Below are 112658 nucleotides of genomic sequence, written 5' to 3'. Positions count from 1 at the left end.
CCGGGGTGCTGATGAGGAGCTCACCGGTCACGGTGAGGATCAGCGCCACGGTCGCGGCCAGGCGGAATCCGGTGACCACGTAGGGAAGGGCGGTGGGCCAGATGACGGTCCGCGCCTGGGTCCAGGTCGAGAACCGGTAGGTCCGCGCGGTGTCCCGCGCCACCGGGTCGACGTCCTGCACGCCGTAGAGGACCTGGATGAGCACCTGCCAGAAGGAGGCGTACACGACGAGCAGGAGCGTGCCCTCCCGGTCGGTGCCGAACAGGAGCACGGCGACCGGGATGAGCGCCACCGACGGGATCGGACGGAGGAACTCGATGGTCGACGCCGTCGCCTCGCGCAGCAGCGTGATCGAGCCGATGAGGATGCCCAGGACGATCCCGGCGACCATCGCGATGGTCAGCCCGATCGCCCACGTGGTGATCGTGTCCCACAGCGCGAGCCAGAACTCGGACGTGCCGAGGCGCTCCACGAGCGCGACGCAGATCTCGCTGAACGGCGGCATGAACCGTGGGTCCACGACTTCCGCCCGCGGGAGGATCTCGATGGCCAGGACCAGGCAGACGACTCCGGCGAGCCCGAGCACGGCGCGCTGGGTGCCGCCCGAGCCGCTGCGACGACTGCGCCGGACTGAGGTCGGGGCTGCGACGGCGGCACTCACGGCAGCAACGCCTCCACGTCGACCTCCTGCTCGACGAGCCCGTACTCGATGGCGAGGTCCGCCATCTGCTGCACGGAGTCGGCGTTGATCTCGGCCGGGAACTGCGGCATGGTCATCGTCTCCGTGACCGCCGGGTCGATCTCGGTGTAGCTGGACAGGATGGCTCGGGCCTCCTCCGGGTTGTCCTGCGCGTAGGCGAGGGATTCCTCCATCGCGGCCGTGAACTGCTCCACGACCTCGGGGTTCTCTTCGGCGTACTGGCCGGTGGTGAAGTAGGCGGCGACCATCATGTCGGGGTCGACCTCGGCGAAGTTGTGCATCACCACCTGGGCGCCGTCTCCCTTGGCGATGCTGAAGAACGGCTCCAGGACCCAGATGGCGTCCACCTGGCCGGAGGACAGCGCGGCCGGCATGTCCGGGAAGGCCATCTCGACGAACTCCACGGCGTCCGGGTCCCCGCCGTCCTGCGCGACGACCTCGCTGATCGTCACGTCGCCGATGTTGTTCAGCGTGTTCACGGCGACCGTGCGGCCCTCGAGGTCGGCCGGGGCGGAGATGCCGGAGTCCGGGGAGGTCAGGACGCCGCCGATGTCCGCGTCCGGGTCGCCGCTGGTCGAGTTCCCCGACGCCACGATCTGCAGCGGCAGACCCTGCGAGGAGGCGACGAGGAGCGATGGCACGTTGGAGAAGCCGAACTGGTAGTCGCCGCTGACGACCGCCGGGACGACGGCGGCACCGCCCTGGGCGAGCTGGAGGTCGACCTCCAGCCCGTGGTCGGCGAAGATGCCCTGATCCACGCCGAGGTGGATCGCCGCGGTGTCGACGATGGGCAGCGAACCGACCCGCACCGGGGTGAGCTCACCGCCGCCGTCGGGACTCTCGCCGCCCTCGGATCCGCCCGAGGTCTCACCGCCGGAGCACGCGGCGACCAGAGCCAGCGAGGTGAGTGACGCGAGGATCATTCGTCGTCGCATCAGGAACTCCTTCGTTCGTGTCCCGGAGGGTGGGACGTGGTGCCGTCCCGGACGGCGGGACGCGCTGCGTGGTACGTGACTCGTTCGCGAGGGACGGACCCGGCTTTCGGTCGGGTGACAACTGCGTGCACCGTTCTGAACGGTCGTTCGCATCGAGAACATAGGCGAGCGCATGAGTGACGTCAAGCACACGCCACACCGGCGTGGGAGTGGCTTGACGCACGGGTACGCGCGGGCCATTCTCGGTCGGGAACGAGTGTGCCCATTGCGAACTGGCGGGCCTCCGCTCACCGGTGAGCCGGCAGGCGGTCGGGCATGGGTGGCACGAGGACGTGACGGAGGAACGAGAAGTCATGAACCCGCTGGACGACCTCTACCTGCCCGGGGCGATCACCCGCGGCGGCGTGGCGCTGCCGCACTACCCCGTGCCGGAGGGCGTCCACCCTCCGCTGGACAGCCCCGGCTACAAGTCGACCGCGCTGCGCCACCCCGACGAGGCGCTCGTCGCCATGCCGCAGCGGCTCACCGAGCTCACCGGCCCGGCACTCGGCGAGGACCGCGTCCGGGACGGGGACAACGACCTCACCACGAACCACGGCGGCTCCGGCGAGCCCGTCGGCCAGCGGATCATCGTCTACGGCCGTGTCCTGGAGGAGGACGGACGGCCGGTGCCGAACACGCTCGTCGAGGTGTGGCAGGCCAACGCGGCCGGTCGTTACGCCCACCAGTGGGACAACTGGCCGGCCCCGCTGGACCCGAACTTCACCGGCGTCGGGCGGATGATGACCGACGCCGAGGGCCGCTACCGGTTCACCACCATCAAGCCGGGTGCCTACCCGTGGCGGAACCACCCCAATGCCTGGCGGCCCGCCCACATCCACTTCTCGCTCTTCGGCCGGGCGTTCACCCAGCGGCTCGTCACCCAGATGTACTTCCCGGACGACCCGCTGTTCTTCCAGGACCCGATCTACAACTCCGTCCGGGACGAGAAGGCCCGGGAGCGGATGGTCTCGCGGTTCGACTACGACCAGACGCAGGACCACTGGGCGCTGGCCTTCGAGTTCGACATCGTGCTGCGCGGCCCCCAGGCGAGCGTGTTCGAGGAGCACGAGAACGGAGTGGACGAGGACGATGAGTGAGCAGCTGGCCGCAAACGGACGCCTCGGCCTGACCCCGTCCCAGACCGTCGGACCCTTCCTGGCCATCGGCCTCGAATGGGGGGATTCCGGCCGGCTCGCGGTGCCCGAGGGCACGCCCGGCGCGTTCTGGATCCGGGGGCAGGTGCTCGACGGCGAGGGGGAGCCGCTGCCGGACGCGCTCGTGGAGATCTGGCAGGCGGACCCCGAGGGGCGTTTCGACCACCCGGACGACCCGCGCGGAGCACGGCCCGCCGCCGTACCGGGCTTCACCGGCTTCGCGCGTTCGAGCACCTGGAACGACACGAGCACCTGGAGCGTGCACACCCTGCGGCCGGGACCGCTGCCGGCTCGTGACGTCGAGGACCCGGACGGGCCGCTCGAGGCCCCGCACATCGACGTCAGCGTGCTGGCCCGAGGCATGCTGGACCGTGTGGTCACCCGCATCTACTTCCCGGACGAGCCGCTCAACGACACCGACCCGGTGCTCTCCTCGGTGCCGGAGGAGCGCCGGCACACCCTGCTCGCACAGAAGGACGCGGCCGGCGGCTCTGAAGCCTGGAGATTCGACATCACCCTCCAGGGGGCGGGGGAGACCGTCTTCTTCGAGGTCTGAGCCGTGACCCTGCTGCGCGCCGTCTCCGGTGTCTCCGCGATCGACGAGCTGCTCTCCGACGAGGCGCTGGTCGCGTCCATGGTGACCGTGGAGACCGCCCTGGTCCACGCTGCGGAGCGGGCCGGCGTTGTGCCCGCGGGCGTTGCGGACCAGGTGGACCGCGCCGTCGCGGGTCACGACGTGGACCCCGAGGCGCTGGCCGGCGCCTCGCTCTCGGCGGGCAACCCCGTCGTGCCGCTCGTGAAGGAGCTGCTGGGTCTCGTGCCGGCCGAGGCCCGCCCCTGGGTGCACCACGGCGCCACCAGCCAGGACGTCCTGGACACCGCGCTCATGCTGCGGGCGGCGGAGGTCAGCGACCTCGCCGCCGACCGGCTGGGCGTGGCGCGGGACGCCGCGGCGGCCCTCGCCCGACGGCACCGGGCCGACCCGCAGATCGGGCGCACCCTTGGCCAGCACGCCGTGCCGACCACGTTCGGCGTCGTGGCCGCCGGCTGGGCCGTCGGTCTCGACGCCGCGCGGCGGGAGCTGCGGCGTGCCCGGGCCGCCCTGGCCGTCCAGCTCGGCGGGGCGGCCGGGACGCTCGGGGTGTACGGCGGCGCCGGACCCGACGTCGTGACGGCCCTCGCCGACGAGCTCGGGCTCGTCGTGCCCGCCGTCCCGTGGCACACCGACCGCACCCGCGTCCGGTGCCTCGCCGCTGCGCTCGGGAGCGTCACCGTCGCCGCGGGGAAGGTCGCCACGGACGTGGTCGGGCTCTCCGCGAGCGAGGTCGGCGAGGTGGCCGAGGGCGGCGGCGCGGGCCACGGCGGCTCCTCGGCCATGCCGCACAAGCGCAACCCCGTGAGGTCGGTGCTGGTCCGCGGCGCCGCGATCCGGGCGCCGGGGCTCGCCGCCACGGTGCTGGCCGCCGGCCTCCAGGAGCACCAGCGCGCGGTCGGGGCGTGGCACGCGGAGTGGGAGCCGCTCCTCGAGCTGCTCTCCCTCGCCGGAGGCGCGGCCGACCGGATCGCCGACGTCCTCGCCGGGCTGTCGGTCGACACCGCCCGCATGGCGGCGACCCTCGAGGCGGCCCGGCCCGCGGTCATGGCCGAGCAGCTGACCACCGTCCTCAAGCCGCAGCTCGGCCGGGCGGAGGCGCAGCGGCTCGTCGGGGACGCGGTGACCGCCGGAGACGACGACGCGGTCGTGGCGCGGGTGCTGCGCGGCACGGGCGGCACGGGCGGCACGGGCGGGGAGGACGAGCTGCGCGCGGCGCTCGACCCACGTTCCAGCCTCGAGGCGTGCGGCGCGATCGTCGACGCCGCGCTGGCGGAGATCGCCCGCCCGGACACCGAGGCGTGAGACGTCCCGCACACCGGTCCGCCCGGTGACGCGTGGACGGCTATCATCGGCCGTGCAAAGCCAAGCACGTGCTCCGGGGTCGGTGAGAGTCCGAACCGGCGGTGACAGTCCGCGAGCCTGATCCTTTGAGGTGACGGTTGACCTGGTGGAACTCCAGGACCGACGGTGAAAGTCCGGATGGGAGGAAGCACGAGGCGCGTCCGCGCGCCGCTGCGGGCGCCGCGCACACGCGGCGGCTCCGTCCGACCCCGGTCCACGACCGGGAGGACAGGACGTTGAGCACCACGACCACCGCACGCAGCCGGGCGGTCCCGCCGCTGCTGCTCGGCCTCGTCGTGCTCGCGTGCTGGGAGGCCGCCTGCCGGTCCGGCCTGGTGGACCCGTTCTTCCTGCCGGCACCCTCCGCCGTCGCGGTCCGGTTCGTCGAGGACCTCGGCGCCGGCCTCGTCGGCTACACGGTGCCCACCCTCGTGGAGGCCGTCCTCGGCTGCCTGGCCGGTGCTGCGGTCGCTCTGCCGCTGGGGTACCTCATCGTCCGCAGCCCACGGTCCGCGGCCGCGGTGGAGCCGTACCTCGCCGCGTCCCAGTCCGTGCCGGCCGTGGCGGTCGCGCCGCTGCTGATGCTCTGGCTCGGCTACGGCCTGGCCCCGATCGTCGTGCTGTGCGCCCTCCTGGTGTTCTTCCCGATCGTGCTGACCACCGTGCTGGGACTGCGGTCCCTCGACCAGGACGTGCGGGACGCGGCCCGGTTGGACGGCGCGGGCGCGTGGCAGCTGCTCCGGCACGTCGAGGCGCCGCTGGCCCTGCCGGCCATCCTCACCGGCGTCCGCAACGGCTTCACGCTGTCCGTCACCGGCGCCGTCGTGGGGGAGTTCGTCATGGGCGGCCGCGGGCTCGGGGTGCTCGTCGCCTCTCGCGCCGACGCCGCCGACACCCCCGGCCTGTTCGTCGCACTCGCCGTGCTCGCCGGCCTCGCCATGTCCGTCTACGGCCTGCTCGGCGCCCTCGAGCAGCGCCTGCGTCCCTGAGGAGGCACCATGACCCGTACCCGTGCCGGCGTCCTCGCCGCGACCGCCGCCCTCACCCTCGCCGCCTGCTCCGCACCCGCGGGCGGGCCGGGGGAGACCGGGCGGGAGGAGGGGCCGGGCGGCACCGCCGCCCCGGCCGGACCCGACGGCGGCCCGGGCCTGACGATCGGGCTGACCTACACCCCGGACATCCAGTTCGCGCCGTTCTACGTCGCCGCCGAGCAGGGCTACTACGAGGAGGCCGGGGTCGACGTCACCCTCCGGCACCACGGCAGCAACGAGGGCCTGTTCACCGCCGTCGAGTCGGGGCGTGAGGACGTCGTCGTCGCCGGTGGGGACGAGATGCTGCAGGCCCGTAGCGAGGGGGTGCCGCTGCTCGACGTCGCCACGCTCTACCAGGAGTACCCGGTCGTCGGGATCGTCCCCGCGGACAGCGACATCAGGACCGCCGAGGACCTGCGCGGTCGCTCGGTCGGCATCCCCGGGCCGTTCGGCGAGACCTACTTCGGCCTGCTCGCGATGCTGGAGGAGGCCGGCCTCACCGAGGACGACGTGCAGGTCCAGCACATCGGCTTCACCCAGCAGGCCGCCCTCACCGCCGGGCACGTCGACGCCGTCATGGGGTACGTCAACAACGACGCCGTCCGGTTCGAGACCGCCGGCACGCCGGTGCGGACCATCCCGGTCGCCGAGGAGGACGTGCCGCTCGTCGGGATCGGCCTCGGGGTCCTGGACGACCTGGCCGAGGAGGACCCCGCCGCGGTCGCCGCCGTCGTGGAGGCGACCCTGCGGGGCGTCGAGGACGTCGCAGCCGACCCGGAGCGCGCGATCGAGCTCAGCACGCCCTACGTGCCCGACCTCGCACGCGAGGATGCCCGGGCGGCCGCCCGAGCCACCCTGGAGGCGACCGTCCCGCTCTACGGGGACACCGACGCGCTCGGTACCCAGGACGCCGAGACGTGGCAGGCGATGGCCGACCTCATGGCGGCCCGCGACCTCCTCGCCCGGCCGGTGCCCGCCGAGGAGGCGTGGACGGATCAGTACCTGCCCGGCGCCAGCAACTAGGCTGGCGGACGTGAAGTCGTTCGAGGAGCTCTTCACCGAGCTCCAGCACAAGGCCGCCACCCGGCCCGAGGGGTCCGGCACCGTCGCAGAGCTCGACGCCGGGATCCACGCCATCGGCAAGAAGGTGGTCGAGGAGGCCGCCGAGGTGTGGATGGCCGCCGAGCACCAGTCCGACGAGGCCGCCGCGGAGGAGATCTCCCAGCTGCTGTACCACGTGCAGGTCATGATGATCGCCCGCGGCCTCAGCCTCCAGGACGTCTACCGTCACCTCTGAGAAACCCCGGATCGCAGGAGCCGACCGTGCTGCGTATCGCCGTGCCCAACAAGGGCTCGCTGTCCGACCCCGCCGCCGACATGCTCGGCGAGGCGGGCTACCGCCGACGCCGCGGACGGGAGCTCGTGCTCGCCGACCCGGACAACGACGTCGAGTTCTTCTTCCTGCGTCCCCGGGACATCGCCGTGTACGTCGGGTCCGGCACCGTCGACGTCGGCATCACCGGCCGCGACCTGCTGCTGGACTCCGGGGTCGAGGCGATCGAGCACCGGGCACTGGGGTTCGCCCGCTCGACCTTCCGGTTCGCCGCACCCGCCGGTGAGATCACCCGGGTGGAGCAGATCGCCGGCAAGCGCGTCGCGACCAGCTACGACGTCCTCGTCGACGCCTTCCTGCGCCGGCGGGGCATCGAGGCCGAGGTGGTCCACCTCGACGGCGCCGTCGAGTCGGCCGTCCGGCTGGGCATCGCCGACGTCGTCGCCGACGTGGTCGAGACCGGCGGGACCCTGCGGGCCGCCGGGCTGGAGACCTTCGGGGACCCCCTCCTGGAGTCCGAGGCGGTCCTCATCCGCTCGAGAGACGCCGCCACCAACAACGGCCTGGCGGTCCTGGACCGGCGGCTGCAGGGCGTGCTCGTGGCACGCGAGTACGTCCTCGTGGACTACGACGTGCCGGCCGACAAGCTCGAGGCCGCCGTCCGGGTCACCCCGGGCTTCGAGTCCCCGACCGTCTCACCGCTGCACAACGGCGAGTCGTTCGCGGTGCGCTCGATGGTGCGCCGGTCCGTGACGAACCAGGTCATGGACGAGCTGTACGAGGTGGGGGCGCGGGCCATCCTGGTGACCTCCATCCACGCGTGCCGGATCTGACGTGGCGGCAGAAGGTGACCTCGACGGGGACTTCCGGCCCAGGGCGGCGCGGGTCGTCGCGCTGGTCCTCGCCGTCCTGACGGTCGCCGGCACGCTGACGATCGTCATCGGCATGCCCCGCATGGTCGGTGACGACTTCGGACCCGCGGACCAGATCGGCACCCTGCTGCTCGCCGGCGGCATCTGCTGGTTCCTCTACCGGCAGGCCGCGGTGCGGGCCCGTCCGAGTGAGGGCGGGTTGCGCGTCCGGAACCTCATCCGCACGCGCGACGTCGAGTGGGCCGAGATCGTCTCCGTGAACTTCGGCGCCGGAGATCCGTGGGTGTACCTGGACCTGTCCGACGGCGAGACGCTCGCCGTCATGGCCGTGCAGAGCGCCGACGGCGAACGCGGCCGGGCGGAGGCCCGGCGGCTGGCGACGCTGGTCGCCCTGCACGAGCCGCGCGAGTAGGGCCGTTCCTCAGCCGGCGAGCCGGGCGGCGTGCCGCCCGGCGGCGGCCACCGCGAGGAACGCCGCCGGGTCCTCCTCCAGCGGCCGCCCCATGGTCGACAGGGGCACCGGGCTCGTACGTAGCGCCTCGGTCAGGCCGGCCGTCGAGAGGTGCACCAGCCGGTGCAGGCCCGCCGGCGCGCCCAGCGGCTCGGCCTCGTCGTGGACCCGGGCGCCCAGCCCGGGTGGGACGGCGGCCTCGAGGTCCGTCCCGCCGTCGAACCGCGGGACGACCACGTCGGCCGCGGCGAGCGCGACCCGCCCGTACGCGGTCAGCGAGTGGTGGCTGACCCCGCGATGCCGCTCCCGGGGGTCGACGCCGGAGACGCGCAACGACGCCACGGGCCGGCCGTCGAGGGCGGCGGCCGCGTTGACCGCCTCACCGCAGCTCGTCCCCGAGAACCCCCAGCGGGTGCCCGTGCCGAGGTTGCCCGGGCCCTGCGCGACGACGGTCACGTCCGCACCGAGCACGAGGCGTGATGCCAGCAGGCCGGTGTGGACGTTGACCGCCTCCAGGTCCCCTCCGAACGCCTGCCCCACCGTGACCGACCCGGCCAGCCAGCCGGCGTCCCGAAGACCGGCCAGGGTGCGGGAGAACCACGCGGGCAGCGCGCCGCCGTCGGTCATGACGTACACGACCCGCAGGTCCGGGTCCTCCGCCCGCACCCCGGCGAGCACCGCGGGCAGGGCGGAGTGCAGGTCGGCCACGACCACCGGCATGCCGTCCACGCTGTCCGCCTCGCGGAGCTGCTCGTGATGGTCGGAGGACTGCTCGTCCACACCGCGCACCATCGTCTGCAGCGGCGTGTAGCGGGCCTTGACCAGGTGCCCGGGCCCTGGGGTCGGGTCCGCGGGCAGGCGGTCCGGCAGCGCCACGACCATCGCGTAGCCGCCGGTGCCCAGTCCGCGGGCGAGCGGCGCCGCCGAGAGCAGCACCCGGTCCCCGACCCGGGGCTCGCCCACGAGCGGCGCGTACGCCAGCGCCTTCACGGTGGACCCGGCCGGGAGAGGTCCGTCCGGCCCGCCGGTGTCCGGGTCGGTGCCGGGGGCCGCGGTGATCTCCACGTCGAGGGGGAAGGAGGCTCCCCAGGGCGCTCCGAGCGCCACCACCACACCGTCACGCCACATCATCACGCCCGTCACCGTACCGGCGGGTGGACCCCGGGCCGCCCCGCGCCCCGGACGGCCCCGCGGGTGTGGCATCATCGCGGCAGAGCAAGCACGTGCTCCGGGGTCGGTGAAATTCCGAGCCGGCGGTGACAGTCCGCGACCCGGACGCCCGAGAGGGCGGACGGTGGACCTGGTGGAACTCCAGGACCGACGGTGAAAGTCCGGATGGGAGGAAGCACGTGGCCCGGGCGTACTTGCGCCCGGGCCGCCCGCGTCGTCGTGCGCACCTCCCACCCGGCCGCCGTGCCGAGAGGCAGGAGGACCGCGGTGACGACCACCGGCACCCACAGCCGGACGGATCTCGAGACGTGGGCGCTCGAGCGCGCCGTCGAGCTGGGCGCGTACGGCCCCGTCGCGGGCGGCAACCCGCGGGTCGGGTGCGTCCTTCTCGGGCCGCGCGGCGAGCTGCTCGGCGAGGGGTACCACCGCGGGGCCGGCACCCCGCACGCCGAGGTCGCCGCGCTGGCCGCGGTGCCGGCGTCCCGTCGCCACCTGCTGGCCGGCGGCACCGCCGTCGTCACGCTCGAGCCGTGCCACCACCACGGCCGCACGCCGCCGTGCTCCCGGGCACTGCACGAGGCGGGGGTCCGGCGCGTCGTGCACGCCGTCGCCGACCCGGACCCGGCGGCCGCAGGCGGGGCACGGTGGCTGCGGTCGGTGGGTGTCGAGGTCAGCACCGCCGCCGAGGCCGGCCTGGCGCCGGAGACCCGATCCCGGGCCGCGGACCTCTCCCGCACCTGGTGCACCGCGGTCCGGCGCGGACGGCCGTGGCTCGTCGCGAAGACCGCCACCACGCTCGACGGACGGGTTGCGGCCGTGGACGGCACCAGTCGCTGGATCACCGGTCCTGAAGCACGGTCCCACGCGCACCGGTTCCGCGCGGCGGTCGACGCGATCGTCGTCGGGACCGGCACCGCCCTGGCCGACGACCCCGCCCTGACGGCGCGCGGCCCGGCGGGCCCGCTGCCGCACCAGCCGCGTCGCGTCGTCGTCGGCGAGCGTGACGTCCCCGCCTCGGCCCGGGTCCGCCAGGGCCCGGGGGAGTGGTGCCACCTGCGGACGCGGGACCTCGGCGGCGCCGTCACCGAGCTGTACCGGCTGGGCGCCCGCCACGTCCTGCTCGAGGGCGGGCCGACGGTCCTGGCCGCCGCGCTCCGGGCCGGCCTGGTCGACGAGCTGCACGCATACGTCGCGCCCGTGGTGCTCGGCGCCGGAGCGGGCGCGGTCGCCGACCTCGGCGTGCGCACGCTCGAGGACGCCGCGCGCTGGCGGACCGTCGACGTCCGCCGGCTCGGCGACGACATGTTCCTCGCCGCCGAGATGCGGCGTCCCGTCACGGAAGGAGAGGCCTAGATGTTCACCGGCCTTGTGGAGGAGGTGGGCACCGTCATCCGGCGGGTGCCCGAGTCGGACGTGACGCGTCTGCGGGTCGCCGCGACCAGGGTGACGGCGGACCTGCGGGTCGGCGACTCCGTGGCGGTCGCCGGGGTGTGCCTCACCGTCACCGACCACGATCGCGACGGCTTCGCCGCGGACGTGGTGCCCGAGACGCTGGAGCGGACCACCCTCGGCCGCCTGGCCGCCGGGGACCGGGTGAACCTCGAGCGCGCCGTGCGGGCCGATGGACGGCTCGGGGGCCATGTCGTCACCGGCCACGTCGACGGCGTCGGAACCCTCGTCGCCCGGACGCCCGGGCGCCGCTGGGACGACGTCGCCCTCGAGGTGCCCGACCGGCTCTCCCGGTACGTGGCCGAGAAGGGCTCGATCGCCGTCGAGGGTGTCTCGCTCACGGTGGCCGGCGTCGCGGGGAACCGGGTCGAGGTCGCCCTCGTCCCGACCACTCTCGCCGCCACCACCCTCGGCGACCTGCCCCCGGGGGCCGCGGTGAACGTCGAGGTGGACGTGCTCGCGAAGTACGTCGAGCGGCTGGTGCACGCATGAGGCCCGCGCACGCCGAGGTCGCCACCGGGACGGTCGAGGACGCCCTCGTCGCGTTGCGGACGGGGCGGCCCGTTCTCGTCGCGGACGACCGGAGCCGGGAGGACGAGGTCGACGTGGTCCTGGCGGGGGCGTCGGCCACCGCGGCGTGGATGGCCTGGACCGTGCGCCACACCTCCGGCTACGTCTGCGCACCCATGCCGGCCGCACGTGCCGAGCTCCTAGACCTTCCCCTCATGGTCCCCGGTGGCGAGGACCCCTACGGGACGGCGTACACCGTCACGGTGGACGCCGCGGAAGGCCTGACCACCGGCATCTCGGCGGCCGACCGGGCCCGCACCCTGCGGGTCCTCGCCGGTGCCGCCGCGGCTCCGGGCGACCTGCGCCGGCCGGGGCATGTCGTCCCGCTGCGCGCCGTCCCCGGCGGCGTGCTGGAACGACCGGGACACACCGAGGCCGCCGTCGACCTGTGCCGGCTCGCCGGGGTGGGCGAGGTCGCCGGGATCGCGGAGCTCGTCGAGGACGACGGAGAGATGCTCCGTCTGCCCGGCGCCGCGCGGCTCGCCGCCCGGGCCGGCCTCGTGCTCATCACCATCAGCGACCTCGCAGCCACGCTGCGGGACAGGGAGGAGAACTCATGAGTGGATCCGGAGCGCCTCGCACCGAGGTCGACGGGCACGGTCTGCGGGTGGTCGTGGTGGCCGCCCGGTGGCACGACACCGTCATGGACGGCCTGCTTGCCGGTGCCGAGCGTGCGCTGGCCGGGGCGGGCGCACGGACGCAGGTGGTTCGGGTGCCCGGGTCGTTCGAGCTGCCCGTCGCCGCGGCCGCGGCGGCTCGCGCGGGTGCGGACGCGGTCGTCGCGCTGGGCGTCGTCGTGCGGGGGGAGACGCCGCACTTCGACTACGTGTGCCAGGCCGCCACCTCGGGCCTCACCGACGTGGCCGTCTCCACCGGTGTCCCGGTCGGGTTCGGCGTGCTGACCGTCGATGACGAGGCCCAGGCCGTGGCCCGTGCCGGCCTGCGGGGATCCAGGGAGGACAAGGGTGCGGAGGCGGCCGAGGCGGCGATCGCGACCGCGGTGGCGATCCGCGCGCTCTGATCCGGGCACTGTGCGCTGTGATCGCTGCACTGTGATCCCTGGCCGCGCCGCCGCGCCTGGCCACGCGGGCGCCCGCGGGCCGCTAGCGTGGTGGGGTGGCTCAGCGTGTGGAGGCGGCGGAACGTCTGCTCGACCTCGTCATCGCGTTGACGCACACCCGCCGGTGGATGACCAAGCAGGAGATCCGCACCCGGGTCCACGGCTACGCCGACGCCGTGTCCGACACGTCCTTCGAGCGGATGTTCGAGCGGGACAAGGACCTGCTGCGCGAGATGGGCGTGCCCCTCGTCGTCGAGCACGACCCCGTGCACGAGGACGACGTCGGCTACCGGGTCGACACCTCCGGCTACACCCTGCCGCCGGTCTCCTTCACCCCGGCCGAGGTCGGTGTCCTGTCGCTGGCCGCCGAGCTGTGGCAGGACGCCACGCTGCGGTCCTCGGCACGCCGTGGCGTGACGAAGCTGCGCGCCGTCGGCCCCGCACCGGAACCCGGCGCGCACGCCGGTCTCGCGCTGCGGGTGCGCGGGCCCGAGGCGGCGTTCGCGCCCATCCTCGAGGCCATCGACGAGCGCCGTGCCGTCGCGTTCACGTACCGGGCCGCGAGCACCGGACGGGTCACCCGCCGCACCGTGCACCCGTGGCGGCTGCTCAACGCCGGACGTGGGTGGTACCTGGTGGGTCACGACGTGGACCGGGACGCGCCGCGCGCCTTCAGGCTCTCCCGCATCCAGGGCCGGGTCCGGGCGACCGGCCGGGCGGCGGCCTTCGAGGTGCCCGACGACATCGACGTCACCGGCCTGGTGGCGACGGCGCGTCCCGAACCCGGCACCGCGCGCCTCGCCGTGCTCCCCGGTCGTGCCGCGGCGGTGCGCAGCCGCGGCACCGTGGTGGCGCCCGCGGCGGCGACCGAGGGGCCGCTGGCGGACCGCGAGGTGCTCGAGGTGCCGTACGCCGACGTGGACGCGTTCGCCGAGGAGGTCGCGGCCTACGCCGCCTCCGTCCTCGTGCTCGACCCGCCGGACCTGCGGGACGCGGTGCTGCGGCGGCTGCGTGCCGTCGCCGCGCTCGACGCCGGGCAGCCCGCTGACGGCGCAGGGCCGGGGGGCGGGCATGGCTGAACCGATCGCGGAGCGGCTGACGCGCCTGCTCGCGCTCGTCGCGTACCTCAGCGAGCACCCGGGCGTCCCGGTGTCTCAGGTGGCCGAGCACTTCGGCACGAGCGAGGCGCAGGTGGTGGCCGACGTCAACCTGCTCTGGGTGACGGGCACGCCCGGCTACCTCCACGACGACCTCATCGACTTCTCGGCTGACGCCCTGGATCACGGCGTCCTCACGCTCACCGAGGCTCGCGGGATGGACCGGCCGCTGCGCCTGTCGAGCTCGGAGGCCCTCGCGCTGCTGCTCGCGCTGCGCTCGGTGCGGGAGCTGCTCACCGACCGCCCGGCTGTGGAGTCGGCCGCGCTGGAGTCGGCGGTCGAGAAGCTCAGCCGTGCGACCGGACGGGCGGCCGAGCAGGCCGCCTCGGTGCAGGTGCACGTGCGCCCCGACGTGCCGGGGGCCGCGGTGGCGGACCGCCTGGAGGCGGTGCGCGGCGCGGTCGCGCGCGGCCGGCGGCTGCACCTGCGTTACGTCTCGGCGGCCGACGTCGTCTCCGAGCGGGACGTGGACCCGGTCGAGGTGCACTCCGACGGGGTCACGTGGTCCCTGCGGGCGTGGTGCCACCGTGCCCGCGGGGCCCGCACGTTCCGCCTGGACCGGATCCTCGACCTGACCGAGCTCGACGAGGCCGCGGAGCACCACCCGGACCTGGCCTGGGACAGCCCGGGCTTCGGGGTGGACGGCCGACTGGTGACCCTGGAGCTGGAGTCCGGGGCCCGGTGGGTGAGCGAGAACGTCCCGGTCGAGTCGGTGGAGGACCTGCCGGACGGGACCCACCGCGTGGTGCTGCGCGTCTGGGACCAGGCGTGGGTGACCAACCTGCTGCTGTCCGCGGGCGACTCGGTGCGCGCCGTCGACCCGCCCGAGCTGGCGACCGAGGTCGCCGGCCGGGCACGCCGGGCGCTCGAGGAGTACGCGCACCTCGACGGGTGAGCGAACCGTCGCTGTCTAGTCTGGTCTCCGTGTGGTGGATCGTGTGGCTGGTGCTTGTGGTGGCCGGTGCCGGGCTGCTGGCGCTGCTCGGGTACGGGCTGTGGCGGCGGGTCAAGGCGCTCGGGCGTGAGCTGCGTGACCTGTCGGGCGCCGTCGAGCGGCTGGAGTCCGCCTCCGCCGTCGTGCCGGAGCCGGGGACGAGGCACCGTCCGGGGCCGCTGCGGGACCCCGCGACCCTGGCGTCCGCACGCGCCACGCGCGAGCGGGTGGCGCAGGAGCGGGACGAGGCGCGGACGGTCCGGCTGGCCCGCGCCGTGGCGCGCTGGCGCGCCCTCAAGCTACTCGAGTGAGGTGCCGAACCGGCTGTCGGTCCGCCGTCCGGCCCCGGTGGCGGTATCGTGGTCGTCACGACGTCCCACGACCGAAGGTGCATCGTATGCGCGGCATGTTTCAGCCCTCGCACATCATCATCCTGGTGCTGGTGATCGTGCTGATCTTCGGCGCCACGAAGCTCCCCGACATCGCGCGGAGCGTCGGCCAGTCGCTCAAGGTCTTCAAGAAGGAGGTCAAGGAGCTCCGGGACGACGACTCCGGCGACTCCGAGGCCACCGGTGGCGCGACCAGCTCCTACACCGCGACGGGCGGTCAGTCCCCGCAGGCCAACCCGCCGTACCCGAGCCAGCAGCCCCCGCCCGGCGGGCAGCAAGGTACCCCCGGAGCGGCCGAGCAGCCCTCGGCCGGCACGCCACCGAAGTCCTGACGGGTGGGCGCCGAGCGCCCGTCACGGAAGCAGAACCCCGAGGGGCGGATGCCTCTCGGGGACCATCTCCGTGAGTTGCGCAAGCGAATCATGCTCGCGGCGGCGGGCATCGTGGCCGCCGCCGTCGGTGGCTGGTTCCTGTACACGCCGCTCGTGCGCGAGCTGCAGGCACCGCTCGAGGACGTCGGTGTCCTGAACTTCACCACGGTCGGCCAGGCCTTCGACCTGCGCATCCAGGTGGCCCTCTTCCTCGGGCTGTTCCTCGCCAGCCCGTGGTGGATCGGCCAGGTCTGGATGTTCGTCGCGCCCGGCCTGACCCGGATGGAGAAGGTCTACTCCCTCGCGTTCATGTTCGCGGGTGCCGCCCTGTTCGTCGGCGGCGGTGCGCTGGCCTGGTGGGTGCTGCCGCACGCGATCGAGATGCTCACCTCGCTGACGCCCGAGAACGCGCAGAACTTCCTCGAGGCGCGGATGTACTTCTCCTTCTACATGAAGGTCACCGTGGTGTTCGGCATCGCCTTCCTGCTGCCCGAGCTGATGGTGGGGCTGAACTTCCTGGGTGTGGTCCGCGGGCGGGTCTTCCTCAAGGCATGGCGGTGGGCCGTCATCGCCGCGTTCGCCTTCACCGCCATCGCGAACCCGCTGCCGGACGTGTGGTCGATGATCATCATGGGCGGCGCGATCTCGGCGCTGTACTTCCTCGCTGTGGGAGTCTGCTTCCTGCGCGACCGGTACACGGACCGTCGGAAGGCGCGCGTCGAGGCCGCGGCCGCGGCCGCTGGTGACTGAGCGAGCAGGGGGAGACGTGGACGCACGGCCCGACGGCGCGGGCACCGCCGGCGGCCCCGTCGGGTCGGGTACCGCCGGCCGGGTGGGCGTCGTGCTCAACCCCACCTCCGGGAAGGGCCGCGGGCGCAGCATCCGGGACCAGGTCTTCGACGGTCTCGCCGCCGACGGTTTCCAGGTGTACGACCTCTCCGGGCCCGATCTTCCCGCCGCGACGGCACGGGCACGTACCGGGCTGACCCTCGGCCTCGACGCGCTGGTCGCGGTCGGCGGTGACGGCATGGTCCACGCCGGCGTCAACGTGGTCGCGGGCACCGGGGTCCCGCTGGGCGTGGTGGCGGCGGGCACCGGGAACGACATCGCGCGGGCGCTGCACCTGCCCGTGCACGACGTCACGGCCTCGCTCGGCACGATCCGGGAGGCGCTGGCCGCGCGGCGGGACGGGCACCGCGGTCCCGACGGCGAGGGCGTGCGCATGCTCGACGCCGTCGGGGTCTCCCGGCCGGGCGGCGTCGTGGAGCACTGGTACCTCGCGGTGCTGTCCTGCGGCATCGACGCCGCCGTCAACGCCCGCGCCAACGCGATGACGTGGCCGCGTGGCAGCGCGCGGTACGTGCGGGCCCTGATGAACGAGCTGCGCACGTTCGAGCCGTTCGGGTACCGCGTGACGATGGACGGCGAGGTGTGGGAGTCCGCCGGAACCCTGGTGGCGGTGGCGAACACCCGGCTGTTCGGCGGCGGCCTGAAGATCGCGCCGGACGCCACCCCGGACGACGGGCTCCTCGACGTCGTGTACGCCGACGGGCTCACCCGCGCCCAGGTCCTCGCCGTCTTCCCTCGGCTGTACACCGGCGCGCACGTGGACCATCCGGCGATGCATGTGCGCCGCGCGCGCTCGGTGCTCATCGAGCCTGTGCCATCCCTGGGGGCCGTGCCGCCGCAGGCATTCGCCGACGGCGAGCCGCTGTTCTCCCTACCGGTGCAGTGCGACCTGCACCCGCGTGCGGTCGGGGTGCTGGCACGTACGCTCGACCGGTGAGTTCGAGGAGTTCGAGAAACGCGAGGAGCCGATGAGCTCGCCGGCCGAGCGGTACGCGGCGTTCCGTCAGCGGCAGCGGGCGGAGGCGACCGAGCTCGCCGGCTTCCGCGGCCGGCTCGGCTTCGGCCTCGACGACTTCCAGGTGCGCGCGTGCGAGGCGGTGGAGGCCGGCCACGGAGTCCTCGTCGCGGCGCCGACCGGGGCCGGGAAGACGGTGGTGGGGGAGTTCGCCGTCCACCTGGGTCTGGCGCAGGGCCGCAAGGCCTTCTACACCACGCCGATCAAGGCGCTGAGCAACCAGAAGTACCTCGATCTCGTCGCCGTCCACGGCCGCGACCACGTGGGCCTGCTCACCGGCGACACGTCGATCAACGGCAACGCGCCCGTGGTGGTGATGACCACCGAGGTGCTCCGGAACATGCTCTACGCCGGCTCGGACACGCTCGACGGGCTGGGCTTCGTGGTGATGGACGAGGTGCACTACCTCGCCGACCGGTTCCGCGGGCCGGTGTGGGAGGAGGTCATCATCCACCTCGACCCCGGAGTGCAGGTCGTCTCCCTCTCGGCCACCGTGTCCAACGCCGAGGAGTTCGGCGAGTGGCTGACGCTGGTGCGGGGCAACACCGAGGTCGTGGTCACCGAGACCCGTCCGGTGCCGCTGTGGCAGCACATGATGGTCGGCAAGGCGCTGCACCCGCTGTACAGCGCCCACGTCGACCCGACTGCGGTCGGCGCCGATCCTCCGCTGAACCCCGACCTGCTCGAGGCGATCCGGGGTGCCCAGCGGACCGGCTCGGCCAAGGACGTCCCGCGTCGCGGTCGCGGGCACGGCGGCACAGGTCGCGGCTCGGGGCGCCGGGGCGGCGGCCGCTCCGGGCACGGAGGTCGGCATCGGCACCAGGCGGGGCGGGGTGGTCGCGGCGGCAGCCCGCGCTTCGCGTCCCGGGTCCGGCCGGCGCCCCGGCCCCTCGTCGTCGAACGGCTGGACCGTGACGGTCTGCTGCCGGCCATCGTGTTCGTGTTCTCCCGGGCCGGCTGCGAGGCCGCGGTGCAGCAGGTGGTCCGCGCCGGGATCCGGCTGACGACGGCACAGGAGCAGCGCCGGATCCGCGAGATCGTCGAGCGTGCGGTGGCCGGCGTGCCGCCCGAGGACCTCGCCGTGCTCGGGTACGACACCTGGTCGCTGGCGCTCGAGCGAGGCGTGGCGGCACATCACGCCGGGCTGCTGCCGGTCTTCAAGGAGACCGTCGAGGAGCTCTTCACCGCCGGGCTGGTCAAGGTCGTCTACGCCACCGAGACGCTCGCCCTCGGCATCAACATGCCGGCGCGGTCCGTGGTCCTCGAGCAGCTCGTGAAGTGGGACGGCAGCGCGCACGCGCAGCTCACGCCCGGCGAGTACACCCAGCTCACCGGGCGCGCCGGCCGGCGCGGGATCGACGTCGAGGGCCACGCCGTCGTGCTCTACAGCGACGAGATCGACCCGGTGGCGGTCGCGGGCCTCGCCTCCCGCCGGACCTACCCGCTGCGTTCGGCCTTCCACCCCACGTACAACATGGCCGTCAACCTGCTCGGCACCATGTCTCGGGCCCAGGCCCGGGAGATCCTGGAGTCCTCCTTCGCCCAGTTCCAGGCGGACCGCGGCGTGGTCGGGCTCGCGCGCCAGGCCCGCCGCCATGCGGAGGCCATGGAGGGGTACGCGGAGGCCATGCGATGCCATCTGGGCGACTTCACCGAGTATGCCGAGCTGCGGCGTCGTCTCAAGCAGAAGGAGGCGGACGTCTCTCGGGAGCGGGCCGCGGACCGGAGGATGGCCGTCCGGCGGTCGCTGTCCGGGCTGCGCCGGGGCGACGTCGTGGCGTACCGGCGTGGACGGCGCACCGCGCACGCCGTGGTGCTCAACGCCACGGACTCGCTCGACGGGCCGACGCTGCAGGTGCTCACGGACGAGCGGCAGCTGCGGACTCTCACCGCCGCCGACCTGCCCCACGGCGTGACCAACGTGGGCACCGTCCGCGTGCCGAAGAACCTCAACCCCCGCAACCCCGCGCAGCGCCGTGATCTGGCCTCCACGTTGCGCAACGCGCTGGCGGAGGGGCGCCTCGCCGCCTCGGACCCCCCGCGACGGCGCAGCGGCGGACCGGCGGAGCCGGACGCGGACGTCGCCGAGCTGCGGCGGCAGATCCGGGCCCACCCCTGTCACGGGTGCGCCGAGCGGGAGGACCACGCGCGCTGGGCCAACCGGTGGGAACGGGCGGCCGGCGAGCACGAGGAGCTGGTGGCGCGGATCGAGCGACGCACCGGCACGATCGCCCAGGACTTCGACCGCGTCTGCGGGGTGCTCACCCGGCTCGGCTACCTCGAGGAGGGCGACGGCGACGGCCTGGCGGTCACCGAGTCCGGGACCTGGCTCGGCCGGCTGTACGCCGAGAAGGACCTGCTGCTGGCCGAGTGCCTGCGGTCGGGCGTGTGGGACCAGCTCTCGGCCGCGGAGCTCGCGGCCATCGTCTCCACGGTGGTGTACGAGGCCCGCACGCCGGAGAGCGGAGGCGTCGGCGCGTTGCCGGGTGGTCGGCACGGCATGGTCGGGCAGGCACTGAGCGCGACGATCGGGATCTCGCGGGAGCTGGCCGACCTCGAGCGGGAGCACGGGGTACGCGTGACGGCGCCGGTCGACCCGGGTCTGGTCAGCGCGGTGCACGCGTGGGCCGCCGGCGCGCCGCTGGGTGACGCGCTGGACGAGGCGGAGCTCGGCGCCGGGGACTTCGTCCGGTGGTGCAAGCAGATCCTGGACGTGCTCGACCAGGTCTCGGTCGCGGCGCCGGACGCGGCCCTGGCGGTCCGTGCGCACGAGGCGATGGGGCTGGTCCGGCGGGGCGTCGTCGCGTGGTCGAGTGTCTGATGCCTCATGACCCGACGACACGCGGGACGACACGCCGGGAGATCCGAGGTCAAGCAGTTTTCGTCGCAGCGCTCTGACCTGCATGTTCGCCGATGACCTGCGCGGTCGGAGGGTTGTCGAGTCGCCCGGAGCGGCGATACGTTCGTTCCCTGTTCGCCCGCAGGCCGCGCCACGCGAGACGACGTGCGGTGCTGGTAGCGGGGCACAACAGTGACCAGGCCCGCGTGCCCGTTAGATAACGGCTGGCTCGCCCCCAGGGGAGCCAGCCGGACCGAGGGGCACGCGGGCCTGTCGTCTTTCCGGCGGATAAACTCGCGTGGTGCCACCCGTCCGCCCGCCGCGTTCCTGGACGCTGCTCCTGGCCGCCCTCGGCGGGCTCGCGACGGACACGGCCTTTCCGGCCCGGTCCTGGTGGCCGATGGCCTACCTGGGTATCGCGCTGCTGGTCCTGGCGCTGCGTCGTGACTCCGTGCTGTGGGGCTGGCTCGTCGGCTTCGTCTGGGGTCTCGGGTTCTTCCTGCCGCACCTGTGGTGGGCGAACCACGCCGTCGGTGAACCCATCGGCTGGCTGGCGCTCTCGACGGCCGAGGCGGCGCTGGTGGGCGTGTTCGGCGCCGGGGCGGTCCTCGTGCGGCGTGCACCCGGTCTCCGTGACCGGGTGTGGGCGCAGATCCTCGCCGTCGCCGTGCTGTGGGTGAGCATCGAGCAGTTCCGGGCACGGTGGCCGTTCGAGGGGTTCCCGTGGGGATTCCTGGCGTTCTCCCAGACGGACGCGCCGCTGCTGCCGCTGGCGTCGATCGGCTCGACCGTGCTGGTGAGCGGCGTCGTCGTGGTGATCGGCGCCGCGCTCGCGCACGCCGCGGTCCGGCTCCGGGAGCTCCGGGTGGGAGCGGCGAGCGCGCTGGTGGTGGTCGCCGCGGCGTGCGCCTTCGCACCGTTGCTCGTGCCGCTCGGCACCCAGCCGGAGAGCGGCAGCCTCCGGGTGGGGGCCGTGCAGGGGAGCGTCCCCGAGGCCGGTGCGGACGCGTCGTCGCAGGCGGCGGCCGTGACCGAGAACCACGCGGCCGGCACCGAGGCCCTGCTGGACCGCGTCGCACCCGGTGAGCTGGACCTGGTGATCTGGCCCGAGAGCTCCGCCGACATCGACCCGCGCACCGACCAGCTGACGGCGGACGTCATCGACGGGGCGGCACGCGCGGTCGACGCGCCGATCCTGCTCGGCACCCAGCGCTACCTCGCCGACCCGCAGGAGCCGGAGGCGCGTGCGCGGTTCAACGAGCTGGTGCTCTGGGAAGCCGGGACCGGAGCCGTTCCCGAGCTCGTCTACGCGAAGCAGCACCCGGTCCCGTTCGGCGAGTACATGCCGTACCGCGAGTTCTTCCGCATGTTCACCGAGGCCGTGGACCTGGTGAGCATCGACATGCTCCCCGGCACCGAGATGGGCCTGATGTCCCTGCCGCTGGAGCGCCTGGGCCGGGACGTGCCGGTGTCGGTCGGCATCTGCTTCGAGGTGGCGTACGACGAGCTCATCCGGGAGTCCGTGGTCGCGGGCGGCGAGCTGATCGTGATCCCCACCAACAACGCCTCCTTCGGGCTCACGCAGGAGTCCAGCCAGCAGCTGGCGATGTCCCGCTTCCGGGCCGTGGAGCACGGCCGCGCCGTCGTGCAGATCTCGACGGTCGGGGTCAGCGGCATCGTCACACCGAACGGGGTCTTCCAGGACCGCACCGGTCTGTGGACCGCGGAGGAGATGGTCGACACCGTGCCGTTGCGCACCACTCTCACCGTCGCGGACCGCCTCGGCCAGTGGCCCGCGCTCGTCGCGGGCGCGCTGGCCGGCGTGGGGCTGCTCGGCGGGCTCGTGGGCACCGTGGAGCGAGCCGTGACCCGGAGTAGCGGGAGCCGGCGCACGGGGGGCCGTCGGTCCGGGACCGGGCGCCGAGGGAGCGGGCGCCGAGGGACCGGGCGCCGAGGGACCGGGCGCCGATGAGCGAGGGGGAGCCGCGGCGCGTACTCGTCATCATCCCGACCTACGACGAGCGGGACACGTTGCCGGAGGCGCTGCGCCGGCTCCGCGCCGCCGTGCCGGAGGCCGACGTGCTCGTCGTCGACGACGCCAGCCCGGACGGCACCGGGGAGGTCGCGGACGCGGCGGCAGCCGACGACGCCGCCATCCACGTGCTGCACCGGCCTGGGAAGGACGGGCTCGGTCGGGCCTACGTGGAGGGCTTCGGCTGGGCGCTCTCGCGCGGCTACGCAACGGTCGTGGAGATGGACGCGGACGGCTCGCACCGTCCGGAGGACCTTCCGCGGCTGCTGGCTCGCGCGTCGCGCTCGGACCGGCCCGACCTCGTCCTCGGGTCCCGCTGGGTACCGGGCGGACGGGTGGTCAACTGGCCGTCACACCGGCAGCTGCTCTCCCGCGGCGGCAACGCCTGGGTGCGCCTCGCCCTGGGTGTGACGGTGCATGACGCGACCGGTGGGTACCGGGTGTTCCGGGCCGAGACGTTGCGCGGGCTGCCGTTGGCGGAGATCGAGTCCCAGGGCTACTGCTTCCAGGTGGACATGGTGTGGCGGGTGGAGCGTGCCGGCGGCCGCGTCGTCGAGGTGCCGATCACGTTCGTGGAGCGGGCCGAGGGACGCTCGAAGATGAGCCGAGCGATCGTCGCCGAGGCACTCTGGCGGACCACGGCCTGGGGCGTGGCGCGCCGCGCCGGCCAGCTCGGCGCACTCGCCCGGCGGCTGGCACGACGGCGACGGCCGGCCGGGGGCCGCCGGTGAGCCGGCATGACGAAGGCCCGGACACACGGTCCGGGCCTTCGTGGGGCGTGACGCCTCAGGCGCTCCGACGGCGCAGCTCGCCGCTGCGGAGCAGCTCCAACCGCTCCTCGAGCAGCGCCTCCAGCTCCGGGATGCTGCGGCGCTCGAGCAGCATGTCCCAGTGCGTGCGCGGCGGCTTGACCGGCTTCTTGGGCTCGGGCTTGGTGGCGTCGCGCAGCAGCGCCTCCTTGCCGCACACCTTGCACTCCCAGACCGGGGGCAGCTCGGCGTCGACCGAGAACGGGAGGCTGAACGAGTGCCCGTCGGGGCAGGTGAAGTCGGCCTTCAGCCGCGGGGCGAGGTCGACGTTCTCCTCGGACTCGAGGCTGTTGGCGCCGATCTTCATGCCACGTAGTGAACGTTCTGCCATGAGCATCCCCTTCGCTCGTTGGTCCGTCGGCGCGTGCCGGCCGGAGACGTGGCGGCCTCGTGGGCCCACCACCCGCTGTGTTTCCTCCTAGTCGAACGACCGGGACTTGGCGGGTGTTCCAACGTTCCGGATCAAAGATTGTGACGTGTGTCTAACAACCACGCCACCGGAATGTGGGGTACGGGCGGCGCGATCCGACGCCGCATCGGGCATGCTGATCTGGTAGCCGTGAGAGAGGAGCGCCCGTGACCGTCACCGCCGTGCCGTCCCCCCGTCGTGTGCTCGCAGACGCCGTGCCCGGCGCGCGCGTGCGCGACGTCCTGCTCGTCGTGGCCGGTGCCGGCCTGGTCGCGGGGATCGGCCAGCTCGCGATCCCGCTGCCGTTCACGCCTGTACCGCTCACGCTGGGGACGTTCGCCGTGCTCTTCGTCGGTGCAGCGCTCGGACCGGCGCGCGCGGCCGCCGCCATGGTGCTGTTCCTCCTCGCCGGCGTGCTCGGCGCGCCCGTCTTCGCCGACGGCGAGAGCGGCTGGGCGCTGGCGTCGTTCGGCTACGCGGTCGGCTACCTGCCGGCCGCCGTGCTGCTCGGGTACCTGGCACGCCGCGGCGCGGATCGTTCGGTCTTCCGTACGGCACTGGCAGCCGTCGCTGCTACCGCGGTGATCTACGTGCCGGGTGTGCTGTGGCTGATGGGCTACACGGGTGCCTGGTTCGGTGAGGCGCTCGCCCTCGGCGTCGTGCCGTTCCTGATCGGTGACGCGGTCAAGGCGGTCGCGGCCGCCCTGCTGCTGCCCGGGGCGTGGCGGCTGCTGGGCGAGCGCCGCTGATGGCGCTGCTGCGCTGCGACTTCTTCTCCGACGTGCTCGGCACGGGCACGTCGATGTCCGTGATCCTGCCTCAGCCGGCCCGCGCGGCGCAGATCGGCATGGCGTCCGCCGCCGAGACCGAGGAGCCGCCGCCCGTGCTGTACCTGCTGCACGGGCTCAGCGACGACGCGACGACGTGGACCCGGCGCACCTCGATCGAGCGGTACGCCACCGAACGCGGTCTCGCCGTCGTCATGCCGCAGGTGGGCCGCAGCTTCTACGTCGACACGGTCGGTGGGGAGCGGTACGGAACGTTCCTGACCGAGGAGCTGCCCGCCGTCGTCCAACGGTTCTTCCGGGTGTCCGACGCTCGGGAGGACACGTTCGTCACCGGCCTGTCGATGGGCGGGTACGGAGCCATGCGGTGGGCCCTGACGCATCCGCACCGGTTCGCCGCCGCGGCCAGCCTCTCCGGTGCCCTCGACGTGGCGACCCTCCAGCCGCACCGCGCGGACCTCTTCCCGCGGATCTTCGGCGAGGCGGACATACGCGGCACCGAGCACGACCTGCTCGCCCTGCTGGAACGGGCTGACATCGCCGCCCTGCCACCGCTGTACGCGGTGTGCGGCACCGAGGACGAGCTGCTGCCCACCCAGGAGGCGTTCGCGTCCGCGGCCGAGCGGGCCGGGGCGGACCTGACGGCCGTCACCCGCCCCGGGCGGCACGAGTGGGGGTTCTGGGACGCCACCATCCAGGACGTGCTCGCGTGGCTGCCGGTGCGCACCGGCGAGCCGTCGCCGGCGTGAGACGTGGAGGTCGTGCCGGCCGGTGGCGGTCTCGCGTCTCGCCGTGCCGGTGTCGGTGGCCGGTGCCACGATGTCCGGCATGGAGATCACGCAGCAGATTGTCGTGCTCGACGCCGCTGACCTGGACGCGGTGTCGCGATTCTGGGCAGATGTGCTGGGCGGCACCGTGGAGGCCGACGACGACTGGCACACCGTGCGCGTCGACGGCGAGGCCAGGCTCGCGGTGCAGCTGGCACCGGACCACGTCCGGCCGGAGTGGCCCGACGGCACGCCGCAACAGATCCACCTCGACCTGTTCGTGAAGGACGTGCGCGCCGCGCACGACGAGGTGATGGGGCTCGGTGCGTCGTTCCTGCAGGCGGCGGAGGACCTGGACGCACCGTCCGGGTTCCAGGTCTACGCAGACCCGGCCGGCCATCCGTTCTGCCTGTGCTGGGGCTCGGGCTGAGGTCGACTCAGGAAAGGCGCAGCCGGGCCCGGTCATCGCAGCTCGAGCGTCATGAACACGCTGTTCGGGTCCGCGGTGTAGTCACCGAACGGCGGGCACTCGACGAACCCGTGCCGGGCGTAGAGGCGGCGTGCCGGGGCGAAGAACTCCTGCGAACCCGTCTCCAGGCTGACCCGTCGGTAGCCGCGGGACCGGGCCTCGGCGAGCAGGTGCCCGAGCATGTCCGCGGCGACCCCGCGACCCCGCATCGCGGGGACGGTGCGCATGGTCTTGATCTCGCCCTCGTGCTCGCCGAGATGCTTGAGCGCACCGCACCCGGCAAGGCGGCCGTCGTCCCAGATCGTCCAGAACGTGACGCCGTCGCCGTTCAGCTGGTCGGGCCCGAGCGCATGGATGCTCTCCGGCGGCGACGTGGCGTGCATGTCGGACAGATGGTCCGCCACCAGGTCCCGCACGTCCGTCGAGGTCAGGTCGTCCAGGGTGATGTGCACGGCAGCAGGGTAGCGGCGGGCCGGCCGGAGCCAGGACCGGCGGGCTCGGCTAGGCTCGCGGCCGTGCGTCCGACGCCCGAGGTCCTCGCCGCCTACGGAGCCGGTCCGTACGTCGTGCCGCTCGCCGGCGGCCAGGGCACCTCGTGGCGCGCCGGGGACCTGGTGCTCAAGCCCGTGGACATGCCCGAGGGTGCCCTGACCTGGCTCGACACCGTCCTGCGGGCGCGGATGAACGACGGATCGGTCCGGGTCAGCCTGCCCCTGCGCGCACGCGACGGCGCGCTCCAGGTGGACGGGTGGTGCGCCTTCCCGCACCTGGCGGGCAGCCACGAACCGGGCCGGTGGGCGGAGATCGCGGCGGCCGGCGCCACGTTCGCGCGGCTCACCGCAGGGCTGCCGAGACCCGCCTTCCTCGACGACCGGACCGACCTGTGGGCGGTGGCGGACCGGTTCGCCTGGGGCGAGGTCGACCTTCCGCACGTGCGGGACGTGCCCGAGGTCGCCGTCGCGCTGGCCCGTCGTCGGGGGCTCACCGCGCCGTCGACCGTCATGCACGGGGACCTCACCGGGAACGTCCTCTTCGCGCCCTCCGAGCCGCCCGCTCTCATCGACCTCAGCCTGTACTGGCGGCCCGTGCGGTACGGCACCGCGATCGTCGCGCTCGACGCCGTGTGCTTCGAGGGCGCACCGCACGAGCTGCTGACCACGCTGGACCCGCAGCCCGACGCCCGCCAGTACCTGCTCCGGGCGCTGCTGTTCCGGATGGTGACCGATCTCGTGATCGACCCGGGCGCGTCGCTCGCGGCCTACGAGCCGGTGCTGGCCCTGCTGTAGTTCACCGTCACGCCACGCGCGGGACGCCGTGCGGTCGCTACAAGGTGCGAGCGTGGGCGGCACGACGGCGGAGGGCAGCGATGGCGACCATCGGTACGTGGAACCTGGAGAACCTGTTCCGGCCGGGCGAGGACGGCGGACCGAGCGGCGAGACCGAGTACGACGCGAAGCTCGACACCCTCGCCGCGACGATCGAGTCCATGGACCCGGACGTCCTCATGGTGCAGGAGGTCGGGACCCCCGAGGCGCTGGACGACCTCGCCGAACGGGTGGGCGGGCGCTGGTACACAGAGCTGGCCGAGCCCGACGGCCGCGGCATCCGGGTCGGCGCCATGTTCCGTCCGGCGGCCGGTGCCATCGAGCAGATCACCGACTTCCCCGACGGTCTGCGGCCCATCCAGGTCGACGACAGCGGAACGCGGGTCGGGTCGCTCGGGCGAGCCGGGCTGCACGTCCGGGTCCGGCTCGGTGGCGAGACGGTCGACATCGTCACGGCCCATCTGAAGTCGAAGCTGCTGACCTTTCCCGGCGGACGGTTCAACCCCCGGGACGAGGACGAGCGGGCCCGGTACGCCAACTACGCCCTGCACCGGCGGGCGGCGGAGGCGGCCGGCGTGCGCGCCTACGTCACCGCGCTGCTGGAGGGCGAGGGCCAGGAGCGTGCCGTCGTCGTGGCGGGAGACCTCAACGACGAGGTGCAGGCCGCGACGACCCAGATCTTGCTGGGACCCCCGGGTTCGGAGATCGGGACGGGCGGGCACGACCGTCCGGACGCCGGCGACGGCATGCGCCTGTGGAACCTCGCCCCGCTCATCCCGACGGAGCACCGCTACTCCCGCGTCTACCGCGGCCGTCGCGAGCTCATCGACCACGTGCTGGTCAGCCACGCAGTGCTCGACGTGGTCGAGGAGGTCACCACGGCCGGGCCGGGGGAGACCCCGTCCATCACGGACACCCCGACCGAACGGCAGGACGAGCCCGGCTCGGACCATCGGCCGGTGGTCGTCACGCTGGAGCTGTGACCGGGTTCGGAGCGTCACTCCCCGGTCTCACCGTCGACCGACTCACGTAGCAGGTCGGCGTGACCGTTGTGCCTGGCGTACTCCTCGACCATGTGCACGACGATCCAGCGCAGGCTCGGCGCCGTGCCGTCCGGCCACGGCTTCGCGGCGAGGCGGTCCAGACCTCCGTCCTCGAGGGCGCCCTCGGCGAGAGCGCGCGACCGCTCGACGGCCCGAGTCCACAAGGATCGGAGCCCCTCCGGGGAGTCGTTCGTGGCGGAGGTCCAGTCCCAGTCCGGATCCGCCTGCCAGTCGACCCCCTGCCACGTCTCGTGCGGCGGATTCCCGTGCAGCCGCACCGAGAACCAGAAGTCCTCGACCCACGCAAGATGCTTCAGCAGCCCGCCGAGCGTCATCGTCGAGGCGCCGACCCGCGCGTCCAGGCCGGCCGCGTCGAGGCCGCGGGTCTTCCACTCGAGCGTGGCGCGCTGGTAGTCCAGGAAGCCCAGCAGGGTCGCCGTCTCGCCGGCAGCGACCGGCGGCTCCGGCCGACCCTGGTCATCGATGAGCACATCCGGCATGTCGGCTCCTCTGCCGTGGTGGATGATCGGTCCGAGGGTAGCGGGACCGGATGTCGAAATCCGTGGCCGTCGTTCGACGAGGAGATGACGGCCGCCGTCCGAGGGCGGCCACGAGGAGAGGACAGTGCCATGCGGGTCATCGTGATGATCGAGGGTGCGGGTGCCGACGAGGACAAGATCGCCCCTACCCCTGAGATGTTCGAGCAGATGACGGCGTACAACGAGGAGCTCGTCAAGGCCGGGATCATGGTGGGCGGCGAAGGCCTGCTGCCGAGCGCCAAGGGCGCGCGAGTCGTGTTTCAGGCCGGCGAGACCTCCGTGGTGGACGGGCCGTTCACCGAGTCGAAGGAGGTCGTGGCCGGCTACTGGCTCTGGGAGGTGAGCAGCCTCGAGGAGGCGGTCGAGTGGGCACGCCGGTGCCCGACCGACCCGAAGTACGGCTCCGCCCAGACGCTCGAGATCCGCCCCATCGCGGAGTTGGAGGACTTCGGTGAGGCCCTCACCCCGGAGGTCGCCGAGCGTGAGGCCAGGATGACCGAGCAGATCAGGACCCAGCACGGGGCCTCCTGAGCCGTGGACGCCCGGCGCAGCATCGAGGCGGTCTGGCGGATCGAGTGCCCCCGCCTGATCGCGGCCCTGACGCGGCTCGTCCGCGACGTCGGGCTGGCCGAGGAGCTCGCGTCCGAGGCGTTCGTCGCTGCGCTGGAGTCCTGGCCCACCGAGGGGATCCCGCCGAGGCCGGGCGGCTGGCTGATGTCCACCGCCCGGCACAAGGCGGTCGACCGGATCCGGCGCGAGGAGAACCTGCGGCGCAAGTACGCGCAGCTCGCACCGGTCCTCGACCGCGTCCACGTCCCGGCCGAGGGGGCGCTGGAGGCGGTCGACGACGACCTGCTCGCGCTGCTCTTCACGGCGTGCCACCCAGTGCTGCCGCGGGAGTCCCGGGTGGCCCTGACGCTGCGGCTCCTCGGCGGTCTGCGGACGGAGGAGGTCGCGCGGGCCTTCCTGGTGCCGCCGGCGACGGTGGGGCAGCGCATCTCTCGGGCGAAGCGCACGCTGGCGGAGGCGCAGGTCCCGTTCGAGAAGCCGTCGCGGGAGGAGCTGCCCGAACGGCTCGGTGCCGTGCTCGAGGTGATCTACCTGGTGTTCAACGAGGGGTACTCGCCGTCCAGCGGTGAGGTGCACGTGCGCGCGGATCTTGCGGGGGAGGCGATGCGGCTCGGCCGCGTGCTGGTCGGTCTGCTCCCGCGTGAGCCGGAGGTCCTCGGGCTCGCCGCACTGATGGAGCTCCAGGCGTCCCGGTTCGCGGCACGGGCCGACGCGGCGGGAGCTCCGGTGACGTTGGAGGAGCAGGACCGCCGTCGGTGGGACCGGACGCTGATCGCCCACGGGCTCGGCCTGCTGGACCGGGCGGCCGCCTTGCGCAAACCGCTCGGGCCGTACACGATCCAGGCGGCGATCGCGGCCTGCCATGCCCGGGCGGTGACGTTCCAGGAGACCGACTGGGAACGCATCGCCGCCCTGTACGACGCGCTCGCACAGCTCACGCCCTCACCCGTGGTGGAGCTGAACCGGGCGGTTGCGGTGCTGCACGTCGACGGGCCGGGACCGGCGCTGGAGGTGCTGGACGCGGTGCGCGACGACAAGCGGCTCGCCCGCTACCATCTGGTCGGTGCCGTCCGCGCGGAGATCCTGACCGGCCTGGGCCGGCACGAGGAGGCCGCTGCGGAGCTGGAGGGTGCCGCCGACCTCGCGCCCACGCGGCACGAGCGGGAGCTGCTGCGCCGGCGGATGAGCGAGGCGTTGCGGCGGCAGTCTGCCCCGACGGCCTGAGCGGATGGGGCACTGGCGGGCGGGCACTGAGCGGATGGCACTGGGCGGCCGGGGCCGCGCGGCGCCGGCGGCCCGGGTCGTCAGACGCGCGTGAGCGGATGGTGCGGCTCGGGCGGCAGGTCGACGACGATCGCGTCACCAGGACGGACCGTGCCGCCGCGCGCGACGGTGCCCATGACGCCCGTAAGCCGCACCACCTCGCCGTCGGGCCCCTTGCGGAGCACCTGCTTCAGCAGACCGGAGCGGAAGTCGTTGATCTGCTGGCACGGGTTCCGCAGTCCCGTGACGGCCACGACGGCGTCCTCTCCGAGCCGCAGCCGGGTCCCGACCGGGAGCCCCAGCAGGTCGATGCCGGCGGTCGTCACGTTCTCGCCGAGCTGCCCGGGCGCGACGTCGTACCCCGCGAGGGTGAGCTCCTCGAACAGCTCGTGGTGGATGAGGTGCACCTGCCGGAGGTTCGGCTGCGACGGGTCCGCCGCCACTCGGGAGCGGTGCTTGACCGTCGCTCCGGCGTGAGCGTCGCCCCGGACCCCGATGCCCTCGACGAGGTCGATCTCGGCTACCGGCGTCTTGCTGAACGTGTGGGACGGGCTGAGGTGGACAGCGAGGACTGACGGCACAGCCTCATCCTTGCAGGTGCCGGACCTGCGTGCCGCGACCGGGAATGAACCGTGTGACGGACGGTTGACCATCACGTGAAGAAGATCGGGTTCCTCTCCTTCGGGCACTGGACGCCGTCGCCCGCCTCCCGGGTGCAGACCGCCTCCGACGCGCTGCTGCAGTCGATCGAGCTCGCCGTCGCCGCCGAGGAGGTCGGCGCGGACGGCGCGTACTTCCGGGTACACCACTTCGCGCGCCAGCTGGCCTCACCGTTCCCGCTGCTCGCCGCCGTCGGTGCCCGCACCAGCCGCATCGAGATCGGTACCGGCGTGATCGACATGAGGTATGAGAATCCCCTGTACTTCGCCGAGGATGCCGGTGCCGCGGACCTGATCGCCGGAGGACGGCTGCAGCTCGGGATCAGCCGCGGCTCGCCCGAGCAGGTCATCGAGGGCTACGCGTACTTCGGGTACGTCCCGGAGGAGGGCACGTCCGACGCGGACATGGCCCGCGCCCACACCGAGGTGATGAGGAAGGTGCTCGAGGGGACCGGCTTCGCCCAGCCGAACCCGCGCCCGATGTTCCCCAACCCGCCCGGTCTGCTGCGGATCGAGCCGCACTCCCCGGGCCTTAAGGACCGGATCTGGTGGGGCTCGGGCACCCGTGCGACGGCGGAGTGGACGGCCCGCCAGGGCATGAACCTCATGAGCTCCACGCTCCTGAGTGAGGACACCGGCGTGCCGTTCCACCAGCTGCAGGCCGAGCAGATCCACCGGTTCCGGGAGGCGTGGGCCGAGGCCGGCCACGAGCGTGAACCCCGGGTGTCGGTCTCCCGGAGCATCTTCCCGATCGTCAGCGACGAGGACCGGATGTACTTCGGTTCGGAGACCGACAGCCGCGACCAGGTCGGCCTGCTGGAGTCGGGCAAGGCGATCTTCGGCAAGACCTACGCCGGGGAACCGGACCAGCTCGTGAAGGACCTGGCGGAGGACGAGGCGATCGCGGCCGCGGACACGCTCCTGCTGACGGTGCCCAACCAGCTGGGGGTCGAGTACAACGCCCACGTGCTCGACAGCGTGGTGCGGCACGTGGCGCCGGAGCTCGGCTGGCGCTGACGCCCGGTCGCCTCACCCTGGCCGGGTGAGCAGCGAACGGAGCCGATCCCGGTACGGCTCCGACAAACCGACGACGTCGAGCGCCCGGTCCACGTTCGCCGCCGCGTCCACCACCAGCGGCACGGTGTGGTCGAGCCACGCGGCCACCTGCTGCGCGTCCCAGGCCGACTGCCGGTCGTGGGTCGGGCCGTGGTGCGTGACGCCGGCCATCGCGCGAACCGATGCGGCGTAGTCCTCCGCGACGATCTCTGGCGGCACGCCCGCGTTCGCGAGCAACAGCGCGGCCATCATGCCGGTGCGGTCGCGTCCGGCGCGGCAGTGGACCAGGACGCCGGGCCGGGCGTCCGCGACGGCCTCGAGGGCCGCGCGGACGAGATCGGGGAGGATCTCCCAGTTGTGCTCCCAGTACTCGGGGGAGTCGAGGATCGGGAAGCAGGCCTCTCGGAACGCCGGATTCGTGTGGTCCTCCGTCGGGGTGTGCACGACGGTGATCCCGTCGGAGCCCGCGGCCGTGGGATCGCCACGCGGTGGACCGACCTCTTCCGCTGTTCTGAGATCGACGATGGTCCGCCGACCCCAGGCACGGGCCGCTCGCCAGCCCGTGAGGGTGAGAAGCTCGCGTCGCGGACCGCGCGCGACACGCCTCTCGAGCGTCGTACCGGTGGGAGACGCCGACGTCGGGAGGCCACCGAGGTCGCGGATGTTGACCGAGCCGTCCCAGCGGAGTTCGCGCATCAGATTCGGACCCGAGTCACCCAGCGCACGGACGAGACCGTACCGGCGGGTACCGGCCCTGCCCAGGATGTTCGCCCCACCTTTTCCGGACGGCGATGTGTCGTTAGCCGTCCGTTCGTCCGTCATCGATTGACTCCGGTGTCGACCAACCGCCGCCGTACCAGGAGCGTTCGATGCCGTTGCAGGCCCGCCGGCCCTTGTCCCGACGCGGCTTCCTCACGGGGGCGGGCAGTGTCAGCGTCGCCGCGGTCCTGGTCGGGACCGGCGCGATCGGCGGAGAATCAGCCTCCGCACGGCCGCGGTCCCTCGGCGGTTACCCGTTCACCCTCGGGGTGGCGTCGGGCGACCCGATGCCCAACTCCGTCGTCCTGTGGACCCGGCTGGCGCCCGACCCGTACGCCGCCGACGGACGTGGCGGCATGCCGGACCGCGCCGTCCCGGTGCGCTGGGAGGTGGCCGAGGACGAACGGTTCCGCCGCGTCGTGCAGCAGGGCAGGGTGACCGCCGTCCCCGAGCTCGGCCACTCGGTGCACCCGGAGGTGTGGGGGCTGAGCCCCGCCAGGGAGTACTTCTACCGCTTCTATGCCGGGGGCGAGGTCAGCGAGACCGGCCGGACGAAGACGGCACCGGCTTACCACGACAACCCTGCCGCGGTGTCCCTCGCGTTCGCGAGCTGCGCCAACTGGAGCGACGGCTACTTCACGCCGTACCGCCACCTCGCCGAGGAAGACGTCGACGTCGTGCTGCACCTCGGGGACTACATCTACGAGTACGGCATCCCGGCCGACGGCGGTGCCCGCCAGCAGGCCGTCCCCGACCAGTTCCGCGACGAGGCCGTCACGCTCGCCCGGTACCGGCTCCAGTACGGGCTCTACAAGTCCGACGCCGACCTCATGGCGGCGCACGCGGCCGCCCCGTGGATCGTGACGCTGGACGACCACGAGGTCGAGAACGACTGGGCCGCGGAGAACCCGGTCGACCCAGACGACGCGGACGGATTCCTCGAGCGCCGCGCGTCGGCCTTCCAGGCCTACTACGAGCACATGCCGCTGCGTGCCGCGGCGGTACCCGAAGGGCCCGACATGCAGATCTACCGCCGGTTGCCCTACGGCAAGCTCCTGGACCTGAACGTGCTCGACACCCGCCAGTACCGCGACGACCAGATCGGCACCGGGCCCGAGGCGCCGGACGAGGGCAGCCTCGACCCGAACCGCTCGATGCTCGGGCAGGCGCAGGAGGCATGGCTGCTGACCGGTATGGGTCGCTCCGTCGCCCGGTGGCAGGTCCTGGCGAATCAGGCGCCCATGGCGGAGACGGACATGGAACCCGGCGAGGAGGTCGCGGTCTTCAAGGATCCCTGGGACGGCTACGACGCCAACCGCCGCCGCGTGCTCGAGGGCGCACGCGACCGGGGCGTGGAGAACCTGGTCGTGCTCACCGGCGACCGGCACCGGCACCACGCGAGCGACGTCAAGGCCGACTACCGCGACCCGGACGCGCCCACCATGGCGAGCGAGTTCATCTGCTCCTCCGTGAGCTCCGAGGGCGACGGCGAGGACCAGGACGACTACTCCCGCACCGCGCTCGAGGCGAACCCGCACATCAGGTTCGCCAACAGCCGCCGCGGGTACGTGCGTTGCACCGTCACCCCCGAGGCGTGGACCACGGACTTCCGCGTCGTGCCGCACGTCAGCAGTACCGGCGCGCCGATCTCCACGCGCGCCACCTACACGGTGGAGAACGGCCGGCCCGGCGTCCAGCCGCACGGGGTCGGGCCGCCCGTCTGAGCGGAATCCGGTTCCGCACGGAGCCGTCCTGCGGGATGATCGGCGCCGTGACGCGATGCGGCGAGTGCGGCTTTGACTACGACAGCGTGACGGCGTCCAACGCCGTCGCGGAGATCCTCGCACGTGCGGACGCGTTCGCCGGGGTGCTGGAGGACGCGGCCGGCAAGCCCGAGGAGGGGCTGGCGTCCGGCCGGTGGACGTCGGTCGAGTACGGCGGGCACGTACGCGACATGCTCCTCGTGCAACGGGACCGCGTGCTGCTCGCGCGGCGGGAGGACGTGCCCGAGGCCGCGCCGATGGGTCGCGACGAGCGGGTCGCCTGGGGTGAGTACGACGGCCTGGATCCCGTCGAGACGGCTCGGCAGGTGCGGCAGACCGCCGGATGGCTGGCCGGGACGCTGGGACGGATGACGCCGGGGGAGTGGCGTCGTCGTCTCGTGTACAACTACCCGGCCCGTGCCGAACGCACGCTCGAGTGGCTCGCGGCCAACGTGGTGCACGAGCTTGTCCACCACGAGCTCGACGTCCGGCAGAACCTGGGAACAGACGGCAGCGCACGATGACCGCCGGGAGCGGAGGGATCCGCGTCGTCCCCGCCGACGAGGCGGCCTGGGAGGACCTCCGCACGATCTTCGGCACCCGCGGCCCGGCCGCGGTGTGCCAGTGCCAGCGGTACAAGCTCGCGCCCCGCGAGAGCTTCGCCAAGGTCCCGGTCGAGGACCGCGCAGCACGGCTGCGGGAACAGACGGGTGCCGGACAACCCGGCGGGGGACCGACCTCCGGACTGGTCGCCTACCTGGACGGCACGCCGGCCGGGTGGTGCGCGGTGGAGCCGCGTGCGAACTACGCCGGGCTGCTGCGGACCTATCGCGTGCCGTGGGAGGGGCGCCAGGAGGACAGGACCGACACGACCGTGTGGGCGCTCACCTGCCTCTTCACCCGCGCCGGACACCGCAAGCGCGGGGTCGCGAAGGCGCTGGCGCGGGCCGCGGTCGATTTCGCGCGCGAACGGGGAGCCCGCGCCCTCGAGGCGTACCCGATCGTGACGAAGCAGGTGATCAGCGAAGAGCTGCACGTCGGGACAGTGGCGACGTTCGCCGAGGCAGGCTTGCACGAGGTCGGCCGCCCGAGTCCGCGGCGGATGGTCATGCGCATCGACTTCACCGACGGCCCCGGGGAGCCGTGAGCCCCCTGCCGCCTACTGCACCGTCACGGTCAGCAGAGTGATCAGCAGCGCCAGGATGACCGAGTTGAAGCCGAACGCGATGATCGTGTGCGTCGCGGTGATCCGCCGCATCGGCGTGCTCACCACCGTGACGTCCGAGGTGGCGAAGGACGCCTGGACGGTGATGGCGAAGTAGAGGTAGTCGCCGAACCGCGGCGGCTCCGTGCCGGGAAACTCCAGGCCGCGCTGCCGGTGGTCGGCCCGCGCGTACTCGACGGCGTAGGACACGATCGTCATGAACCAGCACGCGGCGACCGTTCCGGCCGCCAGGGCAACCACCGCCAGGTCGGTGCGCAGGTCCGGCGTGACGAGGACGACGACCATGAGCCCGAGCATCAGCACGCTCATCTGCGTGCCGAAGGACGCGGCCCCCTCGTCCAGCCCGAGGACCCGCTCCCACAGGGCGCGACGTCTGCGGACGGACGAGCGCACCAGGTCCGAGTGCTGCTCGGGCGCCCGGCGACCGAAGACCGCGTAGGTCACCGCCACGTGCAGCAGACTCCAGACGATCCAGAACCCCATCGCAGTCAGGAGCAGCGCTCTGGTGTCGAGCGTCCCCGACATCCCCATCCAGACCGCGATGACGACGTACGGTGCGCCCGGGACGGTCACGGTGGCGTAGTACCGCCGACCGTCGTGCGCGAGCCAGCGCATCAGACGGCCCGGTTCGCGCGTGGTCCGGCGGCTCGGCATGACCGTCAGGGTACGAGTTCACGGCGGCCAGGCGAATGCGCGTGTCCGCGGGACGGTACGCACCGCAGACCGTCGGGACGGGTGCTGCGTGCCGTCGTACGGCGTGGCACGATCACCTCCGTGACGAGCAGCTCCGCACGGACGCAACGGCTGCGGGATCTGTCGCGGCTGCGGCAGGTGCGCGACCGGATCGACCGGGAGTACGCCAGGCCGCTCGACGTCCCGGCGCTGGCCCGCGGCGCCCACATGTCCGCCGGCCACCTGAGCCGCGAGTTCAAGAGCGCCTACGGCGAGTCACCGTACAGCTACCTCATGACACGCCGGATCGAGCGCGCGATGACGCTGCTGCGACGCGGCGACCTGAGCGTCACCGAGGTGTGCTTCACGGTCGGCTTCTCCTCGCTGGGCACCTTCAGCACCCGGTTCAGCGAGCTGGTGGGCGTGCCGCCGAGCGTCTACCGGCGGGACCCGGACCGGGTGACGGCAGGGATTCCGCCATGCGTCGCGAAGCGCGTCACCAGACCGGTCAGGAATCGAGAAGCCGCCGGTTCCGGGCGTGGCTAGCGTTTCCGGCATGGACATCACCATTCACGCCAGCTTCCTTCCGCACACCGACCCCGAGGCCTCCCTGGGCTTCTACCGGGACGCCCTCGGCTTCGAGGTCCGCCAGGACGTCGGGTACGGCGACATGCGATGGATCACCGTGGGCCCGGCCGGCCGGCCAGACACCAACATCGTCCTCTACCCGCCGACCGCCGACCCCGGCATCACCGAGGACGAGGGAAAGGTCATCGCCGAGATGATGGCCAAGGGCACGTTCGCCAGCATCATGCTCGCCACCCCCGACGTCGACGCCGCCTTCGAGAAGATCCAGGCGGCCGGGGTCGAGGTCATGCAGGAACCCACGGACCAGGACTGGGGCATGCGCGACTGTGCCTTCCGTGACCCGGCCGGCAACACCGTCCGGATGCAGCAGGTCGGTTGATGCCGCAGACGCCGCGGCTCCGGAGCCGCCACAATGGGCCCCGGACAGCTTGGAACCGGCACGACCGACACATGGAGACCGGATGACCACGGCCACGGGTGCCCGCAGTGACACGAGGACGCAGCACACCGCCGACAGCCACGACCTCATCCGCGTGCAGGGGGCGCGCGAGAACAACCTCAAGGGCGTGGACGTCGAGATCCCCAAGCGGCGCCTGACCGTGTTCACCGGGGTCTCCGGGTCCGGGAAGTCCTCGCTCGTGTTCGCCACGATCGCCGCCGAGTCGCAGCGGATGATCAATGAGACGTACAGCGCGTTTGTCCAGGGCTTCATGCCGTCCCTCGACCGGCCGGAGGTCGACCGGCTGGAGGGGCTGACGACCGCGATCGTCGTCGACCAGGAACGCCTGGGTGCCAACCCGCGCTCCACGCTCGGCACCGTGACGGACACCAACGCCCTCCTGCGGATCCTGTTCAGCCGGCTGGGCGAGCCCAGTGCCGGTCCGGCGATCGCGTACTCCTTCAACGTCCCGGCCCGGAAGGCGAGCGGCGTGATGACGTCCGCCACCGGCGAGAAGCAGGTGGTCAAGGAGGCCGTGTACCACGGAGGGATGTGTCCGACCTGCGAGGGCCGGGGGAGCGTCTCCGACCTGGACCTGAGCGAGGTGGTGGACGAGAGCAGGTCGATCAACGAGGGCGCGATCCTGGTCCCGGGGTACAAGCCCGGTGGCTGGTCGGTGAGGTTCTTCACCGAGTCCGGCTTCGTCGACGGTGACAAGCGGGTCGGCGACTTCACCGAGAAAGAGCGCGAGGACTTCCTCTTCCGACCACCGGTCAAGCGCAAGATCGGCGGCGCGAACCTCACGTACGAGGGCCTGATCTCCCACATCAAGAAGTCCATGCTGTCCAAGGACAAGGACGCGCTGCAGCCGCACCTCCGGGCGTTCGTGGACCGCGCCGTCACCTTCGTGAGCTGCCCGGACTGCGGCGGGACCCGGCTGGCGGAGGGAGCGCGGGCGTCGAAGATCAAAGGCGTCAACATCGCCGACGCCTGCGCCATGCAGATCAGCGACCTCGCGGCCTGGATCCGCGACATCGACGAGCCCTCCGCCGCGCCGCTGCTGGCGAACCTGCAGCACCAGCTCGACAAGTTCGTCCAGATCGGCCTCGGCTACCTGTCGCTGGACCGCCCCTCGGGCACGTTGTCCGGGGGAGAGGCGCAACGCACCAAGCTGATCCGCCACCTCGGCTCCGCCCTGACCGACGTCACGTATGTCTTCGACGAGCCCACGATCGGCCTGCACCCGCACGACATCCAGCGCATGAACGACCTGTTGCTGGAGCTGCGGGACAAGGGCAACACCGTGCTCGTCGTCGAGCACAAGCCCGAGGCGATCGCCATCGCCGACCACGTCGTCGACCTCGGCCCTGGCGCCGGAACCGACGGCGGCACGGTGTGCTTCGAGGGCACCGTGGAGGAGCTGCGGGCGAGCGACACGCTGACCGGACGGCACCTCGAGTACCGCGCGGAGCTCAAGACGGCGGTTCGGGCCGCGTCGGGCGCGCTGGAGATCCGGGGCGCGGACACCCACAACCTCGAGGACGTCGACGTCGACGTGCCGCTCGGTGTGCTGACCGTGGTCACGGGCGTGGCGGGCTCGGGCAAGAGCTCGCTGATCCACGGGAGCCTGGCGGGTCGCGACGGGGTGGTCGTCATCGACCAGACTGCGATCAAGGGGTCCCGGCGCTCCAACCCGGCCACCTACACTGGCCTGCTGGAGCCCATCCGGAAGGCGTTCGCGAAGGCGAACGGGGTGAAGCCCGCCCTGTTCAGCGCGAACTCCGAGGGGGCGTGCCCCACCTGCAACGGCAACGGCGTCATCTACACCGAGCTCGGGTTCATGGACACCGTCGCCACGACCTGCGAGGACTGTCAGGGCAGGCGGTTCGAGGCGTCCGTGCTCGAGTACACCCTCGGCGGGAAGGACATCAGCGAGGTGCTCGCCATGTCGGTGGCGGAGGCCGAGGAGCTGTTCCGCGACGGCGAGGCGCGCACCCCCGCCGCGCACGCCATCCTCGAGCGGATGGCCGACGTCGGGCTCGGCTACCTCACGATCGGACAGCCCCTCACCACCCTCTCCGGCGGCGAACGCCAGCGGCTCAAGCTCGCGGTGCACATGGGGGAGAAGGGCGGCGTCTACATCCTCGACGAGCCGACCACCGGCCTGCACCTGGCCGACGTGGAGAACCTGCTCCGCCTGCTGGACCGGCTGGTCGACGCGGGCAAGTCGGTGATCGTCATCGAGCACCACCAGGCGGTCATGGCGCACGCGGACTGGATCATCGACCTGGGACCCGGCGCCGGCCACGACGGCGGACGTGTGGTGTTCGAAGGCACGCCCGCGGACCTCGTCGCCTCGCCCTCGACCCTCACCGGGGAGCACCTGGCGGACTATGTCGGCCAGTGAGCCGGCGCGCAGCCGCGAGGAACGGCGACGCGACACCGAGCACCGCCTGAACCACGACGTCGACCTCTGGGTCGCCACGGCGTCCGGCGACGGCACGCCGTTCCTGGTCCCGCTCTCCTTCGACTGGGACGGCGACGCCATCCTCGTCTCCACGCCGGCGCAGAGCCCGACCGGCCGGAACCTCGCCACGACCCGCGCGGCCCGGGTGGCGCTCGGGAACACGCGCGATGTGACGATGATCGACGGCGACGTCGAGATCCTCGAGATCGACGGGCTGCCGGAGGAGCAGGCGGAGCGCTTCGCCCGGCGCGCCGGCTTCGACCCGCGGGACGGCGGATCCACCTACCGTTGGTTCCGGATCGTGCCTCGCCGCGTCCAGGCGTGGCGCGAAGTGAACGAGCTACCTGGCCGCACGCTCATGCGGGACGGCCGCTGGCTGGTCTGAGACGGCTACGGCTCGGTCTTCATGGCGGCTCACCGTGTAGGCGGGCCGTTCACCGGGCCGTCACGCCGGGGTCTGGCCCTCGTCACGTCCTCGTGCTTGAGTGTGGTGGTTTCGCCGCAGAGAAGCGGCAGGGGGCGTCTCAGGAGGTTTCTCGTGGCTCGACGTATCCGACGGGCGGCCGCGTCCGCCGTCGTGCTGTCCATCCTCACCCTGCTCGCGCCGGTTCCCGGCGGGAGCGCGCAGGCCGCCGGCGAGGCGTACGTCGCCCTCGGCGACTCCTACAGCTCGGGCCTGGGCACGGGCTCGTACCTCGACGACGGTACGGACTGCCGGCGCTCGACGTACGCCTACCCCAGCCTGGTCGCGGCCGGTGCGAGCTACGAGCTGGACTTCCGTGCCTGCTCGGGCGCGGTGGTCGCGGACGTGCTCGACCTGCAGCTCGGTGCGCTGTCCTCCAGCACGTCGTACGTGACCGTGTCCGTGGGCGGGAACGACGCCGGGTTCGCCGATGTCCTCACGGAGTGCGCGCTGCCGGCGTGGGCCAGCGACTGCGACGCCGCGATCGACACCGCACAGGCCGTCGTCGCCGAGACGCTGCCCACGAGCCTCGACGGGCTGTACGCCGAGATCGCCGGCCGGGCCCCCGCAGCGACCGTGGTGGCCGTGGGCTACCCCCGCATCTTCATGGGCGAGGACTGCGACGCCATGACGTGGTTCTCGCCGGAGGAGCAGGACCGGTTGAACCAGACGGCCGACCAGCTCAACGCGACCATCGAGGAGATCGCGGCGGCGCACGGGTTCTCGTTCGCCGACCCGACGTCGGCCTTCCTCGGTCATGCCGTGTGTGACGAGCCCGCCTGGGTCAACGGGCTGTCCAGCCCGGTGGAGGAGAGCTACCACCCCAACGCGGCGGGACACCGCGACGGGTACACGCCGGTGGTGGGGCCCGCGCTGACGGGCGGCGAGACCACGGTGGACCACGGCGTGCTCGCGACCGCAGGGGACGTGGCCGACGACCTTGCCGCGCAGCAGCGGCAGTACGCGCACCTGGACCGCACCATCGAGCGGCGGGACTTCCAGGCGCCGGATCTGAACAGCCCGGAGGTCCGGCAGGCCGCCCGGGAGCACGGGATCGACATCGACCGTTGGCTGGCTTCCCAACGGTGAGGCGAGCCGGGTCCGGGGCGGCGGGGGCTTGACACGGTGACTAGCCTCACGCGGAAGCGCCCCAGGCGCCCGTCCGAAATTCGGCCGCCGACGTCGGCGGCCCCGACAGGGGGAGGAATCTTGCCCAGATTCACACGGCGGTCAGCACCGCCGACCATCGCCGCGATCGGCCTGTTCGGCGCGGTCGGTCTCGCGGGGATCACCAGTCCGGCCGCCGCGACCGGGGACGAGCTCGCGCCGCTCATCGGGACGCAGAGCGCCGCTGCCGTAGACGGCAGCTACATCGTGGTGATGGAGGAGCAGGACACCGCTGCCTCCACCCAGGGCGTGGTCAGCAGCGCGCTGGATCTGGTCCGCAACCTGGGCGCGACGGTGACCCACGAGTACGACACGGTGCTCAACGGGTTCGCCGTCGACCTGTCGGCGGACGCACTCGACTCCCTCCGCGAGGACCCGAACGTCGCCTACGTCCAGGCGAACCAGACGTTCACCAGGCAGGACGACCAGGCCGACCCGACCTGGGGCCTGGACCGGATCGACCAGCCGGCGCTGCCGCTGGACGGGAACTACCACTACAACCAGACCGGCAGCGGCGTGAACGCCTACATCATCGACACCGGGGTGCTCAGCAGCCACCAGGAGTTCAGCGGCCGGACCGCCGAGGGCTTCGACGCCGTGGGGGACGGCAACGGCACGGACGACTGCAACGGCCACGGCACGCACGTGGCAGGCACGGTCGGCGGGACCACGTACGGCGTGGCCAAAGAGGTCACGATCGTTCCCGTGCGGGTGCTGGACTGCCAGGGCAGTGGCACCACGGCGGGTGTGGTCGACGGGATCGAGTGGGTGACCGAGAACCACGCCGACGGCGAACCGGCCGTGGCCAACATGAGTCTCGGTGGGCCCTCGGACGCCGCGCTCGACGCGGCCGTCGAGGCCTCGATCGCCGACGGCGTCGTCTACGCCGCCGCGGCGGGTAACGAGTCCGGTGCCGACGCGTGCGGCAGCTCGCCCGCACGCGTGCCGGGGGCCGTGACCGTCGGTGCCACCAACGACACCGACGCCCGCGCGGACTTCTCGAACATCGGCTCCTGCGTGGACCTGTTCGCACCCGGGCAGGACATCACCTCCGCCTGGATCGGCTCTGACTCGGCGACGGACACGATCAGCGGGACCTCGATGGCGTCGCCCCATGTCGCCGGCGCGGCGGCGCTCTACCTGGAGGCCAACCCCGGCGCGACGCCGGAAGAGGTGTCCGCCGGGATGACCGACACCGCCACGGCCGACGTGATCTCCAACCCGGGGAGCGGCTCGCCGAACCTGCTGCTGAACTCGCTGTTCGACGGGTCAGCGCCGGACCCGGACCCGGAGCCGGAGCCCGGCAACAACCTGCTGGCCAACCCCGGCTTCGAGAACGGCAACAACGGCTGGACGGCGACGGACGGCGTCATCGACACCTCCGACAACCCGCCGGCCCGGTCCGGTTCTGCGAAGGCGTGGCTGGGTGGCTACGGCACCACGAACACCGACACGCTCACCCAGTCGGTCGAGATTCCCGCCGGTAGCGCGACCCTCTCGTTCTGGCTGCTCGTCGAGACCGAGGAATCACCGGGCACGGCGTACGACACGCTCAGCGTGTCCGTCGACGGGACCGAGGTCGGGTCCTTCTCCAACCTCGACGCGTCCGGCTCCTACGTCCAGCAGGAGTTCGACGTCAGTGAGTTCGCCGGAAGCACGGTGGAGGTCGAGTTCACGGGAGTCGAGGACTCCAGCTTGCGGACGAGCTTCCTCGTCGACGACACCTCGCTCACCGTGAACTGATCTCGTCCGACCCTGGACGAGGGTTCGACGTGGCCGGGGCCGTGCTCGTGAGCGCGCGGCCCCGGCCACGCGCCGTGCACCGGCTTCGACGCGCAAATGAGCGAGACCAGGATCGGCGCTCGCCCCTAGGGTGATGCGCTGTGCCGCCGAACGAAGGACCGTCCCATCGGATCTGGTCCCAGCTGCCCGAAGGATCCCGTGACGTCCTCGGCCGTACGCTGGCGCCGACCGACCTGCAGAGCCTGCTCCTCGACGTCGCTCGTGAGCGAGCCGCTACCGTCACACCCGCCGCGCTGACGCAGCGGTGGGACTCGAACCGGTTCGTCCGGCCCGCCGGGACGGATCCTCGCCGCCTCTCCGCACTCGAGGCACGGCTGTGGCAGCTGCTTCCCGGCGACTTCGACGGCGTCGAGCTCTCGCCCGTCACGCCCCTCGGGACGTGCGCGGCCCTCGGAGCGGCCGACCAGCAGCGGGTCGTCACCACGATGCGCAACAGCGAGGTCGTGAGCGACCACACCAACGTGCTCGCGCTCGAGGCGGCCCGTCGTCGCCGCGCCGAGCCGGACGCGCCAGTGCACCTGGCGGCCTGCCACCGGGTGCTTCGCGCGCAGAACTTCGGTCCGGGTGCCAGCAGTCACTTCCGCCTCTTCGCCCTGGTCTCCTCGGCGCGCGACCAAGGCTCCGGTCGGACCGAGGCGGCGCTGCTCGCGGCGCACCTCACGTACTGGGCGAAGGTGCTGGCCACGTTCGTGCCCGACCGGCAGCCCGTGCTCGAGTACTCGGTTTTCGATCACCCGGTCCTCGACGAACGCGTCGCCGACACGGTGCTCCCGGCGGTGGAGGCCGATGGCGGAACCTCCGGCACGGTGGACCTGGTCGCGGACCCGGGTCGGACGAGGGCGCGCGGCTACTACACGGCCGGTGCGCTCCTCATCAAGGCCGCTGGCGACGAGCTCGGCGACGGTGGCTTCACCGACTGGACGGCGCAGCTGCTCGCCGACCGGAAGGAACGGTGCCTCATCTCGTGCCTGTCGACGGAGGGTCTGCTGGGGCTGTCCGCAGAAAGCCAAGGTCCGGACGCTCCGTGAGACGTTCGCCGGCGCTTCCGCGGAAGCGCGCTGTCCACAAGCGCTGGTGGACCCGCGCCGATCCAATGAGCACGAGGCGGTGCGGTTCGTCCGGCCCGACTCAGCCCTGAACCTGCTCCACCGGCTGGCGCAGGATGGTCCGTAGCTTGTCCGGCGCGACCCTGCGCGGATCGCTGAGATAGATCTCGTGATGCCTGCCGGTCATGCGAAGCCCGGCGTCGGGGATGACGCGGTCGTGCATCTCGCTCAGTACCGGACCCTCGTCGTCGTACGAGCCGAGGTGGAGGGTCTGGACGCAGCGTCCTTCGCGGAGCGTCTCGAGTCGCAGCTTGCCGAGCGCGACGGGTCGCTGCTTGGCTGCCACGGCGGCGACGGCGTCGTCGACCATCTCTGCGGTGATCCAGTCCGGGACCAGGAGCATGGCCGTCCAGTCCCATCGGGACTTGTCCCGCGCGGTGGTGAAGACCGACATGTCGGGCGCCCACCACAGCGCCTCCAGCGGTGGGACCACATAGTCATGGTCCTGGCCGAGGTCGCGCTTGCTGGCGAACTTCAGGGTGTACGCGACCGGGTACAGGGCCTGGAGCGCGTCGCCGTACTCGCCGTCCGCGTTCGGGTCTCCGTGTCCGTCGACCATGAGGTAGCGCAGCGGCGGCACGTCGAGGAACCGGAACTCACCGGCTCGTGCTCGGTAGCTGTCGAGCGTCTTCTTGAAGTCGGTCTTCATCGCCGGTTCGCTGGGGGAGGGCCCGTGGCGTGGGGTCAGCCGAGCTCGCTCACGATCTTCGCGACGCGGCGGGCCCGGGTCTCCGGGGCCTTCGCACCCTCGACATTGGTCACGTGCGCCTTCTTCTTGCTGGGGGCGAGCTTGTCGAACGCCTCCCGCGCTCCGGCGTCGTCGAGGGCGGCGGCGAGATCGGCCGGAACCTCGACCGTGCGGGGCGCGGTGTCCAGCGTGAGGGTGACGTCGATCGGATCGCCTCCGCCGAGGCCGGTGGCGTCTCGCTTGTCCGCGCTGAACGGGATGAGGAACCTGCCTCCCATCGGCGCGACGGTGCTGCGGTACTCGTAGCCGTTGACGTTCACGACGACGGGTGGCCGCTTCCCGCTGCCAAGGGCCTCGACGACGTCGGGCGGGACCTCGATGCCGGTGTTCCTGCCGTCCAGGAACATGGTCGTGGAGAACCGCTGGGGGCCGCTCATGGCGCCAATCTAGCCAAGGCGCCGGCCGTTGGGACCGTTATCGGTCGAGGCGACGGCTCACGGTTCGGGCCGCACAGACGAGGGCGACGACGAGCAGCGCGGCGACCACCGCGGTCACCCGGAGCAGCCCGTCGGATGAGGTGGGTGCGGCGAAGTAGATGGTGCCGAGCCCCGCGACGGCGACCACCTCGGCCAGCACCGGACCGGTCGAGTTCAGTGCCGAGACGGCCGACGCGAGCCGCGGTCCGACGCGGGCGGACACCTGCGCGATGAGGGGGCTGTATCCGGCAGCATGCCCCGCCCCGGCAAGAGCGAGCAGTGGCACGGAGCCGACCGTGGACCAGTCGTCACGGAAGAGCAGCACCACCAGCAGCAGGCCGAGTGCGTACGCGACCGGACCGACGACCGGCAGCGCACGCTGGACCCCGCGGGGATAGCGGTTCCAGGTGAGACTCAACGCGCCGAAGCCGGCCGCGTACGGGACGAACGCCAGCCCGGCCTGCAGCGGCGTGAGGCCGAGCTCGGCCTGCAGGTGGAGCGTCAGGGTCAGCAGGAACACCGTGTAGCAGCCCATGACGACGCAGCATGCGACCACGCCGAGCCGCACCTCGGGCGGCTTGAGGACCGTGAGGTCGAACAGGGGGTCGCGGGTCCTGGTCTCATGGCGGACGAACACCCCCAGCAGGAGTCCGCCGCCCACGAGCAGGACCCACGTCCAGGCGGGCCAGCCGTGCTCCTGCCCGAAGATGAGAGGGAGCGTGACAGCGGTCATGGCGAGGGTCAGGAGCGCCACACCCGGCAGGTCGAGCCGGACCCGTTCGCCCGCGGTCGAACCCGGCAGGCAGCGCCGGCCCACGACGAGGACGAACAGCCCGGTCGGGACGTTGATCAGGAACACGGGCCGCCACGACAGACCGAGCAGGTCGGTGCCCGCGACCAGTCCGCCGATGATCTGTCCGAGGCAGACGCCCAGTGCGAGGACCATGCTGTACACGCCGATCGCCCGACGGCGCTCGGTGGCTTCCCACTCGCGGTGGATGAGGGAGAAGACCTGCGGCATGAGCAGCGCCGCACCGGTGGCCTGGAGGATGCGGGCGAGGACGAGCATGAGCGGGGTGACCGCCAGGCCGCACAGCAACGAGGCCGCCGTGAACACACCGAGGCCGACGAGGAACGCCCGGCGGTGGCCGATCACGTCGCCGATCCGGGCACAGGTCACGAACAGCACGCCGGTCGTGAGCAGGTAGCCGGAGACCACGAGCTGGATCTCGGCGTCGCTGGCTTGCAGGCTCGTTCGGATCGTCTGCGCCGCGACGGAGACGATCGAGCCGTCGATGGACGCCATCGCCTGCCCGGTCAGCAGGACGGCGAGCATCGCTGCTCGACCTCGGGGCCGGGGCCGGGTTCGGGGCCGGGGGAGTGGGGTGGTGTTGAGCACGGTTCCCAGACTGCGCCGCGGCAGGCCGGGCCGTCTTGAACGGATTTGCGGGTGCCCGCGCGCGGGTGATCGCCGTGTGGGTGGGCCTCGGTACGGTCGCCGCGTGCGTACGTCGAGAGTCGTGGGGGAGAGCCCGCACGTGGCGATCCGGGCCGTGCGGTGCACGGACCAGCACGCCGGCTGGTCGGAACCGGAGCTGTCGGGTGCCGCACACGTCGTCCTGGTCCGGCGCGGGCGGTTTGAGCTGCATGCGCGGGGGCGGCGCCTGACGGCCGACCCGACCAGCGGCTATCTCTGGCCAGCGGGTCAGGAGGTGCGTTTCGCGCATCCTGCCGGCGGCGACGTCTGCACGTCGATCACGCTGTCCGGCGAGGAGGCGACGAACGGGGCCGGTGCGGCGTCGTTCTCGGCCATCCGGTTGGACGCGCGTCTCGAGCTGGCGCACCGCATGCTGCTGCGGGCCGGCGACGATCCGGACTTCGCGGCGGTCGAGGCCGCCCTGGACGTGGTCGAGCTCGCCATGCGCCGGCAGCCCGACGACGCACCGGCGCCGGGGCGCTTCGAGCTCGCCGAGCGTGCGCGCGAAGCAATCGTCGCCGACGAGCCCGCCGCGAGCGGCCTCATCGAGCTCGCCCGCCACCTGGAGACCGCGCCGTCCCACCTGAGCCGGACGTTTCGGCACCACGTGGGCATGAGCATCAGCCGGTACCGCAACCGCGTGCGCGTCAGCCGCGCCCTGCAACACCTCGAGGAGGGGGAGACGCGCCTCGCCGACCTGGCGTTCTCCCTCGGCTTCAGCGACCAGGCGCACTTCACCCGGGTGATGCGACGGGAGCTGGGACGTTCACCGGGCCGTGTCCACGGGATGCTGGCCGGCGGGAGTGCGTGACACGCTCTCGCTCTGTGGAGCCATCAGATGCTCGGACCCGTCACCGGCAGGCTGTCGAGAACCGCACGCCGATGTACCGACCTGGTGCGATCGTGCGTCGTCGGGAGGTCCTGCACGGACGACTGTGGATGGACCATCCGGTTCAGGTGGTCGAGGACCGGGGTGACGAGTTCGCCGTGCTGCTGTCGCCTGGCTCTGAGTTCACCTTCTACGAGCATCCCGAGGGAACGCATCCCTGGGCCGGTCAGCGGGCCTGGCGTGGACCGGAGGTGCTCCAGCTCTACCGTGTCGGGCTCTGGTACTCGGTGTGGATGTTCTTCGACGAGACCACGTTTCGGAACTGGTACATCAACTTCGAGGCTCCGGTGGTGCGCCACCGGGAGGGCTTCGCAACAGACGATTACGGACTGGACCTGATCGTCGACACGGATCAAAGCATGATCTGGAAGGACGTCGAGGACCTCGATGCGATGCTCGCCGATGGCAGGCTCGAGCCGGCAACGGTGCTGGGGGTGTTGGCCGCCGCACGCGAGGTCGCCGGCCTGATCCGCACCGGTGACCGGTGGTGGGCGCCCTGGGACGAATGGACTCCCGCCGACCTCGACGCGTGAGTATCTGGAGCGGTTGATAGCGACAACGTGAGTCTTGCCGCACAGGGGGGAGGGGCATACGTTCGGCGCATGGTTCGCATCGGTGCAATCGTTCTGAACGTCTCCGACCGTCGCCGTGCGGCCGCCTTCTGGAGCCAGGCCCTGGGCTACGAGGCCGGCGCGAATCCGGACTTCCTGGTCCCGACCGATGGCGGTGCGCCACGCCTGCACCTCGACGAGGACGATCGGACGCACCTCGACCTGTGGGCCGCCGATGAGGAGGAACAGCTCGCCGAGGTCGACCGGCTGATCGCGTTGGGCGCCAAGCGCGTCGAATGGGACTACCCGGACGATGCGGACTTCGTGGTCCTGGCCGACCCGGACGGCAATCTGTTCTGTGTGATCAACGCCGGCGGCTAGCGGAATGAGCCGTCGTACTGACATGCAGCGGCACGTTCTGCTAGACGCTGATGGGGTGCTGCAGAGGCCCGCCGCTGACTTCGCAAGTGAGCTGAACATGGTCGTTCGAGACGGCGCCGAGGAGTGGCTTCGGGAGACGTTCCGGCGCGACGGCGACGTCGTCACCGGAAGGGCCGAGGTGGTCCCCGCCCTCCGAGGTCTACTCCAGGAGAAAGGGGCGGACCACGACGCGACCGAGGTCCATCAACGGCTCTGGTGTGCCATCCAGGTCAATCGCAGTCTGCTCGCCGAGGTGCCCACGTGGCAGAACTCGGGACTGAAGACTCACCTTGCGACGAACCAGGATCCTGGGCGTGCTCGGTTCATGAAGGCGACGTTGGGGTATGAGCGCGTTCTTGATGGCACGTACTACTCGTGCGACCTCGGCGTCGCCAAGCCCGATCCCGCGTATTTCGACCAGGTCCTCGCCGACCTCCGAGCCGACCCGGATGACGTGCTGTTCATCGACGACGGTGTCGGCAACGTCGAGGTGGCACAGTCGCTCGGCATTTGTGGGCTCCGATGGCAATGGAGCGGGACTGAGTCGGAGTCCGTCGATCTGCTTCTCCAAGGCAGTGGTTGCTTGGAGTGCAGGGGACCGCTGAGTGCTGGTCCACGGACGTGTGGCCATGCGTGCGGATCATTGCTTGCGCCGCGAACTCGTATCTCGCCCGCTCGAGCGTGCGGAAAAACTTACTGGCGGTGAAGACGTCGCCTTGGAAACAATCCAGCATGCTCACGCTGGAGGAGATCTTCCCGCCATTCGCGCTGCGGATCGCGTGCGGCCCAGTGGTGCTCAGCGTCCTGCGCGACGACGACCTACCGGAACTGGTCGAACTCGTGCGCAGCGGCATCCAAGTTCCGGACCTGCCCATGCCGTTTCTCCGGGACTGGCACGAGGAGCCGTTCGCGCCCGGTTCTCCCGATGGCTTCCCGACGACGTCGCTCGGATGGTGGTGGACGCAGAGGGCCACGTTCGCGCCTGACGAGTGGCGGCTCGCGCTGGTGGTCCGTCGCGATGACGTCCTCGTCGGGATGCAGGACATGCATGCGAAGGACTTCCCGCAGACGCGCCACGTCATGACTGGCTCCTGGCTGGGACGAGCCCACCACGGGCAAGGAACGGGCACGTTGATGCGCCAGATGGCCGTTGGCTTCGCCTTCGACGAGCTCGGTGCCGATAGGTGCGAGTCGGGCTACATCGTGGGCAACCACGCCTCAGCGGCCGTCAGTCGTAAGGTCGGCTACGTCGACAACGGTCGACGTCGGATCGTCCAGCACACTCGGCAAAGCAAGGTCGGGACGGATGAACAGCGCGTCGTCGTTACGTCCACGAGCTACGTGCGCCCAGGTGACGAGGTCACAGTCGATGGTGCGGACGGCGTCCGGCGCTTCTTGGGGTTAGAAGGCGGACGACGCGATGCGTAGCCACGGAAGGTGCACGCGTCATGAGTGATCCGTTCTACTCGGATGCGAGCCTGTACCACCGGTTGTTTCCCGATGACGAGGCGGCCGTCGACTTCTACAGGGCCGCAGCCGATCGGCAAGGCGGGAGCGTCTTGGAACTCGGGTCCGGCACCGGAAGCAAGTTGATCCCCATCGCCTCCGACGGGCACTCGAGCACCGGCCTAGAACTCTCGCCGGAGATGCTTCTCGAGGCTCGGCGCAAGGCGGACGAGCGCGCGGTGGCCGTGGAGTGGGTGCAGGGAGACATGCGGGACTTCGACTTCGGCCGCACGTTCGACCTCGTCTTCATCGCAGCCAATTCTCTGCTCCATCTGCACGAGGCAGCCGACCTGCTGAGCTGCTTCCGATCCGTGCGAGCGCACCTTGCGCCCGGGGCGCGCTTCGTCTTCGACGTGTTCAACCCGAGCGTGCGGCTTCTTGCTGATGCCGACGGCGTTCGACGCACCCGCGATGCGTTGTCGTTCGAGGACCCCGACCGCGGCACAGTGCAGGTCGACGTCGCGGAGACCTACGACGCCGCCGCGCAGGTGACGCGCGGAACGTGGCACTTGTCCACGGACTCAGAGCCCGACTTCGTCGTCGCACCGCTCGAGATCAGGAGCATCTTCCCTCAGGAGCTTCCATTGTTGCTCTCGCTCGGTGGGCTCCGGTTGGTCGAGCGCTTCGGCGACTGGTCCGGTCGACAGTTCACCGGGGATTCTGCGAAGCAGGTCTGCGTCTGCGAAGCGGAGTGAGTTGAGCGCATGTGGGTGCTCGACGTCCCTCAGCGCCTCGTCATGGACTCTCTGTACAGCTGGCCTGCATGAACGGCGTTGTGGCGCAGTGGGACGAGTTGTCGTCTGCTCCTTGCTAGTCCGGGCCTGGCCGGGACTGATCCGGATCCGATAAGGCACATTATGTCAATCAGGCCGTTGGTCGGCTGGACGATGGCCGGGATGGGTAAGCCGGTAAGCCGGCGCGTCCGCTCCCCTCGCGCCGGGTTGCTCGAGACCTCAGGAACCGCCGGCCGCGGGACCGTAGGACAGGTGGACGACGCCGTTGTCGTAGACGTCGTGAGCCTGCAGCGCCAGCCGGATCTCGTCGTCGCGCCACAGCCGGTCCCCGGTGCCGAGCACGACGGGGAAGACGAACAGGTGCAGCTCGTCGACCAGGCCGTCGGCGAGCAGCCCGCGGACCAGCTGGCCGCTGCCGGAGATGAAGATCGCGCCCTCGTGGTAGTTCTTGAGCTTGCGGATGGCGTCGGCGTCGTAGGCGCCGATGGCCGTCGTGTTGGCCCACTCCTCCACGAGCGGTTGTGACCCGACCACGTACTTCGGTGACTCGTTGAAGAACGGGGCGCCGGGGTCGTCGTCGACCGTCCGGTCGCGCCACGCCGGCGCGAACCCCTCGTACGTCGTGCGGCCAAGGAGGATCGCCGACGCACGATCGGTGAGCTTCCCGATCTCCTCGCCCATCTTCGGGTCGAAGCCGTAGGGGAAGGTCCACGTCGGCTCCTCGAAGACCCCGTCGAGGGTGATGAACTCGTGTACCGCGATCGTGCCCATGGTCATCTGCTCCTTTGCTCGAACCAATGACGCGCGGCCGGTCGGCACGCTACCGGTGGGCGGCCATGTCGAGAACCCCCGGCCGGCTCCGTCCCCGTCACGACAACCTCCACGACCACAATGGCGTCGTCCGACGTCGAAGGAGACCACGATGGCCAAGTACCTGCTGCTCAAGCACTACCGCGGCGCGCCGGCACCGGTCAACGACGTGCCGATGGACCAGTGGACGCCGGAGGAGATCTCCGCCCACGTGGCGTACATGAAGGAGTGGGAGGACCGGCTCAAGGAGTCCGGCGAGTGGGTCAGCAGTGACGCCCTCTCCCCCGAAGGCACGTTCGTCCGCTACGACGGCGAGGGCAAGCCGCCGGTGACCGACGGGCCGTTCGCCGAGACCAAGGACCTCATCGCGGGCTGGGAGATCATCGACGTCGAGACGTACGAGCGGGCGCTGGAGCTGGCGGCGGAGCTATCCGCCGCGCCTGGTGCCGGCGGGAAGCCGATCCACGAGTGGCTCGAGCTGCGCCCGTTCTTCGGCGCCCCGGAGACCATCACGGAGTGACACCATGGCGCCGTGACGCTGGACGAGGGCACGGTCCGGACCCTGACACCGCATGTGATCGGCGTCCTCGTCCGCCGCGGCGCGGACTTCGCGACGGCGGAGGACGCCGTCCAGGACGCCCTCGTCGAGGCGGTCCGGACCTGGCCGGCCGATCCACCGCGTGATCCGAAGGCGTGGCTCATCACGGTCGCCTGGCGCAAGTTCCTCGACGCGACCCGGTCCGACGTCGCGCGACGACGGCGCGAGGAGGTCATCGACGCCGAACCGCCGCCCGGGCCCGCCTCCGAGCGGGACGACACCCTGTGGCTGTACTTCCTGTGCGCGCACCCCTCGCTCACACCTGCGTCGGCGGTCGCGCTCACCCTGCGCGCCGTCGGCGGGCTGACCACCCGCCAGATCGCCCAGGCGTACCTGGTGCCCGAGGCCACCATGGCGCAGCGCATCAGCCGGGCCAAGCGCACCGTGTCCGGCGTGCGGCTCGACCGGCCGGGCGACGTCGGCACCGTGCTGCGGGTGCTCTACCTCATCTTCAACGAGGGCTACTCCGGCGACGTCGACCTCGCGGCGGAGGCCATCCGCCTCACGCGGCAGCTCGCCGCCGTCGTCGACCACCCCGAGGTCTCGGGACTCCTCGCACTAATGCTGCTCCATCACGCACGTCGCGCGGCACGCACCGACGCCGACGGCCGGCTCGTGCCCCTCACCGAGCAGGACCGCGGCGCCTGGGACACCGGACTCATCGCCGAGGGCGTCCGGATCCTGCAGGCGGCCCTCGCCCGCGACCGGCTCGGTGAGTACCAGGCCCAAGCCGCCGTCGCGGCACTGCACGCGGACGCACGCACCGCCGCGGAGACCGACTGGCACCAGATCGTCGAGTGGTACGACGAGCTGGTCCGGCTCACCGACAGCCCGATCGCCCGCCTCAACCGGGCGGTGGCCCTCGGCGAGGCCGACGGCGCCCCGGCCGGGCTGGCCGCGCTCGCCGAGCTCGACCCGTCCCTCCCCCGCCACACCGCGGTGGCCGCGTATCTCCACGAGCGCACCGGCGACCTGGACCGCGCGGCACGCCTCTACGCCGAGGCCGCCCTTCGCGCGCCGAACCTCCCCGAGCGCGAGCACCTGCTGCGGCAGGCCGCGCGCCTCAACGCCCGGTCCGGCCGCTGACGAGCCTCAGGCGTCGGGCAGGAGCCCGGCCTGCCGGTAGACCCGCCTGAGGTGATCGAGCATCTCCGCCGGGGTGATCTCGCCCGGCCGCAGGAGCCGGTACAGCAGGGCGCCGATCGTCATGTCCAGGACCGCCTCGACGTCGGTCTCCGGCGGCAGGCGCCCCTCGGCCACGGCCCGGGCGAGGATCGGGATCGCGACGCGGCGGCGCGGGACGATGTGGTTCTCCCAGTACGCCGCCATGATCTCCGGATGGGTGAAGCGGGACCCGAACGCCTGGGCGAGGAGCGCGCGGTACTCCTCCGAGGCGAGGATCTCGGCGGCCCGCGGCAGCGCGGCCGCCACGAGCGTGACCATCTCGTCGTAGGTCATCTCGGGGTCGAGCTCGGCCGCGTCCGCCTCCGTGTGGGTGCGGCCCGGCAGGCCGTCCGCGGAGGACTCGATGGCGGCCGCGAGGAGTGCCTCGCGCGAGTCCCACCGGCGGTACACGGTGACCTTGCTGACCCCGGCGCGCCGCGCCACCTCCTCGATGCTGGCCCCGCCGATCCCCCGCTCGACGAGCAGCTCGCGCGCGGCACGCAGGATCGCCGCGTCGGCGGCGGCGCTCCGGGGACGTCCGACCCGGGTCACGTGCGCCGCCCCAGCGTCTCCTCCAACCACGTGTCCAGCTCCCCCGGATCCGATCCGCGCCAGGCCAGGTGCCCGTCCGGTCGCACCAGCCAGGTCTCCGCCCGGCCGTCCTCGCGGGTGAGGGCGACGGCGAGGTCGCCGAGGCGGGTGGAGATCGCCGTCGTGCCGGTGTCAGGGACGAGGACGGCCCACATGCCGCCCAGGTGCGCGTGCAGACGGGAGGCCGTTCCGTCGGGAGCTCGGCACGGCACGTCAGCTACCCGGTCCCCCGGCCGCGGTGCCGGACCGCTGCGACGGCCGAGCGGTCCGCGCCGGTAGGTCACCCAGAGCTGGGAGGCCGTCCAGGTCGCCTTGCGCTGGACCCACGGCAGGCCGAACAGCGGCGCCACCAGCCGGTCGCGCACGAACCTCCCGGCCGCGTTGCGCGTCACGTCGATGGCGGTCACCGCCGAGGTGCCGCGCAGCACGTCCTTCGCCAACGGCCGGCGCTCCGCCTCGTACGTGTCCAGCAGCCTCTCCCCCGCCAGGCCGCGCACGACGAGCGCCAGCTTCCACGCGAGGTTCTCGGCGTCACCGAGGCCGGTGAGCATGCCCTGTCCGCCGAACGGTGCGTGCGCGTGCGCGGCATCGCCGGCCAGGAAGATGCCTCCGGCACGGTAGTGATCGGCGAGGCGCCGATGGATGGTGAACTGCGAGAGCCACTCCGGTTCCCCCACCACAACTCGGCGGCCGGTCCGTTCCGGCAGGACCCGGCGGACCCGCTCGAGGATCTGCTGCTCGGTGAGCCGCTCCTGGCTGGTGCCGTCGCCGTCGTCGCCATCGGGGTCGTAGGCGAGCACACGCCAGAGGTTGCCGCGCGGGTGTGGCATGGGCATCGCCCCCAGCAGGCCGCTCGGGTGGATCCAGCCCGTGGTGCCCGACCGGTCCAGGTCCCAGCCGAGGTGGACGTCCGCCAGCAGGAACCGTTCGGACAGCCGCACCCCGGGTGCGGTGATGCCCGCCACCCTGCGCACCGTGCTGCCGGTGCCGTCGCAGCCGACCAGCCAGGCGGTCCGCACCCGTTCCCCCGTGCTCAACGTGGCCGTGACACCTTCGTCGTCCTGGCTGGCCGCGGTGAGGGCGTTGCCCCACTCGGGCTCGACCCCCAACCCCGCGAGACGACGACGTAGCTCCCCTTCCACCCGCGCCTGCGAGATCACCATGGGCGGGGCGGCCGTGCGGAGCCCCGGGTCACCGAAACGCAGCCTCATCAGCGGACGGTCCCCCAGGTAGGTCGTCACCGCCATCGCGTGCTCGGACTCCTCGGGCAGCGAGCCCAGCGCACCCAGGCGGTCGAGCACCTCTCCCCCACGTGCGTGCAGGAAGTTCGCACGCGAGGTCGTCGCCGGGCCGTCAGCGCGATCGACCACGCGGACCTCGACCCCGGCCAGTCGCAGGCCGCAGGCCAGCGCCAGGCCGGTGGGGCCCGCTCCGACCACCAGGACCTGGGACACGATCAGCACCCCCGTTTGTGTACGGTACCGTTTACAAACTAGAGCGTGGAACCAGACGCCGCAAGACGGCGGCACCAAGTCGTTCGTCCGGTTGCCGGCCCGTCACCGGGGCGTCGTCTGCCGTCGCTACCGTCCGGCCTGTGAGCAGACTCGGCCTGGAACCCGTGATCCACCCGACCGCCGAGGTCGCCGACTGCCGCCTCGGCGCCTACGTCGAGGTGGGTGCCCACGCGAACCTCACCGAGTCCACGCTCGGCGCATACTCCTACGTCATGCAGGGCGGGGTCGCCTGGTGTGCCGAGATCGGCAAGTTCGCGAACATCGCCGCATACACCCGGATCAACGCGCCGAACCACCCCATGTGGCGGGCCACCCAGCACCACTTCACGTACCGATCGGCCGACTACGGCCTCGCCGACGGGACGGACGCCGAGTTCTTCGCGTGGCGACGCGCTCACCCCGTCACCCTCGGCCACGATGTCTGGCTCGGCCACGGCGCCGTCGTGCTGCCCGGTGTCTCCATCGGAACGGGCGCCGTCGTCGGTGCGGGTGCGGTCGTCACCAAGGACGTGCCGGCGTACACGGTGGTCGGCGGCGTCCCGGCCCGCCCCATCAGGCGGAGGTTCGACGAGGAGACCGCCGAACGTCTCCAGCGGCTCGCGTGGTGGGACTGGTCGCACGAGGAGCTACGTGAGGCGCTCCCGGCCTTCCGGACCCTGGATGCCCGGGAGTTCTGCGCCCGCTACGGCCACTGAGCGGCGGCGTCCTCCTCACCGCCCGTTCACCCAGGGGGTAGCCGCACGACACCTCGACGCGGCAGGATCGCCTGGCATGACACGAAGCCGTGAGCTGCCTCGTCCGACTGTCATCACCCTTCTCGCTACCCTCGCGCTCGCGCTGGTAGGCGTGCTCGGCTCGACGCCGGCGCACGCGGCGACGCTCAGCGTCGCGGAGGCGATCGCCACCCAGGACAGTTCGACTGCCACGGTGCGCGGCTACGTCGTCGGCCAGCCGACGGCGGAGGACACGGTCGTGACCGACGGGTTCCCGGACGACTACGCCCTGGCCATCGCCGACAGTGCCGGCGAGACCGACACCGACGAGATGCTCTACGTGCAGGTCACCAGCGAGCACCGCGCCGAGTGGGGCCTGGCGTCGAACCCCGACCTCATGGGGTCCCGGATCGACGTCACCGGGGATCTCACCCCCTACTTCACGCCGCACGCCGGGCTGAAGGACCCGTCGTCGCTGGAGCTGGTCGGCGAGGAGCCCACCGACCCGCCCACCGAGGAGCCCACCGACCCGCCCACCGAGGAGCCCACCGACCCAAGCGACCCCGGGGAGGTGCCGGCCGGCTACTACGACTCCGCCGAAGGGCTCGCCGGCCAAGAGCTCGAGGCGGCGCTCCACGACATCATCGACGACCACACGATGATCGACTACGACGCCGTGTGGGACGCCCTGCGCGAGACCGACGCGGACCCGGCGAGTCCCGGGAACGTCGTCGAGCTCTACAGCCGCCGCTCGGTCCCGGCGGACAGCAACGGCGGCGACGCCGACGACTGGAACCGCGAGCACGTGTGGGCCAAGAGCCACGGCGACTTCGGGACCTCGATGGGGCCCGGCACCGATGTCCACCACCTGCGCCCGACCGACGTGTCGGTCAACTCCGCACGCGGCAACCTGGACTTCGACCTCGGCGGCTCGGGTGTCGAGGAGTGCACCGGCTGCATGGCCGACGAGGACTCCTTCGAGCCGCCGGACGAGGTGAAGGGCGACGTCGCGCGGATGCTCTTCTACATGTCCGTCCGCTACGAGGGCGACGACGGCTTCCCCGACCTGGAGGTCAACGACCAGGTGGGCAACGGCTCGGCGCCGTACCACGGCCGTCTCTCGGTGCTGCTCGAGTGGCACCAGGAGGACCCCGTCTCGGACGCCGAGCGCATGCGAAACGACCTGATCTACAGCAACTGGCAGGGCAACCGGAACCCGTTCATCGATCACCCGGAGTGGGCGGCCGAGATCTGGTGACCGGCGGTCTGTCCGCCAGAAGCTCGGTGATCGTACGGTGCACCTGGCCCTCGATCTCCTCGGCACCGTTCGGAGGCCAGCGGGTTCTCCAGCGTGCCCGCGTACATGAGCGAGGACGCCTGATCGGTGATGTCGACCATCTCGAGAGTGTTCCGCAGCTGCAGCCGGTTGAGGCAGCTGTGCCGGAACGTCGGGCGCAACAGGTCGTACCGTGAGGCGGCGTCGGTGAGTTCCGGGTGGTCCACCCGGTGCTCCTCGACGACGTCCCCCGCGATCCGCCAGAAATCGCCCTCCTCCAGCACGCCGTCCTCGTCGAGGATGGCGGCGAGGTACCGCAGGAACCCGTCGAAGACGTCGGTGTGGATCGCCAGCGCCCGCGTGCCGTGGTCGGGCACCTCGGCACGGATGCGCTCCACCTCGGGCGGGAGCGGCAGGTCGCCCATCACGGCGACCTCCTCGCCGACGTCCTTCATGAGGACCCGCACCGGGACGCCGTCGCGCAGCACGAGGATGAGGTTCTCCCCGTGCGGCATGAACGCCAGGTCGTACGCGAGCAGGCAGTGCACCAGCGGCCGCAGGTAGGCACACAGGTACGTGCGCACCCACTCGCCGGGCCCCAGCGGCGAGGCGTCGATCAGGGCCGTGACCAGGGCTGCGCCGCCGGAGTCCCGGTGCAGCAGGGACGCCATCGTGGCGAGCCGCTCTCCCGGCCCGACGCGCGTCAGCGGGCTCTCCCGCCACAGCGCCGCCAGCATCTTCTGGTGGGGCCCGCGCGCGGTGTGCCGGTGGAACGCGTCGCCCGTGTATCCCGCCGCGGCGACCTCGCGAAGCACGTCGAAGCCACGTTCGCGCAGCTCCGGGTCCTGCCGCACCACGTCGGCGACCCAGTCGTTGATCGCCGGCGTCGCCCGCATGTACGCCGGGGAAAGACCTCGCATGAAACCCATGTTCTGGATCGACAGCGCCGTCTTGACGTAGTGACGCCCCGGCCGGGTGGCGTTGAAGAAGGTGCGGATCGACTGCTGGGCACGGAACTCGTCCTCGCCCGCACCGAGGTGGACGAGGTCCCGGCGCGCCACGTCCGGTGCGAACGTCACGGCCAGCTTGTCGGTCCACTGCCACGGGTGCACCGGGACGAACAGGTACCCCGCCGGGTCAAGGCCGAGCGCCTCGAGGCGACGGCGGAACCGGGCCAGTGTCCGCTCCCCCAGCTCGGCCTCGTAGAGCGAGTCCTCGGTGACGCCGTCGCCCACCGCGAGATCCGCGACCGTGCGCCGGACCGCGACCCACTCCAGGCGCACGGGCGCCGACGTCTCGGGTGCGTAGGCGGCATAGTCGTCGGCGCCGAACCCGATCCGCCCGTTGTTCGCGACGAACGCCGGGTGTCCCTCGGTCATCGAGCCCTCCAGCAGCTGGTACGTCTCGGCGGGGTCGCCCTCCCCGAGCAGCGCGGCGGCCAGGTGTGCGGACGAGGGGCGCGGGCGGGCCAGCTTCCAGGCGGCCGAGGCGAGCGTCGAGGCGATCTCCTCGAGGTACACCGGGAGGAGGGAGTCCGGGATGCCGAGCACGGGCGCGAGCTCGGCCACGAGGTCCTGGGCGTCCACCGCCACCTGCTCCCCCGCCACCGTCCGGCGCAGCGACGCGGGGTCGAGGACCCAGTGCTCCAGGAGGTGCCGGCGGGCCGTGAAGGTGTAGCGGGACGTCGGCGTCTCCAGCAGCCAGCCGTCGCCGTCGGGAACGGGCGCGAGGAGCCGCTCGTGGGTGTACTCGCCGATCGCCTTGGCGGCCAGGTGACGCTGTGCCCGCTCGAGCCGCTCCGGCGTCAGGTGGTCGGTCTGGGCGGCGCGCTCGAAGTCCGCGCGCTCGCAGACCGACAGCATCGCGGTCTTCTCCGGCAGCGGGACCTCCCGGAGCTCCACGAAGCCGGCCGCCACGTTCTTCCGGCGGACGGCGGCGTTGCGCACGTCCGGCTCCACGACCACGCGCCGCACGGCCGGATCGGCGAAGCAGCGCGCCAGCACGGCCCGGAAGACCTCCGAGGTGAGGCCGGGGACCGCGGGTCCCTCCGGTGGAGCTACCAGCACGTGCATGCCGAGGTCGCCCGCACGGACCTCCGGCAGCTCCGCCAGCGGCGAGTGGGCCGGGTCGTAGGTCTCGACGAGGAACGTCGGGACACCGTGCACCCGCCCGAGGAAGGCGTCGTGGTGGGCGCTCGCGGTGATCTCGGAGAGCTCGGCTCGCACGTCGTCGAGACCGGCCTCCTGCATCATCCAGAAGTGCGATCGCGGGTGGGTCACCCACGCGTGCACCGTCGCCGCGTCGCGCTCGACGTCGATCGGCTCGATCGTCATGCCGGTCACCGGGGCACCTCCTCGAGCGCCGGGGTCCGGAACCTCTCGGGCACGCCGAACTCCTGGAACGCGACCCGTCGCTCCACGGGGTAGACCTCGCGGCCGAGCATCGCGGCGATGATCACGGAGTTGCGGTACGCGCCCATGCCGAGGTCCGGCGCGACGAAGCCGTGGGTGTGCTCCTCGCCGTTCTGCACGTAGATCTCGCTCCGGCCGTGGTCCACGGCGTAGGAGGAGTCGGCGTCGTAGCGGCCCTCGCCGTCGAACGCGATGCGGTCGGCCACGGGCGCCAGGAAGGCCGGGACCTCGGCCCGGTAGCCGGTGGCGAGGACGAGCGCGTCCGCCGTGACCCGGAACGGCTCGTCCCGCTCGGTGTGATGCAGGTCGAGCCGGTAGCCGTCGGCCGTGGCGCGCGCGCCGACGACCTCGGCGCAGGTCAGCAGGGTGGTGTCGGTGCCGCCGGCCACCTGCCGGGCGTAGAGGCGCTCGTGGATGGCATCGATGGTCCCGGCGCTGATGCCCTTGTAGAGGCTCCGTTGCTCGCGCAGCAGCTCCCGCCGCTTGCGGTCACTCAGGCCCTGGAAGTAGGCGGTGTACTCGGGCGAGGTCATCTCGAGGGTGAGCTTGGTGTACTCCATCGGGAAGAAGCGCGGGGACCGCGTCAGCCACACGAGCTCGTAGTCGTGGTCGTCGATGTCGTCGAGCAGGTCGGCGTACACCTCGGCCGCGGACTGGCCGCTGCCGACGACGGCGATGCGTCGCCGTCGCTGCAATGAGGCCTTGTGCCGGAGGTACTCGGCCGAGTGCGTCACGGCGTCCTGCCCCAGCAACGGTCGCAGCGGCGCGGGCACGAACGGGACCGTCCCGGTGCCGAGCACGAGACGGCGGGCGCGGTGCACCTCCCCGTCGTGCGTGGTGGCCACGTACGCGTCGCCGTCGTGCTCCACCCGTTCCACGCCGGCCCCGAACCGCACCGAGGAGAGCCGGTCGGCGGCCCACCGGCAGTACTGGTTGTACTCCCGGCGCAGCGGGTAGAAGGACTCGCGGACGTAGAAGGAGTACAGCCGGCCGGTGTCCTTGAGGAACGCGAGGAACGAGTACGGCGACGTCGGGTCCGCCATGGTGACGAGGTCCGCGAGGAACGGGACCTGGAGGGTCGCCTCGGGCAGCATCATGCCCGGGTGCCAGTCGAACTCCTCGCGTGCCTCGAGGAAGACGGCGTCGATCTCCTCGATCGGGTCCAGCAGGCAGGCGAGACCGAGGTTGAACGGGCCGAGCCCGATGCCGAGCACGTCGTGGGTGTGCCGATCGGTGCGGCTCATCGGGCACCTCCCACGGTGGCCGGATGACGGTCGCGGGAGAGCTCCCGACCCACGGACAGGACGTTCCTGACGATCGACAGGACGTCCTCCCGGGTGGCCGCAGGGTTCAGCAGGGTCAGCTTCAGGAACTGGCGGCCCTCCACGGTCGTGGCGGCCACGACGGCCGTGCCCCGGGCGTACAGCTCGTGGCGGATGGCCGTGTTCAGCTGGGCGAGGGCACGCTCGGAGGTGTCCGGCGGCGCGTACCGGAACACGATGGTGCTCAGCTGTGGGGGCGCGGCGAGCTCGAGGTCCTCCCACCCGGAGATCGCCGCGTGCACCTCCTCCGTCAGGTCGATCACCGCGTCGAGGTAGTCGCCGATGGCGTCCGGACCCATGACGCGCAGGGTCATCCAGAGCTTGAGCGCGTCGAAGCGGCGAGTGGTCTGCAGGCTCTTGTCGACCTGGTTGGGGTTCATCGAGTCCGCCGGGTTGAGGTAGTCCGCGTGCCAGGTCACCGCGCGCAGGGCCTGCCGGTCCTGGACGAGGATCGCGCTGGAGGAGACCGGCTGGAAGAACGTCTTGTGGTAGTCGACGGTGACCGAGTCGGCGAGCTCGACGCCGGAGAGCCGGTGGCGGTGGCGCCGGGAGGTGAGCAGGCCGCCGCCGTACGCGGCGTCGACGTGCAGCCACGCACCGGCCGTACGGGCGACGTCGGCGACGTCCGCCACGGGATCGATGGCGCCGAAGTCGGTGGTGCCGGCGGTGGCGACGACGGCCATCGGCTGGTCGCCCCACTCCTCGACCTGCCGCACCAGCCGGGCGAGCTCGGCCACGTCCATCCGGCGGTCCGCACCGACGGGGACCGGCACCACGGCGCCGGCGGGCAGCCCCATCACGTGCGCGGACTTGCCGACGGAGAAGTGGCTGTCCGCCGAGGCGAGGATCCGCATCCGCTCCGGCGGCAGCCCGCGTGCCGCGGCATGTGCGCGGGCAAGGACGAGCGCCTGCAGGTTGGACTGCGACCCGCCCGAGGTGAAGACCCCGTCGGCGCCGGGCCCGAACCCGATCCTTCGTGCGGTCCAGTCGATGAGGTGGCGCTCCATGTAGGTGGCTCCGACGCTCTGGTCGAAGGTGTCCATCGAGCTGTTGACCGCGGTGAGGAGCTGCTCGGCGACCAGCGTCGGGATCACCACCGGGCAGTTGAGGTGGGCGGCGTACGAGGGGTGGTGGAACCAGACGGCGTCCCGGAGCCACAGCTGGGTCACCTCCGCGAGAGCCGCCTCGAGGTCCGGCAGCGGCCGGTCGAGATCGACCCCGGCCACCGGCAGCGCGGCGTCCATCGGCGAGCGGCCGGTTGCCGGGCGGGTCACGGCAGTGAGCTGGTCCGTGAGGCAGTGCAGCCCGCTCCGGATGGCGGCGTCGAGCTCGGTGGCGTTGTCGGGGTGGACGAGGTGGTGCAGGGATGCGTCCGACACGTGACCCTCTCGGTAGTAAGGGTGACCTAAGCGAATTACGGCACGGCAAACTAACCAAAAAAGTTGCCGGAACGCCAGAAGCTCCGGCCCCGGGTCCCTCTTCCGGCGGCACGACGGTGATTCCTCCGTCCCGCGATACGGACGGTGCTCGTGGCCTCACATTCCTGCGTCTCGGACCGTCCTTCCGGTGAGAGCGTCTGGAAGGAGGCATCAGCAGGATGGAGATGACCCTTCTCGTCCTCACCGTCGTCGCGACGGGCTTCAGCGCGTTCACGGCCCTCGTCTCGCTCACGGGCCGACCGCGGAGAGTGTCGCGCGGGGCCGACGAGGCTCTCGACGCGGCCGGCGTCCCGCGGTCGTGGCAACGGTTCCCGATCGGCGTCGTCAAGGCGCTGGCCGTGGCCGGCCTGGTCGCCGGGCTGCTCGGGGTCCGTCCGGCGGGGACGGCCGCTGCCGTCGGCCTGATCGTCTACTGGTCGTGCGCGACGTTCGCCCACCTTCGGGCGCGGCATTACGACCACCACCTGCCGTTCACCGCGACGTGGGCCGTGATCTCGGTGTCCATCCTCGCGCTCGACCTGGCAACGTGGTGCCGGTGATGGCCGGGCCGGACCGCGTCACGGCCGCCTGGGAGGAGGACCGCAGCTACCTCCTGGCGGTCGCGCGGCGGGTGCTGCGCGACCCTACCGAGGCCGAGGACGTGGTCCAGGACGCATTCGTGCGGCTGACGCTCCAGCGCATCGAGGACATCGAGGACGTGCGGGCCTGGCTGGTGGTCGTCGTGCGGCGTCTCGCCCTGGACCGGCTCATGTCGGCCCACCACCGCCGATCCCGACCGGTCGACTCGGCGGACCTCGCCGAGCAGGTGCACGAGACCGCACCCGACCCCGCGGACCGCATCACGCTGGACGACGAGGTGCGGCACGCCGTCGACGTCGTCCTGCACCGGCTGACGCCTGCGCAGCGCACCCCGTTCCTGCTGCACGACGTCTTCGGCGTCCCGTTCGACCAGGTGGCAGAGCTGGTGGGACGGACCCCGGCGGCCTGCCGACAGCTCGCGAGCCAGGCCCGCCGCGCCATCCGGGACGGCGGACCGCCCGTGCTCACCGAGCCGGACCCGCGTGCCGCGGAGGTCGCCCGCCGGTTCGTCGCCGCGACCAGGGGCGGGGACCTCGGAGCCCTGGTCGAGCTGCTCGACCCCTCGGTCTCCGGCTCGGTCACGATGGAGGGCCGGCGTGTCGGGTGGGAGGAGGGCCCGTTCGACATCGCGGAACGGACGATGTTCTTCCTGGGCCCGCGAAGCCCGTGGCAGCTCACCAGCATCCCGCTCGAGGACGACGTCGGCGTGCTGGCCACGCGCCGTGGCGAGACCGTCTTCGTCGGGCGCCTGGAGCTCGTGGACGGCAGGATCGGCCAGCTGCACGGCGTGGTCCTGCCGCGACGGGAGGCCTGATCACGCGCCGCGAGGTCGGCCCTCGTGGTAGTCCGTGGTCGCGCGATACCCGGCGTCCTCAAGGAGGTCGCGCCCGGTCGCGTCGCCGGCCGGGACGGCGACGACGGACACCACGGCGCCGACCTGGCGAGCCGCCTGTTCGAGCGCGAGCAACGGCGCCAGGCCGGTGACCTCCGTGACCAGCAGGACCGGACCCCCGGGCGCGTAGACCGGCGGAGCCGTGACGAGCCGGCCGGCGCCACCGTCGACGGTGAGCCGACCGCCGTCACTCTCGACGGCGAGCCGACCGCCGTCCGACCTGCTGGACTCGGACGTCGGAAGGTCCCGCGTCCACCAGGACTCGACGCGGGTGAGGCCGAGCGCCTCGACGGTCTCCCGACGCGCCCGCTCCGGCACCGGGCACACCGCTCGGAGATCGGCGTGCCGCCCGGCCGCGAGCAGGAGTGCGACGCCGTCGCTCCCCCAGGCCGAGTCGTCCTCGAGCACCATGTCGTCGGCCACGAGCCGGTCGCCCTGGGGTGCGCCGAGCAGGTACCCGCGGTCCGTGCGCACCGTCACCGTGCCGGGGTCGTCGATCTGCCCGGCCAGGAACGGCGCGTGCCGCTCACGCGCGTCCGGTGCCGGCCGCCAGAACCGCGGCGCGTACCCGGCCAGGCGTTCGCGGCGGGCCGCAGCGAGGCCCACGACCCACCCGAGGTCGCTCGACGCCAGCGGTCGGACCTGCGGCATCGCCGCCACGGCGTGCGGCACGGTGGGTCCGTTCCCCAGATGCGCCACCGTGCACCACCGATCCCGGGTCATCTCCTCGGGACGAACGTAGCCAGGGCCGTCCGGCCCGACAACGGCCGACGACGCCAGGTCCGCGCGGACACTTGGCCCGCGTGGACACCGTCTTGTCCGCCGCGGCCCCGCGGTGGAAGGCTGAGCGTGCCCGCCCCTCGACCCGTCCGGAGGTCCGTCATGCGCTTCGTGGTCTACGGTGCCGGAGCCATCGGCGGCGTCGTCGCGGCACGCCTCCTCCAGCACGGCCACGACGTGACCGCCATCGCGCGCGGCGCACACCTGGAGACGATCCAGGAGTCCGGTCTACGCGTGCAGGACCCGACCGGTGAGCAGGTGGTGCCGTTGCGGGCGGTGCCGCACCCGGCCGCGCTCGAGTGGCGCGGTGACGAGGTCGTGCTCATCGCGGTCAAGAGCCAACACAGCGCCGGAGTCCTGCGGGACCTGGCGGCCGCGGCCCCGAACGAGGTAGCCGTGGTCAGCCTGCAGAACGGGGTGAGCAACGAGGACGAGGCGCTGCGGCGGTTCCCGAACGTCTACGGCGTCATGGTCGCGCTCCCGGCCGTGCATCTGGAGCCCGGCGTGGTCAAGGCCTACTCCACACCCGTCACCGGCATGCTCGACATCGGGCGCCATCCGTCCGGGGTGGACGCCACCGCACAGCAGATCTCCGAGGCTTTCACGGGCGCGACGCTGCTCTCGCACGTCGAGGACCGCATCAGCCGGTGGAAGTGGCGCAAGCTGTTCATGAACCTCGGGAACGCGGTCGGCGCGGTATGCGGACCGGGCGAGCGTGGCGGCGATCTGTGGAAGCGCGCGGTCGCCGAGGCGGACAGGGTCGTCGCGGCGGCCGGGATCGACGTCGTGGACGTGGACGAGGAGCGGCAGCGCCGCCAGGGCGTGCTCACCATGGGCGACGTCGCGGGCGAACCGCACCCCGGCAGCTCGTCCTGGCAGTCCCTGGCGCGGCGGGCACCCGACATCGAGACGGACTACCTCAACGGCGAGATCGTGCTGCTGGGGCGCCGCCACGGCGTCCCCACGCCGGTGAACGCCGTGCTGCAGCGGCTCGCGAACGACCTCGTCGCCCGGGGCGCCGAGCCCGGGTCGGTCTCCCGTGACGAGGTCGAGCGGCTCATCGACGCCGAGCCCGCTCCGCGGACCGCCCAGGAGGCCACGGCCACCGGTCGGGCATGATCGAGCCATGAACCGCATCCTCGTCACCGGAGCCAGCGGCAAGCTGGGCCGCGTCGTCGTCGAGCACCTTGCCCAGCACGGGTACGACGTCGTGGCCACCGACCGCGTCGCGCCCCCGCCCGGCCTGCCCGGGAGCTTCGTCACCGCCGACCTCACCGACTTCGGCCAGGTGGTCGAGCTGCTCAGCGGCGTGGACGAGGGCGGCCCCGTGGACGCGGTCGCGCACCTCTCGGCGATCCCCGCACCCGGACGCTCCCCCAACGCCACGACCTTCCGCAACAACGTCCCGAGCACCTACAACGTGTTCCGCGCCGCCCAGGTGGCCGGGGTGCGCAACCTCGTGTGGGCCTCGTCCGAGACCGTCCTCGGTCTGCCGTTCGACCCGCCGCCGCCGTATGCCCCGGTGGACGAGGAGTACGCGGTCATGCCGCAGTCCACGTACTCCCTCGGCAAGGCCGTGGAGGAGGAGATGGCACGCCACCTCACCCGGTGGGACCCACAGCTGAAGCTCATCGGGCTTCGGTTCTCCAACGTCATGCGGCCGGAGGACTACGCCGACTTCCCGGCGTTCCAGGACGATCCGAGCGTCCGCCGCTGGAACATGTGGGGCTACATCGACGCCCGCGACGGCGCCCAGGCCGTGCGCCGAGCCCTGGAGGTCGACCTGACGGGCTTCGAGGCGTTCATCATCGCCGCGGAGGACACCGTCATGGAGACACCGTCCGCGGACCTCCTCGCGGCGGAGTTCCCCGACGTGCCGCGCCGTCGCGAGGTGGTGGGCCGCGAGACGTTGCTGAGCATCGACAAGGCCCGCCGCCTGCTGGGGTACGCCCCGCAGCACCGGTGGCAGGACCACGTCGGTCGCTGAGCACCGCCTCACCGGACCGCCGGGTCACCAGCCCGCCGCGCGGTTGATGCGTACCCAGACCAGGCACGGCTGCGTGGTGCCGGTACGGACGCCGAGACACCCGGCGCCCCCGCCCGGCCCGCGGTACTCGTCGGGCACCACCTCGACGGCGACGTCCCACCCGTTGAGGAACAGCTCGCAGTCGCAGTATGCGCCGACCCGCCCGGCGCGCCGCTCGAGCCCCGTCGCCCGTGGCGCCTGCCGATCCCTCCATCTTCGTGTCCAGCGCAACGTCCCGTCGCATCCGAACGCCGCGATCATCCGGTTGACGTAGCACAGCACGCACTCGTGCCACCCTGGCGAGGTGAGGTCCTCCGCCAGGCTGGCCAGCTCGATCTCCAGTGTCTGGACCCCGTTGTCGACCGACATCACAACTCCTCCTGGTCATGCGCACGATGGCTGAGCGCTCGAACACCTGTACGCAAGCCTGCCGTTCGGGTCTGACATCGCGTCGGCAGATGCGCTCGCACGGCACGGGAGGCATGCGCGATCGTCCGTGAGGGATCAACCCGTCGGGTGACAGGACGGAGGTCCGGTGGGTCACCGGGGCCGCGATGGACTGTGCCGCCGCATGAGACGGACTGTGCCGCCGCATGAGATCGGCCCCCGCCGTGGGCGGGGGCCGAGAGGTTGCCGGAGCGTCAGCCGGCGTTGCGGGCAGCGCGACGCTTGGCGAGCTCGTCCTCGACGAGGGGCTCGCCGTCCTCGTGCGCCCGCTCGGTGGGTAGCTGGGACAGGTCGCCCTCCACCTCGCGCCAGACACGACCGACCGCGATGCCGAACACGCCCTGCCCTCCCTGGACCAGGTCGATGACCTCGTCGGCGGAGGTGCACTCGTACACGGAGGCCCCGTCACTCATGAGGGTGATCTCGGCGAGGTCCTCGACGCCCCGCTCGTGCAGCGAGGTGATCGCGGTGCGGATCTGCTGGAGCGAGACACCGGTGTCCAGCAGCCGCTTGACGACCTTGAGCACGAGGATGTCGCGGAAGCTGTACAGCCGCTGGCTGCCCGAGCCCGAGGCACTGCGGATGCTGGGCTCGACGAGCCCAGTCCGCGCCCAGTAGTCGAGCTGCCGGTAGGTGATCCCGGCAGCGCGGCATGCGGTGGGGCCGCGGTAGCCGGTGTCCTGGTCGAGGTCGGGAAGGGTGTCGCCGAAGAGCATCCCTTGTGCCCGTTGAGGCACACCCGGGGCCGCACCCGCTGTCGCATCAGTGCCGCTCACAGCGACCTCCCTCGCTCCGCGTACTCACCAGATCCGCTCCGACGTCTGCCGGTACGAGGATACGCGGCCGACGGTCGTCTGCGGTGGACGTACTCAACGTAGAACCGACCCCCCGTCGGGTCAACGAGGCGCACCGCGAAAGCCGACGGCGTGTCGCGCCCGGCGAGTCTCACCCTCATGTCGAAGGTTCGGCCGGCGGGGGCGGCGCACCGTCCCGCCAGCATCAGGGCCGATCGCCCGGCTGGTCCTCCTGGCCGGGGTCCCCCTCGGGACCACCACCGCCGCCGGGCGGACCGGTGGCGAAGTCCTCCGGCTCCACACCCTCCAGGAACGCCCGGAACTCCTCCATGACCTCTGCTCCCGGCTCACTCCCGGCCAGTGCCGGCCCCTCCGACGGGTCGAGACCGGCGTCCTCCACCGGGACGCCGGCGACCTCGAGGAGCTCCTCGTCGCACAGCACCGGGCACTTGGCCCGCAGCGCGACAGCGATGGCGTCGGACGGTCGGGAGTCGACCACCTGTCCGCCGCTGAGCACCACCTCGGCGTGGAAGATCGCGTCGACCACCCGGGTGACGCGGATCTCGGTCACGGTGACGTCGAGATGCTCGAGGATCGAGACGAGGAGGTCGTGCGTCAGCGGGCGGGGCGGGACGAGGCCGGCCTGCGCCGACGCGATGGCCGCACCCTCGCGGGGTCCGATGACGATCGGGAGCACGCGCGCACCCCCGGGCTCACCGAGGACGACGACCACCTCGTTCCCCGGGACGGAGACCCGGACGCCCAGCACCACCATCTCGCGCATGCCGCAACGGTACGACCTGTACCTGGGAGAGGAGACCTGAAAGGCGACCCGAAGGACGTTCACCGACCGCAAATCGCCGGCGGCGCGCGCTGCCGGGACCGGGCCTCAGCCGAGCTCGTCGACCGCGGACCGCAGCAGCTCGGCGTGGAGCCGGGCGTAGAGCTCGGCGAGCTCGCTCGCCTGGGCGGCCCCGCGCTCCCGGGCCGCACCGTTGCGCTGGGCCCGGGTCGGCGCCACCACCTGGTCGATCGTGTCCGCGTCCCGCTCGGCGCTGGTGCGGACCCGGCGCAGATGCCGTGCGGAGATGCCGTGGCGGCTGAGCGCCAGGGCGGCCTGCACCACCTGTACCGACCGACCCGGGAAGCGGCCACGGGTGTCGGCGATGATCAGGCCGGCCCGCGCCATCTCGTCCAGCTCCTCCTCGCTGCAGCCGGTCAGCTCGCAGATCTCCTGCGCGCTCACCCGGGCGCCGGCGGCCGGGCTGACGAGCTCGCCGTCCCGGCTGACCACCCGTGCGTGCGACGGCGGTACGACCTCACGCCCGGCGTCGAGGTCCGCCAGCTGCTCGCGGATGACCCGCAACGGCAGATAGCTGTCCCGCTGCTGGGTGAGGGCGTACCGGATCCGCTCCGCGTCCGCCCGGGAGTACATCCGGTAGCCCGACCCGGTGCGCCGCGGCGCGACGAGGCGCTGCTCCTCGAGGAAGCGCAGCTTGGACAGCGTCACCGCGGGAAACTCCGGCTTCAGGAGTGCGAGCACCGTGCCGATGCTCATCGACGGCGTGTGCGAGACCTCCTGCGGCCAGGAGGTCGGCTGCTCGTGGCGGCCGCGCTCGGGGGCGCGCTCGGTCTGGCCGCCCCCCTCGCCCAGGGGCTGGCGGCGGGCCGCGGAGCTCACGACTGGTCCGTCGTCGCCTGACCGCTCTGGCCGCGACTCGGACTCGGGTGGTACGTCAGCCGGTACTTGCCGATCTGCACCTCGTCACCGGTCCGCAGCACGGTGCTGTCGATCCGTTCGCGGTTGACGTACGTCCCGTTCAGGCTGCCCACGTCGCGGACGGAGAACCCGCCCTCCCCCGCGAGGAACTCGGCGTGCTTGCGGGAGACGGTGACGTCGTCGAGGAAGATGTCCGCGCTCGGGTGCCGGCCGGCCGTCGTACGCTCCGCGTCGAGCAGGAACCGGGCGCCGGCGTTCGGTCCGCGTTGCACGATGAGCAGCGCGGAGGACTCCGGCAGCGCCTCGATCGCGGCCACGTCGTCGGGGCTCAGACCCTGGTGGAGCAGGTCCTGCTCGAAGTCGGCGCCGACGGCACCGAAGCGGGCTGTCGTCGTGGCGTCGGGGCGCTCGCCCGGGCCCCCGGCACGCTCCGGCGGCTGCGGCGTCGTCATGGGCCTTCCTCCTGGGTCTTCGTGGTCCGGGCGTCGGCCGTCGGGGTCAACAATAGAGGCAGGCGGCGGCCACTGTGCGCGCGGGTCACCCGACGCCCGGGCGTCGGGCACGGATCCCGCCTCACTCGTCCGACTCGCTGGGCGGGACGGGTGAGGCCACCTCGACGGGCTCGACCTCACGGACGGCGGTGATCTCGACGTCGTCCTCCTCGGTGAGCTCTGTCGTCGCGCCGACGTTCCGTACCGAGGCGGTGGCGCCGCCGGGGATGTTCAGGGCGACCGCGAGCGTCTCCGGCTCCCCCACGGCACGCCACTCGTACGGCGGGCTGATCCGCTCGCCGTCGACCACCACGCCGCCGGACGGGTCGTCGAGGATCCAGCTCGAGGCAGTCAGCCGCTGGCCGGAGAGCTCGACGGCCTCCGCGCCGGCGTTGCGAAGCTCCTCCAGGATCGTGACCAGCACGTGCGCGCTGACGGCGTGGTCCGGGTCGGAGACCGTGAGCGTGATGCCCGGGCCGTGCACCGGAAGCGTCCCGGCGAGCATCCCCCGAGTGATGGCGCGCAGCTCGGCGGCCTCCTGCGCCGCCTCCCGGGAGCTGGTGGAGGACCGCAGCCCGGACAGGTCGTCCTGGAGCTGCTCCTGCTCCGCCTCGAGCTCCTCGTTGCGTCGGGTCAGCTCGTCCAGCAGCCGTACGAGGTCGTCCTGCCGCATGCTGGACAGGACGTCGTCCTGCGTCTGGCGCACCTGCGCCACGACGGCGAACCCCAGACCCGCGCACAGCAGGGCGACGACCACGTGGATCGCCGAGATGCGGGCCGAGATCAGCGACCGGAGCACGCGCCGGGACCGGGCGACCCGTTCCGGTGACCTCGGTGGACGGTCGTCGCCCCGCGTCGCGGGCCGGTCGCCGCTCGGCTCGGTGGTCTCGTCGTCGCTCACGTGAGGTTCACGCCCGGAAGATGTGGCGACGGATCGCCGCCGCGTTGGAGAAGATGCGGATGCCGAGGACCACGATGACGGCGGTGCTCAGCTGCGTTCCCACGCCCAGCTGGTCCCCGAGGAAGACGATGAAGGCGGCGATGAGCACGTTGAAGACGAACGAGACCACGAAGACGCGGTCGTCGAAGACGCCGTCGAGCCGGGCACGCAGGCCGCCGAACAGGGCGTCGAGCGCCGCGACGACGGCGATCGGGAGGTAGGGCTGGAGGAGTGCCGGGACGGTCGGGTCGAGGAGCACACCTGCCAGGACGCCGATGAGCAGGCCGATTACCGCGAGCACCTACCGCTCCTCCCCGTCCGCGCCCGAGTCCGCGGACCGATCACCAGAGGGTGACACACCGGACGACGTGGGGGCCACGTCACCGAGCGGCTGGGCGTACCGCGGTGCCACGCCGGAGAGCGCGGCCATCTCGATCCGCTCCTGGGTGCTGATGTCCACGCTGATGCTGTAGGTGCTGCGGAGCACGTCGAGGTGGGTGGCCGCCGGGGTCCGGGCCAGCTCGGTCTGCAGGTGGTCCGGCTCCCCGATGGCCTCGACCTGGTACGGCGAGACCACGGGCTCGAGGTTGACCAGCACCGCCTCGCCGGCGGTGCGGATGGCCGTGGTCGAGCCGAGGCGCGTGCCGTTGATCGAGACGGCCTCTGCGCCGGCGGCCCACAGTGAGTTCACCAGCACCTGGAGGTCGACGTCGGTGATGCGTTCGTCCTCGGAGCCCTCGGCGCCCTGCTGGGCGGCCGGGGAGTCCTCGAGCCGGACGACGACGCCCGGCCCGCTGACGGCGACCGCACCGGACGGTACGGCGAGCGCGTCGAGCTGCGCCGCGAGGTCGTCGTCGACGAGACCGAGCCCGGCCTGCTCCAACGACTCGATCTCTGCCGAGATGGTCGCGTTCTGGCCCTCCAGCTCATGCCCGGCTGCGGTGCGCTCCTCGATCTGCTCCAGGAGCAGCGAGCGAGCCGGCGTGAGGCCGCCCTGCGGCGCACGCAGCTCGCGAGCCGCCCAGACCCCGCCGGTGCCGATGGCGATGCTGAGCACCAGCACCACCGCCTTCTGCCACCACGAGCGCCTGCGCGGACGGGTGGGGCGCTGCTCGGCGGCCCTCCGGTACCCGGCGTCGAGCGGGTTCTCCAGCAGGTAGCGCAGGAGCGACATGGACTCGTCGGGCCGCGCGGTCCGGACAGTGTCCTGCTCGGGGCGACCGGCCGGTGTCACGGCGCGCTCTCCCGCACGATGCGAGCGACCTGCTCGACGTAGAGCAGCGCGGCGAACCAGTACAGGCCCACGCCCCAGAGCGCGCACGCCCAGCCGAACGTCCACGCCAGGTCGCCGGGGGTGCCGGGCAAGCCCGCCAGCAGGAGCAAGGGAAAGGAGTACATGAGTGCGAATGTGCCCGCCTTCCCGGCGAGGTGCACGGGCAGCGGGCCGTACCCGTGCCTGCGCAGCGCCGGCAGCAGGCAGGCGAGCAGCACGTCGCGTGCCACGATGACGAGCACCAGCCACCAGGGGACGAACTCGCGCCACGCCAGTCCGACCAGCGTCACGAAGATATACAGCCGGTCCGCCGCCGGGTCGAGGAGCTGGCCGAGCCGGGAGGTCTGATGGAAGTGGCGGGCGATCAGGCCGTCGAGCCAGTCGGTGACGCCGGCGACCACGAGGACGACGAGCGCGGGCACGTCCCGCTCGGTGAAGAGCAGCACACCGAAGACGGGCACGAGGAGCAGCCGGACGGCCGAGATGACGTTCGGCACGGTCCACACCCGCTCGGTGACCTCACCGGCCGGTGAAGCCTGCTCCATGCCCACCGCACCAGCCTAGTTGGACGGGCACGCGCGCCGACTGCTGGACGGCCGACGAACGGCGGCGGGCGCGACCATAGACTCGCGAGCATGACTTCCATGCGATTCGGACTCTTCATCCCGCAAGGCTGGCGCTTCGACCTGACGGAGGTCGACGAGGCGGACCACTGGCCGACGATGGCCGACGTGGCGCGACGGGCCGATGCGGGTGGCGTGTGGGAGTCGATCTGGGTGTACGACCACTTCCACACGACGCCGCGGCCCTCCGAGGAGGCGACCCACGAGGCGTGGTCACTCATGGCGGGTCTCGGGGCGGTGACCGAGCGGGTCCGGCTCGGGCAGATGTGCACCTGCATGGCGTACCGCAACCCGATGTACCTCGCGAAGGTGGCCGCGACCATCGACCACATCAGCGGCGGCCGCCTCGAGATGGGCATCGGTGCCGGCTGGTACGAGCACGAGTGGCGGGCGTACGGCTACGGCTTCCCGCGTGCCGGCGTGCGCCTGAAGATGCTCGACGAGGGCGTGCAGATCTTCAAGCAGGCGTGGACCGAGGGCGTCGCCACCCTCGACGGCGAGCATTACCAGGTCGACGGCGCCATCTGCCGTCCGCTCCCGCTCCAGGAGGGCGGCATCCCGCTGTGGATCGCCGGCGGCGGCGAGAAGGTCACGCTGCGGATCGCGGCTCAGCACGCCGCCTACACGAACTTCGACGGTTCGCCCGAGGGCTTCGTCCGGAAGAGCGAGATCCTGCGCGAGCACTGCCGGGAGGTCGGCACGGACTTCGACGCCATCACCCGCTCGTCCAACTTCAACGTCATGATCGGCGCGACGGAGTCCGAGGTGAAGGAGCGGCAGGCGGAGCACGCCGCCCGGCTCGGCAAGCACCTGTCCGCCGAGTTGCTCGAGCGGCAGGTCGCCGGCTACCGGGGCATGCCGGCGCACGGGACGCCGGAGCAGGTCGTGGAGAACCTCACCGCGCTGAAGGAGAAGGGCCTGTCGTACGGCATCTTCTACTTCTCCGACGCCGCGTACTCCACCGAGCAGATGGAGCTGTTCGAGCGCGAGGTCATCCCCGCCCTCACCTGAGCCCGGAGCCGGGGGTGGCCGCCTGGGCGGCGGCGACGGCGAGGGCGTCGGCGCGCTCGTTGTGCACGTCGCCGGCGTGACCGCGCACCCACTCGAAGTCCGTACGACCCGAGCGCGCCTCGACCAGGTCGAGGATGTCCTTGACCAGCTCGAGGTTCTCGGGCGGCTTCCCATCACCCTTGCGCCACCCACGGCGGCGCCAACCGGGCGCCCACTTCGTCACCACGTTGATCACGTACTGGGAGTCCGCGCGCACGAGCACGTCGCCGTCCGGGCCCACGTGTCGCAACGCCTCCCGAACGGCGATGAGCTCACCGATGTTGTTGGTGCCGTGCGGCAGGCCGCCCGAGCCGGACTCCCCCGTCTCCTGGTCCACCCATGCCCAGCCGGTGGGACCGGGGTTGCCCAGCGCAGAGCCGTCCGTCGCGATGACGACGGCGTAGCCGTCGGTGGCCCGCGGCGGCGGGTCCTGCGCGAACAGCGGCAGCGCCTCCGCCTCGCCGGAGGGCGCACCGGCCGGGTCCGCGGGTCGCAGCCCACGGCCGGCGAGCAGGTCACCGACGCGCTGCGTGTGCCACACGAAGAACGGCGTGCCGTCCCGCAGCGACCGTTCGGCCGCCAGGTCCTCGGCGACCGCGCGCTCGGTGGCGCGCGAGCCCGCCTTGAGACCGAGCTCGGTCAGGTGGGTGCCCACCTCGCGCGCGGTCAGGCCGAAGCGCTTGCCCAGCTCGGTCTGCGTCGACCACGTCTTCGCCACGCCCCACTCCTCCTCGTCCGGCGACCGCCAACACTAACCGGCGCGACGCCGTCGGGACGGGTGCCACGAGCACCGCGCGTCGAGCGCACGCTGGGCCTAGAGTCAGGCGAGGAGGACGCCGTGACCGGAGCCGAGGACCGTTCCCGCGCCGAGCTGTCGAGGGGACGTCACGAGACGGATGACGAGCGCGCGGACCGCAACTGGAACGAGCTGCTCCAGGAGCTGCGCGTCACCCAGACCGGCGTGCAGCTCCTCACGGGCTTCCTCCTGACCCTCCCGTTCCAGCCGCGGTTCGCCGAGCTGGACGACGTCCAGCTCGGGATCTATCTGACGCTCGTGCTGCTCGCGGCGCTGACGACGATGCTCGTCACGGCGCCGGTGAGCATGCACCGTCTGCTCTTCCAGCGACGCCTGAAGGCGGAGACGGTCCGCACCGGCCACCGGGTGGCGATGGCGGGACTTGCGTCGTTGGGGCTGGTGGTCGTCGGCACGGTCCTGCTCGTGTTCGACGTCGTGCTGGGCCGAGAGGTGGCCCTACCGGTGGCCGGCGGCGTCCTCCTGCTCATCGCCGTCGCGTGGCTCGTGGTGCCCAAGATCCTGGGGCACCGGGCACGCGGACGTCGGGACGAGGAGTAGCCGACCCCTGCAGGGAGGCGTCCCGACCAGGCCGCGCGCCGGCCGGGGATGGGGCACGATCAGTCCATGGATCCTGTGCTCACCGGCGCCGAGGTCGGCCTCGACGAGGTGCATGCGGTGGCGTCGGAGGCCCAGCGCGCCATGACGAAGGTCATCGAGGGCAAGGACGACGTCGTCCGGACCTCGCTGACCGTGCTCCTCGCCGGTGGGCACCTGCTCGTCGAGGACGTCCCGGGTGTCGGCAAGACGATGCTGGCGAAGGCGCTGGCCCGCACGGTGGACTCGACGGTCCATCGCATCCAGTTCACGCCCGACCTGCTGCCCTCGGACATCACCGGCGTGAGCGTCTTCCACCAGGACACCCACACCTTCGAGTTCCGGCCGGGCGCCGTCTTCGCGAACGTCGTGGTCGGGGACGAGATCAACCGGGCCTCGCCGAAGACGCAGTCGGCGCTCCTGGAGGCGATGGAGGAACGACAGGTCACGGCGGACGGCCGGACCTACCCGCTGCCGGATCCGTTCCTGGTCATGGCGACCCAGAACCCCTTCGAGATGGAGGGCACCTATCCCCTGCCCGAGGCCCAGCGCGACCGCTTCATGGCCCGGATCTCGATGGGCTACCCGGACACCGCCGCCGAGCTGCGGATGCTGGCGAACCACGGGTCCGGGTCGCCGCTCGCCGACCTGCGGCCGGTGACCGACGCCGTGAAGGTCGCGGCACTGATCAAGGCCGTGGAGAAGCTGCACGCCTCCCCCGCCCTGCAGCAGTACGTCGTCGACCTCGTCGCTGCCACCCGCACGAGCCCGCACCTGCGCCTCGGAGCCTCGCCGCGGGCCGGGCTGCAGCTGCTGCGGGCGGCCCGCGCGCACGCGGCGCTCGAGGAGCGCGACCACGTCCTGCCCGACGACGTCCAGCACCTGGTCACCACGGTGCTGGCGCACCGCGTCATCCTCTCCGGTGACGCAGAGCTCTCCGGCGCCTCCGTCGCGGACGTCCTGGACAGCATCGTCGCCTCGGTGCCCGTCCCTGGGTGACGCCGTGCGGGTGAGGCTGACCGGTCGCGGCCGGACGTTCCTGATCCTGGGGATCGCGGTCGTGTGCCTGGCCGCCCTGCTGGGCTTCCCGGACATCACCCGGATCGGCGCGCTGCTGGCCGTGCTTCCGGCGCTGGCGGCAGCGTCGGTGTGGCGCGCGCGGCCCCGGCTGGTGGTCCGGCGCGAGGCCCGGCCGGCCCTGCTTCGGCCCGGCGACGCCGGACGCGTGGTGCTCCAGGTGCGCAACGCCGGTCGCCGCACCCTGCGCCAGCACCTCGCCGAGGAGCGTCTCGACACCGCGTTGGGCGGCCCCGCCCGTTTCGTCCTGCCACGGACCGAGCCCGGGGCGACGCGGACCGCCGTGTACGACGTCGTCGGCAACCGGCGGGGCCTGTACCGTCCCGGCCCCCTGAGGATCGGCCTCGAGGACCCGTTCCGGCTCGCCCATGCCCGCCTGACCCTGCCTCCGTCCGGGGAGATCGTCGTGCTACCCGCGATCGTGCCGCTGGACGGACGCGGGCTGCGACGGCACGGCGGTGCGGGCGACTGGCCGACACCGCACCAGGTTGCCGCGCACGGCGAGGACGACGTGAGCACCCGCGCCTACCAGCAGGGTGACGAGCTGCGCCGCATCCACTGGCCCGCGACCGCGCACCACGCCGAGCTCATGGTCCGGCAGGAGGAGCAGCCGGCACGACGGCGCGCGGTGCTCGTGCTGGACTCGCGGCGGCTCGCGCACCACGGCACGGAGACAGGATCGTTCGAGTGGGCCGCAAGCTTCCTCGCCTCGGTGGCCGTGCATCTGGACAGCGGCGGCTACGCGCTGCACCTGGTCAGCAGCGACACGGTGCGGGAGGAGCGGGCCGGCTCGGTGCTGCCGCTCCCGGAGATCCTCCGGCACCTGGCGCTGGCACTGCCCGAGGCCGGCGACATGGAGCCGGTGGTGACCGCGGCACGGCCGCTCGACGCGGGCGTGACGGTCGCCGTGCTGGGCGACGCTGACCCGGGACCGGCCCGCCAGCTCGCCCGCGCGCGCCGCACCGGGTCGACCGGTCTGATGGTGGTGCTCGACGGGACCGGGTTCGGCGGCCCCGGACCGAGCCACGCCGCTGCCGTCGCCGAGGGGGCGATCGCCAGCGGGTGGCGGACCCGGGTGGTCACCGGCAGGACGGGCGTCGCCGAGGTCTGGCACCAGCTCTCGACCTCGCCCTCGGCGCGGCGGACGAGCGTCCACCAGGGAGCGTTGTGATGCTCGCGCGCAGCGCGTGGCGGGAGGCACTTCTGGCCATGGTCGCGACCGTCGTCGCGAGCTGGCCGGTGCAGCTCCTCCTCGACGGCAGCGGCTGGGTCTGGCAGATGCTGCCGGGTCTCGTCGCCGTCGCGGTGACCGGGTCGCTCGCGCGCGGGCTTCGTCTGCCGCAGCTGGTGGTCCTGGTGGTGCCCATGCTCGCCGGCTGGACCGCGTTGGCCTGGGTGTTCGTGCCGCAGACGCTCGTCCTCGGGCTCCCGTGGCAGGCGTCGCTGGCGGCGGCCGGGGACCTGGTGCTCGCCGGCGCGGAGACCATCCGCACCGAGACGGTTCCGGCACCGGAGAGGCCGGGCCTGGCGTTCATCGTGGCCGCGTCGATGGTCGGGGTGGGGTGGGCCGTCGACGCGCTCGCGGTGACGCTGCGCTCCCCCGCTCTGGCCGGGATGCCGTTGGTCCTGGCCCTGGTGTTCGGCGCGTCCGGGACCGGCGAACCGCTGCACCCGCTGTACTTCCTCGGCGCGGCAGGCGCGTGGCTGCTGCTCATGGCGCGGCAGAGTCTGCTCGCCGCCCGGGCCTGGGCCACCCGACGCCGGGCAGCACCCGCGCCGCTCCCGGGCGACGAGGCGGCGAGCCCGAGCGGCGGGCACCGTCGGTGGGCCACGAGCCTCGGGGCCGGCAGCGTGGTGCTGGCGGTGGTGCTCGCCGGTCTCGTCCCTCACCTCGCACCGCGCGCGGTCCTCCAAGGTCTGGGGTCGGCGTCGAGCGGCAGCTCCCTGGTCCAGTTCACCGAGTCCTTCGACCTCGCCGCGGACCTGAGGGACCGCAGCCAACGTCCGGTGCTGCGGTACCGGGCCGAGGACGAGGTCACGCCGCTGCGGGTGGTCGCCTCGCACCGGTACGCCGGTGGCCAGTGGTGGCCGACCGGGCAGCAGGACGAGCCGCACGAAGGACCGGACTCCCTCGTGGAACGTGACGACGTCGAGCGCGGCGCGCACGCGATCACCGTGCTCGCGAACGGCCTCGGGGCGCCGCAGGTCGCCGTCCCGTACCCGCTTGTCGAGGCCGACTTCGGCGACATCGAGTGGGAGGAGGACGAGCGCACCGGGGCCGTGAGGGTCGCCCGGCGGCCCGGTTCGTACGAGGCCACGTTCGCCGAGGTCGAGGGGCATCTGCCCGACGACGTAGGGGTCGGCCCGGCGGCCGGCACGGTCGAGCCCGACCTGCTGCGGGTGGACCCGACGTCGCGTGACGTGGTCCTGGACGAGCTCGGCGAGGTGCTGGAGGACGCGGAGCCCGAGATTGCCGCGAACGAGCTCATGGTGGCGCGGGAGATCCAGTCCCATCTGCGTGGACCGGACTTCCGCTATTCCCTCACCCTTGCCGCCCCGGCACCGATCGCGCCGGCGAGTCCGGACAGCGCCGCGCCGGAGGACATGACGGACCCGGAGTACGACCCGATCACGCACTTCCTCACCACGAAGGTCGGGTACTGCACGCACTACGCGACCGCCATGGTCATGATGGCGCGCGCGGCCGGCATCCCCGCTCGCCTGGCACTGGGCTTCCTGCCGGGTGCCGAGCAGGACGACGGGTCGTACGTCGTGGTTGCCGCGGACGCGCATGCCTGGCCGGAGCTGTACATCAGCGGGCTGGGCTGGACACGGTTCGAACCGACCCCCGCGGTCCGGACAGGGACCGCGCCGCTCTACCTCACGGATGCGGACATCGCCGCGCCGCTGCCGGCGCCGGAGACGACCCCCGGGCCGACCGCAGAGGCGCCGGCGGAGATCCCGACGCAGGAGCAGACCGACGTCGCCGCGCCCGTGCCGTCCTGGACGGAGCGGGCCGGACGCATCGCGGGACCGGCGGTGATCGCGATGGCGGCGATCACCGCCGTGCTCCTGGTGGTCCCGACCGCGGGTCGGCTGCGTCGTACCGCGCGGCGGAGGTCCGCCCGTGACGCTGCGGGACGGACCGAGGGCGAGTGGCGGTTCCTCGTCGACTCGTTGGACGACCTGGGTGTGCCGATGCCCGGCGGCGCGACGCCGCGGCGCGCCGGCGCACACTACGCCCGGCGGGCAGGGCTCGCAGGTGACGAGAAGTCGGCCCTGGAGCGGGTGGTCGCCCGCGTCGAGCGCGCCCGGTACGCGCCGGTGACCGACGCCGGTGAGACCGCGGACGGTGCGATGGCACGAGACGTGCGCACGGTGCTGCACGCGGCCCGGACGCAACTGGCCCGGCGGGAGCGGATCGCTGTGGCACTCTGGCCGCGGAGCGGCCGCGAGGCGCTGAAGGCGATCGGCGACCGGCTCGGGCTCCTCGTCCGCGCCGCCGACCGGACCACGCGGCTCCGTCGCGGGTGACAGCAGTGGCGACAGAGAGGAGCGTGACGTGCGCGAGGTGATCCTCGACGTCGACACCGGCACCGATGATGCGCTGGCGCTGCTGTACGCGTTGCGCAGCCCGGACCTGCACGTGCGGGCCGTCACGTGCGTGGCGGGCAACGTCGGCCTGGACCGCGTGGTGGCGAACACGACCGGTCTGATCGGTGCGCTCGGCGCTGTCGTGCCGGTGGCGGCCGGAGCGGACCGTCCGCTGCTCACCGAGCCGCGGCACGCCGCGGCGGTGCACGGGACGGACGGACTGGCTGGTGTGGTCCCGCCCGGCGAACCGGCCCGGCTGGACGGGCGGCACGCCGTCGAGCTGCTGCGCGAGACGATCCTGGCCGCGAAGGCTCCGGTGCTCGTCGGGCTCGCGCCCCTGACGAACCTTGCGCTCCTGGTCCGGACCTATCCGGAGGTGGTCGAGCACGTCGCCGAGGTTCGACTCATGGCCGGAAGCGTCGGCGCCGGGAACGTCACACCGGCGGCGGAGTTCAACGTGTGGGCGGATCCGGAGGCGGCCGCGGTCGTCATGTCGGCCCCGTGGCCGGTCCGGATGTACGGGCTCGACGTGTTCTACGAGCCGTCGCCCGACGACGCGGCGATCGCGGCGCTGCGGGCCGGGTCGTCCGTGGCCGGCCGGCTGGCCGGCGAGGTCTTGGACGGACTCGCCCGCACCGGGCCCTCTGGGCGGGCCTACCTGGGTGACGCCGGCGTGGTCGCCGACCTCGACGCGGACGCGGTCACCTGGGAGCCGATGCCGCTGATGGTCGACACTCGATCCGGCCCGACCCGTGGCATGACCCTCGCCGACCGGCGTGATCGGCGGCACGAGGCCGACGAACGCGCACCCTGGCCGCGGGTCGGGGTGGCGACCGCGGTCGACGCTCCCGCGCTCGTTCGCCGGTACGTCGACGTCGTCGGAGCGCCGTAGCGCACCACCATCGTGCGTGCAGAACTCTTGTGCATAACTGTTGTGCACAACTAGTGTGCACGCGTGCCGTCGCATCTCGAGCTCACCGCCGAATCGGTCCGGGTCCTCGCCCATCCCCTCCGGTCTCGCCTCCTCGCGGCGCTACGGCGGAGGGGATCAGGCTCTGCGACTGCCCTGGCACGGGAGCTCGGCACCAACACTGGTGCCACCAGCTACCACCTGCGTCGGCTCGAGTCCGTCGGTCTGGTCGAGGACGCCGGGGGCGGTCGCGGCAAGGAACGTGTGTGGCGGGCGACCACGGAGAGCCACGGCTGGGCGAACTCGGCCTTCGCCGAGGACGAGGACGCCCGGACAGCGCTGGGGTGGCTGGTGCGCGACTACCACCGCCAGTTCGACGTCTCCTACACGCGGTGGCTCGACGTTGCCGAGGACTGGCCCGGCGGGTGGCAGGACGTGACCGGGATGAGCGACTCCTGGGTCGAGGTGACACCTGAGCAGGCAGCACAGCTGCAGGACGAGCTGGCGGCCGTCGTGGCCAGGTACGCGAGCGCGGGCGCCGGCGACCCGCGCGCGAGGCGGATCCACCTGTGGCGCTTCGCCTTCCCCGTGGACCCGGACGACGTACCAGAGGACGCCCCTGCGCAGGACGTCTCCGGGTGCGAGGTGCCACCGGACACGGGCCGGTGAACCTCTCCCCGGGTGCTGCCCGAAGGATTCTGCTGCTCCTCACCGCGACCCGGTGGTTCCCCGTCGGACTCGTGGTCGCAGCCATCACCCTGCTTCCGCTCGAGCGTGGGCTGTCGATCGCGGAGACCATGACACTCGCGTCCGTGACCGGGCTGGTGGTGTTCGCCCTCGAACTCCCGACCGGAGGGATTGCCGACGCGCTCGGCCGCCGTCCGGTGCTTATCGTCGCGGCGGCCGTCCAGGTCGTGGCCGCCGGACTCTTTGTGGTGGCGAGCTCGTTCTGGATGTTCGCCGTGGCCTCGGCCGCCATGGGCGTCTTCCGGGCACTCGACTCCGGCCCTCTCGAGGCCTGGTTCGTGGACGCGGTGCATGCCAGGAGACCGGGCGCCGACGTGGATCGCACTCTTGCGCACCAGGGCACCGTCCTCGGGGTGTCGATGGCGCTCGGTGCCTTGGTATCGGGTGGGCTGGTCTGGTGGCATCCGCTGCGCGCCTGGTCGGCCCTGACCCTCCCCTTCGCCGTGTACACGGCCCTGGCGATCGTCCATCTGATCATGGTCGGTGTGCTTCTCAAGGAGGCGCGTGCGGAGACCGGCGAGCCGGCACCGTCGCGGGTTCGAGCGGCTGTTGACTCGGCGCGCGCCGCGCCGTCCGTGGTGGCGGAGGGCGTGCAGCTCGCACGGACCAACCGGGTGCTGCGCGGTCTGCTGCTCGTGGAGGCCCTCTGGTCGGTGGCGATGGTCGTCATGGAGTCCTTCCAGCCGATCCGGCTCGCCGAGCTGGTCGGGAGTGAGGAGCAGGCTGGCGTTCTGATGGGCCCCGTCGCGTCTGCCGGATGGGCCGTCTTCGCCGGCGGCTCGGCGCTCGGCGCGTTGGCCGCCCGGCGGTGGGGCGTCGCGCGCGCCGCTGTGGTGACCCGGATCATGCACGGTTTGGCCGCGGTCTGGATGGGCCTGGCCGCCGGCCCAGCCGCGCTCGTGGCCGCCTATCTGGTGACGTACGGGTTGCACGGGACCGGCGGGCCGTTGGTGCGCACCCTCCTGCACCGCGAGTCCAGTGCGCGGACCCGCGCGACTGTGCTGTCCATGGCGTCGATGACCGGGTTCGCGGCGTTCGCCGTCGCCTCACCCGTGCTCGGCTGGACGGCCGAGGTCCTCTCGACGGCGGTCGCGATGGTGGTCGGCGGTGCGGTCAGTGTGCTCGGTGCCTGGTTCTTGCGGGCCGCGGTGCGGTCGGAGCGTGACCGGCTCGCGGCCGGCATGCGCACCACGCGGATCTGAGCCGTCTGATCCTGCTGCATCAGCCGCGTTCGAGCAGCGTGATGACCTCGTAGTGTCGCGTCTGCGGGAACATGTCCAGCAACCGCGCCTTACGGGGCCGCAGCGACGGCATGGCCGCCAGGTCGCGGCCGAGCGAGGGGGCGTAGCAGCTGGAGTAGATGACGTGGCGAACGCCCGAGGTCTCGAGCCACCCGCTCAGCTCGGGACCGATGCCGCGCCGAGGCGGGTTGACCACGACGAGATCGGGTGGGGTGGGGGCCGCGACGGCGTACGCCGTCGCGTCGCCTGCGACGAAGCTGACCCCGGTCAACCGGGCCGCGTCGCGAGACCGCTCGGCCGCGGTGATCGCCTCGGGGCTGATCTCGATGCCGGTGACCGTCCTTCCCGGTCCCGCGCCGTGCAGCGCGAAGCCGCCGACGCCGCAGTACAGGTCCCACACGGTCGCCGGGGCGACCTCCCGGATCCAGTCACGGCCCTGCCGGTACAGCGCGCTCGCGATGGCGGTGTTGGTCTGGAAGAAGCTCTTTGGCAGCACGTGCAGGTCGACATCGCCCGCACGGACGCGCAAGGAGTCGGCGTCCGTGAGAGGGATCTCCCGCTCCCCCTCGAGGACCGCCTTGTGCTCGGGCTGCAGGTTCGCGGTGACGACGGCGAGCTGCGGCAGCTCGGTGAGCAGCGTGGCGAGGTGCTTACGGATCCGCGGGAGCGCCTCGTCGGTGCGCAGCACGAAACGGAGCATCACCCGGCCGTCCGGGGACTCGGTCAGCAGGAGGTACTTCAGCTCGCCGCGTCGCCGAGGGACGTCGTAGGGCGTCAGGCGGGCGGTGGTGATGAATCGCGAGAGGACCGGGAACGTGGCGCGCAGCCCCGGGCTGCACACGCCGCAGCCGGTCAGGTCCACGCCGTGGCCGTCCGCGCCGAGGATCCCGAGCCGTGGGGCCTCGACGGTGCCGGTGACGACCATCTTGGCCCTGTTGCGGTACCCGTCCTCCGCGCTCGCGACGGGCGGCAACCAGTCGATGCCGGGATCGTCGAGGATCCCGGCACAGTGCCGCTGCTTCTCGGCCAGCTGGTCGGCGTACGGCCGGCCCATCAGGGTGCAGGACCGGCACTCGCCCGCGTCGAAGTAGGAGCACCGCACTCCTGTGAGGATAGGCGCGGGCACGGTATGACTGGTCCATGAGCATCGTGACCTTCCGGCCCACACCCGAGCAGTACGGCTTCACCTTCGGCGGCGCCGAGCCGGTGATGCGGGTCCGGCCAGGGACCGTCCTGAGCTTGTGGACAGAGGACGCGTACTGCGGCCAGATCCGGTCGGTCCATGACCATGCGAGCACCTCGCTCACCGGCGACGGCCTCAACCCGCAGACCGGTCCGTTCTGGATCGAGGGCGCCGAGCCGGGCGACACGCTCGCGGTCCACATCGTCGACCTGACCCCCGCCCGGGACTGGGGTGCCTCGGCGACCATCCCGTTCTTCGGCGGGCTCACCAGCACGCCGCTCGCCCCGAGCCTCCAGCCCGCACTGGAGGAACGGACCTGGGTCTACGCCTACGACCGCGACGCCCACACGGTGACGTTCGAGGCGCAGGGCAGCGACTTCGCGGTCGCGCTGCCCGCCAACCCCATGCTCGGGACGGTCGGCGTAGCGCCGGCGGACCGCGAGGTGCGCTCCTCGCTGGTGCCCGACGCCTTCGGCGGCAACATGGACACCCCGGAGATGCGGGCCGGCGCCACCGCGTACCTCCGGGTCAACGTCGAGGGTGCGCTGTTCTCGCTCGGTGACGGCCACTACCGGCAGGGCGAGGGTGAGGCCTGCGGCACGGCCGTCGAGGGCGCCATGAACGTCACGGTCATCGTGGACCTCATCAAGGGCGGCGGAGCCGGGTGGCCACGGATCGAGAACGACACCCACCTCATGTCGATCGGGTCCGTCCGGCCGATGGAGGACGCCTGGCGGGCGAGCCAGGTCGACATGATCGCCTGGCTCCGCGACCTGCACGGTCTCGATGTACTGGACGCCTACCAGCTGCTCACCCAGATCGCGGAGGTGCCCGTGGCGAACGTGGTCGACACGAACTTCTCCGTGGTCACCAAGGTGGACAAGCGGCTGCTCCCGGCGGCGTCCGCCTACGACGGCGTGCACGCCTCGCTGCGGGAGCGCGCCGCTGCCCTCGGAACGTTCACCTACTGACCAGGACCACGGACGAGGAGACACCATGGATCTCGGACTGGCGGGCCGCCGGGCCCTCGTGACGGGCGGCACGCGGGGCATCGGCCGCGCGATCGTCGCCGGACTGCTCGCCGAGGGCGCATCCGTCGCGTTCTGCGCCCGGGACGCCGACGCGGTCGCCGGGACCGAGCGCGAGCTCGGCGGCGACGGCGGCACCGTGGTCGGCACCGCCCTGGACGTCGCGGACCACGAGGCGCTGTCCGCCTGGGTGACGGCGTCGGCGGAGCGGCTCGGCGGGGTCGACGTGGTGGTCGCGAACGTGAGCGCGCTCGCCATCCCGCCGACGCGCGAGAACTGGGAGCTCTCCTACCGGGTGGACATGATGGGCACCGTCGGCGTGGTCGAGGCCGCCATGCCGTTCCTCGAGCAGAGCGATGCCGCGTCGATCGTGACGATCTCCAGCGTCTCGGGCCGGGAGATCGACTTCGCGGCCGGTCCGTACGGCACGTTCAAGGCCGCGATCGTGCACTACACGCAGGGTCTCGCCTACCAGCTGGCGGGCAAGAGCATCCGCGCCAACACCGTCAGCCCCGGCAACACGTACTTCGACGGCGGCGTCTGGCAGTCGATGGAGTCCGGCGACCCGGAGTTCTTCGGCGAGGCGCTCGCGCTGAACCCGACCGGCCGCATGGCGCGCCCCGAGGAGATCGCGAACGCCGTCGTCTTCCTCGCGAGCAGCCGGGCCAGCTTCATCACCGGGACCAACCTGGTCGCCGACGGCGCCCTCACGCGTGGTGTGCAGCTGTAGGAGGCGCGCATGCGGGTGGCTCGGCTGCCGGCGGCACCGTGGGTAGCACCCGGGCACGGCACGTCAGGTCCTTGCCGTCGTGAGTGACCGGCACTCGAGCAGCTCCGGAACGGTCAGTACGGCGGATCGCCGGCGTACGGGTCCGGACCGGTGTGCGTGCCGTCGCTCGGGTCTGTCTCGGTCTGCCGCTCGTCGGGTAGTCGGATCTCGACGAGGGTGATGGTGCCGACGCGATCGCGGCGGTACGTGTGGCCGGTCGCGGTTCGCCAGACGAAGACCCCCGGCTCGGGTTGGCTGACGCGCATGGCGCCCGCGGTCTTCAGCGCGTGGTGGCGTTCGCACACGGACCCGAGGTTGTCGTCGTTGGTCTCCCCGCCCACGGACCAGGGCAGGGTGTGGTCGATCTGGCAGTCCTCGGCCGCGACGGTACAACCGGGGCGCACGCAGGTGCGGTCGCGGGCACGGACCAGGTCCTGGAGCGCCTGAGGTGGTCGGTAGCGGCGCCGGCCGACCTCGACCGGGACGTCCCGGACCGGGTCGGTGACCATCCGTTCCCAGGTGCCGCCGGCCGCCAGGGCCCGGGCGACGACGTCGTCGATGGCGCCGTAGCCCTCCAGACTTGCCACGGGCTGGGGTCCGGCATCCAACGCGGTCAGGTCCGGCCCGCCGTCGCCGTCCGCGGGCACACCTTTCCCCCGGCCACCGCAGGGATGTCCTCGGCCGTCGACGTCGGAGCCGTCTTCGTCAGGTGGGACGAGGACGTGGAGGGGCACGGTGACGTTGATCGTCGGGGCGGGCACCTCGAGCCGTTCACCCGGCCTGGTCAGGGCGCGCATGAGGGCCGGTGCGATGACGGCCAGGTCGGGCGGCAGGGCATCGGGCCGGCTACGGGACTGCGTGTCGTGTGAGGGCTCTGCGTCGGCGCGGTCGGAGCCGTCGGATCGGTCGGAGCTGTCGGCCAGGGGCACGTCATCGTGCTCCTGCTGGCCGGTGTGTCCGGTGCGGATGCCTGCCCGCGTCAACGCGATCAGCGCGTCGGCGCGGAGCTGGTCGGTGGTGCGGGGGTCGCCGCGACCGTGCGCGGCCTGGGCGACGGCGTCCAGGGTCTGGTCCACCAGCACGCAGTCTTCCGCGGGCAGGACGGCGGTCAGCGAGGCCATGCCGTCCGGCAGGGTCCGGGGGCGCTCGACCCGGCGTCGGGAGCGGGCACGGGTGTTGCGGGTGGTCGCCTCCTGCGGGTCGACCGCGACCAGGGCCTCGTTGAGGTCGCGTTCCAGCTGTGGGCGGGTGCGTCCGTCGGCGTGGTCCAGGACCTCCTGCTCGACCATCCAGGCGACCGGCTCGGGCGAGGTGTCCAGGGTGGTGACGATGGTCTCGGCCTTGCGGTAGTCGATCACCCCGGCGGCCAGTGCCTCTCCGGTCTCGGTGAACGTGCGGCGCAGCCCGGTCCCGACCCGGATCATCCGGGTGGCCTCCGCCCGGGAGACGGCCAGCCGCAGCGCGATCTCGTCACCCACCGGGTTGATCTTCCGGCCGGTGACCGGATTCCGGTAGGTACCCGAGGTCTCGTCCAGGTGGGCGGCCGCCTGGGCCGCCAGGCCGGCGTAGCGGGCCTCGAGGCGCTTGAGGCCGGCCATCACCTCGACCAGCGCAGTGCGGGACAGGCCTGCCAGGTCGATTCCTTCCAGGGCGGCGGCCAGCACGGCCGAGGCGGGCATCGCCGCGACCGTGTCCAGGCCCACCCCCAGCGAGTTCTTCACCGAGGCGTCGTGCGCCGGTCCGAGCGTCTCGGCCACCTCACCCCGCAGCACCCGCGAGAAGGAGTGCCGATCCGCGTCGACCGAACCGTCCACGGGCTCGGCGAGCGGGCGGCGGGGCATGTCGGCGGGCGGGCTGGGCACGTTGTCCGGCGGCGCCGCGGACGGTGCCCGGGTGTCCAGCACCTCCCCGGTCACCGTATCGGTCGCGATCACGTCCGGCGGCGCGATCCCGGACCCGTCCGGGTACCCGACGAGCTCCAGGACCATCTCCTCGGCCCACGGGTCTCCTGCCTCCGCGGCGCCCGCCAGGCCGGGCAGTCCGAGCTCGGCCACCCGGGCCAGCTCGGCACGCCGCCGTCCGGACACCGCGGCGGCGACGGCGGCACGCTCTTGCTCGCACGGACCCTCCGGTCCCGGGCAACAGGCGAGCGCCTCGACCACCAACGTCATGGATCAAACGTATGTGCGACCACTGACATCGGTGCGGGATGAGCGACCGCGTGTGGACAACACGGCACCAGGGACACGGCGTGCGCGGCCGCCGCTACTCGACGTCGGCGAGCCGCTCACCTGACGCGACCTCGGCGCCGGACTCGACAGCGTGCCGCAGGACGCCCTCACGAGGCGCCGTCACGGGCCGCTCCATCTTCATCGCCTCGATGACGGCGACCGTCTGCCCCTCCTCGACGCGCGCTCCGTCCTCCACGCTCCACGACACGAGCGTCCCGGCCAGCGGGGCACGCACTGCGCCGTCGTCAGGCTGCGTGGTCGGGGGCGCCGCCGGGTCCGCCTGACCTGGTGCGCCGCGGCCAGGCGCGGGGGGCCCGCCCAGCAGCGACGCCGGCAGACCCAGCTCAGCACGCCGACCGTCGATCTCGACCCACGTGCGCACCACCAGCTCCTCGTCCGGCGGCTCCGGACGCTTCTCCCCCAGCTCGTCCAGCCACCCGCACTCGTCCTCGACCCAGCGGGTGTGGACCGCGAGGGCGCCGTCGTCGGCCATGAACGCCGGATCCTCGAGCAGGCGCGCGTGGAACGGCAGCGTCGTCGGCACGCCGTCGACGGCGAAGGCCGCGACGGCGGCGCGGGCGCGGCGCAATGCGGCGGCCCGGTCCGGGCCGTGCACCACGAGCTTGGCGAGCAGCGAGTCGTACCGGGCGGCGACCGCCGAGCCGGCGACCACCCCGCTGTCCAGGCGCACCCCGGGCCCACCGGGGGTGTCGAAGCGCCCCACCGTGCCCGGCCCGGGGAGGAACCCGCGGCCGGGGTCCTCGGCGATCACCCGCAGCTCGACGGCGTGGCCGCGGGGCACCGGGTCCGCGGTGACCTCCAGGGGCCGGCCGTCGGCCAGGAGCAGCTGCTGACGGACCAGGTCCACGCCGGTGGTCTCCTCGGTCACCGGATGCTCCACCTGCAGCCGGGTGTTGACCTCGAGGAACGAGATGAGGCCGTCCCGGTCGAGCATGAGCTCGACCGTGCCGGCGCTCCGGTAGTCCACCGCGGCGCAGATGTCCCGTGCGGCCGCGGCGATCGTCACCTCCTGCTCGGCGGTGAGGAACGGCGCGGGCGCCTCCTCCACGAGCTTCTGCCCGCGGCGCTGGACCGAGCAGTCCCGCGTGCCGACCACGACCACGTGCCCGGCGCCGTCGCCGAGGACCTGGACCTCGACGTGCCGCGGACGGTCCAGGTACTTCTCGACGAAGCACTCCCCCCTGCCGAACGCCGCCCGGGCCTCCCGCACGGCCGAGTCGTACAGGTCGCGGACGTCCTCCTCGCTGCGGGCCACCCGCAGCCCACGCCCGCCACCCCCGAAGGCGGCCTTGATCATGACCGGGAGCCCGTGCTCGCGCGCGAACGCCACGACCTCCTCGGCGGACGAGACCGGCCCGTCGCTCCCGGGCGCCAGTGGTGCGCCCACCGACCGGGCGATCTCCCGGGCGCGGACCTTGTCCCCGAGGACGGCGATCGTCTCCGGCGTCGGCCCGATCCACGTCAGGCCCGCCTCCTCGACGCGGCGTGCGGCGTCGGCGTTCTCCGCGAGGAAGCCGTAGCCGGGGTGCACGGCGTCCGCGCCGGCCCGTGAGGCGATCGTCAGCAGCGCGTCGACGTCCAGGTAGTCGGAGACGGCGTACGCCTCGGCAGCCGCGCGGACGTGCAGCGCGTCCGAGTCGGGCTCGGTGTACACCGCGACCGACGGCACGCCGTACTCGGCGCAGGCTCGCGCGACCCGGACGGCGATCTCGCCCCGGTTGGCGATCAGGACCTTCCTCATGCGGTGTCTCCCCTCTGCCCGGCGACGAGGTCGGCGAAGGGCTCGACGACGCGGAACCGGACCGACGACCCGGGCGGGACCTGCGCCGCCAGGTCGAGATGGTAGGTGGCGACGCATCCGATCACCGGGTACCCCCCGGTGAGCGGGTGGTCCGCCGTGAACAGCACCGGCTGGCCGCTCGGCGGGACCTGGAGCGCCCCGGCCACCGTCGCCTCGCTGGGGAGCTCGTCGGTGATCCGCCTCGTCAGGGGCTCCGCGCCCTCGAGGCGCAGGCCGACCCGGTTGGACCGCGGCGTGACGAGCCAGTCCTGACCCGTCAACCGGTCCAGCGACTCCGGCGTGCACCAGTCGGTGCGCGGACCGAGCACGACGTCGAGGGTCACCGAACCCTCGGGCCCCGGCAGGTCCGGTCCGGGCTCCCGCGTCACGGCGTCGACCGAGGCGGTCCCGACGGCGAGCACGTCGCCCGCCGCGAGCGGCGCCGGACCCAGCCCCGCGAGCACGTCGCGGGAGGTGCTGCCGAGGACCGGTGCCACGTCCAGGCCGCCGCGTACCGCGAGGTAGGTGTAGACGCCCGCGGCCGGCGGGCCGAGGGTGAGCGTCTCACCGTCGTCGAGGGCCACCGGGGTCTCCGGCTCGACGGAGCGGCCGGCGACCGTGACCGGTGCCGTGGCGCCGGCGGTGGCCACGACGACGTCGCCGCGGGCCCGCAGCGTCAGGCCCCCCAACACGGTCTCGATCGCCGTCGTGCCGGGCGGGTTGCCGACGAGCCGGTTCGCCCGCCGTAGCGCGCCCCGGTCCATCGCGCCCGACGGCGAGACCCCGAGCGCCGCGACGCCGGACCGGCCGAGGTCCTGCAGGAGGGACTGGCCGCCGGGGTCAAGGACCTCGAGGGCGGGTACGGCCGGTGCCGCGGTGGTGGGTGCCGCTTCCGGCGTCGCCTGCGCCCGCGTCTGCGCCGCGCTGCCGGTGATGTGCTCGCGGACCGCCACGAACCGGACCTGCCCACCGGGCTCGAACAGTGCGGGCGGGTCTCGGTCGAGGTCGAACAGGACGGCGTCGGTGCTGCCCAGCAGGCGCCACCCGCCCGGGCTGGAACGGGGATAGATGCCGCTGAACTCCCCCGCCACCGCCACCGTGCCGGCCGGGATCACGGTGCGCGGTGTCGCCCGGCGCGGTACGCGCAGCACCGGGTCCCCGCCGGAGAGGTACCCGAAGCCCGGTGCGAACCCGGTGAACGCCACCGTGTACTCCGGCGCCGTGTGCCGGGCGACGACCTCCTCGACGCTCAGGTCGCACAGGTCGGCGACCTCGGCGAGGTCCTCGCCGTCGTAGACCACCTCGATGTCCACGCTTGCGCCGGACGAACGGCTGGCACCACGGAGGTCACGGGCCCGTACCTCCGCGGCGAGCCGCTGCGCCGTCGTCCGGGACGGGTCGAACTGCAGCAGCACGGTCCGGGCGGCCGGGACGAGCTCGGTGACCCCCGCCGGCGGGTCCTCCTGCAACGAGGCGAGCAGGGCGAGTGCCTGGTCGAGGTCGTCGACCTCGACCAGCAGCCCGTCGAGGTTCGCCCGGAGCGCGCGCATCAGGCGGCGGACGGGGCGTCCGCGAACGCCCGCACCTCCACGCCGGCGGACTCCAGCGCCGCGCGGACCGCCTGCGCGATCGTGACCGCGCCCGGCGAGTCGCTGTGCACGCAGATCGAGTCCGCCTCGATGCGGACCGCCGACCCGTCGATGGCCTCCAGCGTGCCGGTCTCCACCAGCCGGACCATCCGGTCGGCCACCACCTGCGGGTCGTGCAGCACCGCGCCGGGTTCGCGTCGCGAGACGAGCTCACCGCCCGGGGTGTACGCGCGGTCGGCGAACGCCTCCGCGTACACGGTCAGCCCGGCCTCCCGTGCCTTGTCCACGAACGGGGAGCCGGCGAGCCCCAGCACGGCCAGCGACGGGTCGACGTCCTGGATGGCCGAGATGACCGCCGGGGCGTGCTTCTCGTCGTGGGCGATGGTGTTGTACAGGGCGCCGTGCGGCTTGACGTACCGGACGGTGGCGCCGACCGATCGGGCCAGGCCCTGCAGGGCGCCGATCTGGTAGATGACGTCACCGCGCAGCTCGGCAGGGGTGGCGTCGACGTACCGGCGGCCGAAGCCGGCGAGGTCCCGGTACGCCGGGTGCGCGCCGATGACGACGCCGTTGCGATGGGCGGCGCCGGCGGTGGCGAGGATGCCCTCCGGGTCCCCCGCGTGGAAGCCGCACGCGACGTTGGCGCTGGTGACGACGCCGAGCATGGTCTCGTCGTCGCCGAGCTCCCAGCGTCCGAAGCTCTCCCCCATGTCGGAGTTGAGGTCGATGGTGGGCACGATCAGCTCCTCTCTCACGTCGCGTCCCATCCTGCCGCGTCGTCACGCGGCGTGCGGGCTCGGGTCGTCAGCCGAGCACGAGGTCGAAGATGGGCTCGACCGACGTCACGCCCATGTACCAGCTCAGCGCGGTCACCAGGGTCCCGAGGATGAGCAGGACCCACGAGTAGCTTCCGCCCAGGAGGTCGCGCCGGAAGAAGCCCACGTACATCAGCACCGTCAGCCCGATCGGCAGGATGAGGCCGTTGAAGCCGCCGGCGAACACCAGCAGCGCCGCGGGCGCGGCGCCGAGCAGCAGGAACACCACGAGCGAGACCGCGATGAAGCCCAACGTGGAGCGGCTGCGGATCCTCGGCTCCAGGGCGCGCATGTTGTACGAGGCGAAGAAGCTGACCGAGGTGTAGGCGGCGCCGATGACCGACGTGATGCCGGCCGCCCACATGATGACGCCGAAGACGCGCAGCCCGACCCCGCCCGCGGCCTCGCCGAACGCCTGTGCCGCGGGGTTGGCCGTGGTGGACTCGGTGTCGATGGCCACACCGGTCGCGACGACCCCGAGGATGGCCAGGAACAGGACGTACCGCATGATGCCGGTGAGGGTGATGCCGGTGATGGCGGCCCGCCGCACCTGTGCCGCGTTCTGCGGGCCGACCGTGCCGTTGTCCACCAGCCGGTGGGCGCCGGAGTAGGTGATGTACCCGCCGACCGTGCCACCGACGATCGTCGTGATGGCGGCGACGTCGATCTCCTCGGGCAGCACGGTCTGCCGGAGGGCGTCGCCCACGGGCGGTCCGGACACGACGGCGACGTAGGCGGTCAGCGCCAGCATCACCAGGCCCAGGACGATCACGAGACGGTCCATGGCGAGGCCCGCCCGCTTGTAGAGGAAGATGCCGACCGCCAGCACGGCGCTGATGGCACCGCCGATCTTCGGGTCCAGGCCCAGGGCCGCGTTGAGGCCGAGCCCGGCGCCCGCGATGTTGCCGACGTTGAAGACGAGGCCGCCGAAGACGACGAGCGTGGCGATGACATGGCCGGAGAACGGGATGGCCTCGTTCGCCAGCTGGAACGCGTACTTGCCGGCCTGGGTGAGCATCCGCCACACGTTGAGCTGGACGACGATGTCGATGAGGATCGAGATGAGGATCCCGAAGGCGAACGCGGCACCGAGCGCGACCGTGTAGGTCGCGGTCTGGGTGATGAAGCCCGGTCCGATCGCCGAGGTCGCCATGAGGAAGACGGCGCCGACGAGGGCGCCCTTGCGCGCCTTGAGGTAGGAGGTGGCGGTGGCCGCCGTGGTCGTGCTCTCGGACATGCTGACCCCTTCCGTGGCCGGCTCCCCCCGCTTCGGTGTGCCGGACAGTGTGCCGCGTCCTCGCCGTCGACGGGTTACTGCGGTGTTTCCGTCTCGTCGTGGGGCGCGGACAGCTCGGCCACCGCGCGGGCAATGAGCGGTCCCTTGTCGAGCTTGTTGCTCGCGGAGAGCGGGAGGGCGTCAAGGAACCAGATGCGTCGCGGATGGGCCGCGGGCTCGAGCTTCGTGAGGGAGTGGTCCCGCAGCTCCCGCTCCCCGACCGTCCCGCCCGGTACTCGCACCACGAACGCGACCGGCTTGGTGCCCTTGATCGCGTCGGGGACCGGGACCACCGCGGCCTGGGTGACCTCCGGGTGGGTCTCGAGAGCGATCTCGATGGCCCGCGGGTAGAGGTTCTCCCCGCCGGAGACGAACATGTCGTCCTCGCGGCCCACGAAGGTGTAGAAGCCGGCACCGTCCCGCCGGAACAGGTCCTTCGTGTGGTAGTAGCCGTCGGGCGTGATCGGTGAGGGGATGTCCGGCCGGGCGTGGTAGCCGCTCATGAGAGCCCCGGTGCGGATCTGCAGGACGCCGAGGTCGTCGGCCGGTGAGCCGTCCGGCGAGACGAGACGGACGTCGACGTCGGGGTGTGGGACGCCGACCGACCCGAGGGGCACCGGCCGTCCGTCCGCGGGCGCGGTGAACGCGATCGGGCCCGACTCGGTGGTGCCGAACGTGAAGACGAACCGCGGATGGTCGAACGCCGCGTCGAGCTCGTCGAGCAGCTCCTTCCCGGCGGGCGCCGAGTTCAGGATGACGGTCCGCACGCTCGAGATGTCGGCCGTGTGTGCGACGTCCCCGCGGCGGAGCTCGCCCAGCAGCATGGCGAGCATGGGCGGGACCCCGTTGAGGTCGGTGATCCGGTACCGCGCCACGGCTGAGAGGACCCGGTGGACGTCGAACCGCGGCAGCAGCACCACCGACTGGCCGGCACCGAGCGCCCGCTGCACCGGGCTCAGCGCGCCCATGTGGTACATCGGCGCGGAGATCAGCAGTCGCGTGTCCCGACTGTCCCCCTCGATCCCCCGCCCGATGACCCACAGGTGGCTCCGGTGGGACAGCACCACCCCCTTGGGCCGGCCCGTGGAGCCCGAGGTGTAGAGGAACGTCGCGGGCTCCTCCGGATCGACCTCCACGGCGGGCACGGGCTCGCCCGTCCCGCTCTCGCGCCACGTCTCGGCGAGCGTCCGGACCGGCGTGCCCGCGTCCGTCAGCAGGCCGCCGTGCCGCACGTCGGTGAGGACCTCGGCCAGCTCGGCGTCGGCCAGGACGAAGCGCACGAGCTCCGCGGGCTGCCGGTAGCTGATGGGCACGGCGACGAGGCCCGCGCGCTGCGCGGCGAGGAAGGCGACCAGCCAGGGCACGGAGTTCTCCCCGAGGATGCCGACCCGGCTGCCGCGGTGGTGCCGGGCGGCCAGGTGCCCGGCGAGGACGGCGGCGCGCCGGTCCAACTCGCCGAAGGTCACTGTCAGGGGTTCGTCGCCCGAGAGGTCCACGACCGTGTCGCGGTCCGGCCGGTCCAGGCGCACGGCGGAGCCCTGGTTGGCCCAGGGCGTCCCGGTCAGCTCCACGGCTCGACCACCACCTTCCCCAGCACGGCCCGGTCCTGCATGAGGCGCAGGCCCTCCACGGCCTCCCGCAGCGGCAGCACCGTGGAGACGACCGGGTCCACGCGCCCGGCCGCCACGGCCGCGAGCAGCTCCTCGAAGTCCTGCTTCTCGAACGCGTTGGAGCCGATGATCTGCAGCTCGAACGAGAACACGTACCGCAGGTCCTCCGGCGGCGCGTACCCCGCCGTGGCCCCGCAGACCAGGATGCGCCCGCCCCGCTTGACGGACCGGAGGGTCGGGGCCCAGGTGTCCCCACCCGTGAAGTTCACGACGACGTCGACGCCCGTGTCGTAGCGGAACCGGTGCGGCTTGCCGTGGTGCTCCCGCACCCAGTCGGCGATGTCGTGCTCGGTGTAGTCGAAGACCTCGTGCGCGCCGATCTCGAGCAGTGCCCGGCCCTTCTCCGCGCTGCCCGCGGCGGCGATCACGTGGCAACCCATGGCGCGGGCCAGGATGACGCACGCCGTGCCGACCCCGCCCGAGGCGCCCAGCACGAGCACCTTGTCACCCGGATGGACCACGCCCTTGCCGACCAGCATGCGCTGGGCGGTGCCGTAGGAGACGGGCAGGCACGCCGCCTGCACGTCGGTGACCTCGTCGGGCACCGCGACCAGCTGGTCGGCGGCGACCCGGCAGTACCGGGCCATGCCGCCGTCGTGCATCTCGCCCATCAGGCGGCCCTCGCGGTCGAGCGGATTGACGAGCACCCGGTCCCCCGAGGCCCAGCCGGTGACCCCCGGGCCCACCTCGACGATGCGGCCGACCATGTCCAACCCGATGACGACCGGCAGCGGCAGGGTGATGCCCGGCATGCCGCGCACGGTGAAGAGGTCGTGGTGGTTGAACGCGGCCGCCCGGACCTCGATGAGCACGGTGCCGGGCTCCACGGACGGGACCGGGTGGTCCTCCACCAGCTCGAGTGCGTCGAGGTCACCGTGGTGCCGCAGCACGAGCGCGGTCATGGTCTGCGGTGGAGGCGTCGGCATGGGCAGACTCTACGGACGTCTCCACGACGCCCGATCCTCACGCGCGGGGTACGACCGTCACACGAGCGAGTCCTGCCAGGCGGCGTGCAGCGCGGCGAACCGCCCGTCGCCGGCGATCAGCTCGTCGGGCGAGCCGTCCTCGACCACCCGTCCGTGCGCCATCACGAGCACCCGGTCGGCGATCGCGACGGTGGAGAGCCGGTGGGCGATGATGATGGCGGTCCGGTCCGCCAGCAGCGTCTGCAGGCCGTGCTGGACGAGCCGCTCACCGGGGATGTCCAGCGAGGAGGTCGCCTCGTCCAGGACGAGGACGGCAGGGTCGGCCAGGAAGGCACGGGCGAAGGACAGCAGCTGCCGCTGGCCGGCCGAGACGCGGCCGCCGCGCTTGTTGACGTCCGTGTCGTAGCCGTCGGGCATGCGCATGATGAACTCGTGCGCGCCCACCGCCCGGGCCGCGGCCTCGATGTCCTCCTGGCTGGCGTCCGGCCGGCCGAGCGCGATGTTCTCCCGCACCGATCCGCTGAACAGGTACGCCTCCTGGGTGACCATGACGACGGCTCGCCGCAGGTCCTGCGTGGAGATGTCCCGGATGTCGATGCCGTCGAGCAGCACCCTGCCCTCGGAGGCGTCGTAGAACCGGGTGACCAGCTTCGCCAGTGTCGACTTCCCGGCGCCCGTGGTGCCGACCAGCGCGATCGTCTGCCCGGCAGGGATGTGCAGGTCGAGGTCCGGCAGCACCACCGGGCCGTCCCCGTAGGCGAAACGCACGTGGTCGAGCCGCAGGTCGCCCCGGGCGTGCGGCAGGGCCTCGGGCCGCTGCGGCTCGACGACTGTCGGCTCCTCCGCCAGCAGGCCGGAGACCTTCTCCAGGGCGGCGGCCGCCGACTGGAAGGCGTTGTAGAACATGCCGATCTGCTGGATCGGCATGAAGAACCGCTTGATGTACAGCAGCGCCGCGGCCAGCACGCCGACCTCCATCCCGCCCTCCAGGACCCGCCAGGCCCCGATCGCGAGGGCGGCCGTGACGGTGACGTTCCCGATGAGGAGCAGGCCCGGCTGGTAGCGGCCGTTGAGCCCGAACGTCTTGAGGTTCGCCTCCCGGTAGGCGTCGGAGAGGGCACCGAAGTCCCGCTCGGTGGTGGACTCCCGGCGGAACGCCTGGACCGCGCGCATGCCGGTCATCGTCTCGACGAACTTCACGATCAGCCGCGCCGAGGCGGTCCGCTGCTCGCGGTAGAAGACCTGGGAGCGCTTCTGGAACCACCGGGTGAGGATGAGCGCCGGGACGAACGCCGCGGCGAGCACGAGGGCCGAGCGCCAGTCGAGGATCACGAGGCTCCCGGCGACGAACACCATGAGGAACATCGAGGACACGACGCCGGTCAGACCGCCGTCGAGCAGCTCGCGCAGCGCCTCCATGTCGGAGGTCTGCCGCGAGATGACCCGTCCCGAGGTGTACGTCTCGTGGAACTCCAGGGACAGTCGCTGGGTCTGGCGGAAGACGCGGCGTCGCAGGTCGAGCATGACGCCCTGGGCGATGCGGGCCGCCTGGCGGATGTACGCGCCGGCCGCCAGCCCGCCGGCGACCGCCGCCACGATGTACAGCGCGCCGAAGGTCGCGAGCGGACCGGCGTCGCCGCGGTCCAGCAGGGCCGGGATCGCCTGGTCGATGGTGACGGCGACCAGTGCCGGACCGGCCACCTGGCCGACGGTCGATGTCACCACGAGCAGGACCGCGACCAGCAGCGGCTTCTTGTGGGGCGCCAGCAGGTTCCCGAGCAGCCGCAGGGAACGCCGGCGCACCGCGCGGGACTCGTCCCGCCCGAGGTTGAAGTCGTCCTCGTTCGTGGTCGCCGTGACGCGACGAGGCGGGGTGGCGGTCACAGTCGGGCTCCTCTGTCTTCGAGGTCCTCGGGGACCTCGCCGTTCTCCGGCTCCTGGTACTCCTGGTCCTCGAAGTGCCCGACGCCGTGCTCGGCCGCGTCCTCCTCGAGCGTGGTGATGATGTAGCGGTAGTGCGGATCGGTGGCGAGCAGCTCGCTGTGCGTGCCCACCGCCGTGACGCGGCCGTTCTGCAGGACCGCCACCCGGTCCGCCAGCGCGACCGTCGAGGGCCGGTGCGCGATGACGAGGCTGGTCGTGCCGGCCAGCACCTCCCGCAGGCGTGCACTGACCGCCTCCTCGGTCGCGACGTCGAGCGCGGAGAGCGGGTCGTCGAGGACCAGCACGCGCGGGTGGGAGGCGATCGCGCGGGCGAGGGCCAGACGCTGGCGCTGCCCGCCCGACAGGGACAGCCCCTCCTCCCCGATCCGGGTCTCGATGCCGTCGGGCAGGTCGTGGGCGAACTGCGCCTGCGCGACGTCGAGCGCCTCGGTGACGATGGCGTCCTTCTCCTCGGCCGAGAGCGAGTCGTCCACGCCGAGGAGGACGTTCTCGCGGACGGACGCGGAGAACAGCGTCGGGTCCTCGAACGCGACGGCAACCCCCTGACGGACGTCCGCGCGGCGCAGCCGGCGCACGTCCACGCCGTCGATCTCGACGGCGCCGTCGGTGACGTCGAACAGTCGCGGCACGAGCATCGCGAGCGTCGACTTGCCGGAGCCGGTGAGTCCGACGAGCGCCGTCGTCGTGCCCGCGGGGAGCTCGAGGTCGACGTGCTGGAGCAAGGGCGTCTCGGCGTCGGAGTAGCGGAACTCGACGTCTCGCAGACGCACGTGCGAGCCGTGCTCGGACGCCGGCTCCGCGGGCGGGACGGGGTCGGCCGGGTCCCCCAGCTCGTTGGGCGTCTCGATGACCTCGAAGTACCGGTCGACGGCGGTGCGTGCGTGGAGCGTCATCGACAGCGTCATGCCGAGGTCGACGACGGGCCCGTTCATGACGGCGGCGGTGGCGAAGAACGCCGCCAGCGCGCCGACGGTGATCTGCCCGTCGACGACGAGGAAGGTGCCGGCGATGAGGGCGAGGGCGAGCGTCGTCTCGGGGATGAGGTGGAGCGCGACGATGACGGTGGACTGGGTGGTCGCCTTCTTGATCTCCGTCTCCCGGAGCCGTTCGGCCTGCCCGGTGAAGGACTGCAGGGCGTCCCGCCCGCGCCCGAACGCCTTGAGGACGCGGATGCCGTGGACCGACTCCTCGACGGTGTTGGCGAGGTCGCCGAGCTGGTCCTGGGACTGGCGGGCGACCACGCGGAACCTGCGGGAGAACCGGAAGGCGATGACCGTCACCGGGATCGCGCCGGCGAGGTAGATGAGGCCGAGCCAGCCGGCGGTGGTCAGCAGGATGGCGATGCCGACCACGATCGTGATGAAGCTGACCACGAGCTGGAGCGCGCCGAAGACGAGCCACCGACGCAGCAGGCCCAGGTCGCCGACGATGCGGGACAGGAGCTGACCGCCGGGCCACCGGTCGTGGAACGCCACCGGCAGGTCCTGCAGGTGACGGAACAGCTCCATGCGCATCCCGGACTCGACCCGGGTGCCGGGGAACATCACCAGCGTGCGGCGGAGCAGGATGAACGCGGCCTCCGCGATGCCCAGGAGGAGGACCAGGAGCACCGGGAGGACGAGCGCGGAGAAGTCGCGCGTGCCGACGGCGTCCGTGAGCGGGCCATCGACGACGTGCTCGAGCACGCGCGGGATGGCGAGTGCCGAGAGGCTGGCGCCGAGGGCGGAGAGCATGCCGGCGACCAGGCGTGGCAGGGCCGTCCGAACGTAGGGATACAGCCGACGGATGGAGGCAAGGGTCGACAGATCGGCCCCGACAGGGGTATCAGGAGGCATCGATGACGTATTCTTCCGCAACCTGCCCACATTGGCCGTATCGAATTGCCGGGTCCGGACATTTTCGGTCGACGCGCACACTGGTGACGACCCTGGTCATGGCTCCGGTGGGGCGTCCCGGGTGTCGGACGTCGGGGAGGCCGACCGGCCGGTTCCGGCAGGCTGCTGCGAGCGGTGACGTCGCCGCGGAGAGACCGGTGGGAGCAGGATGACCGAGGACGCAGCAGCCGCGGCGAGCCCGCCGATGGGCTGGAACAGCTGGGACTGCTTCGGCACCACCGTCACCGAGGCGGAGGTGCTGGCCAACGCCGAGGTGCTGCGCGACCGCCTCCTGCCGTACGGGTGGGACACGGTGGTCGTGGACATCGCCTGGTACGACCCGACGGCCCGGGCGCACGGCTACAACCGCGACGCGCCGGTGGTGCTGGACGCCTTCGGCCGGCAGCTGCCGGCGGTGAACCGGTTCCCGTCCGCCGCGGACGGCGCCGGGTTCGGTCCGCTCGCCGACGCCGTGCACGACATGGGGCTGCGGTTCGGCGTCCACGTCATGCGGGGCATCCCGCGGCGGGCGGTCGAGGAGGACCTGCCGATCCAGGGCACGGAGTGGACCGCGAGCCAGGTGGCCGACCGGGGCACGGTCTGCCCGTGGAACCACGACAACTACGGCCTCGACCACGACCACCCGGGAGCGCAGGCGTACTACGACGGTCAGGTGGCGCAGCTCGCGGCGTGGGGCGTGGACTACCTCAAGGTCGACGACATGCTGGCCCCGTACCACGACCGGGAGATCGAGGCCTATGCGCGAGCGGTCGAGCGGTCCGGCCGGGCCATCGTGCTCTCCCTCTCCCCCGGCACCCATCTGTCCACCCGGCACCTCGACCACCTGCGCGGCCACGCGCAGATGTGGCGCATCTCGGACGACCTGTGGGACCGCTGGGAGGACGTGCACGCGCAGTTCGCCCGGCTCGCCCGCTGGGCACCGTTGCAGCGCCCGGGCGGCTGGGCGGACGCCGACATGCTGCCGCTCGGCCGGATCGGTCTGCGTGCCGAGCGGGGGGACCCGCGTGAGAGCCGGCTCACCCGGGCCGAGCAGCGCAGCCTGCTGACTCTCTGGGCCATGGGTCGCTCGCCCCTGATGGTCGGTGCGGATCTGCCGACCACGGACGAGGAGACCCTCGGCATGCTGGCGAATCCTGCGCTGCGCGAGGTGCTCGCCGGGAGCACCGACAACGCCGAGCTCGTGCGGGAGCCGATCGACGACGGTGAGCAGATCGTCTGGGCCGCGCGGGCCACCGACCGCGAGCGGCACTACGTCGCAGTGTTCTGGACGGGCGGTGAGGCCCGCACGCTGTCGGTCGCGCTCGGCTCCGTCGTGGGCGCCGAGGCAGCCCGCCGTGACTGGACGGCCACGGACCTGTGGGACCCGGCCGCGGAGCCGCAGCCGCTGGAGCGCGACGGGCGCCTCGCGCTCGAGGTCCCCGCGCACGGGGTGCGGTGGCTGGCGCTGGACCCGTGAGCCCTTCGCTCAGGTGGTGGGCTGGAGCGCCGCCTGTGCCTCGGTGAGCGCGTCCGTCAGGAGCGCGACGAGCGCCTCGAGCTGCACGTCGCCCGAGGAGGAGATCTCCTCGTCCGAGCCGTCCAGGGCTCGGGCGGCGAGCCCCGCCTTGCTGTCGATCAGCTCGGCGATGCGCGTGTCGAGCGTCTGCGACGCGATGATCCGCCACGCCGTCACCGGCTCCTCCTGGCCGATGCGGTGGATGCGGTCGATGGCCTGGGTCTGCTCCGCATCCGTCCAGGACAGCTCGGCGAGCACCATGTTGGAGGCCACCTGCAGGTTGAGGCCGACCCCCGCGGCGGTCAGGGAGCAGACGGCGACCGCGACGTCGGGGTCCTCCCGGAAGGCGTCGATGTGCTTCTGCCGGACCGTGGAGCTCTGGTCGCCGCGGATCGAGGCGTACCGCATGCCGCGCTCGGCGAAGACCGCCTCCGCGGCGTCCATGACGTCGATGTGCTTGGCGAAGAACACCACCTTGCCGACGCTGCGGGCGAGCTGGGCGGCGTAATCCGCTGCGAGCCCGGCCTTCGCGGTGCCGATGCGCCGCATCATGCCGAACACGTTCTCCTCGGCCTTGTCGGCCTTCTCGGCCAGCTCCCATCCGGCGACCTGGCGGACCAGGGCGTGGTCGATGCCCTCGATCGGGCCGCCGTGGCGTGCCTCGAGCGCCCGCTCGTACCGCGTCACGAGGCGTCGGGTGAGCTCACGCTCGGCCGCGCGGATCGACCGGCCCTCGCCGTCGTCCAGCTCGACCGGGAGGTCGGCGACCCGCCGCGCCGGCAGGTCGGCGGCGACGTCCATCTTGCGACGGCGGACGATCCCCCGCTCGATGACGCTGGTGCGCGCGGCCGGGTAGAACGAGCGGTCGGCCGGCGTCAGGCCGGTCTCCTCGAGCGCCTCCATGAGCTCGCCGAGCGGCTTGTCGTCGTCGATCCAGCCCAGGAACTGCCAGATCGCGCGGAAGTCCTCGATGTCGTTGATGAGCGGGGTCCCGGTCAGCGCCATCAGGAGCGGGTCACCGGACCGGAAGCGGATGCGGTCGGCGAGCTGCAGGACGTGCTGCGACCGCTGCGACCGCTTGTTCTTGATGTAGTGGGCCTCGTCGACCACCATGCCGCGGAACCCGTGGTCCCCGAGCCAGCCGAGGTGCCGGTCGAGGACCTCGTAGTTGACGACCACGATGTCGGCGAAGCCGTCGATGCTCTCCCCGTCCCCGTGCACGACGGTGGCGCGGTGCTGCGGGGTCCAGCGCTCCGCCTCGCGGGCCCAGTTCGTCTTGACGACGTTCGGGACGACGACGAGCAGCGGGTAGGCGTCGGCCGCCTGCGCGGCCAGCAGCGCCTGCGCGGTCTTGCCCAGCCCAGGTTCGTCCGCGAGCAGGAAGGTGCGGTGCCCGTCCGCGGCCGCCGCGACCACCCGCGCCTGGTGCGGCATGAGCTCCAGGCCGTGCGGCGCGCGGAGCGAGACCGGCTCGGGCAGGTCCATGCAGGAGGACTCGCCGCCGAGCTCGAACGAGCGGAACAGGGGGCCGAGCAGCTCCCAGCCCGCGAGGCGGCGGGGACGTGCCTGCCGCTTCTGCGCGGCGGAGAAGTCAGGTGCGAGGAACGGGTTGGCGAGCTGGCGGGAGACGACCGACGGTGGCACCACCTGACGTTGGGCGGACGTCGTCTCCGGCGCCGTCTCCTGCGGCTCCTCCTCGGCGGGCACCTCGAGGCCGGCGTCGCGCAGGAGGTCCTCCTTGAGCGACTTGGCCGCGTCGCTGACGGCGGCGTGCTCGTCGAGCAGGGCCAGCAGCGAGGTGTCCCGGGCCGCGGTCTTGGCGAGGATGGTGGCGATGCCGTCCAGGCGCTTGAGCTCGGTCGCGCGGCGGGCCTCAGCGAGGCTCTCGTCGGCCTTCACCCGGGCGCGCTCCTCGCGCATGAGCAACGCGGTGACCTGGAACTTGGTGCGCACGGACGGCCGCACGCGGCCGCGCTGGACGGCCGACTCGACCTCGCGTGAGATGCGTGCGAGGACCGGCATGATGCCGTCCTCGTCCCGGTGGCGTGGCCGTCGCTGGTTGCGCTGACCGTTGCCCCCGCGTGCGCCTGATCGGCGCTGGGCTCCTCGAGCCAATGAGTCCTCCACTGCTAGTCCGGCCACTCCCCTGCGTGCCGGGATCGGTCCGGCAGGGCCGCGGGGCGGCCGGAACGGCGACGGGCGTCGCATGAGACGACCTGCCGGCCGTCCGGGACGTGCGCTGGCACGCGGATCTCCGCAGAGATCGACGCATCCGCCTCGCGCGGCCCGCCCGTCAGAGCCTGCGACCCCCGAAGGTTGGTCGGTCACCGACCGCACTGGTTGCCGTCACGTGATGGAACCAGTCCGCCGTCGGCTGTATTCCACCCTACCGCCTTCCCCGCTCCGGACGACCGCCCGCCCCCACCCCCTCGGCGAGTCGTCACTGGAATCACGACTCGGCACAGGAACGACGAGTCGCGGGCCTCGGGGTCAGGCGAACGGGTTGACCGACGCGGTCGGGACCTCGATGAGGGTCGGGTCCTCGCTGGTGAGGGAGTCATGGAACGCCTGGTGCAGCTCGTCCCGGCTCGCGACGCGGCGGCCCGCCACGCCGTACCCCGTGGCGATCGAGACGAAGTCGATGCCCGGCACGTCGATGCCCGGTGCCTTCTCGACCCCCATGTAGTCGGTGAACGAGCGCAGCGCGCCATAGGTGCCGTTCACGAGGACGACGAACGTCACCGGGACCCGGTACTGCGCGGCGCTCCACAGCGCCGTGATGGCGTAGTTCGCGGAACCGTCGCCGATGACGGCGACCACCCGGCGGCCCGGCTGGGCGAGCTGGACGCCGACGGCGGCGCCCATCCCCCACCCCAGGCCACCCGCGGCCGGGAAGTAGTAGCTGCCCTGGCGGTGCAGGTCGGCCAGCTCCCAGAACACCGACGTCGTCGAGGTCGACTCCTTGACGACGACCACGTCGTCCGGGGCGACGTCGTCGAGGGTCCGGAACACGGTCGCGGGACCCAGCGGCGCGACGTCGTCCAGTGCCGGCTCGGGCACCACGCGCGGCCCGGGCGCGGGCCGGTCGACGGCCGTGACGGCGCCGGCGAGAGCCTCGAGCGCCTGGGCGACGTCCCCGACGACGGCGCGGCCCGTCGGGGCGCGGGCCGCCTCGGCGGGGTCGTCGGTGAGGTGGATCAGCGACGCGCCCTCGGGCAGGTACTCCCCCGGCTCGTACTGGTGGTAGCGGAACACCGGCGCACCCGCGACGACGACCAGGTCGTGCCCGTCCAGCAGCCGGGTGATCCCGCCGATGGACGCCGGCAGGACGCCGCGGAAGAGGGGGTGGCGGGTCGGGAACGGGCAGCGCGACGGCGACGGCGCCACCCACACCGGGGCGCGGAGCCGCTCGGCGAGGGCGACGGCGTGGTCGTTCGCGCGGGCGGCGTCGACACCGGCCCCGAGGACGAGGACGGGGTTGGTGGCGCCGTCGATCGCGGCGGCGAGGTCCTGCACCTGCTGCGGTGCGAGCGCGCCGCCGGCGGCCACGGTCCGGCCCGGCAGGTGCTCGGCGCCAGGGCCGGCCTCCTGCCGCCAGTCGTCCAGCGGGACCGAGACATAGACCGGTCCGGTCGGGGGTGTCGCGGCGGTGTGGATCGCCTGGGAGATCGTGCGGGGCACGTCCACGGCGGCCAGCGGTTCGGCGCCCCACTTCACCAGCGGTCGCGGCATGAACGGAGCGTCGACGTTGCTGAGCATCGCCTCCGTCCCCACCTGGGAGCGCACCTGCTGGCCGGCGGTGATGACCAGCGGCGTGTGGGCGTTCCAGGAGTTGGTCAGCACGCCGAGGGCGTTCCCGGTGCCGGCCGCCGCGTGCAGGTTGACGAACGCGGGACGCCCGGTGGCCTGCGCGAAGCCGTCCGCCATCCCCAGCACCACGCCCTCGTGGAGGCCGAGGACGTAGCGGAAGTCGTCCGGCATGCTGTCCAGGAACGTCAGCTCGTTCGACCCCGGATTCCCGAAGATCGTGGTGAGTCCGTGGGCGCGCAGGATGTCGTAGGTGACCTCCCGGATGGTCGCCATCGCACCTCCTCGTCGTGGGTGGTGGCGAGCCTAGGGAGCGGTGACGAGCGCCGTCCAACCGGCCTTCTGCGTACCGGGACGGTCCCTTCGGCCCGGACCCGGGTCACCCCGGCCCGGCCGGACCCTCGTCCCTGGAGTCGCAGCGCGGGCAGGCACCGTGTTCCAGGACGGCGCCGCACTCGTCGCAGAGACGGTGCAGCCAGCAAGCGGCGTCGCCGCCGTGGGCCTCCGGTTCGCCGTCGGACGATGGTTCGCCGTCGGACGGTGGCGGGCCGGGGACGTCGACAGGCCCGGAACCACGCGGGTCCGGGCCTGTCGGCATGTCGGGCTGGCGGGATTTGAACCCACGACCCCTTGACCCCCAGTCAAGTGCGCTACCAAGCTGCGCCACAGCCCGTGGCCCCGCCGACTGACTGCCGCGCGGGACTGCTCGATGCTACCCCAGCGGCGGGGGCCGCTCCGAATCCCACCTGGTGTGATGCTCACGACGCCGAGGCTCCGCCGCATCCCGTCCCGCCGCGGCTGCCGGCCGGCGGGACCGCCCTCAACGGCGGCGGCGCCGCTCCCGGACCCGCACGCTGATCTCGATCGGCGTGCCGGTGAACTCGAAGGCCTCCCGCAGCCGGTTCTCGATGAACCGGCGGTAGCCCGCCTCGAGGAAGCCGGTCGCGAAGACGACGAACCGAGGTGGCCTGTTCGAGGCCTGCGTCGCGAAGAGGATGCGGGGCTGGCGCCCGCCACGCACCGGGTGCGGGTGGGCCGCGGTGAGCTCGCCGAGGAACGCGTTGAGCCGGCCGGTCGGGATGCGGGTGTCCCAGGACGCCAGCGCCGTCTCGAGCGCGTTCGTGAGCCGATTCGTGTGCCACCCCGTCCGCGCCGAGAGGTTCACCCGAGGGGCCCACCGGACCTGGACGAGGTCGAGGTCGATCTCCCGCTCCAGGTAGGCCCGACGGTCCTCGTCCATGAGGTCCCACTTGTTGTACGCGATGACCAGCGCCCGCCCGGCGTCGATCACCTGCTGGATGACGCGGGTGTCCTGCTCGGTCATCGGGACCGAGGAGTCCACCAGGACCACGCCGACCTCGGCCTTCTCGATCGCGGCGCGCGTGCGCAGCGAGGCGTAGTAGTCGGCGCCGGAGGTCTGGTGGACCCGGCGGCGGATGCCCGCGGTGTCGACGAACCACCACGGCGTCCCGTCCAGCTCGATGAGCTCGTCGACCGGGTCGCGCGTGGTGCCCGCCACCTCGTCCACGACCACCCGCTCGCTCCCCGCGAGCTTGTTGAGCAGGGAGGACTTGCCGACGTTCGGCCGCCCCACGAGCGCCACGCGCCGCGGGCCGCCCTCCGGCATCCGGTCCGCGACCGAGGAGGTCTCCGGCAGCACCCGGATCGCCTCGTCCAGCACGTCACCGCTGCCCCGCCCGTGCAGGGCCGAGACGGGCCACGGCTCTCCCAGCCCGAGCGACCACAGCGTCGCCGCGTCGGCCTCCTGCATCGGTGAGTCCACCTTGTTCGCGACGAGCACCACCGGCTTGCCGGACCGGCGCAGCAGGCGTACCACCTGCTCGTCGGTGTCGGTGGGCCCGACGGTCGCGTCGACGACGAAGAGCACCGCGTCGGCCAGGTCGACGGCGACCTCCGCCTGCTGGGCCACCGCGGCGTGCATGCCCGCGACGTCCACCTCCCAGCCGCCGGTGTCCACGAGCGTGAACCGGCGGCCCGCCCACTCGGCCGGGTAGCTCACCCGGTCTCGCGTCACTCCGGGCGTGTCCTGCACGACCGCCTCACGGCGGCCCAGCACCCGGTTGACCAGCGTCGACTTCCCGACGTTCGGGCGTCCGACGACGGCGAGCACCGGCAGCCCTGCGGGCGAGGTCTCCTCGGCCGCCACCGTCTCGGCGTCGAGGATCGCGAGGTCCTCCTCCTCGAGGGCGTACTCCTCGAGGCCGGCCCGCAGCGCCTCGGCGTGGCGCTCGTCGTCATGGTCGGCGGCGTCGCGCTCGATGTCTGTCACCGGACGATTCTCTCAGGCACGACGCCGCTGCCTCACTCGCCGAGACCGAGGTCACTGTCCGCGGGCAGGTCGATGCCCGTCGTCGCGATCGCCGACTCCACGTGCGCCTTCATGCCGCTGCCGATGACGGTCATCGCGCGCGACATCGCCTCCCGGCCGGTCAGGTCCGTCACGTCGACGTCGATCGGCCGTCCCAGCGCCACGTGCAGGCGGCTCCGTGGGCCGGGCACGTGGCCGCGGCGGTCGCCGGTCTGCCGGGTGCCCAGGATGGCGGCCGGGACGACCGGCGCCCCGGACTGCACCGCCAGCCACGCGACGCCGGCACGCACGGACGCGACGTCTCCGCGGCCCCGCGTGCCCTCGGGGAAGATGCCGACCACGCGGCCCTCCTCGAGCATCTGCTTGGCCACCGCGAGAGCGGCGCGCCCCGAGCGGCGGTCCACCGGGATCTGGCCGGAGAGCGTCATGAGGAACCCGAGCGGAGAGTCGAAGAACTCCTGCTTGACGAGGATGTGGCTGCCGCGCGGGAGGGCTCCGTGCAGCAACGGACCGTCGATGATGCCGGTGTGGTTGGACGCCACGATGGCCGGGCCGGACGCGGGCAGGTTCTCGGCGCCGTGGACCTTGGTGTTCCACCAGATGTGGTCCAGGAACCAGCCCACTCTCCGCGACCACACCGGTCCCCAGCGGTAGATGTGCTCGGCCCGGACGCGCTGGCCCCGGGTCGGGTTCATCGGTTCACCGCCTCGGCGGCCTCGGTGATGACGCTCAGCACGGCGGCGACGGTCTCCTCGATGCCGAGGGTGCTGGAGTCCACCGTGACCACCCCGTCGGCCGCGGTAAGGAACGCCGAGACCGTGGAGTCGTCCGCATCCCGGCGCAGCACCTCGTCCCGGGTCGCCGCGATCGCGGTGTCGTCGGCGCTGCCGTGCCGTTCGCGGGCCCTCCGCGCCAGGCGGGCGTTCTCATCGGCCACCAGCAGGATGCGCACGTCCGCGTCCGGCGCCACCACCGTGGTGATGTCGCGGCCCTCCGCCACCACGCCGGCACCGCCACTGCGCGAGGCCGGGTCGGTCGACTCCGACGCGATGATCTCCCGCTGCAGTCGCGCGAGCTCCGCCCGGACCTCGAGATTGGTGGCGACCTTCGACACGACGGCGGTGACGTCCGCCTCGCGGATGGCGGCGGTGATGTCGACGTCGTCGCACACCACGCGTGGTCCCGCCGGGTCCGTCACCATCGACAGCGGCATGTGCCGCACCGTCTCCGCGACGGCGGCCGCGTCGTCGAGCTCGACCTCCCGGCGGCGGCACCACCACGTGGCGGCGCGGTACATCGCGCCGGTGTCGAGGTACGCCAGGCCGAGCCGCCCGGCCACCTGACGCGAGACGGTCGACTTCCCCGACCCGGACGGTCCGTCGATCGCGACGACGATGCCGCGCCCGCTCACTGCTTCCTCACTCCCACTGCGTCCTCCCCGTGGCGCGCCGTCGCCGTCGTGCCCAACTTCGCCGGCTCCTTGCTCTCCGCTCGTTCCTCGCTCGCGCTCGTCGCCGTCGTGCCCAACTTCGCCGGCTCCTTGCTCTCCGCTCGTTCCTCGCTCGTACTCGTCGCCGTCGTGCTGTGCCTCACCGGACGACGAGGTGCCATCCGCGCTCCTGAAGCTCCTTCTCCAGCGGCGCGACGGCGGACGGCACGACCGACACCACCGCCAGGCCGACCTTCTGCCCGGCCGAGTGCTCCAGCTGCAGGTCCTCGATGTTGATCCCGGCCTCGCCGACGTCCCCGAACAGCCGCCCCAGCGCGCCCGGCTCGTCCGGGATGAGCACGGTGACCGCGCCGTAGCGGCGCGGCGGACCGCCGTGCTTGCCGGGGATCCGGCTGACGCCCGCGTTGCCGTCCGCGACGAGGCGGGCGAGCGGGCCGGTCGAGCCGGGTGCGGAGGGCCCGGCGTCCGCGGCGGTCTCCAGGGCCTCGAGGACCGCGTCGACGTCGTCGCGCAGCTCCCGCAGCGCGCGGGCCACCGGCGCCGCGTTCCCGGCGAGGATGGTCGCCCACAGCTGGGGGTCGGACGCGGCGATCCGGGTGACGTCGCGCAGACCCTGGCCCGCGAGTCCCAGCGCGTCGGGCGGGGCGTCCTGGAGGCGGGCCGCCACGAGCGAGGCAGCCACCTGCGGGAGATGGGAGACGAGCGCGACGGCGTCGTCGTGCTCCTCGGCGCCGAGGGTCACCGGTGCGGCACCGACGTCGGCGGCGAGGTTCCGCACCGCGACGAGGGCGTCGTCCCCCGAGTGCGCCCCGGGGACGATGACCCACGGCCGACCGGCGAAGAGATCGCCGTGCGCCGCGGCCGGTCCGGAGCGTTCGCGTCCGGCCATCGGGTGGGAGCCGACGTAGCGGGCGGCGGCCGCGCCGCCGTCGGCCTCGACGGCGGAGGCCACCCGCAGCTTCACGCTGGCGACGTCGGTGACGACCGCCGCCGGGTGCGCCGCGAGCTGGGCCAGGACGGTGCCGGCGGCGACGTCCGGCGGGGTGGCGACCACGACGAGGGCGGGCTCCGGGTCCTCCTCCCCCGCCGGTGTGCCGGCGCCGAGGTCGCGCGCCAGCGCGAGCGCCGACGGCGAGGCGTCCGTGAGCTGGACCGCCACGCCCGCGCCGCGCAGCGCGAGGCCGAGGCTCGTGCCCAGCAGGCCCGTGCCGACGATCTTCACCGGTCCGACGGTCGCGACCGGGCTGGTGGGGAGCGTCACAGGTCCACGGCCTTCATCAGCGCACCGAGCTCGCGCCCGGCGACGACGCGGGTCCGGCCCTCCTTGAGGTTGCCGAGCACGACCGGTCCGACGCGGGTCCGCGACAGCCGGGTCACCGGATGGCCGACGGCGGCCATGAGGCGTCGCACGATGTGGTTGCGGCCCTCGTGCAGGCTGATCTCCACGAGCGAGGCGTCCGCGGTGGTGTCCTTCACGGTGAACGCGTCGACCCGGACGGGGCCGTCCTCGAGCTCCACGCCGTCGGCGAGCGTTCTGCCCAGACCCCGCGCGACCTTGCCGTCCACGGCGGCCAGGTAGGTCTTGAGCACCTCGTACGAGGGATGGGCGAGGCGGTGGGCCAGCTCGCCGTCGTTGGTCAGCAGCAGCAGCCCGGAGGTCTCGGCGTCCAGCCTGCCGACGTGGAACAGCCGCTCGGTGCGGTCGGCGACGAACCGCGACAGGTCCGGGCGGCCGCGCTCGTCGTTCATGCTGGAGACCACGCCGACGGGCTTGTTGAGCGCGAGCGTGACGAGCGAGTCGTCCAGCTGGACGCGCAGGCCGTCCACGTGGATGACGGCACGGCGCGGGTCGACCCGGCTGCCGAGCTGGCGCACCACCTCGCCGTCGACGACGACCCGGCCGGCGCTGATGAACTCCTCGCAGGTCCGGCGGGAGCCGAGCCCGGCACCGGCGAGCACCTTCTGCAGGCGCACGCCTTCGCCCGAGGCGTCCCCGCTCATCGCAGCTCCCCGTGGTCGAACGACTCGGTCTCCGGCAGGTAGGGCGCCAGCGGCGGCAGGTCGTCCAGGGAGCCCAGGCCGATGCGCTCGAGGAAGTACGCGGACGTGCGGTACCGCATCGCGCCGCCCTCCTCGTCGGGTCCTGCCTCCTCGATCAGCCCCCGTGCGAGCAGGGTACGCACCACGCCGTCGACGTTCACGCCGCGGATGGCCGCGATCCGGCCGCGGCTGACCGGCTGACGGTACGCGATGACCGCGAGGGTCTCCAGCGACGCCTGGGTCAGGCGTGCCGTCTGGCCGTCGAGCACGAACTGCCCGACGACGTCGGCGTACGTGGGTGCGCTGTAGACACGCCACCCGCCGGCCACCTCACGCAGCTCGAAGCCGCGTGCCCGTCCGCCCTGCTCGCCGCGGTACTCCGCCGCGAGGGTCTCCAGCAGCTCCACGACCTGGCCCGTGGGGAGGCCCAGCACCGAGGCGAGCTGTGCGGCCGGGACCGGCTCGTCGACGACCATGAGGACCGCCTCGAGCGCGCCGAGCTGCTCCTCGGGCATGACGTCGTCCGGCACCGGCTCGTAGTGCTGGTCGTCCTGCTGGCTCACTGGTCCTCCTCGTGCGGTCCGGCAGCGGTCCCGGGTGCGGTGTCGGGCTCGTCGCCGTCGGGCTCGATGTCCCCGGCTCCTCGCACTCCGCTCGTCCCTCGCTCGCGCTCGTCGCCGTCGGGCTCGATGTCGCCGGCTCCTCGCACTCCGCTCGTCCCTCGCTCGCGCTCGTCGCCGTCGGGCTCGATGTCGCCGGCTCCTCGCACTCCGCTCGTCCCTCGCTCGCGCTCGTCGCCGTCGGGCTCGATGTCGCCGGCTC

General features: G+C 72.5%; 110 protein-coding genes, 1 tRNA gene, 2 pseudogenes and 2 riboswitches (1 of these 115 running past the window's edge). Of the genes and pseudogenes, 64 read left to right on the top strand and 49 right to left on the bottom strand.

Features of this window, described 5'->3' with window-relative positions:
- On the bottom strand, positions 1 to 661 hold the 5' portion of the coding sequence (locus ACFQQL_RS16535) for an ABC transporter permease (RefSeq protein WP_382396263.1). 170 nt of this gene lie to the left of the window's left edge; 661 of the gene's 831 nt are visible here — the first part of the coding sequence; it begins with the start codon at positions 659 to 661; its stop codon lies off the left edge, out of view.
- Positions 658 to 1635 (bottom strand): ABC transporter substrate-binding protein, encoded by a 978-nt coding sequence (locus tag ACFQQL_RS16530; RefSeq protein ID WP_382396262.1) that lies wholly within the window; start codon positions 1633 to 1635, stop codon positions 658 to 660. The genes ACFQQL_RS16535 and ACFQQL_RS16530 overlap by 4 nt, the downstream gene beginning before the upstream one ends.
- Before the next feature lie 353 nt (positions 1636 to 1988).
- Here ACFQQL_RS16530 and pcaH point away from each other — a divergent pair, with 353 nt between their 5' ends.
- The 8 genes from pcaH (at position 1989) to ACFQQL_RS16490 (ending at position 8415) form a co-directional block, all read left to right on the top strand.
- Positions 1989 to 2774: a protocatechuate 3,4-dioxygenase subunit beta gene (pcaH, locus tag ACFQQL_RS16525; RefSeq protein ID WP_382396261.1), complete on the top strand. Its 786-nt coding sequence runs from the start codon at positions 1989 to 1991 to the stop codon at positions 2772 to 2774.
- Positions 2767 to 3387 carry a protocatechuate 3,4-dioxygenase subunit alpha gene (gene pcaG / locus ACFQQL_RS16520; protein ID WP_382396260.1) on the top strand — a complete coding sequence of 207 codons (621 nt, stop codon included), beginning with the start codon at positions 2767 to 2769 and terminating at the stop codon, positions 3385 to 3387. Before pcaH ends, pcaG begins: the two co-directional genes overlap by 8 nt.
- A gap of 3 nt (positions 3388 to 3390) precedes the next feature.
- On the top strand, positions 3391 to 4728 hold the full coding sequence (locus tag ACFQQL_RS16515; protein WP_382396259.1) for a lyase family protein: 1338 nt from the start codon (positions 3391 to 3393) through the stop codon (positions 4726 to 4728).
- A 65-nt stretch (positions 4729 to 4793) separates the two neighbouring features.
- Positions 4794 to 4922: riboswitch (FMN riboswitch) on the top strand.
- Between the two features lie 81 nt (positions 4923 to 5003).
- Entirely contained in the window at positions 5004 to 5756 is a 753-nt protein-coding gene (locus tag ACFQQL_RS16510) for an ABC transporter permease (protein WP_382396258.1), read from the top strand.
- A gap of 9 nt (positions 5757 to 5765) precedes the next feature.
- On the top strand, positions 5766 to 6821 hold the full coding sequence (locus ACFQQL_RS16505; protein ID WP_382396257.1) for an ABC transporter substrate-binding protein: 1056 nt from the start codon (positions 5766 to 5768) through the stop codon (positions 6819 to 6821).
- A gap of 10 nt (positions 6822 to 6831) precedes the next feature.
- Positions 6832 to 7095, top strand: coding sequence for a phosphoribosyl-ATP diphosphatase (locus ACFQQL_RS16500; protein WP_382396256.1), 264 nt, complete (start codon positions 6832 to 6834; stop codon positions 7093 to 7095).
- A 26-nt stretch (positions 7096 to 7121) separates the two neighbouring features.
- Positions 7122 to 7964, top strand: a complete 843-nt coding sequence (hisG, locus tag ACFQQL_RS16495) for an ATP phosphoribosyltransferase (RefSeq protein ID WP_382396255.1) — start codon at positions 7122 to 7124, stop codon at positions 7962 to 7964.
- A 1-nt stretch (position 7965) separates the two neighbouring features.
- Positions 7966 to 8415 (top strand): PH domain-containing protein, encoded by a 450-nt coding sequence (locus tag ACFQQL_RS16490; RefSeq protein ID WP_382396254.1) that lies wholly within the window; start codon positions 7966 to 7968, stop codon positions 8413 to 8415.
- A gap of 9 nt (positions 8416 to 8424) precedes the next feature.
- Here the strand turns inward: ACFQQL_RS16490 and ACFQQL_RS16485 are convergent, their stop codons facing one another.
- Entirely contained in the window at positions 8425 to 9588 is a 1164-nt protein-coding gene (locus ACFQQL_RS16485) for a DUF3866 family protein (RefSeq protein WP_382396253.1), read from the bottom strand.
- 87 nt (positions 9589 to 9675) lie between these two features.
- Positions 9676 to 9805: riboswitch (FMN riboswitch) on the top strand.
- An 86-nt stretch (positions 9806 to 9891) separates the two neighbouring features.
- On the opposite strand from ACFQQL_RS16485, the gene ribD reads away from it, so the two are divergent.
- The 13 genes and pseudogenes from ribD (at position 9892) to ACFQQL_RS16420 (ending at position 23020) form a co-directional block, all read left to right on the top strand.
- A complete protein-coding gene (gene ribD / locus ACFQQL_RS16480; protein WP_382396252.1) occupies positions 9892 to 10977 on the top strand; it encodes a bifunctional diaminohydroxyphosphoribosylaminopyrimidine deaminase/5-amino-6-(5-phosphoribosylamino)uracil reductase RibD in 1086 nt (361 codons plus the stop codon).
- On the top strand, positions 10978 to 11565 hold the full coding sequence (locus ACFQQL_RS16475; RefSeq protein WP_382396251.1) for a riboflavin synthase: 588 nt from the start codon (positions 10978 to 10980) through the stop codon (positions 11563 to 11565).
- Positions 11562 to 12173, top strand: a pseudogene (gene ribB / locus ACFQQL_RS16470) (3,4-dihydroxy-2-butanone-4-phosphate synthase); the annotation flags it as partial. The gene ACFQQL_RS16475 and the pseudogene ribB, both read left to right, overlap by 4 nt.
- Positions 12174 to 12199: 26 nt before the next feature.
- Positions 12200 to 12664 (top strand): 6,7-dimethyl-8-ribityllumazine synthase, encoded by a 465-nt coding sequence (ribH, locus tag ACFQQL_RS16465; RefSeq protein ID WP_382396249.1) that lies wholly within the window; start codon positions 12200 to 12202, stop codon positions 12662 to 12664.
- A gap of 95 nt (positions 12665 to 12759) precedes the next feature.
- Positions 12760 to 13782: a helix-turn-helix transcriptional regulator gene (locus ACFQQL_RS16460; protein ID WP_382396248.1), complete on the top strand. Its 1023-nt coding sequence runs from the start codon at positions 12760 to 12762 to the stop codon at positions 13780 to 13782.
- Complete coding sequence (locus ACFQQL_RS16455; protein ID WP_382396247.1) at positions 13775 to 14755, top strand: helix-turn-helix transcriptional regulator; 981 nt, start codon at positions 13775 to 13777, stop codon at positions 14753 to 14755. The genes ACFQQL_RS16460 and ACFQQL_RS16455 overlap by 8 nt, the downstream gene beginning before the upstream one ends.
- A 29-nt stretch (positions 14756 to 14784) precedes the next feature.
- Entirely contained in the window at positions 14785 to 15105 is a 321-nt protein-coding gene (locus tag ACFQQL_RS16450; RefSeq protein ID WP_382396246.1) for a hypothetical protein, read from the top strand.
- Positions 15106 to 15200: 95 nt separating this feature from the next.
- A complete protein-coding gene (gene tatA / locus ACFQQL_RS16445; RefSeq protein WP_465254070.1) occupies positions 15201 to 15515 on the top strand; it encodes a Sec-independent protein translocase subunit TatA in 315 nt (104 codons plus the stop codon).
- Between the two features lie 48 nt (positions 15516 to 15563).
- Entirely contained in the window at positions 15564 to 16304 is a 741-nt protein-coding gene (tatC, locus tag ACFQQL_RS16440) for a twin-arginine translocase subunit TatC (protein ID WP_382396244.1), read from the top strand.
- 16 nt (positions 16305 to 16320) lie between these two features.
- Positions 16321 to 17340 carry a diacylglycerol/lipid kinase family protein gene (locus ACFQQL_RS16435; protein ID WP_382396243.1) on the top strand — a complete coding sequence of 340 codons (1020 nt, stop codon included), beginning with the start codon at positions 16321 to 16323 and terminating at the stop codon, positions 17338 to 17340.
- A 31-nt stretch (positions 17341 to 17371) separates the two neighbouring features.
- A complete protein-coding gene (locus ACFQQL_RS16430) occupies positions 17372 to 20239 on the top strand; it encodes a DEAD/DEAH box helicase (protein ID WP_382396242.1) in 2868 nt (955 codons plus the stop codon).
- A gap of 319 nt (positions 20240 to 20558) precedes the next feature.
- The gene (gene lnt / locus ACFQQL_RS16425) at positions 20559 to 22229 is read left to right on the top strand and encodes an apolipoprotein N-acyltransferase (RefSeq protein WP_382396241.1); all 1671 of its coding nucleotides are present in this window, start codon (positions 20559 to 20561) and stop codon (positions 22227 to 22229) included.
- Positions 22226 to 23020, top strand: a complete 795-nt coding sequence (locus ACFQQL_RS16420; RefSeq protein WP_382396240.1) for a polyprenol monophosphomannose synthase — start codon at positions 22226 to 22228, stop codon at positions 23018 to 23020. Before lnt ends, ACFQQL_RS16420 begins: the two co-directional genes overlap by 4 nt.
- 55 nt (positions 23021 to 23075) lie before the next feature.
- Here ACFQQL_RS16420 and ACFQQL_RS16415 read toward each other — a convergent pair whose 3' ends face one another.
- Positions 23076 to 23429, bottom strand: a complete 354-nt coding sequence (locus ACFQQL_RS16415) for an RNA polymerase-binding protein RbpA (RefSeq protein ID WP_382396239.1) — start codon at positions 23427 to 23429, stop codon at positions 23076 to 23078.
- A 245-nt stretch (positions 23430 to 23674) separates the two neighbouring features.
- On the opposite strand from ACFQQL_RS16415, the gene ACFQQL_RS16410 reads away from it, so the two are divergent.
- From ACFQQL_RS16410 to ACFQQL_RS16400, 3 genes are all read left to right on the top strand, one after another.
- Positions 23675 to 24256 carry a biotin transporter BioY gene (locus ACFQQL_RS16410; RefSeq protein WP_382396238.1) on the top strand — a complete coding sequence of 194 codons (582 nt, stop codon included), beginning with the start codon at positions 23675 to 23677 and terminating at the stop codon, positions 24254 to 24256.
- Positions 24256 to 25041, top strand: coding sequence for an alpha/beta hydrolase (locus ACFQQL_RS16405; RefSeq protein WP_382396237.1), 786 nt, complete (start codon positions 24256 to 24258; stop codon positions 25039 to 25041). The genes ACFQQL_RS16410 and ACFQQL_RS16405 overlap by 1 nt, the downstream gene beginning before the upstream one ends.
- Positions 25042 to 25120: 79 nt before the next feature.
- Positions 25121 to 25489, top strand: a complete 369-nt coding sequence (locus ACFQQL_RS16400; protein WP_382396236.1) for a VOC family protein — start codon at positions 25121 to 25123, stop codon at positions 25487 to 25489.
- Positions 25490 to 25521: 32 nt separating this feature from the next.
- On the opposite strand, the gene ACFQQL_RS16395 is transcribed toward ACFQQL_RS16400, so the two are convergent.
- The gene (locus tag ACFQQL_RS16395; RefSeq protein WP_382396235.1) at positions 25522 to 25980 is read right to left on the bottom strand and encodes a GNAT family N-acetyltransferase; all 459 of its coding nucleotides are present in this window, start codon (positions 25978 to 25980) and stop codon (positions 25522 to 25524) included.
- A gap of 63 nt (positions 25981 to 26043) precedes the next feature.
- Between ACFQQL_RS16395 and ACFQQL_RS16390 the strand changes: the two genes are divergently transcribed.
- Both ACFQQL_RS16390 and ACFQQL_RS16385 read left to right on the top strand, forming a co-directional pair.
- Positions 26044 to 26814, top strand: a complete 771-nt coding sequence (locus ACFQQL_RS16390) for a TIGR02569 family protein (protein WP_382396234.1) — start codon at positions 26044 to 26046, stop codon at positions 26812 to 26814.
- Between the two features lie 80 nt (positions 26815 to 26894).
- A complete protein-coding gene (locus ACFQQL_RS16385) occupies positions 26895 to 27836 on the top strand; it encodes an endonuclease/exonuclease/phosphatase family protein (RefSeq protein WP_382396233.1) in 942 nt (313 codons plus the stop codon).
- A 14-nt stretch (positions 27837 to 27850) separates the two neighbouring features.
- Here the strand turns inward: ACFQQL_RS16385 and ACFQQL_RS16380 are convergent, their stop codons facing one another.
- Entirely contained in the window at positions 27851 to 28396 is a 546-nt protein-coding gene (locus tag ACFQQL_RS16380) for a DinB family protein (RefSeq protein ID WP_382396232.1), read from the bottom strand.
- Between the two features lie 129 nt (positions 28397 to 28525).
- On the opposite strand from ACFQQL_RS16380, the gene ACFQQL_RS16375 reads away from it, so the two are divergent.
- Positions 28526 to 28966, top strand: a complete 441-nt coding sequence (locus ACFQQL_RS16375; RefSeq protein ID WP_382396231.1) for a YciI family protein — start codon at positions 28526 to 28528, stop codon at positions 28964 to 28966.
- Between the two features lie 3 nt (positions 28967 to 28969).
- Positions 28970 to 30229, top strand: a complete 1260-nt coding sequence (locus ACFQQL_RS16370) for an RNA polymerase sigma factor (protein WP_382396230.1) — start codon at positions 28970 to 28972, stop codon at positions 30227 to 30229.
- An 80-nt stretch (positions 30230 to 30309) separates the two neighbouring features.
- Here the strand turns inward: ACFQQL_RS16370 and ACFQQL_RS16365 are convergent, their stop codons facing one another.
- Complete coding sequence (locus ACFQQL_RS16365; protein WP_382396229.1) at positions 30310 to 30849, bottom strand: MOSC domain-containing protein; 540 nt, start codon at positions 30847 to 30849, stop codon at positions 30310 to 30312.
- Positions 30850 to 30924: 75 nt separating this feature from the next.
- On the opposite strand from ACFQQL_RS16365, the gene ACFQQL_RS16360 reads away from it, so the two are divergent.
- Positions 30925 to 31944 (top strand): LLM class flavin-dependent oxidoreductase, encoded by a 1020-nt coding sequence (locus ACFQQL_RS16360; protein WP_382396228.1) that lies wholly within the window; start codon positions 30925 to 30927, stop codon positions 31942 to 31944.
- 12 nt (positions 31945 to 31956) lie between these two features.
- Here ACFQQL_RS16360 and ACFQQL_RS16355 read toward each other — a convergent pair whose 3' ends face one another.
- The gene (locus tag ACFQQL_RS16355; protein ID WP_382396227.1) at positions 31957 to 32679 is read right to left on the bottom strand and encodes a tyrosine-protein phosphatase; all 723 of its coding nucleotides are present in this window, start codon (positions 32677 to 32679) and stop codon (positions 31957 to 31959) included.
- Positions 32680 to 32852: 173 nt separating this feature from the next.
- Here ACFQQL_RS16355 and ACFQQL_RS16350 point away from each other — a divergent pair, with 173 nt between their 5' ends.
- The 3 genes from ACFQQL_RS16350 to ACFQQL_RS16340 all read left to right on the top strand — a co-directional run bounded on the left by ACFQQL_RS16350 (position 32853) and on the right by ACFQQL_RS16340 (position 35652).
- A complete protein-coding gene (locus ACFQQL_RS16350; protein WP_382396226.1) occupies positions 32853 to 34466 on the top strand; it encodes an alkaline phosphatase D family protein in 1614 nt (537 codons plus the stop codon).
- Between the two features lie 86 nt (positions 34467 to 34552).
- On the top strand, positions 34553 to 35029 hold the full coding sequence (locus tag ACFQQL_RS16345) for a DinB family protein (protein ID WP_382396225.1): 477 nt from the start codon (positions 34553 to 34555) through the stop codon (positions 35027 to 35029).
- Positions 35026 to 35652 (top strand): GNAT family N-acetyltransferase, encoded by a 627-nt coding sequence (locus ACFQQL_RS16340; protein WP_382396224.1) that lies wholly within the window; start codon positions 35026 to 35028, stop codon positions 35650 to 35652. The genes ACFQQL_RS16345 and ACFQQL_RS16340 overlap by 4 nt, the downstream gene beginning before the upstream one ends.
- Positions 35653 to 35664: 12 nt before the next feature.
- Here ACFQQL_RS16340 and ACFQQL_RS16335 read toward each other — a convergent pair whose 3' ends face one another.
- A complete protein-coding gene (locus ACFQQL_RS16335; protein WP_382396223.1) occupies positions 35665 to 36384 on the bottom strand; it encodes a DUF1345 domain-containing protein in 720 nt (239 codons plus the stop codon).
- Between the two features lie 120 nt (positions 36385 to 36504).
- Between ACFQQL_RS16335 and ACFQQL_RS16330 the strand changes: the two genes are divergently transcribed.
- The 7 genes from ACFQQL_RS16330 to ACFQQL_RS16300 all read left to right on the top strand — a co-directional run bounded on the left by ACFQQL_RS16330 (position 36505) and on the right by ACFQQL_RS16300 (position 44357).
- Positions 36505 to 36948: a helix-turn-helix transcriptional regulator gene (locus tag ACFQQL_RS16330; protein WP_382396222.1), complete on the top strand. Its 444-nt coding sequence runs from the start codon at positions 36505 to 36507 to the stop codon at positions 36946 to 36948.
- Positions 36949 to 36958: 10 nt separating this feature from the next.
- Positions 36959 to 37369, top strand: coding sequence for a VOC family protein (locus tag ACFQQL_RS16325; protein ID WP_382396221.1), 411 nt, complete (start codon positions 36959 to 36961; stop codon positions 37367 to 37369).
- A gap of 82 nt (positions 37370 to 37451) precedes the next feature.
- Positions 37452 to 39836 (top strand): ATP-binding cassette domain-containing protein, encoded by a 2385-nt coding sequence (locus ACFQQL_RS16320; protein ID WP_382396220.1) that lies wholly within the window; start codon positions 37452 to 37454, stop codon positions 39834 to 39836.
- Positions 39823 to 40281 carry a pyridoxamine 5'-phosphate oxidase family protein gene (locus ACFQQL_RS16315; RefSeq protein WP_382396219.1) on the top strand — a complete coding sequence of 153 codons (459 nt, stop codon included), beginning with the start codon at positions 39823 to 39825 and terminating at the stop codon, positions 40279 to 40281. Before ACFQQL_RS16320 ends, ACFQQL_RS16315 begins: the two co-directional genes overlap by 14 nt.
- 153 nt (positions 40282 to 40434) lie before the next feature.
- Entirely contained in the window at positions 40435 to 41448 is a 1014-nt protein-coding gene (locus ACFQQL_RS16310; RefSeq protein ID WP_382396218.1) for an SGNH/GDSL hydrolase family protein, read from the top strand.
- 120 nt (positions 41449 to 41568) lie between these two features.
- The gene (locus tag ACFQQL_RS16305; RefSeq protein ID WP_382396217.1) at positions 41569 to 43269 is read left to right on the top strand and encodes a S8 family peptidase; all 1701 of its coding nucleotides are present in this window, start codon (positions 41569 to 41571) and stop codon (positions 43267 to 43269) included.
- Positions 43270 to 43409: 140 nt separating this feature from the next.
- Positions 43410 to 44357: a hypothetical protein gene (locus ACFQQL_RS16300; protein ID WP_382396216.1), complete on the top strand. Its 948-nt coding sequence runs from the start codon at positions 43410 to 43412 to the stop codon at positions 44355 to 44357.
- Positions 44358 to 44457: 100 nt separating this feature from the next.
- On the opposite strand, the gene ACFQQL_RS16295 is transcribed toward ACFQQL_RS16300, so the two are convergent.
- Genes ACFQQL_RS16295 through ACFQQL_RS16285 form a run of 3 tightly spaced genes read right to left on the bottom strand, consistent with a single transcriptional unit; the run spans position 44458 to position 46935 of the window.
- A complete protein-coding gene (locus ACFQQL_RS16295; RefSeq protein ID WP_382396215.1) occupies positions 44458 to 45084 on the bottom strand; it encodes a GyrI-like domain-containing protein in 627 nt (208 codons plus the stop codon).
- 35 nt (positions 45085 to 45119) lie between these two features.
- The gene (locus tag ACFQQL_RS16290; RefSeq protein ID WP_382396214.1) at positions 45120 to 45560 is read right to left on the bottom strand and encodes a YdeI/OmpD-associated family protein; all 441 of its coding nucleotides are present in this window, start codon (positions 45558 to 45560) and stop codon (positions 45120 to 45122) included.
- A gap of 37 nt (positions 45561 to 45597) precedes the next feature.
- Positions 45598 to 46935: an MFS transporter gene (locus ACFQQL_RS16285; RefSeq protein WP_382396213.1), complete on the bottom strand. Its 1338-nt coding sequence runs from the start codon at positions 46933 to 46935 to the stop codon at positions 45598 to 45600.
- 166 nt (positions 46936 to 47101) lie between these two features.
- On the opposite strand from ACFQQL_RS16285, the gene ACFQQL_RS16280 reads away from it, so the two are divergent.
- From ACFQQL_RS16280 to ACFQQL_RS16255, 6 genes are all read left to right on the top strand, one after another.
- Positions 47102 to 47887, top strand: a complete 786-nt coding sequence (locus ACFQQL_RS16280; RefSeq protein WP_382396212.1) for a helix-turn-helix domain-containing protein — start codon at positions 47102 to 47104, stop codon at positions 47885 to 47887.
- A 128-nt stretch (positions 47888 to 48015) separates the two neighbouring features.
- Entirely contained in the window at positions 48016 to 48498 is a 483-nt protein-coding gene (locus tag ACFQQL_RS16275; RefSeq protein WP_382396211.1) for a ribonuclease FAU-1 family protein, read from the top strand.
- A gap of 69 nt (positions 48499 to 48567) precedes the next feature.
- Positions 48568 to 48897, top strand: a complete 330-nt coding sequence (locus ACFQQL_RS16270; RefSeq protein WP_382396210.1) for a VOC family protein — start codon at positions 48568 to 48570, stop codon at positions 48895 to 48897.
- Positions 48898 to 48901: 4 nt separating this feature from the next.
- Positions 48902 to 49642, top strand: coding sequence for an HAD family hydrolase (locus ACFQQL_RS16265; RefSeq protein WP_382396209.1), 741 nt, complete (start codon positions 48902 to 48904; stop codon positions 49640 to 49642).
- 26 nt (positions 49643 to 49668) lie between these two features.
- Positions 49669 to 50364, top strand: coding sequence for a GNAT family N-acetyltransferase (locus ACFQQL_RS16260; protein WP_382396208.1), 696 nt, complete (start codon positions 49669 to 49671; stop codon positions 50362 to 50364).
- Between the two features lie 20 nt (positions 50365 to 50384).
- Complete coding sequence (locus ACFQQL_RS16255; protein ID WP_382396207.1) at positions 50385 to 51137, top strand: class I SAM-dependent methyltransferase; 753 nt, start codon at positions 50385 to 50387, stop codon at positions 51135 to 51137.
- Positions 51138 to 51395: 258 nt separating this feature from the next.
- Here ACFQQL_RS16255 and ACFQQL_RS16250 read toward each other — a convergent pair whose 3' ends face one another.
- Positions 51396 to 51947 (bottom strand): dihydrofolate reductase family protein, encoded by a 552-nt coding sequence (locus ACFQQL_RS16250; RefSeq protein ID WP_465254069.1) that lies wholly within the window; start codon positions 51945 to 51947, stop codon positions 51396 to 51398.
- A gap of 151 nt (positions 51948 to 52098) precedes the next feature.
- Here ACFQQL_RS16250 and ACFQQL_RS16245 point away from each other — a divergent pair, with 151 nt between their 5' ends.
- Together ACFQQL_RS16245 and ACFQQL_RS16240 are read left to right on the top strand one after the other, a co-directional pair.
- Complete coding sequence (locus ACFQQL_RS16245; RefSeq protein WP_382396205.1) at positions 52099 to 52506, top strand: YciI family protein; 408 nt, start codon at positions 52099 to 52101, stop codon at positions 52504 to 52506.
- An 18-nt stretch (positions 52507 to 52524) separates the two neighbouring features.
- Complete coding sequence (locus tag ACFQQL_RS16240) at positions 52525 to 53670, top strand: RNA polymerase sigma factor (protein WP_382396488.1); 1146 nt, start codon at positions 52525 to 52527, stop codon at positions 53668 to 53670.
- Between the two features lie 6 nt (positions 53671 to 53676).
- Here ACFQQL_RS16240 and ACFQQL_RS16235 read toward each other — a convergent pair whose 3' ends face one another.
- Together ACFQQL_RS16235 and ACFQQL_RS16230 are read right to left on the bottom strand one after the other, a co-directional pair.
- Entirely contained in the window at positions 53677 to 54300 is a 624-nt protein-coding gene (locus ACFQQL_RS16235; RefSeq protein ID WP_382396204.1) for a TetR/AcrR family transcriptional regulator, read from the bottom strand.
- Positions 54297 to 55796, bottom strand: coding sequence for an FAD-dependent monooxygenase (locus ACFQQL_RS16230; RefSeq protein WP_465254068.1), 1500 nt, complete (start codon positions 55794 to 55796; stop codon positions 54297 to 54299). The genes ACFQQL_RS16235 and ACFQQL_RS16230 overlap by 4 nt, the downstream gene beginning before the upstream one ends.
- A 137-nt stretch (positions 55797 to 55933) precedes the next feature.
- On the opposite strand from ACFQQL_RS16230, the gene ACFQQL_RS16225 reads away from it, so the two are divergent.
- Positions 55934 to 56548, top strand: coding sequence for a DapH/DapD/GlmU-related protein (locus ACFQQL_RS16225; RefSeq protein ID WP_382396202.1), 615 nt, complete (start codon positions 55934 to 55936; stop codon positions 56546 to 56548).
- A gap of 76 nt (positions 56549 to 56624) precedes the next feature.
- A complete protein-coding gene (locus tag ACFQQL_RS16220; protein WP_382396201.1) occupies positions 56625 to 57824 on the top strand; it encodes an endonuclease in 1200 nt (399 codons plus the stop codon).
- On the opposite strand, the gene ACFQQL_RS16215 is transcribed toward ACFQQL_RS16220, so the two are convergent.
- The 3 genes from ACFQQL_RS16215 to ACFQQL_RS16205 are packed head-to-tail and all read right to left on the bottom strand — an operon-like array spanning position 57794 to position 62954.
- Entirely contained in the window at positions 57794 to 60175 is a 2382-nt protein-coding gene (locus tag ACFQQL_RS16215; protein ID WP_382396487.1) for a GNAT family N-acetyltransferase, read from the bottom strand. The genes ACFQQL_RS16220 and ACFQQL_RS16215 overlap by 31 nt on opposite strands.
- Positions 60176 to 60180: 5 nt before the next feature.
- A complete protein-coding gene (locus ACFQQL_RS16210) occupies positions 60181 to 61497 on the bottom strand; it encodes a lysine N(6)-hydroxylase/L-ornithine N(5)-oxygenase family protein (RefSeq protein WP_382396200.1) in 1317 nt (438 codons plus the stop codon).
- The gene (locus tag ACFQQL_RS16205) at positions 61494 to 62954 is read right to left on the bottom strand and encodes a pyridoxal phosphate-dependent decarboxylase family protein (RefSeq protein ID WP_382396199.1); all 1461 of its coding nucleotides are present in this window, start codon (positions 62952 to 62954) and stop codon (positions 61494 to 61496) included. Before ACFQQL_RS16205 ends, ACFQQL_RS16210 begins: the two co-directional genes overlap by 4 nt.
- A gap of 218 nt (positions 62955 to 63172) precedes the next feature.
- On the opposite strand from ACFQQL_RS16205, the gene ACFQQL_RS16200 reads away from it, so the two are divergent.
- Both ACFQQL_RS16200 and ACFQQL_RS16195 read left to right on the top strand, forming a co-directional pair.
- Positions 63173 to 63553 (top strand): DoxX family protein, encoded by a 381-nt coding sequence (locus ACFQQL_RS16200; protein WP_382396198.1) that lies wholly within the window; start codon positions 63173 to 63175, stop codon positions 63551 to 63553.
- On the top strand, positions 63553 to 64407 hold the full coding sequence (locus ACFQQL_RS16195; protein WP_382396197.1) for a sigma-70 family RNA polymerase sigma factor: 855 nt from the start codon (positions 63553 to 63555) through the stop codon (positions 64405 to 64407). Before ACFQQL_RS16200 ends, ACFQQL_RS16195 begins: the two co-directional genes overlap by 1 nt.
- Here the strand turns inward: ACFQQL_RS16195 and ACFQQL_RS16190 are convergent, their stop codons facing one another.
- Entirely contained in the window at positions 64408 to 65208 is an 801-nt protein-coding gene (locus ACFQQL_RS16190; protein WP_382396196.1) for a hypothetical protein, read from the bottom strand.
- A 159-nt stretch (positions 65209 to 65367) separates the two neighbouring features.
- On the opposite strand from ACFQQL_RS16190, the gene ACFQQL_RS16185 reads away from it, so the two are divergent.
- Positions 65368 to 66384: a ketopantoate reductase family protein gene (locus tag ACFQQL_RS16185; RefSeq protein WP_382396195.1), complete on the top strand. Its 1017-nt coding sequence runs from the start codon at positions 65368 to 65370 to the stop codon at positions 66382 to 66384.
- A 7-nt stretch (positions 66385 to 66391) separates the two neighbouring features.
- Positions 66392 to 67252 carry an NAD-dependent epimerase/dehydratase family protein gene (locus ACFQQL_RS16180; RefSeq protein ID WP_382396194.1) on the top strand — a complete coding sequence of 287 codons (861 nt, stop codon included), beginning with the start codon at positions 66392 to 66394 and terminating at the stop codon, positions 67250 to 67252.
- 24 nt (positions 67253 to 67276) lie between these two features.
- Here ACFQQL_RS16180 and ACFQQL_RS16175 read toward each other — a convergent pair whose 3' ends face one another.
- From ACFQQL_RS16175 to ACFQQL_RS16135, 9 genes are all read right to left on the bottom strand, one after another.
- Positions 67277 to 67660 (bottom strand): DUF2695 domain-containing protein, encoded by a 384-nt coding sequence (locus ACFQQL_RS16175; protein WP_382396193.1) that lies wholly within the window; start codon positions 67658 to 67660, stop codon positions 67277 to 67279.
- Between the two features lie 272 nt (positions 67661 to 67932).
- Positions 67933 to 68454 (bottom strand): MerR family transcriptional regulator, encoded by a 522-nt coding sequence (locus tag ACFQQL_RS16170; protein ID WP_382396486.1) that lies wholly within the window; start codon positions 68452 to 68454, stop codon positions 67933 to 67935.
- Positions 68455 to 68737: 283 nt separating this feature from the next.
- Positions 68738 to 69316 carry a bifunctional nuclease family protein gene (locus tag ACFQQL_RS16165; RefSeq protein ID WP_382396192.1) on the bottom strand — a complete coding sequence of 193 codons (579 nt, stop codon included), beginning with the start codon at positions 69314 to 69316 and terminating at the stop codon, positions 68738 to 68740.
- Between the two features lie 105 nt (positions 69317 to 69421).
- On the bottom strand, positions 69422 to 70213 hold the full coding sequence (gene ftsR, locus ACFQQL_RS16160) for a transcriptional regulator FtsR (protein ID WP_382396191.1): 792 nt from the start codon (positions 70211 to 70213) through the stop codon (positions 69422 to 69424).
- On the bottom strand, positions 70210 to 70704 hold the full coding sequence (locus ACFQQL_RS16155; RefSeq protein WP_382396190.1) for an FHA domain-containing protein: 495 nt from the start codon (positions 70702 to 70704) through the stop codon (positions 70210 to 70212). Before ACFQQL_RS16155 ends, ftsR begins: the two co-directional genes overlap by 4 nt.
- Before the next feature lie 121 nt (positions 70705 to 70825).
- Complete coding sequence (locus ACFQQL_RS16150; RefSeq protein WP_382396189.1) at positions 70826 to 71644, bottom strand: DUF881 domain-containing protein; 819 nt, start codon at positions 71642 to 71644, stop codon at positions 70826 to 70828.
- Positions 71645 to 71651: 7 nt separating this feature from the next.
- On the bottom strand, positions 71652 to 71984 hold the full coding sequence (locus ACFQQL_RS16145; protein ID WP_382396188.1) for a small basic family protein: 333 nt from the start codon (positions 71982 to 71984) through the stop codon (positions 71652 to 71654).
- Positions 71985 to 72917 carry a DUF881 domain-containing protein gene (locus tag ACFQQL_RS16140; RefSeq protein ID WP_382396187.1) on the bottom strand — a complete coding sequence of 311 codons (933 nt, stop codon included), beginning with the start codon at positions 72915 to 72917 and terminating at the stop codon, positions 71985 to 71987.
- Positions 72914 to 73501: a CDP-alcohol phosphatidyltransferase family protein gene (locus ACFQQL_RS16135; RefSeq protein ID WP_382396485.1), complete on the bottom strand. Its 588-nt coding sequence runs from the start codon at positions 73499 to 73501 to the stop codon at positions 72914 to 72916. Before ACFQQL_RS16135 ends, ACFQQL_RS16140 begins: the two co-directional genes overlap by 4 nt.
- 99 nt (positions 73502 to 73600) lie before the next feature.
- Here ACFQQL_RS16135 and ACFQQL_RS16130 point away from each other — a divergent pair, with 99 nt between their 5' ends.
- On the top strand, positions 73601 to 74590 hold the full coding sequence (locus ACFQQL_RS16130; protein WP_382396484.1) for an LLM class F420-dependent oxidoreductase: 990 nt from the start codon (positions 73601 to 73603) through the stop codon (positions 74588 to 74590).
- On the opposite strand, the gene ACFQQL_RS16125 is transcribed toward ACFQQL_RS16130, so the two are convergent.
- Positions 74583 to 75347, bottom strand: coding sequence for a ribonuclease H family protein (locus ACFQQL_RS16125; RefSeq protein WP_382396186.1), 765 nt, complete (start codon positions 75345 to 75347; stop codon positions 74583 to 74585). The two genes, ACFQQL_RS16130 and ACFQQL_RS16125, sit on opposite strands and share 8 nt — an antisense overlap.
- 120 nt (positions 75348 to 75467) lie before the next feature.
- Between ACFQQL_RS16125 and ACFQQL_RS16120 the strand changes: the two genes are divergently transcribed.
- From ACFQQL_RS16120 to ACFQQL_RS16090, 7 genes are all read left to right on the top strand, one after another.
- Positions 75468 to 75983: a DUF6328 family protein gene (locus ACFQQL_RS16120; protein ID WP_382396185.1), complete on the top strand. Its 516-nt coding sequence runs from the start codon at positions 75468 to 75470 to the stop codon at positions 75981 to 75983.
- 48 nt (positions 75984 to 76031) lie between these two features.
- Positions 76032 to 77018: an AAA family ATPase gene (locus ACFQQL_RS16115; RefSeq protein WP_382396184.1), complete on the top strand. Its 987-nt coding sequence runs from the start codon at positions 76032 to 76034 to the stop codon at positions 77016 to 77018.
- Positions 77019 to 77028: 10 nt separating this feature from the next.
- A complete protein-coding gene (locus tag ACFQQL_RS16110; RefSeq protein ID WP_382396183.1) occupies positions 77029 to 78267 on the top strand; it encodes a DUF58 domain-containing protein in 1239 nt (412 codons plus the stop codon).
- Positions 78267 to 80630 (top strand): transglutaminase TgpA family protein, encoded by a 2364-nt coding sequence (locus ACFQQL_RS16105; protein ID WP_382396182.1) that lies wholly within the window; start codon positions 78267 to 78269, stop codon positions 80628 to 80630. The genes ACFQQL_RS16110 and ACFQQL_RS16105 overlap by 1 nt, the downstream gene beginning before the upstream one ends.
- 28 nt (positions 80631 to 80658) lie before the next feature.
- Positions 80659 to 81582, top strand: coding sequence for a nucleoside hydrolase (locus ACFQQL_RS16100; RefSeq protein ID WP_382396181.1), 924 nt, complete (start codon positions 80659 to 80661; stop codon positions 81580 to 81582).
- A gap of 63 nt (positions 81583 to 81645) precedes the next feature.
- A complete protein-coding gene (locus ACFQQL_RS16095) occupies positions 81646 to 82269 on the top strand; it encodes a helix-turn-helix domain-containing protein (RefSeq protein ID WP_382396180.1) in 624 nt (207 codons plus the stop codon).
- Entirely contained in the window at positions 82239 to 83549 is a 1311-nt protein-coding gene (locus ACFQQL_RS16090; protein ID WP_382396179.1) for an MFS transporter, read from the top strand. Before ACFQQL_RS16095 ends, ACFQQL_RS16090 begins: the two co-directional genes overlap by 31 nt.
- Positions 83550 to 83568: 19 nt before the next feature.
- On the opposite strand, the gene rlmC is transcribed toward ACFQQL_RS16090, so the two are convergent.
- Positions 83569 to 84690 carry a 23S rRNA (uracil(747)-C(5))-methyltransferase RlmC gene (gene rlmC, locus ACFQQL_RS16085; RefSeq protein ID WP_382396178.1) on the bottom strand — a complete coding sequence of 374 codons (1122 nt, stop codon included), beginning with the start codon at positions 84688 to 84690 and terminating at the stop codon, positions 83569 to 83571.
- Positions 84691 to 84728: 38 nt separating this feature from the next.
- On the opposite strand from rlmC, the gene ACFQQL_RS16080 reads away from it, so the two are divergent.
- A complete protein-coding gene (locus tag ACFQQL_RS16080) occupies positions 84729 to 85742 on the top strand; it encodes an acetamidase/formamidase family protein (RefSeq protein WP_382396177.1) in 1014 nt (337 codons plus the stop codon).
- Positions 85743 to 85767: 25 nt separating this feature from the next.
- The gene (locus ACFQQL_RS16075; protein ID WP_382396176.1) at positions 85768 to 86529 is read left to right on the top strand and encodes an SDR family NAD(P)-dependent oxidoreductase; all 762 of its coding nucleotides are present in this window, start codon (positions 85768 to 85770) and stop codon (positions 86527 to 86529) included.
- A gap of 113 nt (positions 86530 to 86642) precedes the next feature.
- Here the strand turns inward: ACFQQL_RS16075 and ACFQQL_RS16070 are convergent, their stop codons facing one another.
- The 9 genes from ACFQQL_RS16070 to ACFQQL_RS16030 all read right to left on the bottom strand — a co-directional run bounded on the left by ACFQQL_RS16070 (position 86643) and on the right by ACFQQL_RS16030 (position 100655).
- A complete protein-coding gene (locus ACFQQL_RS16070; protein WP_382396175.1) occupies positions 86643 to 88739 on the bottom strand; it encodes an HNH endonuclease in 2097 nt (698 codons plus the stop codon).
- A gap of 94 nt (positions 88740 to 88833) precedes the next feature.
- Positions 88834 to 90561, bottom strand: coding sequence for an acetyl/propionyl/methylcrotonyl-CoA carboxylase subunit alpha (locus ACFQQL_RS16065; RefSeq protein WP_382396174.1), 1728 nt, complete (start codon positions 90559 to 90561; stop codon positions 88834 to 88836).
- Entirely contained in the window at positions 90558 to 92150 is a 1593-nt protein-coding gene (locus ACFQQL_RS16060; protein ID WP_382396173.1) for a 5-oxoprolinase subunit B/C family protein, read from the bottom strand. Before ACFQQL_RS16060 ends, ACFQQL_RS16065 begins: the two co-directional genes overlap by 4 nt.
- Positions 92150 to 92926, bottom strand: a complete 777-nt coding sequence (locus tag ACFQQL_RS16055; RefSeq protein WP_382396172.1) for a LamB/YcsF family protein — start codon at positions 92924 to 92926, stop codon at positions 92150 to 92152. Before ACFQQL_RS16055 ends, ACFQQL_RS16060 begins: the two co-directional genes overlap by 1 nt.
- Before the next feature lie 67 nt (positions 92927 to 92993).
- Positions 92994 to 94241 (bottom strand): NRAMP family divalent metal transporter, encoded by a 1248-nt coding sequence (locus ACFQQL_RS16050; RefSeq protein ID WP_382396171.1) that lies wholly within the window; start codon positions 94239 to 94241, stop codon positions 92994 to 92996.
- Between the two features lie 74 nt (positions 94242 to 94315).
- Entirely contained in the window at positions 94316 to 95851 is a 1536-nt protein-coding gene (locus ACFQQL_RS16045) for a class I adenylate-forming enzyme family protein (RefSeq protein ID WP_382396170.1), read from the bottom strand.
- Positions 95842 to 96876: a zinc-binding dehydrogenase gene (locus ACFQQL_RS16040; RefSeq protein ID WP_382396169.1), complete on the bottom strand. Its 1035-nt coding sequence runs from the start codon at positions 96874 to 96876 to the stop codon at positions 95842 to 95844. The genes ACFQQL_RS16045 and ACFQQL_RS16040 overlap by 10 nt, the downstream gene beginning before the upstream one ends.
- Positions 96877 to 96933: 57 nt before the next feature.
- On the bottom strand, positions 96934 to 98760 hold the full coding sequence (locus ACFQQL_RS16035; protein WP_382396168.1) for an ABC transporter ATP-binding protein: 1827 nt from the start codon (positions 98758 to 98760) through the stop codon (positions 96934 to 96936).
- Positions 98757 to 100655 carry an ABC transporter ATP-binding protein gene (locus ACFQQL_RS16030; RefSeq protein ID WP_382396167.1) on the bottom strand — a complete coding sequence of 633 codons (1899 nt, stop codon included), beginning with the start codon at positions 100653 to 100655 and terminating at the stop codon, positions 98757 to 98759. The genes ACFQQL_RS16035 and ACFQQL_RS16030 overlap by 4 nt, the downstream gene beginning before the upstream one ends.
- A gap of 208 nt (positions 100656 to 100863) precedes the next feature.
- On the opposite strand from ACFQQL_RS16030, the gene ACFQQL_RS16025 reads away from it, so the two are divergent.
- Entirely contained in the window at positions 100864 to 102171 is a 1308-nt protein-coding gene (locus tag ACFQQL_RS16025; protein WP_382396166.1) for a glycoside hydrolase family 27 protein, read from the top strand.
- A 9-nt stretch (positions 102172 to 102180) separates the two neighbouring features.
- Here the strand turns inward: ACFQQL_RS16025 and ACFQQL_RS16020 are convergent, their stop codons facing one another.
- The 10 genes and pseudogenes from ACFQQL_RS16020 to ACFQQL_RS15975 all read right to left on the bottom strand — a co-directional run.
- Positions 102181 to 104325, bottom strand: a complete 2145-nt coding sequence (locus tag ACFQQL_RS16020) for a DEAD/DEAH box helicase (protein ID WP_465254066.1) — start codon at positions 104323 to 104325, stop codon at positions 102181 to 102183.
- Between the two features lie 375 nt (positions 104326 to 104700).
- Positions 104701 to 106293 (bottom strand): benzoylformate decarboxylase, encoded by a 1593-nt coding sequence (gene mdlC, locus ACFQQL_RS16015; protein ID WP_382396164.1) that lies wholly within the window; start codon positions 106291 to 106293, stop codon positions 104701 to 104703.
- 323 nt (positions 106294 to 106616) lie between these two features.
- A tRNA-Pro gene (locus ACFQQL_RS16010) sits at positions 106617 to 106690 on the bottom strand.
- 147 nt (positions 106691 to 106837) lie between these two features.
- Positions 106838 to 108307 (bottom strand): ribosome biogenesis GTPase Der, encoded by a 1470-nt coding sequence (gene der, locus ACFQQL_RS16005; RefSeq protein ID WP_382396163.1) that lies wholly within the window; start codon positions 108305 to 108307, stop codon positions 106838 to 106840.
- 32 nt (positions 108308 to 108339) lie between these two features.
- Positions 108340 to 109041 (bottom strand): lysophospholipid acyltransferase family protein, encoded by a 702-nt coding sequence (locus ACFQQL_RS16000; RefSeq protein ID WP_382396162.1) that lies wholly within the window; start codon positions 109039 to 109041, stop codon positions 108340 to 108342.
- Positions 109038 to 109757 carry a (d)CMP kinase gene (cmk, locus tag ACFQQL_RS15995; RefSeq protein ID WP_382396161.1) on the bottom strand — a complete coding sequence of 240 codons (720 nt, stop codon included), beginning with the start codon at positions 109755 to 109757 and terminating at the stop codon, positions 109038 to 109040. The genes ACFQQL_RS16000 and cmk overlap by 4 nt, the downstream gene beginning before the upstream one ends.
- Before the next feature lie 178 nt (positions 109758 to 109935).
- Entirely contained in the window at positions 109936 to 111057 is a 1122-nt protein-coding gene (locus ACFQQL_RS15990) for a prephenate dehydrogenase (RefSeq protein WP_382396160.1), read from the bottom strand.
- The gene (locus tag ACFQQL_RS15985) at positions 111054 to 111797 is read right to left on the bottom strand and encodes a pseudouridine synthase (protein ID WP_382396159.1); all 744 of its coding nucleotides are present in this window, start codon (positions 111795 to 111797) and stop codon (positions 111054 to 111056) included. The genes ACFQQL_RS15990 and ACFQQL_RS15985 overlap by 4 nt, the downstream gene beginning before the upstream one ends.
- The gene (scpB, locus tag ACFQQL_RS15980; RefSeq protein WP_382396483.1) at positions 111794 to 112351 is read right to left on the bottom strand and encodes an SMC-Scp complex subunit ScpB; all 558 of its coding nucleotides are present in this window, start codon (positions 112349 to 112351) and stop codon (positions 111794 to 111796) included. The genes ACFQQL_RS15985 and scpB overlap by 4 nt, the downstream gene beginning before the upstream one ends.
- Positions 112352 to 112395: 44 nt before the next feature.
- Positions 112396 to 112658, bottom strand: a pseudogene (locus tag ACFQQL_RS15975) (hypothetical protein); the annotation flags it as partial.

The sequence above is a fragment of the Georgenia alba genome (assembly GCF_042665525.1).
GTDB classification, from domain to species: Bacteria; Actinomycetota; Actinomycetes; order Actinomycetales; family Actinomycetaceae; genus Allobogoriella; species Allobogoriella alba.
The sequence above is the reverse complement of the archived record's forward strand: the minus strand, read 5'-3'. Positions and strand labels throughout refer to the sequence as shown.

What these genes read in the sequence shown, in the direction of transcription:
- ACFQQL_RS16190 (WP_382396196.1), bottom strand. Translation starts at nt 65,208, where the DNA reads ATGACCCGGGATCGGTGGTGCACGGTGGCGCATCTGGGGAACGGACCC.
- ACFQQL_RS16340 (WP_382396224.1), top strand. Translation starts at nt 35,026, where the DNA reads ATGACCGCCGGGAGCGGAGGGATCCGCGTCGTCCCCGCCGACGAGGCG.
- ACFQQL_RS16050 (WP_382396171.1), bottom strand. Translation starts at nt 94,241, where the DNA reads ATGTCCGAGAGCACGACCACGGCGGCCACCGCCACCTCCTACCTCAAG.
- ACFQQL_RS16405 (WP_382396237.1), top strand. Translation starts at nt 24,256, where the DNA reads ATGGCGCTGCTGCGCTGCGACTTCTTCTCCGACGTGCTCGGCACGGGC.
- ACFQQL_RS16265 (WP_382396209.1), top strand. Translation starts at nt 48,902, where the DNA reads ATGAGCCGTCGTACTGACATGCAGCGGCACGTTCTGCTAGACGCTGAT.
- ACFQQL_RS16220 (WP_382396201.1), top strand. Translation starts at nt 56,625, where the DNA reads ATGACACGAAGCCGTGAGCTGCCTCGTCCGACTGTCATCACCCTTCTC.
- ACFQQL_RS16415 (WP_382396239.1), bottom strand. Translation starts at nt 23,429, where the DNA reads ATGGCAGAACGTTCACTACGTGGCATGAAGATCGGCGCCAACAGCCTC.
- ACFQQL_RS16355 (WP_382396227.1), bottom strand. Translation starts at nt 32,679, where the DNA reads ATGCGCGAACTCCGCTGGGACGGCTCGGTCAACATCCGCGACCTCGGT.
- ACFQQL_RS16250 (WP_465254069.1), bottom strand. Translation starts at nt 51,947, where the DNA reads ATGGGCACGATCGCGGTACACGAGTTCATCACCCTCGACGGGGTCTTC.
- ACFQQL_RS16030 (WP_382396167.1), bottom strand. Translation starts at nt 100,655, where the DNA reads ATGCCTCCTGATACCCCTGTCGGGGCCGATCTGTCGACCCTTGCCTCC.
- ACFQQL_RS16135 (WP_382396485.1), bottom strand. Translation starts at nt 73,501, where the DNA reads ATGGAGCAGGCTTCACCGGCCGGTGAGGTCACCGAGCGGGTGTGGACC.
- ACFQQL_RS16290 (WP_382396214.1), bottom strand. Translation starts at nt 45,560, where the DNA reads ATGAGCGGCCCCCAGCGGTTCTCCACGACCATGTTCCTGGACGGCAGG.
- ACFQQL_RS16430 (WP_382396242.1), top strand. Translation starts at nt 17,372, where the DNA reads ATGAGCTCGCCGGCCGAGCGGTACGCGGCGTTCCGTCAGCGGCAGCGG.
- ACFQQL_RS16040 (WP_382396169.1), bottom strand. Translation starts at nt 96,876, where the DNA reads ATGCCGACGCCTCCACCGCAGACCATGACCGCGCTCGTGCTGCGGCAC.
- mdlC (WP_382396164.1), bottom strand. Translation starts at nt 106,293, where the DNA reads ATGGCGACCATCCGGGAGGTCACCTACGACATCCTGCGCGCCCACGGA.
- ACFQQL_RS16255 (WP_382396207.1), top strand. Translation starts at nt 50,385, where the DNA reads ATGAGTGATCCGTTCTACTCGGATGCGAGCCTGTACCACCGGTTGTTT.
- ACFQQL_RS16000 (WP_382396162.1), bottom strand. Translation starts at nt 109,041, where the DNA reads ATGAACCCGACCCGGGGCCAGCGCGTCCGGGCCGAGCACATCTACCGC.
- ACFQQL_RS16275 (WP_382396211.1), top strand. Translation starts at nt 48,016, where the DNA reads ATGGACCATCCGGTTCAGGTGGTCGAGGACCGGGGTGACGAGTTCGCC.
- ACFQQL_RS16130 (WP_382396484.1), top strand. Translation starts at nt 73,601, where the DNA reads ATGCGATTCGGACTCTTCATCCCGCAAGGCTGGCGCTTCGACCTGACG.
- ACFQQL_RS16070 (WP_382396175.1), bottom strand. Translation starts at nt 88,739, where the DNA reads ATGACGTTGGTGGTCGAGGCGCTCGCCTGTTGCCCGGGACCGGAGGGT.
- ACFQQL_RS16060 (WP_382396173.1), bottom strand. Translation starts at nt 92,150, where the DNA reads ATGCGCGCGCTCCGGGCGAACCTCGACGGGCTGCTGGTCGAGGTCGAC.
- ACFQQL_RS16375 (WP_382396231.1), top strand. Translation starts at nt 28,526, where the DNA reads ATGCGGGTCATCGTGATGATCGAGGGTGCGGGTGCCGACGAGGACAAG.
- ACFQQL_RS16320 (WP_382396220.1), top strand. Translation starts at nt 37,452, where the DNA reads ATGACCACGGCCACGGGTGCCCGCAGTGACACGAGGACGCAGCACACC.
- ACFQQL_RS16080 (WP_382396177.1), top strand. Translation starts at nt 84,729, where the DNA reads ATGAGCATCGTGACCTTCCGGCCCACACCCGAGCAGTACGGCTTCACC.
- ACFQQL_RS16325 (WP_382396221.1), top strand. Translation starts at nt 36,959, where the DNA reads ATGGACATCACCATTCACGCCAGCTTCCTTCCGCACACCGACCCCGAG.
- ACFQQL_RS16505 (WP_382396257.1), top strand. Translation starts at nt 5,766, where the DNA reads ATGACCCGTACCCGTGCCGGCGTCCTCGCCGCGACCGCCGCCCTCACC.
- ACFQQL_RS16170 (WP_382396486.1), bottom strand. Translation starts at nt 68,454, where the DNA reads ATGCTCTTCGGCGACACCCTTCCCGACCTCGACCAGGACACCGGCTAC.
- ACFQQL_RS16270 (WP_382396210.1), top strand. Translation starts at nt 48,568, where the DNA reads ATGGTTCGCATCGGTGCAATCGTTCTGAACGTCTCCGACCGTCGCCGT.
- ACFQQL_RS16195 (WP_382396197.1), top strand. Translation starts at nt 63,553, where the DNA reads ATGGCCGGGCCGGACCGCGTCACGGCCGCCTGGGAGGAGGACCGCAGC.
- tatC (WP_382396244.1), top strand. Translation starts at nt 15,564, where the DNA reads ATGCCTCTCGGGGACCATCTCCGTGAGTTGCGCAAGCGAATCATGCTC.
- ACFQQL_RS15985 (WP_382396159.1), bottom strand. Translation starts at nt 111,797, where the DNA reads ATGAGCGGGGACGCCTCGGGCGAAGGCGTGCGCCTGCAGAAGGTGCTC.
- ACFQQL_RS16200 (WP_382396198.1), top strand. Translation starts at nt 63,173, where the DNA reads ATGGAGATGACCCTTCTCGTCCTCACCGTCGTCGCGACGGGCTTCAGC.
- ACFQQL_RS16065 (WP_382396174.1), bottom strand. Translation starts at nt 90,561, where the DNA reads ATGAGGAAGGTCCTGATCGCCAACCGGGGCGAGATCGCCGTCCGGGTC.
- ribH (WP_382396249.1), top strand. Translation starts at nt 12,200, where the DNA reads ATGAGTGGATCCGGAGCGCCTCGCACCGAGGTCGACGGGCACGGTCTG.
- ACFQQL_RS16385 (WP_382396233.1), top strand. Translation starts at nt 26,895, where the DNA reads ATGGCGACCATCGGTACGTGGAACCTGGAGAACCTGTTCCGGCCGGGC.
- ACFQQL_RS16210 (WP_382396200.1), bottom strand. Translation starts at nt 61,497, where the DNA reads ATGAGCCGCACCGATCGGCACACCCACGACGTGCTCGGCATCGGGCTC.
- ACFQQL_RS16475 (WP_382396251.1), top strand. Translation starts at nt 10,978, where the DNA reads ATGTTCACCGGCCTTGTGGAGGAGGTGGGCACCGTCATCCGGCGGGTG.
- ACFQQL_RS16315 (WP_382396219.1), top strand. Translation starts at nt 39,823, where the DNA reads ATGTCGGCCAGTGAGCCGGCGCGCAGCCGCGAGGAACGGCGACGCGAC.
- ACFQQL_RS16420 (WP_382396240.1), top strand. Translation starts at nt 22,226, where the DNA reads ATGAGCGAGGGGGAGCCGCGGCGCGTACTCGTCATCATCCCGACCTAC.
- ACFQQL_RS16400 (WP_382396236.1), top strand. Translation starts at nt 25,121, where the DNA reads ATGGAGATCACGCAGCAGATTGTCGTGCTCGACGCCGCTGACCTGGAC.
- ACFQQL_RS16075 (WP_382396176.1), top strand. Translation starts at nt 85,768, where the DNA reads ATGGATCTCGGACTGGCGGGCCGCCGGGCCCTCGTGACGGGCGGCACG.
- ACFQQL_RS16105 (WP_382396182.1), top strand. Translation starts at nt 78,267, where the DNA reads ATGCTCGCGCGCAGCGCGTGGCGGGAGGCACTTCTGGCCATGGTCGCG.
- ACFQQL_RS16115 (WP_382396184.1), top strand. Translation starts at nt 76,032, where the DNA reads ATGGGGCACGATCAGTCCATGGATCCTGTGCTCACCGGCGCCGAGGTC.
- ACFQQL_RS16295 (WP_382396215.1), bottom strand. Translation starts at nt 45,084, where the DNA reads ATGAAGACCGACTTCAAGAAGACGCTCGACAGCTACCGAGCACGAGCC.
- ACFQQL_RS16165 (WP_382396192.1), bottom strand. Translation starts at nt 69,316, where the DNA reads ATGCGCGAGATGGTGGTGCTGGGCGTCCGGGTCTCCGTCCCGGGGAAC.
- tatA (WP_465254070.1), top strand. Translation starts at nt 15,201, where the DNA reads ATGTTTCAGCCCTCGCACATCATCATCCTGGTGCTGGTGATCGTGCTG.
- ACFQQL_RS16215 (WP_382396487.1), bottom strand. Translation starts at nt 60,175, where the DNA reads ATGACGATCGAGCCGATCGACGTCGAGCGCGACGCGGCGACGGTGCAC.
- ACFQQL_RS16380 (WP_382396232.1), bottom strand. Translation starts at nt 28,396, where the DNA reads ATGCCGGATGTGCTCATCGATGACCAGGGTCGGCCGGAGCCGCCGGTC.
- ACFQQL_RS16335 (WP_382396223.1), bottom strand. Translation starts at nt 36,384, where the DNA reads ATGCCGAGCCGCCGGACCACGCGCGAACCGGGCCGTCTGATGCGCTGG.
- ACFQQL_RS16530 (WP_382396262.1), bottom strand. Translation starts at nt 1,635, where the DNA reads ATGCGACGACGAATGATCCTCGCGTCACTCACCTCGCTGGCTCTGGTC.
- scpB (WP_382396483.1), bottom strand. Translation starts at nt 112,351, where the DNA reads ATGCCCGAGGAGCAGCTCGGCGCGCTCGAGGCGGTCCTCATGGTCGTC.
- pcaH (WP_382396261.1), top strand. Translation starts at nt 1,989, where the DNA reads ATGAACCCGCTGGACGACCTCTACCTGCCCGGGGCGATCACCCGCGGC.
- ACFQQL_RS16245 (WP_382396205.1), top strand. Translation starts at nt 52,099, where the DNA reads ATGGCCAAGTACCTGCTGCTCAAGCACTACCGCGGCGCGCCGGCACCG.
- ACFQQL_RS16185 (WP_382396195.1), top strand. Translation starts at nt 65,368, where the DNA reads ATGCGCTTCGTGGTCTACGGTGCCGGAGCCATCGGCGGCGTCGTCGCG.
- ACFQQL_RS16350 (WP_382396226.1), top strand. Translation starts at nt 32,853, where the DNA reads ATGCCGTTGCAGGCCCGCCGGCCCTTGTCCCGACGCGGCTTCCTCACG.
- ACFQQL_RS16025 (WP_382396166.1), top strand. Translation starts at nt 100,864, where the DNA reads ATGACCGAGGACGCAGCAGCCGCGGCGAGCCCGCCGATGGGCTGGAAC.
- ACFQQL_RS16175 (WP_382396193.1), bottom strand. Translation starts at nt 67,660, where the DNA reads ATGTCGGTCGACAACGGGGTCCAGACACTGGAGATCGAGCTGGCCAGC.
- ACFQQL_RS16180 (WP_382396194.1), top strand. Translation starts at nt 66,392, where the DNA reads ATGAACCGCATCCTCGTCACCGGAGCCAGCGGCAAGCTGGGCCGCGTC.
- ACFQQL_RS16260 (WP_382396208.1), top strand. Translation starts at nt 49,669, where the DNA reads ATGCTCACGCTGGAGGAGATCTTCCCGCCATTCGCGCTGCGGATCGCG.
- pcaG (WP_382396260.1), top strand. Translation starts at nt 2,767, where the DNA reads ATGAGTGAGCAGCTGGCCGCAAACGGACGCCTCGGCCTGACCCCGTCC.
- ACFQQL_RS16455 (WP_382396247.1), top strand. Translation starts at nt 13,775, where the DNA reads ATGGCTGAACCGATCGCGGAGCGGCTGACGCGCCTGCTCGCGCTCGTC.
- ACFQQL_RS16285 (WP_382396213.1), bottom strand. Translation starts at nt 46,935, where the DNA reads ATGCTCGCCGTCCTGCTGACCGGGCAGGCGATGGCGTCCATCGACGGC.
- ACFQQL_RS16155 (WP_382396190.1), bottom strand. Translation starts at nt 70,704, where the DNA reads ATGACGACGCCGCAGCCGCCGGAGCGTGCCGGGGGCCCGGGCGAGCGC.